Below are 115,343 nucleotides of genomic sequence, written 5' to 3' on the forward strand. Positions count from 1 at the left end.
ATAATTCCGAGTTATGTGCCGTCTCAGAGACGCGATCGCCGGGATCGCGTCCCTGCCATTAACCAACCCGGCCGGTACAACCCTACGGCGCTGACGTCGTCTCGAACCGGGAAGTACGGTGCGAGGGTTGGAGGGATGTCATGCGCGTCAGCAATGCGGTGGAGGAATTTCTGCGATACTGCGCCGTCGAAAGACAGCTCTCCCCGCATACGATCGAGGCGTACACGGCAGACCTCGAGGAGTTCAGCCGGTTCCTGCGAGAAGATCCGCTGGTCTGTTCAATCAACGAAGACACGCTCGCGGGATATCTCGTCGATCTGCTCGAGCGCAGGAAGCTCGCGCTCGGAACGGTTCGGCGCCGGTTTGCATGTCTGCGGGCGTTCACGAGGCGGTTGGCCAAGGCTGGACGCCTTACTGATCCCTTTGCGAAATGGCAGCTCCAGCTTCCAAAGCGTAAGAGGCTCCCGCGATCCCTGTCCCGGCCCGAGGTGTCGATGCTTCTGGCGAGCTTTCCCCTCCCCAAGTCAGGAAGCGCCAAGGCCTCCCACACGTTTGTCGCAGCACGATTGATGATCGCGACGGGAATTCGGGTTGGCGAGCTGTGCCGAATATCGGTTCAGGACGTGGTGGCCGATGGCGGTGCTATCCGCATCTACGGAAAGGGCGCGCGGGAGCGGATGGTCTACATATCGGACCTCCCGCTTCGCGCCGATCTCCTTGCGCTCTTGGCATGGCATCGCGAGAACGGACGTGTCGCCGGAAATCTGTTTCTCAACCGCCGAGGTGCGGCCCTGAGACCTCAATCGATGCGGCTCGTGCTGCGCCGTCAATACGAGCAGAAGAACGGGCGCCGGGTTACACCGCATATGCTCAGGCACACTGCTGCAACGCTCTTGATGGAGCGCGGCGTGGACATCCGGTTCGTTCAACGGCTGCTCGGTCATTCGAGTATCGCGACCACCGAGATTTATACCCATGTATCGGACGAAGCACTGAGGTCCACGCTCGAGCGAGCAGACGTGCTCGGATGTCTCGCTGCTTGAGCGTCCATATCCAAAGACGACAGCGCCTTGACGCTACTTCGCCGGGCTCACACGGACGTGCGCGACGGCGACGTCGTCAGCATGGAGCCTGGTCCAGCCCGGCATCCGGTCCAGGAGCTGCACGGCGGGTTGCTCCGGCGTAAGGAGCGTGCCGTCGATCTGGAATGCGTCGAGCAGGCCTGCGACCTCATCGCGACTGCGGCCTTCGGCCGCGCGGAGATATTTCATCATGAAGTGCTGGCCGTAGAGCTCGGCGCGGCTATCGATGAAGGTCGGGACATCGTTGGCGATCAGGAAGCCGCCGAATTGATAGTCGTTGTAGATGCGCGTGGCCCGGTGCTGCCGCAGCGCGTCGAGCGCCGCCGCCGGCGCCTGTGTCCTGTCGGGGACGAAATCACGATGCGCCCCGTAGGCCACGGACAGGGCCAGCGCGCCGCCGATGACGGCGAGCGCCGCCGGCATCGAGACGAGCCACGAAGCTGCGGGCTCGGCCCGCTCGGCCTGATAGCTGGGAGCAGCAGCCCGGTCCCTGAACGGCCCCGCGATCGCCAACGGGGCCAGAAACGCGAACACCTCGACGCATCGGACATGCGACAAGGCCATGTGCGTCACCAGCAACAGCAGAGCGATGCGCGGCAGCGACAGCACGACACCACGAGACAGGGCCAGTCCGATCAGGCCGAGCAACGCGACCTCGAACGCGCCAATGCTGCTGAAGTCGGCCGGCCGCCATTCGGACACCATCGACAGGACCGGTCCGAGGCTCAGGATGTTCGCGGCGGCAATCAGCGTGTTGTGGAGATAGGGCGTGCAGCAGCTTGCGAGCAGCGCGGCAATCGCGAACAGGCTCCATTGTTTCGCGACGGCGATGCGCTGCCCGTCCCCGCTCTGCCAGAGCGCCTCCAAAGCGATCGGCGCAATCAGGGCGAGGCCCAGCACGAAGCCGCCGTGCAGGTTGGCCCAGAGCACCATCAGCGGCAGCAGGACCCAAGGCGGCGGCGAGCGCTGGTCGACGGCCCGGATCAATCCGCCGGCCCATCCCACCATGACCGGCAGCGCCAGCACGTGCGGCCGCGCGAGCAGATGGGGTGACGCCACCGCGAACGCCAGCAGCGCCAGAAGAACGCGATGGACCGGTTCGAAACAGGATTCGATCAGGTTGAGAAAGATCACCAGAGCCGCGGCCACGGCGAGCGCAGCCAGCGCCACCGGGCCGGCCCAGCCGGCAACCGAATAGGCCGCAGCGAACAGGACCTGCGACAGCCAGGCGTTCGACATCCAGGGGCTGCCGGCGCGCGTGAACGAATAGCTGTCCGAATACGGCATTGCGGCGTGATCGATGATCCACTGCCCGATCTTGACGTGCCAGTATGTATCGGAGTCGTGCAGCAGACGGTCGCCGATGACGAACAGGAACAGAAACATCCCCGCGCCGACGCCGAGATGCAGCAGGGCTGGCGTCATTCGGACGCTGGTCACGCGATTGGCAACGACGAGCGACATCGGGATGTTTCGGTTGCAAGACGGTGATCGGTGAAATCGGCGGGGAATGCCGAGGTCCACCCGCGACGGAGGTCGTTCGGTATGTGCGGCAGGCGCGCTAAAATACCGTTAAACTACGGAGAATCAACACCCCGGTAGGGGAAATGTGCTGAAGACCCGGTTAATGGGCGACATCCGCTGCCGGCGTCCCATCGATTCACGAAGTCCGTCGCGCTCGGTGCCGCTGACAATGCCGGCTGTCATTCGGACCCATGTGCGCGAGCCCAGGCCGAAAAGGCCACAGCGCGGGCGGCGGAAAAATTCCTGGCCGCGGCTGAATGAGCCGATCGTTGCGTGAGCGCGGCCCCGCCAATGGCGGGGCCGGTTCGGCTTTCCGGCAGCGACGCTCAGCCGCCCGCGGCTGCCCCGTGCAGCGCCGCCAGCTCGGCATCCGCGGCGGTGACGCGCTGGAACGCCGGACGCGAGGTGATGCGCTCGGCATAGCGCGTGAACACGTCCCTGCGCGGCACGATGCCGAACGTCATCGTCCAGTTCAGGGCGATGCCGCAGAGGATGTCGGCGGCGGTCATGCGCTCGCCGAGCAGATAAGGGCCCTTGGCGAGTTGCTGTTCCAGCGCATCCAGCATCGTGTCGTAGTCGGCATAGGGCGACTGCGTGACGGGAGCCGGCTCGCGCTTCATGAAGCGGTCGATCACCGCGGGCTCGAACGACGAGCCGCAATAGGCGATCCAACGCAGATACGGCCCGCGCAGGGGATCGTCGAGCGTCGGCGTCAGTCCGGCCTGCGGAAACAGATCGGCGAGATAGATGAAGATCGCGACCTGCTCGGTCACGATCTGGCCGCGATGACGAACCGTCGGCACCTTGCCGAGCGGATTAACGGCGAGAAACGCCGGCTTGCGCTGCTCGCCGGCCTTCATGTTGAGGATATGCAGATCATAGGGTGCGCCGAGTTCCTCGAGCAGCACGCGGGAGCCGGTGGCCCGGGTCTGCGGCGAATAATACAGCGTGATCCTGTCGTCGGCGGTCATGATGGTGTCCTCCTGTTGCCGGCTGCGCTGCCGGACTTGTCGCACAGCATACCTGACAACCCATGTCAGGTATGGTTTAAGGGCGCATGCGCGCGAGCCGGCTGCTGTCCATTCTCACCACCTTGCAGGCCAGGGGGCAGGCCACCGCGCCCGAACTGGCCGAGGCCTGCGAAGTCTCGGTGCGCACGATCTATCGTGACATCGATGCGCTCGCCGCGGCCGGCATCCCCGTCTATGCCGAGCGCGGGGCGGAGGGCGGATTCCGTCTGCTCGACGGCTATCGCGTGCGCCTCAACGGGCTGTCGCCGGCGGAGACCGACGCGCTGTTCATGGCCGGCCTGCCCGGCCCTGCCGCGGCGCTCGGCCTCGACGCCATGAATGCGGCGCAGACCAAGCTGGTCGCGGCGCTGCCGCAGAGCCTGCGCGCCGATGCCGGCCGCATGCAGGCGCGCTTTTATCTCGATGCGCCCGGCTGGTTCGGCGAGGCCGAGGAGCCGCGGCATCTGCGCGCCATCGCCGACGCGCTGCTCGCCGACCGCCTGGTCGACATCCGCTACCAGAGCTGGCGCGCCGAGACGCGCCGCCGCGTCGCGCCGCTCGGCCTCGTGCTCAAGGGCGGCAACTGGTATCTCGCAGGCCAGGTCGAGCGCAGCGTGCGCACCTATCGGGTCGCGCGCATTCTCGACTGCGCCGTGACGGACGCGACGTTCGCGCGGCCGGCGGAATTCGATCTCGCCGCGCATTGGCGGGCGGCGACCGAGCGGCTGGAAGCGGAGCTGCATCCGAAGACGGCGACGGTGCGGCTGTCTCCCCTCGGCGTGAGACTGCTGGAGGTGACGAGCCAGCCCTATGTGCGGGCACGCACGCGCCTCGCCGACGAAGCCGATGCCGAGGGCTGGCGCATCGCCACCATTCCGGTCGGCACGACGCTGTGGCACGCGGCCGGCGACCTGCTGCGCTTCGGGCCCGAGGCCGAAGTGCTCGATCCGCCCGAGCTGCGGGCGAAGATGGCCGAGCTGGCGCGGGACATGGCGAAACGATACGGCGGCTCTGCGACGACGATGTAATTACAAACAACTCCTGCATTCGGGCTCGCAGGATTGGACGACGAGCTACATCACCACCGGCGCGTCCGGCAGCTCGTTCGGCTCGCCGGCGTGCGGCGGATAATGTCTTGCGAGTTCGCGTGACACCGCGGCAATGCCGTACATGACGCCCTGCTCGAAACGACCTGCGCGAAACTCCGCTTCCATCGCCCGGCAGATCGTCTCCCAGCCCGCGGCGCCGACGCGGTCGTGGATGCCGCGGTCGGCGATGATCTCGACGTCGCGATCGGCGAGCAGCAAATAAATCAGGACGCCGTTGTTGTGTGCGGTGTCCCAGATGCGCAGGTGCGAGAACACGTCGAGCGCACGCTCGCGCGGCGGCTGGTTGCGCCACAGCGGCCGGCCATCGAGCGCGCCTTCGACGACGAAACGGACCTGGCCGGCATGGGTCTGCTCGCTCGCCTTGATCGCCTGCTCGATGCGCGCCAGCACGGCGGGCGTGAAGATCCGCTTCGACTGCCAGGGATGATGCAGCAGATGCCGGCCGATCCGTCGGATGCCCATGCGCGCTCCCCTCACCAGCTGCCCGAGGCGCCGCCGCCGCCAAAACTGCCGCCGCCGCCGGAGAAGCTGCCGCTGTCGCTCGAGCTGCCGCTGCTCCAGCCTGACGACGACGAGCCGCTCGACCAGCCGCCGCGGCGGCCACTGCCCGGCGTATTCATCCCGGCGAAGCTGTCGGCGATGAAGGCGATCACGAAGCCGCCAATGGCCGACAGCGCCGCGAGCCCCATTGAGCCGATCAGCAGCCAGGCGATCACACCCATCGCGCCGCCGGTCGCGAGCGAGCCGATCAGGCGGCCGAGCAAGCTGCGCAGGATGCCGCCGATCACCAGCGCGCCGAACAGCGCCACCGGCGCGAACGACGTGATGGAATCGAAGTCGAGATCCGTGCCATGCGACGCCTGCGGCTGCGGCACCGGCAGGCTCTCACCGTTGATCACGGCGATGATGCGGTCGAGTCCCGCGGCGATGCCGCCGGCAAAATCGCCGCTGCGGAATTTCGGCGTGATGACCTCGTCGATGATGCGGCGCGCGGTGACGTCGGTGAGGCTGCCTTCGAGTCCGTAGCCGACCTCGATGCGCAGCTTGCGGTCGTTCTTGGCGACCACCAGCAGCGCGCCGTCATCGACCTTCTTGCGTCCGATCTTCCAGGCCTCCGCAACACGGATCGAGAACTGTTCGATCGTCTCCGGCTGCGTCGTCGGCACGATCAGCACCGCGACCTGGCTGCCCTTGCGGGTCTCCAGATCCTTCAGCTTCTGGGTCAGGCCCGCGATGTCGGACGACGACAGGGTGCCGGTCTGGTCGACGACGCGGCCGGTCAGTTGCGGCACCGCGACGTCGGCCAGCACCATCGTGGCGAGGCAGACGAGCAGCGTCGCAAGCAGCGCCTTGACGACCGAGCGCACGCGCAAGATCGGATGCTCCGGCTATTTGGCGGGCGCAGGCGACGGCGCGTTGAAGTCGACCTTCGGCGCGACCGAGATCTCGCGCTCGTTGTCGACCGTGAAGTTGGCCTTCTCCTTGTAGCCGAACGCCATCGCGGTGAGGTTGTTCGGGAAGGTGCGGATGCCGACGTTGTAGTCCTGCACCGACTTGATGTAGCGGTTGCGCGCCACGGTGATGCGGTTCTCGGTGCCTTCGAGCTGGGACATCAGGTCGCGGAACAGCGCATCGGATTTCAGCTGCGGATAGTTCTCGGTCACGACGAGGAGCCGCGACAGCGCGCCGGTCAGCTCGCTCTGGGCCGCCTGGAACTTCTGCAGCGCGGCGGGATCGTTGACGACGTCGGGCGTGGCCTGCACGCCGCCGACCTTGGCGCGGGCGTTGGTGACGCCGAGCAGCACGTCCTTCTCCTGCTGGGCAAAGCCCTTGACGCTGTTGACCAGGTTGGGAACCAGATCGGCGCGGCGCTGATACTGGTTGACCACTTCGGACCAGGCCGCCTTGACCTGCTCGTCATTGGTCTGGATGGCATTGTAGCCGCAATTGGTCAGGCTCAGCGTCATGAGCGCCGCCAGCACGGTCAGCAATCTCCGCATCGCAATCTCCCCCGTCATCGGCCGACCGCCTGCGCAGCATCGTTGCACGCGCGGAATGGACCTTCGAAGGGTCAGATAGTGGACATCGCGGCAAAATGAAAGGCGGCGCGGAGAATGTCGGCCGCACGGCCGCTGGCATCTCGGCGAATGACCCGACCAGCCGATCGGGCGATCAGGATCGCGCCGCAGGTCCGGTCGCGACCAACGCGGCCGCGAAAGCGAGCGCCGTGGCGAGCGCGGTCGCCAGCGACGGGCGATAGATCTTGCGCATCGGGACTCCGTCGGAAATGGCGCGCGGCGCCGGCCGGCTCCGCGAAACTCGCGGAGCCGGTCTCGATCGCCGCTAGCGCGTATAGGTGCTGCTGCGGCTGACGGTGCCGCCATACGGGCCGGTGGTCGTGCCGGTATGGGTGCAGCTGCCGCCGGCGCAGGTCGTCTGGCCGCTGTTGCTGACGACACCGCCGCGCGGACCAGTGTAGGTGCGGCTGTGGCTGCGGCTGCAGCTGCCGCCGGCACAGCCGGCCGAGGCGGACGACGACCACGTGCCGCCGCGCGGACCGACGCCGCCGCCCGCGCGCGTCCAGGCCTGCGCGCCGGAGGCGCTCAGCGCCATCATCATCGCGGCGATTGCCGCGGCCCCGATTGCGGTCCGAACTGAAGCCATCTGTCTCTCCTCTACACATCTGCACCGCCTCATGGCGTCGGCAGAGCCTCGCCCATCAAGTTTGCGGGCGGTTTGCAGGAAACAGCGCCGGTGTAACGTTTTGTAACGATCTTCCGGCCAGGCTTGCCGAGTTCGGCGCCCTGTTCTTAAGCTGTCGGCATGGACACCCGCCCCCATATCCTGATCATCGAGGACGACATCGAAATCCGCAGCCTGCTCCGCGACCATCTCGCGCGCGAGGGTTTTCGCGTCGACGTCGGCGACGGCGGCGCGGCGCTCGACCGGTTCCGCAGCACCTTCGGCGATCCTGACCTCGTCGTGCTCGACATCATGATGCCGGGCGAGGACGGCCTTTCGATCTGCCGCCGCTTGCGCGCGGCCTCGCGGCTGCCGATCCTGATGCTGACCGCCAAGGGCGACGAGATCGACCGCATCGTCGGGCTCGAGATGGGCGCCGACGACTATCTGCCGAAGCCGTTCAGCCCGCGCGAGCTGGTGGCGCGCATCCGCGCCATCCTGCGCCGTGCCGAGCCGGTGCCGCTGGAGAACCGCCGCTTCGTCGTCAACACCAGGCTCACGGTCGATCTCGACAAGCGCGAAATCTCGCATGCGGAGGAAGGCCCGCTGCCGCTCACCAGCGCCGAATTCGAGCTGCTCGGCTGCTTCCTGACACGCCCCAACCGCGTGCTGTCGCGCGAACAGCTGATGGACTGGACCCGCGGCCGGCAGGCCGATCCGCTCGACCGCACCATCGACGTGCAGGTCAGCCGGCTGCGCAAGAAGATCGAGCGCGAGGGCGAGCTGATCAAGACCGTGCGCAGCGCCGGCTACGTCTTCACCGGCTCCGTCAAGGAGCTGTGAGGCGTGCTCGGGCGTCTCGGCTTCGCCGGCCGGCTGATGGCCATCGTGCTGTTCGCACTGATCGCGCTGTGGGCGGCCGGCCTCGGCTGGCTGTTCCTGAGCGAATCGCGCGAGGAAATCCTCAGGCGAGTGTTTCCGGTGCCGGAGCAGGTCAGCGCCATCGTCCAGCTGATCGAAGGCGCCCAGCCTGCCGAGCGCCCGCTGATCCTCAAGGCGGTCAGCTCCGCGAGGCTTCAGGTCACGCTGGCGCAAGAGCGCCCGGAGGCGTCCGCCGAGACCATGCGCCGCCCGCTCGCCGAACGTTTCCTGACGCTGTATCTGCAGTCGTTGCAGCCGCGTGACGTGATCGTCCTGAGGCCCCGCAACGGACTGCCGCGCTTGCGCGACTGGCATCTCGGCGACAACTGGCGCAACATCAGCCGCTCGGTGCGTTTCGCGGTGTCGCTGCGTGAGCGCGGCTACGTCGTGTTCGAAGCCACCGGCGCCGCAGGTCCGCGCCTGCTCGGACTGCCGCCCGGCTTCGGCGTCGGTCTGCTCGGCGCCCTGATCGGCATCGCCGCCGTGATCGCGATCGCGCGCGAGGCGCGCCCCTTGCGCCAGCTCAGCCAGTCGCTCGGCCAGTTCAGCAGCGATGCCACCGTCGCTCATGTCAAGCCGGCCGGCGCGCCGGAGATCCGCAGGCTGATTTCAGCGGTCAACGACATGCAGACCCGCATCTCCGAGCTGGTGCGTGGCCGCACACTCTTGCTCGGCGCGGTATCGCACGATCTCAAGACCTACATCACGCGGCTGCGGCTGCGCGTCGAGCGCCTGCCCGAGCCGGAACAGCGCGACAAGGCCGCCGCCGATCTGGATGAGATGACGCGCCTGTTGGAGGACGCGCTGGCCGTCTCGCGCGGCGGCTTCGCGGCGATCCAGCGGCAGCCGGTCGATGTCGCCGCGCTGCTCACGGAGATCGTGGAGGACCGGCGGCAAGGCGGAGCGCCGATCCGCGCCGAGCTCGGCCATATGCCGCTGACCATCCTCGCCGAGCCGACGGCGCTGCGGCGCCTGTTCATCAACCTGATCGAGAATGCGCTGCGCTTCGCGACACGCTGCACCGTGCGACTGCTGCCCGACAGCGGCGTGGTGATCGCCATCGACGACGACGGCCCTGGAATTCCCGCGGAGGCGCGCAGCGCGGTGTTCGAGCCGTTCTTCCGGCTGGAGAACTCGCGCAGCCGCAGCACCGGCGGCAGCGGGCTGGGACTGGCCATCGTCAAGCAGATCGCCGACGCCCACGGTGCCAGCCTCGATCTGTCGCAATCGCCTGAAGGTGGCCTGCGGGTCCGTATCGCGTTTCCGCAGGCCGGCTAGACGTATCAGCTGCCCTTGCGGTCGCGCAGCTGGGTGACGAACATGTCCTGCCAGTTCGCCGGCTTGACCTTGATCGAGCCGACGCCGTGCATGAACTCGGCGATCTTCAGCACGCCCTCGGGCGTCGCGGAAAACCAGGTGTCCTTGTCCTGCAGCATCTCCAGCACCTCCTCCTTGGTCGTCTTGACCTTGGCGGTGCGGGCGTAGATCTCGGCGGCGGCGGCCTTGTCGTTGGCGATCAAGGTGCAGGCTTCGTCGAGCGCATCGAGGAAGGCCTGAACGACCTTCGGATTGGCGTCGACGAAGCGCTTGGGCGCGAACACGACGTCCATCGTCAGCCGTCCGAGCACGTCGGCCGAATTGGCCACGCGATGGATCTTGGAATCCTTCAGCTCGATGTAGGAGAACGGCGGCGAGGTGAAGTGGGCCGTGATCTCGGTCTTGCCCGAGATCAGCGCCGCCACCGCCTCCGGATGCGGCAGGCCGACGGTCATCGGATCGAGCTTGGCGTAGTTCTCCTTGCCGAATTCGTGCGCGGCCATCATCTGCAGCATCACCGCCGACAGCGAGGTCTTGATGCCGGGCAGCGCGATCTTGTCGCTCGGCTTGAAATCCTTCAGCGACTTGATGTCGGGGTTGTTGCTGTTCATCCACAGCGATGTCGAGGAGAGCCCGCTGACGCCGACCACCTCCACCGCCGGAATGCCCTTGGCCTTGGCCCACAGGGTGATGAAGCCGGGCGCGCCGGTGCCGGCGATGTCGAGCGAGCCGGCCATCATCGAGTCGTTGATGATGTTGCCGCCGTCGAGCAGCAGCCAGCTCACCTTGAGCGCACCGAGGCCGGCCTTCTCCGCCTGCTTCTCCAGCAGCTTCTGATCCTCCATCACGATCAGCGGCAGATAGAGAATGCCGTAGCCCTTGGAGAGGCGGATCTCCTTGACTTCGGCCTGCGATGCATTGGTGGCACCGAGCAGCGCGGCGAGGCCGAGCGCGGCGACGGCGAATGATTTGCTCCAGGACATGTTCGTCTCCTTATCCCTTGTTGTTTTGCTTATAGCCGAAATCAGTGCTGCATGCCCCAGCGCCGCACCGTCTTGCGCTCGATCGTGGCGAACACGACGTTCTCGATCACGAGACCGATCATGATCACCGTGAACAGGCCGGCGAACACGTTGGCCGTCTCGAGCTGGTTGCGGTTCTCGAAGATGAACCAGCCGAGTCCGCCGGAGCCCGAGGACACGCCGAACACCAGCTCGGCCGCGATCAGGGTGCGCCAGGCGAAGGCCCAGCCGACCTTGAGGCCGGTGAGAATGGCCGGGAATGCGGCGGGGATCAGGATGAAGCGCACCAGCTTCAGCCCGCGCAGGCCGTAATTCAGGCCGACCATGCGCAAGGTGTTGGACACGGAACGGAAGCCGGAATGCGTGTTCAGCGCAATCGCCCACAGCACCGAATGCACCAGCACGAAGATGATGCTGCCTTTGCCGAGCCCGAACCAGATCAGCGCCAGCGGCAACAATGCGATCGCCGGCAGCGGGTTGAACATCGAGGTCAGCGCTTCCAGCATGTCTGCGCCGATCCGTGATCCGATCGCGATCGTGGTCAGCACTGCGGCCAAGGCGATGCCGACGCCATAGCCGATCAGCAGCGTCTCCAGCGACACCAGGGTGCGCGCCGGGATCACGCCGTTGCCGATGTTCTCGAAGAACGCGGAGAGCGTGTCGGTGAAGGTCGGAAACAGCAGGGGATTGCCGAGCCACATTCCATAGGCCTGCCACAGCGCGGCCAGCGACACCAGGATGATGGCCTTGCGGACCGCACCGATGTGGTAGATGCGTTCGATGATCGACAGGCTCGCCTCGACCTCGATGTCGCCGAGGGGCGTGTCTGCATTGACGATTTCGGGGCGCAGCGCCAGCGTCTCGCTCATGATGCTCTCCTCGTGTCTCAATGGTGGCCGAACAGCATGTCGTTGATGCGCCCTTCGAGGGCGACCTGCTCGGGCGAGCCCATCGTGCCAGGCGGCACGCTGTTGAGCTCGGCGCGGACGCGGCCCGGATGCGGCGACAGCAGCAGGATGCGCGAGCCGATCTTGATCGCCTCCTCGATCGAATGCGTCACGAACAGCACGGTGAAGCGGGTGTCCTGCCAGAGCTGCAAGAGTTCGTCCTGCATCTTGCGCCGGGTCAGCGCGTCCAGGGCCGCGAACGGCTCGTCCATCAAGAGCACGTCCGGCTCCATCGCCATGCCCCTGGCGATCGCGACGCGCTGCTTCATGCCGCCCGACAGCATGTGCGGATAGGAGTCGATGAACTTGGTGAGGCCGACCTTGTCGATATAGGATCTGGCGCGCTCGTTGGCTTCCGCCGTACCGAGCCGACCGCTGGCGGTCAGCGCGAACACGACGTTCTCACGCACCGTCTTCCACGGCAGCAGCTGGTCGAATTCCTGGAACACCATCATGCGGTCCGGGCCGGGCTCGGTGACCTCGTGGCCCTTGAGCCGGATGCGGCCCTCGGTCGGCTTCAGATAGCCGCCGATCGCCTTGAGAAGGGTGGATTTGCCGCAGCCGGAGGGGCCGAGCAGCACGAACCGGTCGGAATCGAACACCTTGAAGTCGACGCGATAGGTCGCCGTGACCAGAGTGTCCGGTGTCTTGTACTGCAGCGTCACGCCCTCGACGGAGAGCAGCGGCTCGAACTGAGATGGTGCTTGATGGACGGTCATGTGTCCTCCCCTCTTTCATGTTGCAGTGCGAAATTTCGCTCGGTGCACTTCGGCGCCCTTATTCGAAGTGATAGAGGAGGAGACTGACGCGAACCTGACTCCGAGACGGACCTAAGACCTTGCGCATCCTGCTGGTGGAAGACACGCCCGAGATCGGCGCCGCCGTGACCAGCCGGTTCGAACGGATCGGCTATGCCGTCGACTGGGAGAAGGACGGCCGCACCGCGAGCGAGCTGATCGAGGTACAGACCTATGACCTGATCGTGCTCGACGTGATGCTGCCCAACATGGATGGCTTCGCCGTGCTCAAGCATCTGCGCAAGCGCGGCCTACGCACGCCGGTGCTGGTGCTGACCGCGCGTTCCGCGGTCGACGACCGCATCGGCGCGCTCGACCTCGGCGCGGACGATTACCTCGTCAAGCCGTTCGACTATCGCGAGCTGGAGGCGCGCGCCCGCGCGTTGCTGCGCCGGGCGGCCGGACAGTCCGACAATCTGCTGACACTCGGGCCGCTGGTGATCGACCGTGCCGGCCGCACCGCGAGCGTCGCCGGGCAGCCGCTCGATCTGACCCGGCGCGAGCTGACCGTGCTGGAAATTCTCGCCGCGCGTCCCGGGCGCTACGTCGCCAAGGACGAGCTGGTCGAGCAGCTGTTCAGCTTCGACCAGGACCCGAGCCCGAACGCGGTCGAGCAGTTCGTTGCGCGTCTCAGGCGCAAGCTGGCGGCGACGTCCGTCGAGATCAAGACCGAGCGCGGCCTTGGCTATCAGCTCCACGCTTCGTGACACCAGGACCTCGCTGCGCGCGCGGCTGCTGATCGCGATCGGCGCGATCCTGGCCGTGGGCGCGATCGTGCTCAGCCTCGCCGCTTGGCAATACGCCGCCACCGCCGCGCGCGACGCCTATGACAAGCTGCTCGCCGGCGGCGCCGTGCAGATCGCCGAGAACATCTACATGCAGGGCGGCGTGGTGACGCTCGATCCGCCTGCCGCCGCGTTCGCGACGTTGTCGGCTTATGATCTCGTATTCTACCGCGTCACCGATCCGCGCGGCGTGGTCGTGGCCGGCTATGACGATCTCGCGATCAAGGCGCCCAAGAGCGCGCTGCGCGAGGGCGTGGTGCTGCGCGACGGCGTCTATCGCGACCAGCCGGTGCGCGTCGCCGCGGTGGCCCGCCGGCTCGACAGTGCGCCCGGCGACGGCTGGAGCGAGATCGTGCTCGCGCAGACCTTGCGCGCTCGCGACGCGTTGACCTGGGATCTCGCCTCCAAGGCGATCGGCCTTATCGCCGCGATGAGCCTGCTGGCGCTGGTCGCCACCGCATTGTGCCTGCGGCTGGTGTTCGCGCCGCTGACGCGGATCGAAGCCGAGATCGTCAAGCGGCGGCCTGATGATCTCAGCCCGATCGCGATCACGCCGCCGCGCGAGGTCCGCGCGCTGGTCGGCGCCATCGACGGCTTCATGCGGCGCCTGTCCGAGCGCATCACGCTGATGCAGCGCTTCATCGCCGACGCCACGCACCAGCTGCGCACGCCGCTGGCGGCGATCGACGCCGAGGTCGAGCTGCTGAGCGATCAGACCAGGGATCCGAGGGCACTCGACAAGCTGCGCGGCCGCATCGCGGACCTCGCGCGCCTCACCAGCCAGCTGCTCGATCACGCCATGATCCAGCACCGCGCCCAGACGCCGCGTCTTGCCGCGACCGACATCAACTCGCTGGCAAAGTCGGTGCTGTCGCAGAGCGTACCGCTGTCGCTCGACCGCGAGGTCTCCGTCAGCTTCGTGCCGGCAGAGGAGGACGTCGGCATCGCCGCGGATGCGATCAGCCTGCGCGAGGCGCTCGCCAATCTCATCCACAATGCGCTGGTGCATGGAGCGACGACGCGACTGATGGTGCGGGTGGAGAAAACGGCAACGCGGGTCGCGATCGTCGTCTGGGACGACGGGCCGGGCATCGCGGCGGACGCGCAACAACGCTCGTTGTCGCCGTTCCAGAAGGGCGACGCCTCCCGCGGCTCCGGCCTCGGCCTCGCGATCGCCGCCGAGGTCGCGCAGGCCCATGGCGGAAGCTTACGGTTGGTGGGCGGCGCGGGCGATTTCAGCGTGATGATCGAGTTGCCATTAGAACGCAAGTAGCCGGGCCAACGGCAGTGCGCTCCCTCTCCCCGTTCTTCACGGGGAGAGGGTCGGGGTGAGGGGCAGCCGCACGGGCGGTGCGCATAGTGAGACCAGCCCTCACCAGAATTGCATCGTCAAATGCAAGCCGAGACAAGGACTAACAACTCACACTTCTCGTGCGGCTGCCCCTCACCCCAGCCCTCTCCCCGTAAGCACGGGAGAGGGAGCGTACCGCCGCTTTGGCGAGCAGCGCGCCCTACTCCGCCCGTCAGTCTCACGCCGCCTTCTTGGCCTTCGCGTCCCGGATCGCCGTCCACACCTTCTCCGGCGTCAGCGGCGTCTGCAGGTTGGTGATCCCCAGCTCGAACAGCGCGTCCATCACGCCGTTGGTGATGCAAGGCGGGCCGCCGATGGCGCCGGATTCGCCGCAGCCCTTGGCGCCGAGCGGATTGGTCTTGCACGGCGCTGAATCGTCGAGCGTGACGACGATTGGAGGAACGTCGTCGGCGCGCGGGATGCAGTAGTCCTGATAGGTCGCGGTCAGGAGCTGGCCGTCGGCATCATAGGCGACGTTCTCGTACAGCGCCTGGCCGATGCCCTGCGCGACGCCGCCATGGATCTGGCCGGCGACCAGCATCGGATTGACGGCGATGCCGACGTCGTCGACCGTGGTGTAGCGCACCACACGGCTGATGCCGGTCTCCGGATCGATCTCGACCTCGCAAACGTGGGTGCCGTTCGGCCAGCTCGGTCCGTCGACCTCGCCTTCGCTGTCGACCGACAGCTTGGCCTGCGTCTCCTTGCCGGCGATCTCGAACAGGCTGATGCGGCGGTCGGTGCCGACGACCGTCAGGACACCGTCACGATATTCGATGTCCTCGACCGCGGTCTCCAGCAGGTTCGATGCCTTCTCTCGCGCCTTGGTGATGAGATCGTTGGACGACACCGCGACCGCCGTGCCGCCGACAAACAGCGAGCGCGAGCCGACGCTGCCGAAGCCGGTGGCGAGATCCGTGTCGCCCTGGACGACATCGATCTTGTCGAGCGGGATGCCGAGCGTGTCGGAGATCATCTGGGTGTAGGTGGTCTGCAGCCCCTGCCCCATCGCCATGGTGCCGGAATGCAGGATGACACGGCCCTCGGCGGTCGCGTGCAGCGACACCTTCTCGGTGTGGGCGCGGCCGCCGGTCCATTCGATGTAGCTGGTGAGGCCGCGGCCGTAGAGCATGCCGCGCTTCTTGGCCTCGCGCTTGCGCGCATTGAAGCCGTCCCAGTCGGCGAGCTTGGACGCGCGCTCCAGCATGTGGGCGAAGGCGCCGGAATCGTACACCTGGCCGACGGCGTTGGTGTAGGGCAGCTGCGCCGGCTTGATGTAGTTCGCTTTCCGGATGGTGCGCGGATCGATCCCGATCTGGCGCGCAGCGGTGTCGAACAGGCGCTCGACGATGAACACCGCCTCGGGACGACCGGCGCCGCGATAGGCACCGACCGGCGCGGTGTGCGTCATGACCGTCTTCACCTCGAAATGCACCAGCGGCAGGTCGTAGACGCCGGTCTGCACGAACGGCCCGAGCACCAGCGGGATGATGTTGGCCGCGCCCGACGAATAGGCGCCGGTGGCGCCGATCGAACGCACGCGATAGGCCAGCACCTTGCCCTTGGCATCGAGCGCGAACTCGGCCGTCGAGGTGAGATCGCGGCCATGGGTGCCGCCGACGAACTCGTCGGTGCGCTCGGCGCGCCAGCGGATCTTCTTCGACAGCTTGGTCGCGGCATAGGCGACGATGCCGTCCTCCGGATAGAGGTTGGTCTTCTGGCCGAAGCCGCCGCCGATGTCGCCGACGAGCACGCGCACGCTGTCCTTGGGCCGCTTCAACACCGCCTCCGCCAGCACGTCGCGGGTCGAAGCTGGCGTCTGCGACTGCACGTACACCAAAAGGCGGCCGGTCTTCTTCTCGATCTCGGCAATGGTCGAGCGCGGCTCCATCGCCGACGGCACCAGGCGCTGGCTCGTGATGTCGAGCGATACTCTATGCGCAGCGCCGGCGAAGGCCGCTTCGACCTTGGCGGCATCGCCATAGCTCATCGCGGCCACGATGTTGTCCGGCGCCTCGGCCCAGACCACGGGCGCGCCCGGCTCGATCGCCTTGACCGGATCAGTCACCGCCGGCAACACCTCGTAGTCCACGGCGATGGCCTCGGCGGCTTCCTGCGCGATCGTGCGCGAGGTCGCGACCACGGCTGCCACCGCCTCGCCGGTGAAGCGGACGACCTCATGCGCCAGCAGCCGGCGCGGCGGCACCGTCATCGGCTTGCCGTCGGGCCGCTTGAAGATCGCGAGCGTCGGAATGGTGCCGACATCGTCGGCGACGAGATCCGCGCCGGTATAGATCGCCTCGACGCCGGGGATTTCGCGCGCGGCGGCGGTGTCGATCGATACGATCTTGGCATGCGCATGCGGCGAGCGCAGCACGGTGAGCCAGAGCGCGCCGTCTTCCGGTTTGTCGTCGATGAACTGCCCCTTCCCGGTCAGCAGCCGCTGATCCTCCAGCCGCTTGACGGGCTGGCCTGCCCCGAACCGCATGTTGTTGGGAAGAATGTTCATCGTCAGTCCTTAGGTCAGTTCAAATTGAATTGGGCAGGGTTTTAGCGGATCGACGTTCTGCCGGCCAAGCCGCGATTGTGCTGGTGCGTCATACCGCACCGTCATGCCCCCGGCATGACGGCGACAATTATCCCGGCCTCATCCCAGACTACGCAGCACCTCCTCGACGACCTTGCGCTGCTCGGCCGTGAGCGCGGCCTGCGGCGGCACGGGATCGCCGACGTCGTAGCCCTGGATCGACAGGCCGGCCTTGATGCAGGCGGCGAGGTTGAAGCGCGCGAAGGCTTCGTTGACGCGCCACAGTTTCTTCTGCAGCGCCAGCGCGTCGTCCCAGCAGGAGGCCTTGCAGAGATTGTAGAGCTCCACGCTCTGGCGCGGGATGATGCAGGCGGGCCCGGCCATCCAGCCATGGCCGCCGATCAGCATCACCGCCGCCGGAATGTGCGAGGACGCGGCAAACACCTTGATGGCATCGCCGCAGCGGTTGATGATCGACAGCAGGCGACCGGTGTTGGTCGAGGCGTCCTTGATGTAGTTGATGCGCGGATGCGCGGCGAGACGGGCGATGACGTCGAGCGACAGGTCCGAGCGCTGGAACTGCGGATTGGTGTAGATGACGACGGGAACGTCGACGGCGTCGGCGATGGCGCGGAAATAGGCTTCGACGCCGACATCGCTCACCGGGAAATAGGCTTCGAGCACCGCCAGGATGCCGTTCGCACCACGCGTCTGATACGCCCTGGCCTGCGCCACCGCGTCGGCGATCGTGGTCGAGGCCACGCCGGCGATGACCGGCACGCGGCCCTGCGCGGCCTCGATGGTCGCCTCCACCACGGTCATGCGCTGGGCGCGGTCCAGATAGGCGAACTCGCCGGTCGAGCCGAGCGGCGTCAGGCCATGCACGCCGGCATGGATGAGGTCATCGCACAGTCGCCCCAGCACATCGACGCGGATCGTGCCGTCGGTGCCGATCGGCGAGGCGAGGTAGGGAAAAACACCATGAAAATCAGTCATGCAGCCGGTATACCGGCCGGCCCCCCATCTCCGCAAGCGGGGCCTCCCGCTCCCGCGCCAACGTGCCGGACGCCTCACCACGACGAGGGCGCCAGACGCGGCGTTAAACGTGGCTTCAACCTTTCGCCTCACCATGCGCGCATGTGAGGGATCGGAGACGATCGTGGAGCCGCGATTCAATCGAGGATTGTGTGAGTTGCGGCGAATGGGGGCGCGAGCAATGTTTCCGAGCCCGGTCGAAATGGCTGCGAACTTCGCTATTTTCAGTCACTTTTCCGCCGGATTGACCAATCATCATGTCAGGCGGAAAGAGTTAGTACGAGTGCTCCAGCGTAAATTCGCCGTGGGAATTTCGATCGGAGACGAGGGAAACCTGCAGCGAGTGCGACCATGAAGACGCTTTACGATTTACTCGGAGCTCTTCCGGACGATGACGCTGAGGACATCCGGGCCGCCTTCCGCAAGGCGGTCAAAGAGAGTCATCCCGACGTCCATCCGGGAGATCCCGACGCCGCACTCCGGTTTCGGCAGGTCATCCGCGCCAACGACATCCTCGGCGACAGGGAGCAGCGCACGGCCTATGACCGCCTGCTCGGCGCCGCGCAAGACGAGCATCGCCAGGACTCCAAGCTCGCCGTCGTCGCCAAGGTGCACAAGGTTGCCTCCGGCGTGATGGCGCTGGCCGGCGCCTCCGCCGTGGCGCTGACGGGCTACCTGCTGTTCACGCACATGTCCTCGGCGTCCGTCGCTCCCCTCAAGCCGATCGTGGTCGCGACCAACAAGGTCAAGCCGCACGAGGCGCCCGCCACTCCGATCGAGAGCGCCGCAATCGTGCCGGCGACGACAAGCGAGGCGGCTGCGGCGACCGGCAACGAGCCGGCCGGCAATGTCGCGAACGGCGATACGGCCGCCGAGCCGCTGCCGCTGCGGGTCAGCAAGGTCGACGCGGTCTACTCGGCGGAACAGGAGCATCCGGCCTGCGCGCAGGCATCGGCAGCCCCGTGCACCTCGGATGCAGCGCTGCCCGGCGGGGGCGCGTCGAACGAGGCCCGCGCCTTGCACGATCGCGGGATGGTGTCGTTCCAGAAGGGCGATCTTGCCGCCGCGCTGACCGATCTCGACGCGGCGATCCAGCTCGATCCGCGCTATCAGGAAGCCTATATCGACCGCGGCATCGTCTTCTATCGCATGCGCAAGTTCGACCGTGCCTTCGCCGATGTCGCCGCCGCCAAGCGGATCGAGAAGACCAACCGCACAGTGCTGGACGCGATGGCAAAGCGCCAGCCGCTGCGGCCGTTGAAGCTCGAGCCGCCCAAATTCGATCCGAAGGCCGACATCAGGACCGAGAGTCCCAAGGCCGAGCCGCCGAAGGCGGCGGCAGCACCATCGATATCGCCGCGAATGGCGACGGCCACCCCGTTCTATCCAACGGGCGATCCCAGCCGCGCTCCGTGAGACCCGCCGAAGGCTCATTGACGAACACTTAAGGTAATTTCGAACCTCCGCCCGTTGATCGGCCTCCGGCCATCAACCGTTAGGAAAGGTGTCCCATGGTGGCGCCCATGGGACAGGGGCTGTTTTCAAAATCCATTCATCCGAATCCGGCGATCCGGCGCGAGCTCGTCGATCTCCTCTACACGTCATTGCCGCAGATCGTCTCGATCAGCGCGGCCGCAATCACCGCGGCGATCACGCTGACGATCCTGCATCGTGATCCCGGCTGCGCCGTCATCACCTGCGCCATCATCATCAACGCCATCGGCCGGATCGTCAGCCTGCTGCGCTACAAGCGCCATCAGGCCCGCCTGTCGGACCGCGACGTGATCCTCTGGGAGACGGTCTATGCCGCCGGCGCGGCCGCCTTCGGGCTGGCGCTGGGCGCGCTGTCGTTCCGGGCGCTTCAACTCGACGACGCGGCGGGCGCCTGGCTGGCGGTCGGCCTGTCGATGTCGCATTGCGTGGGCATGGTGTCGCGGGCGGCGATCCGCCCCTGGATCGTGCTCACCACGACCGCCCTGGTGTTCGCACCGACGATGATCGCGGGCCTGATGCGCCCCGAATTGCCGTATCAGCTCGGTGCCATCATGTTGTTGCTGTTCTGGCTGACGGTGCGCGAAGCGTCGCTCCATCTCAGCGCCGCCTTCATCGAGCGGCTGGAGGCCAAGCATGCGCTGGCGCGCCAGGCCAACCATGATTTCCTGACCGGTCTGCCCAATCGCTTGGCCTTCCTCAAGGCGTTGGAGACGGCACCGCGCCATATCGCCATCATCGCCATCGATCTCGACGGCTTCAAGCCGGTCAACGACCGCCACGGCCATCACGCCGGCGACGAATTGCTGCGCCAGGTCGGCGCGCGATTGACGAGTTGTGTCGGGCGCAATGGACTTGCGTCCCGCTTCGGCGGCGACGAGTTCATGCTGCTGAAACCATTGACGAGCCCGGCACAGGGACGCGATGAAGCGCTCGCGCTCGCGCGCGACGCAGTTCGCGCCTTGTCTGCGCCGTTCCTGCTGTCGGACATCCCGGTGGTGATCGGCGCCAGCGCCGGCCTGCTGGTGAACGACGAGCCGCTGACCGACAGCACGATCGATCAGCTGCTGCGGCGGGTCGATGATGCACTCTACATCGCCAAGCGCGCCGGCGGCGGCCGCTGCAGTTGGGCCGAGGCCGGCACCACGGCGATGCGCGGGGCAAGCCGCACGCTGTCGTTGCGTAGCTGCAACTAAGGGGCTTCGATCCCCCGAAGCACCGCCTCGATCTCGTCCGGGTCGAGCTCGCCCTCGCGTCCGATCAGCACGAGCTGCGCCGTGAGCCCATCGGCCGGCGGCAATGGCGACGGCGCCAGGGTGCCGCGCGTCGCCACCGACTGAAACAGGATCGGCATTCCCGGATGCTCGGTGAATTGCAGGACGCCCTTGATGCGCAGGGTGCGCGCAGCGAGCCGACCGATCACCTGCTGAAAGCGAGCCAGCGACAGCGGCGCCTGCGAGGCCCAGGTCACGGTCGCGAACGGCTGGGCCATGGCCGGCACCTGCGGCGGCAGCTCGCGCGGCGCGCGCAGGTCGCGGCTGAACAGCAGGTCCGGCGCGACGGCGCCGCGGGCGATCTCGAAGATCGCCGATTGCGGCTTGGTGCGGCCGACGATGGCACGCGCCTGGTCGAGTACGGCGCGATCGAGCAGATCGGATTTCGTCAGCAACACGAAATCGGCGGCACGCAGCTGCGAGCGCCACAGCGACTCCTGCGCGATGTCCGGCTCGTCGTGCAGACGCTGCGGGTCGACCAGCGTCACCACCGTTTCCAGCGGCGCGACCTTGAAGATCACCGGATCCATCAGGTTGCGGATGATCTCGGCGGGATCGGAGATGCCCGAGGTCTCGATGGCGATCGCATCCGGCGCCGGATCGCGCTTGATCACCGAGGACAGCGTGCGCAGCAGGTCGCCCTGCAGCGAGCAGCAGATGCAGCCGTTCTTCAGGCTGATCACCTCCTCCGTCACCGTGCCGAGCAGCTGCGCGTCGATGTCGACCGCGCCGAAGTCGTTCACGACGGCGGCGATGCGCCGGCCGTCGGGATTGGCGAGCAGGTGATTGAGGAGCGTCGTCTTGCCGGCGCCGAGCGCGCCCGCCACCAGCAGGACAGGAACGATCACGACAGCACGGGCCGGCGCACCGCCCGCCCCGGCCTGGCGTCGCGGATGAGGTGTCCGTCGGCGATCACGGCGCGGCCGTTGACGAGCAGATGCCTGACGCCTTCGGACGCCCGGTTCATGTGGAGGAAGTCGGCGCGGTCGCGCAGGCCCGCAAGATCGAGCACGGCGATGTCGGCATCGCAGCCGGCCTGCAGCCGTCCCTTGCGGCGCATCGCCGGCGTCGACGGCTCCAGAATTTGGGCCGGGATCAGCGTGCACTTGGCGAGGCCGTCCATCAGCGGCATCGCCTTGCGATCCAGCACCCATTCGCGCAGAAACTTGGTGAAGGTGGCCGACGAGCGCGGATGCGACACCGCATCGTCCGGCAGCGGCCAGGCATCGCCGGTGTAGTCCGTGCCGTTGGACAGGATCCACGGCATCGCGTCCGAGGCGATCGCGCCGCCCGGAAACAGCACGGAGACGTCGAGCAGGTCGCGGTGGCGCTGGTTGACGGCGACGTCGAGGAAATGGATCAGCACCAAGGCGCCGGGATCGGCCTGCTGCCGTTCGAGCAGTTCGTCGCGGCTGCCGAGACGATGCCGTTCGGCGACCATCTCGATCGCGTCATAGCCGGTGCCCATGCGCTGGCAGAAGGCGGGATCGGCGAAGAAGCCGGCACCGACGACCGTCGAGCCGGTGCCGTAGGGATAGGCCTCGGTCGTGACCTTGAGCCCTTGCGCCTGCGCGGTCTGCACCAGCTCGGCACAGCGCTCGACGTCCTGCAGGCTGGTGCTGTTGAAATGGCAGATGTGCATGTGGGCGCCGGTCGAGCCGGCCAGACCGATCAGGCGCGTATAGGCATCGACCGAGCTGCGCGGATCGACGTTCGACATGTAGGCAATGTGCGTATAGGTCGGCACGTTGCTCTTGGCGGCGAGGCTGCACAGTTCCGACAGCTCCTTCATGCCGGTGCCCGGCGCATAGGCGTTGGGGAAAGCGATGCCGAGGCCGCCCTGCTCCAGGCCCTGCCTGGTGCGCTCGACGATTTCAGCCGTTTCGGCCGCGCTCGCGACCTCCTCGACCCAGCGCTTGTCGCGCATGGCCTCGCCCATGCCGCCGATATTGGAGGCGGTCTGCTGCGTCGTCATCGTCGCGATGCGCGCGAATACCCAGCCGGACGCCGCGCCATAATTGAGCGTGCGGCCGATCGCCTCCTGCTCGTCATACCAGCGCGCCACCGGCATCACGCCGACCTCGAGCTCCAGCGTCGTGGTGACGCCGTCGAAGGCCTGCATGCGGTCGGCCGGCAGCGACTGGCCGTGCGCGTGCAGATCGATGAAGCCGGGCACCACGGCGAGCCCGGCGGCGTCGATGACCCCGTCCGCAGCGCCTGCGACATCGCCGACGGCGGCGATCGCACCGTCCTTGATGGCGACGTCGGCCGTCGCGTCGAGTTGGGTTTCGGGGTCGAGCACGCGGCCACCGCGAATGATCAGGTCGTAATGGGTCATGCCCTCAGCAAGCTCACAAATTGGAACTGATTGCAGGCCTAACACAGATGCGGTTCGATGGAAACGCGGCCGGGGAGATCGATGCCCTCCGCGCCACGCATGACGCCGACTTATCAGTTCGTTCGCGCGGCGATCCTCTTTCCTCCGCGCACCGGATCGGTCAGAATTGGCATCCCGATGCGGCATCGGCCGCTCGCCACGTACAGGCCGAACATTTTCATGGCAGCATCCAACGGCATCCCGCGCATCGCCGACTTCACCTGCGAGAGGCGGCCTGCGGTCGGCTCGCGCGGCATGGTGGTGACCAACCATCCGCTGGCCTCCAGCGCCGGCGCCGAGATGCTGATGCGCGACGGCAATGCGATCGACGCGGCCATCGCCGCGCTGTTCGCGCTGACCGTGGTCGAACCGATGATGGTCGGCATCCTCGGCGGCGGCCTGTCGCACATCCGCCTCGCCGACGGCCGCCACATCGTGCTCGATGGCCTGAGCACGGCTCCCCTGCGCGCCTCGCCCGCCATGTATGACCCGGTGTCCGACGAGATCGCCTTGGCGCGCGAGACGCGCGGCCGCCGCAATGCCGTCGGCGCGCTCGCGGTCGCGGTCCCCGGCGCGCTGAAGGCCTGGTGCGAGGCGCTGGCGCGCTACGGCCGGCTGCCGCTGGCCGAGGTGATGGCGCCTGCGATCCGGCTCGCCGAATATGGCTTCGTCGCGAGCCCCTATCTCAACGATTGCGTCCGGCAGGCCGCCAGCGATCTCGCGCGCGATCCCCATTTGTCGGCGCTGTTCCTGCCGGGCGGCGAGCCGGTCGAGCCAGGCGCCCGCGTGATCCAGACCGACTACGCGGCGTCGCTGCGGCTGATCGCACAGGATGGACCAGGGGCGTTGTATGGTGGGCCGCTCGGCGCGGCGCTCGCGGCCACCATGGCCAAGAATGACGGATTGATCGACGCGGCGGATCTGGCAGCCTTCAAGGTGATCGAGCGCGCGCCGATCCGCGGGACCTATCGCGGCACCGAGATCATCGGCCCGCCGCCGCCCTCCTCCTCGGGCGTGCACATCGTGCAGATGCTCAACATTCTCGAAGGCTTCGACGTCGGCGCGCTCGGCTTCGGCTCGGCCGACGGCGCGCATCTGCTGGCGGAGACGCTGAAGATCGCCTTCGCAGACCGTGCGGTGGCGACCGCCGATCCCGCTTTCGTCGACGTCCCGATCGAGCGGCTGACGTCGAAGGCCTATGCCGCCGAGCGGCGGGCGCAGATCGACATGGGCCGGGCGCAGAGTTTTAGTCCGGGCTTCTCGCCGACCGAATCCGCCAATACCACCCATGTCACGGTCGCCGATGCCGAGGGCAATGTCGTCGCCTCCACGCACACGATCAACGGCCTGTTCGGCGCCTGCCTGCAGATCCCCGGCACCGGCATGACCGCCAACAACTACATGTACAATTTCGATCCGCATCCGGGCCGCGCGCTGTCGATTGCGCCCGGCAAACGCGTCTTCACCTCGATGGCGCCGATGATGGCGCTGCGCGATGGCCGCCTGCGCTACGCGCTCGGCCTGCCCGGCGGCCTGCGCATCTTTCCGTCCGCGTTCCAGGCGCTGGTCAACCTGATCGACCACGGCATGTCCTTGCAGGAAGCGGTCGAGGCGCCGCGGCTGTGGACGCAGGGCGGCGTGCTCGAACTCGAGCCGGCCTTTTCCGATCATGTCGCGCAACAACTTGCCGCACGCGGCCACGCCATCAAGCGCGAGCCGATCGTGGCCGGCGGCATGAATGCGATCGCCTTTGGTGACGACGGCTCGCTGACCGGCGCCGCGTGCTGGCGTGCCGACGGCACGCCGATCGCGATCTCCGGCGGGCGAGCCCGCGCCGGCCTCCGCTTCGCCATCGCCTGAGGCCCAGGCCTTCTGCCGCATCATCTGGACTTTCATGGTGAGGAACGTCGCCCCTGCGAGCGTTCGGGCGATGCGGTCGCATCGTCTGAGAAGAGGCCCGAGCTGGGGCCTCGCCCTTCGAGACGCCCGCCTTCGTCGGGCTCCTCAGGGTGAGGAGTGAAAGCCTCTTTCAGGGTCATTGGAAGCAACACAGTGCCGCGCCGGTTTCGGCGCCAGACCCTCCTCATGAGCACGCTGCTGGCAGCCGCAAAGCTGGTCTTCACCTCGCCCCGCTTGCGGGGAGAGGTCGGATTGCATCGAAGATGCAATCCGGGTGAGCAACTATCCGCGAGTCTGGTGCGTGCGGAGAGCCCCCTCACCCCGCCCCTCTCCCCGCAAGCGGGGAGAGGGGGCGCACTGTCTCTGCGGCGAACTCCTAACCCTCTCCATGAACACGCTGCTCATGGTCAATGTGCAGCGCCGGTCTCGGTGCCAAAACCTCTCCATGAACACGCCTCTCGGCGTGTTCATGGTCCGGTGTGCAGTGCCTCGGCTTTTGCCCCTCATGGTGAGGAGCGCCGAAGGCGCGTCTCGAACCATGCGGCCCGAGCTGGTGCCTCGCCTCACGCCTGCTTCCGCATCATCCGCGCGATCGCCTCGCCGATCACGACCGTGGTGAAATGGGTGTTGGCACGGCAGTCCGACGGCATGATCGATGCGTCGGCGACGCGCAGGCCGGCGATGCCCTTGACGGTGCCGTCCGGGTTGACCACGCCATCGGCGTCGTCGAATCCGCTCATGCGGCAGCTTCCCGCCGCATGCTGGATATCGCCGGTAATCTGGCGCAGCAGCGCATCGAGCTCGGCATCCGGCAGCGCCGCCGCCTGCGGCAGGGTGAGCGGCGTATCGCCAAGCCTGATCCAATCGGCGGCGTCCTGCAGCGCCGGCTGCACCGTGATCACCGCCAGCCGCTTCACCGCGTCGCGCATCCGCGCGATGTCGCTGGCATCGGCCAGCATGTTCTCCTCGACGATTGGATCGACATTCGGATCGATCGACGCGAGCTTCAGTGTGCCACGTGAGAAGGCGTTGAACAGGCCGGCGCCGATCCCGCCGGGCACGCCGATGCCGCGATGATTGAAGGCGATCAGGATCATGTCGCGCTTGCCGCCATCGGCCAGCCCCGACGAATAGGTGACGCAACAATTGGTATGGCGGGTGTCGCGATCGGTCGGGCGCAGCTCCTCGCGCAGCTGGATGGTGGCGCGGAACAGCGGATGGTCGAAGAAGTGTCGGCCGACTGGAAGATCGCGCACCACCGCGATGCCCATGTCCTGCAAGTCCGTGGCGGGGCCGATACCCGAGCGCAGCAGGATCGCCGGGCTGTGGATGGCACCGGCACACAGCACGACCTCGCGCGCCGCGATCTCCCGGGTGCCCTCACCCTCGATATGGACACGCACGCCGGTGGCGCGGAAATCGCTGATCAGGAGACGATCGACCAGCGCCCGGCCGCGGATCTCCAGATTGGCGCGGCCGCGCGCCGGCTCCAGATAGGCCTCGTTGGTGGAGATGCGGCGGCCATTGCGGCTGTTGATCGGATAGCACGCAACGCCCTCACCATCCGGCCCGTTGACATCGTCACACCAGGGATAGCCGCTCGCCAGCGCCGCATCGCGCAAGGCCCGGTCGATCGGCCCCCATGCATCGAGCGGCGCGCGATACACCGGCAGCGGCCCGCCGCGGCCATGTCCCTCGCGATCGCCGAGTGCGAGATCATCCTCGATCACCGAGAACAGCGGCATGATCTCCTTGGCCGACCATCCCGTGCAGCCATGGTCGGCCCATTCGTCGAACGCATCGGCGACGCCGCGGATCGCGATTTGCCCGTTCATCATCGAGCTGCCGCCGAGCCCCTTGCCGCGCCAGTAGAAGCGCATCTCCTGCCCCGCCACGCGGCGCGACATCAGCTGCGGCCACTGCCATTTCTCCTGGAAGGCGCGATCGTGGATGATCGGGATCGGATTCGGCGTGGTGATCTCCCAGGGCACGTCGGCCGCCCGCCAGTCGGCACCGGCCTCCAGCAGCAGAATCCGCTTCCCGGGCTGCTCCGACAGGCGCACAGCCAACGCTGCGCCCGCAGAGCCGCCGCCCACGACAATCACGTCATACATGTAGTAAACTCTCGCTGTTTCCGAATGTCGCAATCACGGGCACCACTCTGCAATGCCAATTGCAGTCCGTGAAGCCCTCGCGAACTCAGGCCAGCAGCATCCCAATGCAGGGCTGTCTCGACCTCGTTGCCGATCCGAACCGCCTTCGCGAGACCTTCGAACACGAGATCGTTCGGCCCGCCCTTCTCGGCGAGTTCGATCGCCGTCCCGCTCCGGTCCTGCCAGCGGCGGCCTATGGGAGGATGAGGTCGACGTCGGTGCTGCCACTCGCAGGCGACAGCGCCGGTGCCGCGCCGTAGCGCGTCCATGCGGTGGTGACGCTGATGTCCTCGTCGGCCCAGCACCATCGATGCCCACCGGCCCGCTTCGCCGCATAGAGCGCGCGATCGGCCTGATCGAGCAGCGCTTCCGTTTCTGCCTGGCGGTCATCGGTCACCAGAATGCCCGCGCTCGCGCCGATCTGGACGCGTGTTCCGGCCAGCGTGAACGGTTGCGCCAACGCCGTCACTGCGGCGCGGGCCAGATCGAGCGCGGCGTCGCGGCCGGCCCCCGGCAGCAGCAGCATGAATTCATCACCACCGAACCGCGCCGCAACGCCGCTATCCTCGAGACAATCCTGCAGGCGCACGCCGACCTGGCACAGCAGTTCGTCTCCGGCCTGATGGCCGAACCGGTCGTTGACGAGCTTGAAGCCGTCGAGATCGACCGCGATGATCGCCACGGGCCGATCGCAACCGGCGAGCGCCGCGATGAACGCCGCGCGGTTCGGCAGGCCGGTGAGGTAGTCCCGATGCGCCTGATGCGCCAAGGCCTGCTTGGCCTTGATCCGCTCGGTGAAGGCCGCCGTGAGCCGATAGGAGGTGCCACGCAAGGTGATCCAGAACAGCACCACCATGCCGGCGCCCATGCGATAGACGGGCTCGGATTGCAGCAGGCAGGCGACCACGGTCGGGATCAGCAGCACCGCCGATGAGGTCATCACGATCCACGGGCTGACGCGCGACACGATGCCGACGCAGAACGCCATCGACAGGCCGAAGCTCATCCAGACGCCCGGACCATCACCGATCTGGAATGCGCGGGCCGATAACGCGCCGACGGCAAGGCCGAAGGCGATCGCGCCGAGTCCGTAGAGACGCTCCCAGCGGATGATGTCCGCATGGCCGAGGCGATCGAAACGGGCCTCGAACATCAGGAGTTTGACGACGCGGAAGACGCCGATCACGACCAGCGCAGCCGTAATGACCGCATAGCCCGGATCCTGCGCGACCCAGGCCATCACGGTCCCGATCACGACCGATGCCACCGAGATCGTCCCGACCAGCGGCATCGAGCTGTAGAGCAGATGCGCGAGCTCCCGCCGAGTTTCCTGGTCCGATCGATGCATCACAGTCCCGTTCACGAATGCGCGCACTATCGTACCCGGCCCTTAACGAAATATCGCCGCAGTTGCGAAGAGCTGCCATGCGCCGACCATGATTAAGAGATCCTGACTCGGACCAGTCGCATGAGCGACAAGTGCGACCGACGGATCGAGGCAAGCCACTTTCAGCGACGGCTAGCTCGCCCAATTGTCGCGGAACTCGCCGAACAGCGTGATGCCGCCGCACGCATAGATCGTCTGCCCGGTGATGTAGCTCGCCTCGGACGAGGCGAGAAAGGCGAACACGCCGGCGATCTCTTCCGCTGTCGCCACGCGGCCCATCGGAATGTGGGACTCGACCACGGCGCGCTGGACCGGATCGCCGGTCCAGGCTGCGTTGATCGGCGTGTCGACGGCGCCGGGGCCGACCGAATTGACGCGAATTCCGCGGCCGGCGAATTCCAGCGCGAGAGTCCGGGTGAGGCCGGCCATCGCGCTCTTGCTGATCGAATAAGCGAGATAGCCCGGCTTGGGAATGATCTGGTGCACGCTCGACGTATTGATGATGTTGCCGCCCCCGCCGCGCGCGACGAAATGCGCCAGCGCCTGCCGAGCGCACAGCACGGCACCGTTGAGATTGACCTCGAGGATCTTGCGATACGTCTCGACGTCGAGCGCCTCGCTCGGCGACGCCCGCTGGAAGCCGGCATTGTTGACGAGACAGTCGAGCCGCGGCCAGCGCGCCAGCACGGTCGCGAACATCCCGGCAATGTCGGCCTCGACACCGATGTCGGCCTTCACCGTGAAGTGATCGCGCGCATTGTGACCATGAGCGGCGGACGCCGCCTGCACCAGCGCGAGGGTTTCGTCACCCGACGACGAAGGGCCGCCGAAATTGATCGCGACATGCGCGCCCTCCTCCGCGAACCGCACCGCGATCGCGCGGCCGATGCCTTGCGCGGCGCCGGTGACCAGCGCGTAGTGTCCCGCCAGGCGCGACGAGCGTTCGGTGGATGGGGCGGCTGGCTGCATGTCTCGACTCCTCGAAATGATCTCGCCTCGTGCAGTGCGATGACTCGTGTCCGGATGACAAGGCCATCAGGACTCTGGTATCGCTCCACACCTCATCCATCACCGTGCACGCGGCGTGGGCGTCATGTATCTCGGCATCGATCTCGGCACGTCTGCAGTCAAGACGATTCTCGTCGATGATGCGCAGCGCGTGATCGCCAGCCGCAGCCGTCCCCTGACGATCTCCGTTCCCCGGCCGGGCTGGGCGGAGCAGGATTCGGCCGACTGGATCGCGGCCGTGTTCGCAACCCTCGATGCGCTCAAGGCGGATCATGCGGGCGAAATGGCCGAGGTCGCGGGCATCGGCCTGTCCGGGCAGATGCACGGCCCGGTGCTGCTCGGTGCCGACTTCGTACCGTTGCGCCCCTGCATCCTCTGGAACGACGGACGGTCGGCCGCCGAATGCGCCATGTTGGAACGGCGCTGGCCCGCCCTGCGGCAGGTCACCGGCAACAAGGCGATGCCCGGTTTCGCTGCGCCGAAGCTGCTCTGGATCGCCGCACACGAGCCGGAGATCTTCCGGGCGACGCGCCTCGTCCTGTTGCCGAAGGCCTATGTCCGGCTCGCGCTCTCGGGCGAGACGATCGAGGATGTTTCGGACGCCTCAGGCTCGCTGTGGCTCGATGCCGGCAGGCGCGACTGGTCCGACGAGGGTCTCGCCGCCACCGGCCTGACGCGCGGGCAGATGCCGCGCCTCGTCGAAGGCCGCGAGCCCGCGGGCCGGTTGCGCCACGATCTCGCCGAGCGCTGGGGCCTGTCGAAACGGCCGGTCATCGCGGGCGGGGCCGGCGACAACCCGGCCGGCGCGATCGGCATCGGCGCGATCCGTCCGGGCGCCACCTTCATCACGCTCGGCACGTCGGGCGCGGTGATCACGCCGGTCGAGAAGGTGATGGCCAATCCCGAGCGCGTCGTTCACTCCTTCTGTCACGCGGTCCCTGGATTATGGCTGCAGGCCGGAGCGATGCTGTCGGCGGCTTCCTGCCTTGCCTGGATCGCGCGCCTGCTCGGCGCCTCCGAGGCCGAGTTGCTCGCGCCGCTCGGCGCGTCGCCAGCCGTGCCATCGCCGGTCAGCTTCCTGCCCTATCTTGCCGGCGAGCGCACACCGCATGACGATCCGAACGTGCGTGGCCTGCTCGATGGTCTGAGCCATGCAACCGATCGCAACGCCATCGTGCAGGCCGTGCTCGAGGGCGTCGCCTTCGCACTTGCCGATTGCCGCGATGCGCTGACGGCTACGGGTCTCGTCATCTCGGAAGCCGATGCGATCGGCGGCGGCTCGCGCTCGGACCTCTGGCTCGCAATCCTCGCGAGCGTGCTGAACATCCCGATCCATCGTCTCGCCGAGGGCGAGACCGGTGCCGCATTTGGCGCGGCGCGGCTGGCGCGGCTTGCCGTCACCGGCGAAGCGGTTGCGCGCGTATGCACGCCACCCGCCCGGGTGCGGACCTTCGTGCCTGATCCCGCGCTGGCGGCAGACTACGCCGAGCGGTTGCCGCGCTGGCGCCGGCTCTACCGCCGTCAGAGCTGACCGGCCCCGAAACACGACCGCACTCTCGCGGCGACGTGTTGCAGCCGCCGGTCTTTCATATTGTATTCGGCGACAGCCTCTAGTTTAATCATTGCCCGCGCCAGCCGTAACGAGCCGCGGGAACACAAGAGAACGTGCATTGGGAGGCACGATGAGCGGTCCGATCCTCGAGATGCGCGGGGTGTCGAAGTCATTCTTCACCATCAAGGCCCTGCAGAAGGTCGACCTGACCGTCTATGCCGGCGAAGTCCATGCGCTGATGGGGGAAAACGGCGCCGGCAAATCCACTTTGATGAAGATTCTCTCCGGTGCCTATCGCCCCGATCCTGGCGGCGAGATCCGCATCGAGGGCAAGGTGGCGCGCATCGAGGGACCGATGGGCGGCCGCGCCGCCGGCATTTCGATCATCTACCAGGAGTTGTCGCTGGCGCCGAACCTGACGGTCGCCGAAAACATCTATCTCGGACGCGAGCTGTCGCAGAGCGGCCTGCTGTCGCGCGGCACCATGCGCGACGGGGTCGGCCCGATCCTGCAGCGGCTCGGCGCCGATTTCTCCGCGTCGACGCTGGTGGCCGAACTGTCGATGGGCCAGCGCCAGCTGGTCGAGATTGCCCGCGCGCTGCATGCGCGCTCCAAGATCCTGATCATGGACGAGCCGACGACGTCGCTGTCCGCGGGCGAGAGCGAGAAGCTGTTCGCGCTGATCCGGCAGCTGCGCGACGAAGGGATGGCCATCATCTACATCTCGCACCGCATGGACGAGGTCTATGCGCTCGGCGACCGCGTCACCGTCTTGCGCGACGGCCGGCTGGTCGGTTCGCTCGACAAGCCGGACATCCGCGCCGACAGCATCGTGCGCATGATGGTCGGCCGCGACGTGTCGTCGTTCTACAAGAAGGACCACGATCCGCATGCCAAGCGCGACCGCGCGGTGCTCACGACCGTCGATCTCGGCGACGGCCGCCGCGTCAAGGGCTGCTCGCTCACCGTCCATGCCGGCGAAGTGGTCGGCCTCGCCGGGCTGATCGGCGCCGGACGCACCGAACTCGCGCATCTGATCATCGGCGCAACGCCGAAGACGAGCGGACATCTCGAACTCGACGGCGAGCGGATCGAGATCGAGACGCCGCGCGATGCGCTCGATGCCGGCATCGCCTATCTCACCGAGGACCGCAAGGCGCTCGGCCTGTTCCTCGACATGTCCTGCGCCGACAACATCAACCTCGCCGTGATCGGGCGCGACGCCAGGCTCGGCGGCATTCTCGACCGCGACAAGGCGAAGACGCGCGCCGACGAGGCGTTCAGCGCGCTCGGCATTCGCGCGCCCAATCCGGGCGTCACCGTCGGCGGCCTGTCCGGCGGCAATCAGCAGAAGGTGCTGCTGTCGCGCCTGCTCGCGACCGCACCGAAGGTGCTGATCCTGGACGAGCCGACGCGCGGCGTCGACGTCGGCGCTAAATCCGAGATCTATTCGATCATCGACAATCTCGCCAAGTCGGGCACCGCGATCCTGGTGATCTCGTCCGACCTGCCGGAGATCCTCGGCATCTGCGACCGCGTGCTGGTGATGCGCGAGGGACATCTCGCCGGCGAGCTGCAGCAGAGCACGACATCACCTATTTCGCAGGAAGACATCATGGCGCTGGCCACGGGGACGGAGCACGTCGATGCCTGACAACAGCCAAGCTCAAGCCAAGGCCGCCGCGGCGCCCATCCTGCCGTCCGCGGCGGAGAAGCAACAACGCGTCCGGGCGATGATCCGGGCCGCCGGCATGCTGCCGGTGCTGCTGATCCTGTGTCTCGGCTTCCACTTTCTGGCCGACGGCCGGTTCTTCACCGGACAGAATCTCGGCATCGTGCTGCAGCAGGCCGCCGTCAACACCGTGCTCGCGGCCGGCATGACCTTCGTCATCCTCACCGGCGGCATCGATCTGTCGGTCGGCTCGATCCTGGCCGCGGCGGCGATGGCCGGTCTCACCGTGTCCAAGCTGCCCGAGCTGGGCGCGCTGTGGCTGCCGGCCGCGGTGCTCACCGGCTTCGCCTTCGGCGTCATCAATGGCGCCCTGATCGCGCTGTTGCGGCTGCCGCCCTTCATCGTCACCCTGGGCTCGCTCACCGCCGTCCGCGGTCTGGCCCGGCTGATGGGCAGCGACACGACGGTGTTCAATCCGTCGATTCCCTACGCCTTCATCGGCAATGCCTCGCTGACGCTCATTCCCGGCGTCGTCTCGATCCCCTGGCTGTCGGTGATCGCGCTGCTGGTGATCGTGGCGTCGTGGCTGATCCTGCGCCGCACGGTGCTCGGCGTGCACATCTACGCGGTCGGCGGCAATGAGAGCGCAGCGCGGCTCGCCGGCATCAAGGTCTGGGCGGTCCTCATTTTCGTCTACGGCATGTCGGGCCTGCTCGCCGGCCTCGGCGGCGGCATGCAGGCGGCGCGGCTCTATGCGGCGAACGGCCTGCAGCTCGGCCAGTCCTACGAGCTCGACGCGATCACCGCAGTCATTCTGGGTGGCACCTCCTTCGTCGGCGGCATCGGCTCGATCTGGGGCACCTTGGTCGGCGCGCTCATCATCGCGGTGTTGTCGAACGGACTGATCTTGGTCGGCGTCTCCGACATCTGGCAATACGTCATCAAGGGCCTCGTCATCATCGGCGCCGTCGCACTCGACCGCTACCGGCTGCAGGGCTCGGCGCGCACCTGACACATTCGGCAGGCGCCGCCGGCGCCTCGCCGCAATCCATTCTTCCACGGCCACTGGTCCGCCGTGCGTAGACGAACAGGAAGGACCAGGGAGGAAACCCATGTTGAAGACGATATCGCTCGCCGGTGCCGCGCTGGCGCTTGTCATGAGCTCCGCGCCGTCCTCGGCCAAGGAGCTGAAATCGATCGGCGTGTCGCTGGGCTCGCTCGGCAACCCGTTCTTCGTCGCGTTGTCGAAAGGCGCCGAGTTCGAGGCCAAGAAGACCAATCCCAACGTCAAGATCACCGCGGTCGGCTTCGAATACGACCTCGGCAAGCAGGTCACCCAGATCGACAATTTCATCGCCGCCGGCGTCGACCTGATCCTGCTCAACCCCGGTGACCCCAAGGCGATCGGCCCGGCGATCAAGAAGGCGCAGGCCGCGGGCATCCTCGTCGTCGCGGTCGACACCGCTGCCGAGGGCGCCGACGCCACGGTCACCACCAACAACGTGCAGGCCGGCGAGATCTCGTGCCAGTACATCGTCGACAAGCTCGGCGGCAAGGGCGACGTCATCATCCAGAACGGGCCGCAGGTGTCGGCGGTGATCGACCGCGTCAACGGCTGCAAGAGCGTGTTCGCCAAGGCGCCCGGCATCAAGGTGCTGTCCAGCGACCAGGACGGCAAGGGCTCGCGCGAGGGCGGGCTGACGGTGACGCAGGGTTATCTGACCCGCTTCCCCAAGATCGACGCGATCTTCGCGATCAACGATCCGCAGGCGATCGGCACCGATCTCGCCACGCGCCAGCAGCAGCGCACCGGCATCGTCATCACTGCGGTCGACGGCGCGCCCGACATCGAGGCTGCGCTGAAGGATCCGGCGACGCAGCAGATCCAGGCCTCGGCCTCGCAGGACCCGTTCTTCATGGCCCGCCGCGCGGTGCAGATCGGCGTCAGCATCCTCAACGGCCAGAAGCCGGCCTCGACCGTCGAGCTGCTGCCCTCCAAACTGATCACGCGCGACAATGTCGGCGAGTACAAGGGCTGGACCTCGGACCGCAAGGAATAGCAGGCCTGACGGCTCGAACGTGTCCGCCGAACCATCGACGCCGCCCCTTAACCGGGCGGCGTCATGCTTGACAGCCGATCTGCATGCGCGTCGGAATGTCCGCACGCCTGCCTCGAAAGAACGAGTGCACACCACTCGCGCGTCGGCGGGAGATGTGGCAAACAACGGCCTCGACGGAGGATTGAACCCGCGCTGGCAACGCCCTGGACCGGCGATTCCTCCGAGCAGGGGATGGATGCCGATGGCTGCGAAGCTCGATGACCTTTTGCCCGCGATCATCAAGGCCGGTGACGCCGGACTGAGCCTATCCAAGATCACCGCGACGTTCCTGGGAAAATCGGGAGCCAAGAAGGGCTCGCCTGTCCTGCGCGAGAGGCTTGCAACACTGGGACGCGAGGGGGCGATCTGGGGACCGTTGAAGCATGGCGTCGCCCAGATGTATTTCGCGAGCGGGCGCGGCCCATCGGTCGAAACGGCGAGCCAAGCCATCGTGAAATTGATCGCCGCCTCGGGCGTCAAGCTGATCTCGAAGCCCAGTCTGGAAAAGAAGGTCACCGGGATGAACAGGAAGTTTTTCCCGGATGGCCTGGCACACGCCAAGTCCAGCCGGACCATTGTCGAGCTCTCCTGCGGCAGCTCGAAATATTATCTGCATCGTGACGTCGCGGCGGACCATTTCGGCTTCGACGGCAGCGTCGCCGAGCTGCCCGTCACGGCGCCGACCACGGACGGCGCATTGACTCCGGCTTCGGCGCTCACGCTGGACGACGTCCTGCCGGCCTATCGCCGGCTCAAGGCCGAACAGGGAGGCTTCTCGGCGGTGAAGATCTACGACCTGATCAACGCGCTCGATGGATCGAAGGAAGCGCTGCACCGTCTCCTGATCGAGGAAACGAAGTCCGGACGGGTCACGATCCATCCGACGACCACCGTCGACCTTCCCCCCGAAGAGATGGACGCAGGCATCCGACTCGCCGGCTTTCCCGAGCCCTTCGTCACCGTCGTGGTCAAGAACGAGCCATGACGAACCGCTACGCCGAGATCCAGGTCAATCCGTTCGAGGACGCAATCGTTCGCGAGCCGCGCGACGTCTCGTTCTCGGTGAAGGGCCTCAACGATGCGCCGCTCCATCGGCTGCTGAGCAAATTCGACGCGCTGGACGCGGGCGAACTGCCCCGCAGCAGCCCTGCGAGACCCGACCGGGCGCAGCTCGTCGTCTCGCCGGATCGCGGCTACGGAAAATCGCATCTGCTGGGACGGTTGTTCACGGCCTTGGGCCGCAGAGCCACCAAAGTCTATCTTCGTCCATTCCAAGATCCCTACAAGGCGTGGCAGTCGATCCTGCTGCTCACCGTGCAGGAGCTCGATCGGCCGGACGACGAAACCGGCGATACGCCGAGCCAGCTCCGATCTCTCGCCATCGGGACGCTGGCGCACATCGTCGCGGATTTTGCCCAGAACGGCATCCCCGAGATCGCCCCCGCAGTCCCCGCTCTGCGGCATCTTGCGGCCGGCACATTGCCGGCGTCCGAGATGCCGGGCAGGCTGGCCTGGCTGCGCAGTCTTTTTTCCGATACCGGCCCGATCAATCGCCTGGCAGGGCTGTTGAGGAAGCGTCACATCGATCTGCAGGGGCAGGAGAAGGCCTGGCTGAAAGTCCTCGTCGCCTGCGCGTTCGACGACGCCGATGACGAGCGCCGGCAGGCGGCCCTCAAATGGCTGCGGGCCGACCCGCTCGAGCCGGAGGAGGTCGAACGGCTCAGGCTTGACCAGGCTGACAATGACGGGCGCGGCGACGTCACGCCGCAGGAAATCAACGCCCTGAGTTTCCGTCGCCTGCAGGGCCTGTGTCAGCTCGCGTCCTATTATCGTCCGTTCGTGTTCTGCTTTGACCAGACCGAATGCTACGCCAGCGATCCCATGCTGATCAAGGCGCTCGGAAACTGCATCGAGCAGCTCTATGCCGAGCTTCGCAATCATCTCACGGTGGTCACCGCCAACCAGCGAAACTGGGTCGTCGACATCAAGCCGCATCTGGAGCCCCCGCATCGCGACCGCTTCACGCCCGAAATCTCGCTCGAAGGCATCACCAGAACAGGTGCGCGCGAGCTGATCGAAGCGCGCCTGAAAAGCTGTGATCTGTCGTCCGGGGACATCGCGCAATTCTTCGCCGACAAATGGCTCGATGAGCCGTTCGAAACACTCGTCGAGCTCGGCGTCCGCGCGCTGCTGGTCCGCGCGGAGGAACGCTTCAGGGCTCTCGCGCGCCCGAACACGGCGCCGCCTCCGGCGCAAACCCTCGACGACCTCTTCCAGGTCGAGCTCAACGGCATCCGCTCCCAGAAGGCGCTGCAAGCCTACAATCAGGACTGCCTGATGTGGTTCGCCAAGGACGTCGGGCAGGCCATGAGCGGGGTCAAGGTCGGCCGCACCTCGGGCCGTCGCTATTTTTCGTTCGAATGGTGCTGGCCGGACCGCAGCGTCTACTTCGCCTTCGAGGGCGGCGACCATTGGCGGCGCTGGAAGGCGATCGCCGACGAGGCGATCTCGTTGGCGAAGGCGCAAACCGGCCGTCCCACCCTGACCTACGTGTTCCGCACGCCGGACCTCGCCCGGGTGCCGCGCTCGTCATGGGCCGTCGCCAAGGCCACGATGGATGAAGCCAGCCGCCACGGTTTCCGCATCGTCGAACTGACGCCCGACCAAGTCTGCGAGCTGCATGCCGCGCGCGAACTGTATTCCAACGCGCTCCAGGGCAACATCGCCTTTGCAGGCCCGGAAACGCTCGCCTGGCTGCAGACCCGCTTCGCATCCCTGCTCGCCGATGTCGCGTCCGCGGGACTTCCCATCCAGGTCCGCAGCGTCGATGCGGGCGGACCCGCAGCCAAGCAAAGGACCAAGGAACATACGACGACCGCATCCGGCGCGCTCGACGACGATCGCCTGAGCGTCGTGCTCGACCTCGTCCGCGAGCAGCGCATCGTCGACATCTCCGTCGTGCTCGACAGGCTCGGAAAAACGGACCTGCGCGATCCGCTCTTGCGCAGCGTCGAGGCGCATCCCAATCTGAAGGCACATCCGGGGCCCAAGACGATCTTCCTGCAATGGCGCATCACAGCATAACGGCGACCGAGCTCACCTTCGCCGTCCTCGATCCGGAGTGGCGCGCCCGGTGGCTCCGGGGCGAGAAGCCGTCGACCAAGAGCTTCGCACCGGCCGGCACGGCGCGCGCGATGGGCGTGCAATTCCACAAGGAGGTCGAGAAGCTGGTCGGCTGGCTGACGGCGCCACGCAGCCTGAAGGCCGCGGCGCGCATCGACACCGTCGAGGCGCTGGTCGATCACGTCTGGACCACCTCGCTGCAGGACCTGACCGACAAGCTGTTCGCGGCGGGACGCGGCGAGGACGCCGCCGCCTTCACCGAACGGATGCGTCATTTCTGCGCGCGCCTGATCGCGCTGCGGACACGCACGCGCGGCTTCGAGAACTGGCAGGACGTGTTCGTCGGCGCCGAGCAGGATCTCGCGCACGTGCCCGTCGCGGTCGGCGACGGCGCCGTGGAGATCCGCGGCCGGGTCGACGCCATTCGCATTCACCCCGAACGCCATCTGGAGGTCGTGGACTACAAGCTGAGCCAGGGCGCGCGGCAGAAGGCCGACCTCGTGCAGCTTGCGATCTACGGTCATCTGCTGCCGATCTGGCGTCCCGGTTGCGAATTCTGCGGCACGCTGGAGTACTACCTGCCGGCGTTCCAGGACGTCGAAGTGTCGCCGGACGAACTGAGGGACATCTTCAGCGGCATGGTCGCGCCGGTGCTGCAGGAAATGTTCGGCGCCGGGACGCCGCCGGCCTCTCCGGATCGCGCGGCGCCTCCTGCAGCGAAGCCTGCGGAAAAGCCATCAGGCGACGACCGCGCCGACGCCGCCCCAAATGCGCTCGGCGACGCCGTGGCCGAGGCGTTTCGCAGCTTCAACCTCGCGGTCGAATGCGCCAGCGTGATCGAAGGGCCGCAGCTGATCCGGTTGCGGCTCACACCAGGGCCCGGCGTGAAAGTCTCGTCGCTCGCCAACCGCGCCGCGGACCTGCAGGTGAAGCTCGGCCTCGCCGAGCCGCCGCTGATCAAGGCCGGCAAGGGCTTCGTCATTCTCGATCTGCCGCGGCCCGATCCGAAGCCGTGCCTGCTCAAGGACGCGCTGGCCGGTCCGCTGTCGTCTGCGTTGACGAGCATGGTGAGCTTTCCGGTCGGCATCGACGTCGAAGGCCATCCGATCGTGGCCGACTTCGCCGATCCCAATACGTGTCACGCGCTGGTCGCGGGATCGACCGGCAGCGGCAAGAGCGAATGGCTGAAGGCCATGGTCGCAAGCATGCTGCTGCGCGGCTCGCCGGAGCAAGTGAAGATCGCGCTGATCGATCCGAAGATCCTGACCTTCTCGGGGGTCGGCGGCAGTCCCTATCTGTGGCGTCCGGTCGCGACCACGCTGACCGAGGCGCTGCGAATTCTGCGCGATGCCGTCAAGGAGATGGACGCGCGCTATCAGCTCCTGAACGGCGCCGGCGTCGTCAATCTCGGCGACTACATCAAGGCCGGCCACACCAACCTGCCATTCCTGGTCCTGATCTTCGACGAATTCGCCGACCTGATCCTGGCCGGGCGCGACGACAAGAAGGAGTTCGAGGCACTGGTCGCGCGCATCGCCGGCAAGGGCCGCGCATCCGGCATCCACCTCGTGCTGGCGACCCAGCGCCCCGACCGCGCCGTCGTCACCGGCCTGATCAAATCGAACCTGCCGCTGAAGGTGTGTCTCAAGGTCGCCAATGCCGTGAACGCACAGATCGTGCTCGACGAGCCCGGCGCCGAAAGCCTGTTCGGCAAGGGCGACCTGCTGTGCGATCTCGGCCGTGGCCTGGTGCGCGCGCAAGGCCTGTTCGTCCCGCAAGCGGAATTTCTCGCCGCGCTCGGCCGCAAATAGGACGGCCCATCCGCCGCCATGTCGCGTTTGCGACAACGCCTCCCCTGTTTGTTGCGGTTTCCGCTGGTCCGGAATTTGCGTGAGCTTGCCTGACGGCATCAATCAGCAGGCGATCCGATGGCTTTCACCGCAGTCTGTCCGACAAGCGCCATCTCCGAAGGGGGCATGGGCCTGTTCCAGGTCGGCAAGAAGAGCGTGCTGCTGCTCTGGCCCGCCGGCGGCGACCTCAGGGCCTATCGCGGCCGCTGCCCGCATGCAGACGTGCCCCTGACCGAGGCGACGTTTGACGGCAAGAGCATCACCTGCCCGCATCATCAATGGGGCTTCGACGCCATGAGCGGCAAATGCGTGACTCATCTGGTGCGCAACGCGCTGCACCCCTACCCGCTGCAGATCGAGGGCAGCGAGATCCAGGTCGATGTCGGACCGGTGAAGCCGGCCCGCGCGACGGCCTGAGCAGCGACGGATCGAGCGCCGGCGTCAGCGCGGGCGGGCCGCGGATGGAGAGCGGATCGACGAGACCAGCATCATGACGATCGCAGCGGATTGGGTGATCTGGAACGGATCGCTGGGCATCGTCGATACGGTCCGGCTCGGCCCCGTCGTCGACGGTGGGAGGGCGCGGCTGGCATCGCTGGCGCCACCCTATGACGTCGTTGGGCCCTTCAGCCTCGACGAGCTGGAGACCCAGGGCCGCATCGTCTTCGGCGCCTGCCTCGTGATGTCGCAACGACGCTGGCGCGAGGATCAGAATGCGCTGCGCATGGCGGCGCGGGCCGCGCGGCGCGCATTGCTGGACCGGCTCGCCCATGACGAGGATGATGAAGCGTTTCGCAGCGTGCTCGAGTTGCCGCTGCAAGGCCCGCTGACAACTGCGGACATCAGGGCCGCGTTCCGCCGGCTCGCCAAGTCGGCGCACCCTGACGCCGGCGGCAGCAGCGAACTCTATCGGCGCATCTCCGACGCCCGCGACGCGCTGCTGGCGCAATGGGGCTGAGACCGCGGCTGCCGGCGGCGACCCCATCGCCGCAGCGTCCGATCACCCCGCAGCGGCGCCGGCCGGACCGTGCAGCGTCCGCGCCTCGTGGGTGAATTGCAGCATGCCCGCCGCGGCGAGACGCTGCACGGCCAGCCAGCTGGCGTGATCGATGACCTCGACGGCGGGACCTGACGACAATCGCTCGCGCTCGGTCGCAAGCGACGGCGCGTCGAGATCGAGCACGGCCACGAGCCGCTGTGCGCCGGCTGCATCCTGCCTCGCCTCGATCAGGATGGCGCGCTCGCCGTGCCGCTGCACCAGCTCCGCCGCCACCTCCTCGCTCGACATCACGGTCGGGCCGCGGCTTTCGCGACCTCCCATCATCTCCTGCATGCGTTCGATCAGCGCGGCGCGGCCCGACGGCATCTTCAGCGCGGAGAGGTCGCCGATGCCGTCCATGACGCCGTCGGCCAGGGCCTGCTTGCGGCCGAGCAGGTGCAGGATGTCGTGCTCGATGCTCTGCTCGGTGATCAGGTTGACCACGGTGACCGAGCGCGCCTGCCCCTTGCGCCAGGCGCGCGCGATGCGCTGCTCCAGCTTGGCCGGATTCCACGGCAGGTCGACGTTGATCACCACGCTCGCCGCCTGCAGGTTCAGGCCGACGCTGCCGCTGTCGGTCGAGAGGAACAGCCGGCAGGCGGGGTCGTTCTTGAAACGGTTGATCTCGGCGCGGCGCCGGATCTGCGACACCGATCCGGTGTGCCAAGCGGCATCGAGCCCCATCTCGCCGCCGAGCTCTCGCACCATCGCCAGCATCCGCTCCCATTCCGAGAAGATGATGGCCTTGCGGCCCGGCTCCTGCAGCACGTCCTCGAGAATGCCTTCGATCTCCTCGAGCTTCGGGCTGATACGGCAAGTGGGATCGAGGATCGCGGGCGTGTCGCAGATCATCCGCATGCAGGCGAGCAGCATCTGCAGGCGGTCGAACTCGGCCTTCGTCAACGGCCGGTTCTGGGCGATCGCGAGCAGGCGCCTCGCCTGCGCCGCGTAGTCCTCGTAACGCAGCCTCTGCTCGTCGGCCATTGCGACGAAGTAGTTCTTGACCGTGCGTCCGGGCAGTTGCGCCTCGACATCGGCCTTGCGCCGGCGCAGCAGCACCGGCTGCAGCCGTTCGCGCAAGGCGCCGAGGTTCTGATAGTCGACCGGACGCCCGCGCTCGTCCAACTGATAGAACTCGCGGTTGAAGCGGAACAGCGGGCCGAGAATTTCCGGGTCCAGATACTGGACGATCGAATAGAGTTCGTCGATGCGGTTTTCGAGCGGCGTTCCGGTCAGGACGAAGGCGTAGCGCGACTGCAGCAGCTTGACCTGGCGCGCGGTCTTGGTCTGCCAGTTCTTGATGCGCTGCGCCTCGTCCAGGATCACGAGATCCGGCTTCAAGGTGGCGTTGATGTCGTCGAGGTCGGACAGCACCTGTTCGTAGTTGACGATGGTGAAGAAGGCGGGATCGCGATAGGCGGCGAGACGCTGCGCGCGCGGACCGAACACGAGACGTGTGGTGCGGTCGGCAAAGCGCGAGATCTGCTCCTCCCATTCCGATTTCAGCGACGCCGGACAGACCACCAGCACCCGGCGGATGCCCTTGAGCCGCGCCAGCAGCTCGCTCGCGGCGATGGCCTGGACGGTCTTGCCGAGCCCCATCTCGTCGGCGAGCAGCGCACGTTCGCCGAAGACGAGATGCAGCATGCCCTCGCGCTGATAGGGCAGCAGCGGATGCTTGACGAGTCCGGCCAGCTTCTTCTCGGCCCGGGCCTCGAAGGCGGCACGCGCCTTGGCGCGCTCGCGCGCCCGCCGGGCGCGATCGAGCCAAGGCGAGAAATGACGGGACAGGCGGACCACGCGCCGAATCGCCAGCGGCGCCTCGTTCCAGGCCGCGATCAGCTTCTCGATCCGCCGCGCATCGCGCGTGAGCGCGCCGTCGCGGTCGAGATGGGGCCGCAGCCATCGCGCCGCGCTCTCGATCGATTCGGAGCGATCGGCGGGCCATAGCACGGCCGGTGCGCCCGGACCACGGCGATCCAGGAAGATCTCGATGCGGCGGGTGCCGGCGCGTGCCGCCTCGCGGACGGCCTTTGCCGGCCGGCGCGTGAGCGCGGCGACGACCCCTTCGATGTGCTTGCAGGTCCCGAGCCCATTGACGCGGTGATCGATGCAGCCGCAGGAGTTGATCGCCTCGGTCAGGCTGCGGATCTCGACGTCGTAGCTCGACCCGCTGGACGATTGGACGCGGAAGGTGCCGAACACGGGCTCGCTGGTTTCGAGCGCGTTGATCGCGCCGATCTCGGTCTCGCCGCGCCAGCGCCGGACACGCAGTTCGTCATCGTCGGTCGTCAGCCATCCCGGCGGCAATGGCGGCCGTTCGAGCACGGCTTTGGCCTTGGCTTTGGCCTTCGACCTGCGGTCGCGCTTGCCCGCCGCGGGCACGTCGGCAACGTCACGAAGGGCGAGCGGTGTCTTGCGCATGATGACCTCGGCCGGACCGGAGCGAATCGTTTGCGCGCGATGTTACCGCCGGCCCGCGGCGGCGGTTGCCCCGCGTCGGATCGCGGACGTCGGAAGTTGTGGATTGCCTGCGCCAAAACGGACCATCCGCGCTTTTGCAGCAGAAACATCCGCCCTGACGCCCAGCGCGCCCGGTTCCATCCCCGCCCGCCATTCGATATATCGGAAGCGGCAGCGCCGCATCTCGCCCGGGCCTGCCGATCCGCCGGAGGCCGCAAACCCCATGGACCTGTCCATCGAGCACCTGCTCGGTCTGTCCGAGCCCGCCCTGCTCACGGCCTATGCCGACGCACGCCGGCGTTTCGTGCAACAGAAATTCGCGCGCGACACGCAGCGCGCGCGGCTGGAATGGATGCGGGCCAAGGCGTTCGTCAACGCCTCGGGCAACGTCACGGAGCGCAACATGGCCGTGACGCTGTCTGACGAGCTCGCGCGCAAGGGCCAGGAGGTGCGCGAACTGACGCGGGAGATGGATCTCGCCAAGGCGGAGGTCGACATCATCGACATGGTGATCCGCCTGCGCGGCTCGCATGGGCTGTCATCTGGACAATCGTCGACCGGACAGGCCGACGAGCCGGGCGACGGGCTCGCCGAACCCGACGCGGACCACGACTTCGGATAGCCGGCGCACGAGCCGGTCGGGGCGCTCATGCCCGACCGGCTCCGCCCTCAGCCTCTAGAAGAAGCCGAGCTTCTTCGGGCTGTAGCTCACCAGCATGTTCTTGGTCTGCTGATAGTGGTCGAGCATCACCTTGTGGGTCTCGCGGCCGACGCCGGACTGCTTGTAGCCGCCGAACGCCGCATGTGCGGGATAAGCGTGATAGCAATTGGTCCAGACTCTGCCGGCCTGGATGTGCCGGCCGAACCGGTAGCAGGTATTGGCGTCGCGGCTCCACACGCCGGCGCCGAGGCCGTACAGCGTGTCGTTGGCGATCGCCAGCGCCTCGTCCTCGGTCTTGAAGGTGGTGACCGAAACGACGGGCCCGAAGATCTCCTCCTGGAACACGCGCATCTTGTTGTGTCCCTTGAACACCGTCGGCTTGACGTAGTAGCCGCCGGCGAGATCGCCGCCGAGCAGGTTGCGCTCGCCGCCGATCAGAAGCTGCGCGCCTTCCTGCCTGCCGATGTCGATGTAGGACAGGATCTTGTCGAGCTGCTCGGAGGAGGCCTGCGCGCCGATCATCGTCGCCGGATCGAGCGGGCTGCCCTGCACGATCGCACCGACGCGGGTGAGCGCGCGCTCCATGAAGCGTTCATAGATCGACTCGTGAATGAGCGCGCGGCTCGGGCAGGTACAGACCTCGCCCTGGTTGAGCGCGAACATGACGAAGCCCTCGATCGCCTTGTCGAGGAAGTCGTCGTCCTCGGCGCAGACGTCCTTGAAGAAGATGTTCGGCGACTTGCCGCCGAGCTCGAGCGTCACCGGGATCAGATTCTGCGAGGCGTATTGCATGATCAGCCGGCCGGTCGAGGTCTCGCCGGTGAACGCGATCTTGGCGATGCGGTTCGACGACGCCAGCGGCTTGCCGGCTTCGAGACCGAAGCCGTTGACGACGTTCAGCACGCCGGCCGGCAGCAGATCGCCGATGGTCTCCATCAGCACCAGGATCGAGGCCGGAGTCTGCTCGGCCGGCTTCAACACGACACAATTGCCGGCCGCGAGCGCGGGCGCCATCTTCCACGCCGCCATCAGGATCGGGAAATTCCAGGGAATGATCTGGCCGACCACACCGAGCGGCTCGTGGAAGTGATAGGCGATGGTGTCGTGATCGATCTCGGCGATCGAGCCTTCCTGGGCGCGGATCACGCCGGCGAAATAGCGGAAGTGATCGATCGCGAGCGGGATGTCGGCCGCGGTGGTCTCGCGGATCGGCTTGCCGTTGTCCCAGGTCTCGGCCAGCGCGAGCTTGTCGAGATTGGCCTCCATGCGATCGGCGATCTTGTTGAGGATCAGCGCCCGCTCGGTGACGCTGGTACGGGCCCAGGCATCCTTGGCGGCATGGGCGGCGTCGAGCGCGGCCTCGATGTCGGAGGCATCGGAGCGCGCGATCGCGCAGACCGGCTGGCCGGTGATCGGCGAAATGTTGTCGAAATATTTGCCGGCATTGGGGGCCTTCCAGCCGCCGCCGATGAAGTTGTCGTAACGCGCAGCAAAGGGCGGCTTGAACGCCGCATTGACGTCAACCTTGGTCATCTGTCTCTCCCATTCACGCCGATGCACACGGCGTTGCGGAGAGGCTCCGTCAAACCGGCGTGACAGGCCAGTGGCCGGCGGCGGTGCGGTCGCGGAAGTGTCGCAGTTCTGCGACAGGTTGGCTGCGAATGGACGATCGCGTCGCCATCAGCGCGCGAGCCGGAGCCGCTTCATCTTACGGTGCAAGGTGGCGCGGGACATGTCGAGTTCCTTCGCCGCCTTCGAGACGTTGCCGCCGGCGCGCGCCAGCGCGCGTTTCAGGACGGCGCGCTCGGCGGCGTCGATGTCGTCGCCCTCGGCCTGCGCGCCCTTGATCAGGTCGCCGGCCGGCACCGGACGCGCCAGCGCCGATGCCGACAGACCCAGCGCGCGGCGCGCCGCGCGGGTGGCGCCGACGACGAGGTCGTTGCCGTCCACCGCCAGCATCGAGTTGATGTCCCGCTCGCTGTCGGGCGTCAGCACGATGCGGGCATGCGGAAAGGCCTGGCGGAAATTCTCCGCCTCGATCAGGCGCGCGGCATCCGCCACCGTGGTCGCGATCAGCCGGCCGAAACCTTCGGTGAGATCGGCACGACACGACGAGACGTCGAGCGCCGCCTTGAGCTGGCCATGCTCGTCGAAGATCGGCGCCGTGGTGCAGAACAAACGCGTATTGCGGGCAAGGTAGTGCTGATCGCGGTCGATGGTCAGCGGCCGCTTTTCCACCAGGCAGGTGCCGATCGCATTGGTGCCCTCGTGCCGCTCGCTCCAGACAGCGCCGGTCCACAGCCCCCAGGAATCGAACGTCGAATCGTCACCGCGCGCGCCGCGACGATCGACGACGGTACCCTCGGCATCGGCCAGCAGCACCGAGCAGCCGACACCCCCAACGGCGAGGAACAGCCGGTCGAGGCTCGCTTGCGCGATCGCGAGCAGCCGTCCCAGCCGCTCGCGCGCGGCCGCAATCTCGGTGGCCGTCAGCCGGCAGGATGGCGCATGGTTGGCAGGATCGAGCGCGTGCAGATGGCCGGAACGGCGCCACGATGCCGCCAACGCAGAAACCGCCGGCGCCCGTTTGGCGACGACGTCGAGCACGCGGTCCGAATGGGAATTCCCGGGCGAACGCCCCATCTCCCTCCTCCGGTTCTCTCCCCTGCCCCTGCGGCTCGTAGCGACCCCCGCGGGTATTGCCGTCATATTGAGGCGACTACAACACCCTGCCTTGATCCGCGTCAAGGCGATCGCGGGCACGGGTCGCAGGGGTATTCGTGGTCTGCGCAAGACGCGGTATTGGAGCCGGCGGGCCGCACGCAGCGCGCGGCCCGGATGTTGCCAAGCGCGTGATCTTCGTGGCAAGCACTCCCGACAGCGCTGTCGTGCATGGCAAATCCGACGTTCGCCGATCCGCTTGCCCCGAACCGGAGTCTCTCATGAGCCGCCTCGTCTACGTCCTCAACGGACCGAATTTGAACCTGCTCGGCAAACGCCAGCCGCACATCTACGGCCACGAGACGCTGGCCGACGTGGAGCGGGAGTGCAGGACGTTGGCGACGGAACTGGCGCTGGACATCCGCTTCCACCAGTCGAACCGCGAATACGAACTGATCGACTGGATCCACGAGGCGCGCGAGACCGCCTGCGGCATCGTCATCAATCCCGCGGCGTTCACCCATACCTCGGTCGCGATCCTCGACGCGTTGAACGCGTTCGACGGCACCGTCATCGAGGTTCACATCTCCAACGTGCACAAGCGCGAGGAATTCCGTCACCACTCCTTCGTCTCCAAGCGCGCCGACGGCGTGATCGCCGGGCTCGGCACCCAGGGCTATCTGCTCGCACTGCGGCGGGTGGCCAAGCTGCTCGACGACAGCAAGACGAGCGCGTGACGAGCCGCCCCGTCCGGCTTGCTGGCCGCCGGGGCAGGTCTCATCGGCCACGGCCACATCGCGCACGGACGGATCGTCGCGATCGACGAGCGGCACGTTGCCTCCGCGAACGGAAAAGGCCGCCTGGACGAACCAGGCGGCCTTCCCGTTTGTATGACTCGAGCCGCAACGGCCGCCTCAGCGGCCGCCGCGCGACAGCATTTCGAAGCGGTAGTTGACGCCGATCAGCGCGGTGTGGAGCTGCGTCTTCTGGCTGACCACGTTCGGCCCGCCGGTGACAGCCACCGCGCCCGGCACGGTGCCGGTCACGGTGCCGAAATCGGCGTAGTCATATTCGGCGAAGGCCGACCAGTTGCGCGCAAACATCCATTCGACGCCGGCGCCGACCGTCCAGCCGCTGCGGTTGAACGCCGCCATGGCGGATTGGCCGGTGGCGGTGTTGACGACCGAGACGCTGGTGCGCGTCCACGCCGCACCGCCTCGCACATAGGCCAGGATCTCCGGCGTGACCAGATAGCCCGCGCGCAACGTGGCCGTATAGAGGTTTCGCGTCGACGTGTTCAACGTGAGCTGCGGCCCCAGCGCGCTGGACCCGTTGATGACGCCGAGATCGGCCATCGCCTGGACGCCGAGGACAAGGCGATCGACCTGATAGTCGCAGCCGATCTGCAGGCCGCCGATCGCGTCGCTGCCGTTGGCGGAGACGGCGGTCGGAATTTGCACGGCCGCGACGGGCAGCGGCGCCACGTTGCCGCCGCCAGCCACCGGCGGCGGATTCTGCGGCGGCGGGTTGCCATTGTTGCCCTGCGGCGGCGGCTTCGGCTGCCCACCGCCATTGTTCGGCGGCGGATTTTTCGGCGGCCAGCCCGGCTTGTCCGGATGATGCGGCCATCCGCCATGATTGTAGTTGTCGCCGTGCTGCTGCCAGTGGTCCTTGTCGGGCTGCTTGCCGCCATAGCCGCCCTTGTCGTCATCGTGCTGGTCCGGCTTCAGCCAGGCGTAGCTGTCATGCTCGCTCTTCAACGGCTGCTTCGGCCAGCCGAAGCCAGCCGGCTTGTCATGGCCGTCGTCCTTCTTCGCGCCCCAGCCGGCGGCCGGCTTGTCATGATCGTCCTGCTTATCATGCTGCAGCCAAGCAAATCTGTCGGAGTAGCCGTTTGAATGGAGCTGCGACCAGTTGCTCGACTTGTCACGGTCGTCGTGGTGCTTGTCGAGCCAGCCGCTGCCATATTTGACGTCGCTGTAGTTGTCGTCCTTGTTCTTGGATGGCGCCCCCAGCCAGGAAGACTTGTTGTCGCCGCCTTTCGATCCAACCTGCGGCCAATGATGGCCACCATCGTGACCGTGTTTGTAGGACGGTTTGTCGTTCGGCCAGCCGTGATCCTTGTCGCCATGATACTGCTTGCCGGGCTGCCACCAGCCCTTGTCGTCGCGCTCACAGATCGGGGGCTTGCCCGGCGGCTTGTGTGGCGGCTTCCATCCGCCGTTGTTCCCGCCAGGGTTGTTCGGCGGCGGCGGGTTCGCAACCACAGGCGGCTTGACCACCGGCGGGTTGTTTGCATTGCCGATCGGCTGCTGGCCAGCCTGAACCGGCGCAGCGCCTGCGTTGGCGACCTGGCTCCACGTCTGCTGCTGGCGCGACCAGGCCATTCCGGCGTTCGCGCCGGCATGGCAACCACTCCACCTGTAGGCGAAGACGTCGGGGGGAGGGAGCGGTGGGGGCAGGGCGAGATCGGTCGCCCAAACCGATGTCGTACTTCCTGCGAAAGTAGATAGGCAAAGGCATACGCCAAATACGCGACGCATCGAACTCACAACTCCTGAACACGTGCCGCAACAAACGACGGCCGCATCAGGAGGGTCAGATTGTGTCGCGAACTGAATTGAAAAATGTCATTCGGAAGGAATGCTGATCGCGCCGCCGACGCGATCGAGATTCGCCCTCGAGTGTTGCACGTAAGATGCAGGATTCTGGCGAAAAGGAAGCGACGCGGGAATCGCGACCGCCTCCTGCGCGCACATCGGCGACGTCGCGGCGGATTACACCGCGACGATTAGTAGACGACACGCGCGGAGAGATGTCGTCCGCGGCCCTTGCTGCAAGGGCTTCGACGGCATCTCCGTTGCTCGTCGATGCAATCGGTATCGTGTAGTTGGCGCCGGATTGCACGCGGCGATTGCGCCGCTCGTCGATCGCGGCGGTGACGGCGTCCGCCTCATGTTCGATGACGGTTTGACGCACCGGCCGATGCGCGGCATCTGCCCCCAACGACGCGTGCCTTGCTACTCGCACGTTTGCGGCGCCACGGATCGGGAGGAAACGCGGCGCGCCCTGCCCCCGTCGGATCGAATGCGGCGACAAACAGACGGAGCAGCGGCAACTCATCCGCAACTTCGGCTTTGCCGTGTCAACACATCGGCCGGCGAACCACGATCGTCGACGCATCCTGATGCGCAGCATCGTCGACGCATTTTGCTCGGACTTCGCCGCCGGCGATCCGGCTCATTAGCTTCGCCTTTGCGGCACGAGCGCGTGACGCGACGAACGCGGTGACGCCAGCCTATATATAATGGGATCTGTCGGGCGACGGCGGCCGGCGTAGGAGAAGCGACGCCGGCACCGTGAGGGGAGCACGCGCGGGACCGCGTGCGGCTCGGCGCACGCGGTCTCGGCGGTGACGGTCAGGGGTTGCGCCGGGAAAACGACACGGCGTAGGCCCCGTTGCGGACGTCGATCATCGGATCATCGGACGCCTCGATCCCGTCGGTGAGCTGCCCCGGCAGGAACAGCAGCTTCTTCTGGGCGGCGTCGCTGTCCTCGACGGCCTTGTCGATCGTCAGCACGCCGAGCTCGACCACCTTGCGGTCCTCGGGCCACGGCTTCGCCGGATCCTTGGTGTCGTCGCCGGCCGCCGCGAGCTGCGCCTTGAAACGAAACGTCACCGGCCCCTGCTTCAATCGGGCCGGCAGCTCCTGCATCAGGAAATCCGGCGCGCGCTTCGCCGCCTCCGCCTTGTCCAGATGCACGACCTTCTCCGGCAGCATCTGATAGCGGAAGGCCTGCCGCTGCCCCGCCTTGTTGACGAACACGAACGCATTGATGCCGAAATAGGCCTCGTTGGCAAAACTGTCCGGCGTGGCGACGGTCCCGAAGGCGGCCGGGATCGTGGGGTGGCTCGCCACGAACTGCTCGAACTTGGTCGGTTTGGGCGCGCCTGGGGGGCTCTGCGAAATCGCCACCAGCAGGTCACGAAACTCCTCGCTGGTCGACACCGGGAAGAACTTGAGCGAGTTGATCACGATGTCCATGTCGCTGCCGTCGGGCAGGTGGAACTTCACGGCAATGCCGTGCGGATTGGCGTCGTCGGAGCCGTCGGGCAAGTTCGGCACGCCCGTCGAGTTCGAAAACCGCACCGTCACCGGAATGTCGGCGCCATTGAACAACGCCGCCCGGCTCAAGCCGGCGGCGTCCGCAGACGCCTTGAACCGCCCCTCGACCACGACACCCTTGGCGTGATTGGCGCGAAAGCCGGCATGGACCCCGAACACCTTGTTCATCTGGTTGACGATCTGTTCCTCGATCGGCACGTCTTCCGCCGATGCAATCCCAGGTAGTGTCAGGCTAAACCCGACCAACGCAGCAACGACGTTGCGATTCATCATGAGCAATTCCTCCTGCCGTGGGCAGCCCACATACAACCATAAATCGGCACCATCAGGGACTTTCTGTCGGGGCACTGCGCACACGGCACAGCCGAGCCGTGCGCATCCAAGACATCCTAATCAGATGTTTCGTACTGTGGCACACTTCCGACACGGCGCTCTTGAAATCCGGAGCGATCGCAGACGTACCGGCTCCACGCGCGAGCCGAGCTGGCGGCCGAGACAATCGCGGATGAAGGCAGCATCTCGCCGGCCTTGTCCTCGAGCGAAGTGCCCGCTATCGATCGAGTGAAACTCGACCCCGGGGAAGGTTGCGCTTGTGGAGTGGGCACCGGCATCGTGTCGTTCTTGCCCCGAGTGACAGCTCGAGATCGTCCTCGACGACTTCGAGCCGGCCCCGCTGCCGGTGCATATCCTCTACCCGCCACGCAAGCCGATGCCGCTCAAATTGCGCACCTTCCTCGACTGGATCATGCCGCGGCTGAAACAGCAGTTCACGTGATACGCCGCCCCGTCAGGGCGGCGAGGACATCCATTGTGCTGACGGCTGGCACATCACGGCGAGGAGGCGCGCTCCTTCCCATGCGGCGTCGCACGATGACGAACTTGCCGACGGCCGCGCTGCGCGGAGCCGGTGTCTGACGGCGCATCGCGAGGTCGTGCGATACCTGCACGTCGACGCGGCGGAACGGCGCCTGTCGCGACGCCCGCTGAAATTGTCGCAGGTGTGATTCTCAACGCAATGAGTTCCGCTTTGCGCAAGGGGCCAAGGCGTATAAGGTCGGGGACGTTACCGGCGCCGAGGAAGCGCTGGGACGTCGGGGAAGTGAAACGCGCGCGAGGTGGTTGACGGGCCAAATCCGTCCGCCCTGATCCTGCACATTCATGCAGATTTTCCCGACATTCTGGAAGTTTGGGTTCAAACGGCGCGGACGAGTCGATCGTTGCGGCGTGATCGATGGCGCCGTTCGCCACGACAACATCCGCAGCGGGCATTCGATCGCGAAACGTCGCGGGCAGCGGGCATCGACGCGTTGGAGGAGCCGGAATGGACCAACGGGACGTACGGGCCGCATGGCAGAAGTTCGTCGAGCGCGGCACCTTGTCGGGCGACGTGCGAACGACGGTGGCGGAATCGTGGCGGCGGTCCAGACAGCACCGCATCGCGGTCGATCGCGCGCAGGCGCCGCTCGTCGCGGAGGCGGAGTTGTTTCGCCAGCGCTCCAAGCATGCTGCGCTGCGCCATGCCGCGCGCTGCGCGTTGCAGAACTCGAAGACGTTCCTGAGCGAGGCCGGCTCGATCATGATCCTCACCGACCCCAGCGGCCTGATCATCGATACCCAGGGAGATGCCCGGGTCATCGACGCCGGCCGCGCGGTGCATCTCGAGCACGGCGGACGCTGGAGCGAAGCCGACATCGGGACCAACGCCATCGGCGCGGCGCTGGCCGAGTCATGCCCCGTTCAGATTCACGGCGCGGAGCATTTCTGCACCGAGGTCCAGCGCTGGACCTGCGCTGCCGTTCCGGTCCACGATCCGAGCGACGGTGAGTTGCTCGGCGCGGTCGACATCTCCGGCCCAGCCAGCACGTTCAATCCGCAGAGCCTGGCGCTGGCGGTGGCCGTCGGCCATCACGTCGAGAGCGTGCTCGCGCAGCTGGCGCGGCAGGACAAGGAGCAGCTGCTGTGCGACTTCATCGCCAAGCGCGCGTCGTGGGCCACCGAGGAATGCGTTCTGCTCGACCGGCGCGGCGCGATCCTGCATGCGACCGAGCGCGGGCTGCGGGCAATGAAGGACAGCGGTCTCAACACCGACGGCGGTGCGCCGACGCGGTTCCTGAAGGCGGTCGCGTTCGAGGACTGGCCGGCGAAGCTCAAGGAAATTCTGCCCCATGCGAGCTTCGAGCTCGTCAAGAACGGCAGCACGGGCGTCGGAGCGATCGTCGTGATGCATGCCCGGCGGCGCTCGGCGGTGGATCGCAACGCCGGGGCTGCGCGGGAGGCGCGTGCGCGCGGCGACGCCACGATGTCGGTGCCGCCGCGAACCACGCAGGCGTCTTCGGCTGCCGCGAAGCCGCCCGGCAACAAGAGTCCCGGCTTCGTCGCCCAGGATCCGAACGTGCAGGCGGTCGTGCGGCGCGTCGAGGGCGCGGCGGCGCGCAAGATGCCGATCCTGATCCGCGGCGAGACCGGCACCGGCAAGGAGCAGCTCGCGCGCCACGCTCACGCCGCCAGCGGACGCACCGGCGCCTTCGTCGCGGTCAACTGCGCCGCCCTTCCCGACAGCCTGATCGAGGCCGAGCTGTTCGGCTATGCCGACGGCGCGTTCACCGGCGCGCGGCACGGCGGCGCCACCGGGCTGGTCAAGGAGGCCGACGGCGGCACGCTGTTTCTCGACGAGATCGGCGACATGCCGGTGGTGCTGCAGGGCGTGCTGCTGCGTCTGCTCGATGACTGGACCGTCCGGCCGGTCGGCGGCAGCGCATTCAAGGTCGATGTCTTCCTGGTCTCTGCGACCAATGCTGCGCTCGACAGGGCGATCGCCGAGGGGCGCTTCCGCTCCGACCTGCTCTATCGCCTCAATACGCTGGAAGTCCGGCTGCCGCGGCTGCGCGAGCGCTGCGATTTCGACGCGATCGCGCGCCAGTTGCTGCGCAAGATTGATCCGGGCTGCGAGATCACCACGGCGGCGCTGGCGCGACTGGCGCCCAACCATTGGCACGGCAACATCCGCGAGCTCGGCAACATGCTGGCGCGGCTGACGCTCGGCGTCTCCAACGGGCTGATCGACGAGGCCTGCGTCGATGCCATGATCGGCCAGCCTCCGCCGCCGGAGCCGGGATCGCTCCACGACGTCCAGCGTTCCCGCATCCTGATGGTCTACGCCGAGACCGCGGGCAATGTCAGCGAGACGGCGCGCCGTCTCGGCGTATCGAGAAACACGATCTACCGCGCGCTCGGGCAGCCGAGACCCTGAGTCCGACGCGCAGCCGACGAGGCCGCCGCCATTCCACGGCGACGCCATCATAGCGGACCGACGCATCGAGCAGAAGCCGGGCGCGAACGCCCGGCATCACGGCTCGAGCAACGCTGATCAAAGCAACTCGGCGCCGCCGCCTAGGGCCGGGCCGGACGTCGGGTCGTAATCATCCGGCTTCTTTGCAATCAACGTCTGCGTCGTCAGGATCAGGCCGGCCACGGAGGCCGCATTGCGCATCGCGCTGTAGCAGACCTTCACGGGATCGACGATGCCGGCCTTGACGAGATCGACCGACCCGCCGTTGCGCGCGTCGAGTCCATGACCGTTGGCGCCCTTTGCGACCTTCTTGACCTCCGCCTCGGCGTCCAGCCCGGCGTTCGCCGCAATATGAAACAACGGCCGGCTCAGCGCGCGCTGCAGCAGCTCCGCGCCCTGCCTCACACTGCCGTCCAGCCCGTTGATCAGACCGTCGAGCTTGGGCGCCGCCTTCAGCAGCGCAAAGCCGCCGCCGGGGACGATGCCCTCCTCGATCGCGGCCCGCGTCGCATTGATCGCATCCTCGATCAGCTGGGTGCGGCGCTTCTGCTCGACCGGCGTCGCTCCGCCCGCGAGGATCATCGCCGTGCCGCCGGACAGCTTGGCGATGCGCTCCTGGAACTTGTCGCGCTCGATGTTCTCCGGCGCCGCATCATACTGTCGCATCACCTGCTCGCGGCGCGCGGCAATCTTCGCGGGATCGCCGGCGCCGGCCGTAATCAAGGTCTTGGAGGCCGAGATCCGCACCTGACGCGCAGCGCCGAGATCCTGCAGCTCGGCCTTTTCCAGCCGGCCGCCCAGATCCACCGAGATGACACGGCCGCCGGTGGTGATGGCGATGTCCTCCAGCATGGCCTTGCGCCAATGGCCGAACTCCGGCGGATGGATCGCAGCCACCTTGAAGTCGCTCTTTTCGCGGCGCGCCAGCAATTGCATGATGACGACCGGCGCAACGTCCTCGGCGATGATCAGCAGCGGCCTGCCGCTCCTTTCGACCAGCGAGATCACGCCGGCGAGTTGCTCGCCGCTCTGGATCTTGTGGTCCGTCATCAGAATGAACGGATTGTCGAGCACGACCTGCATCCGCTCCACATCCGTCACCATGTGATGCGAGAGATAGCCGCGATCGAACGCCATGCCTTCGACGACTTCCAAGGTCGTGTGGACCGTGTTGCCGTATTCAACCGCGACGATCCCGTGGCTTCCCGCGCGCTCGAAAGCTTCCGCGACCATGTCGCCGAGAACGGCATCGTTGGCCGCGATGCTCGCGACGGCCCGCAGACCCGCCGATCCCTGCAGCGCCATCGCGGACTGCTTCAGATTCTTGATCGTTTCCGCCACCGCCAGTTCGAGGCCTTCCACCAGCTCCACCGGATTGGCGCCGGCAGCGAGGCTCTTCAGACCATCCTGCACCAGCACGTCCGCCAGCACCGTCGCCGTCGTCGTGCCGTCGCCCGCGGTGTCGTTGGTCTGCTTCGACACCTCGCGCAGCACCTGCGCGCCCATGTTCTCGAACGGGCATTCGAGCTCGATTTCGCTGGCGATGCTGACGCCATCCCTCGACACGATCGGTGTTCCGATCGGACGGTCCATGATGGCGTTCATTCCCTTCGGACCCAGCGTGCCGCGCACCGCCTTGGCCAGCTTGGCAACGCCCCGTCCCAATGCGGCCCGCGCCGCTTCGTCGTGCAGCATGATCTTCGGCATGTTCTCAACCTCCCAATGGACTGGTCGTTCACCGCCGTCACGGCCGGCGCGACCGTTCGTTGTTGTTCCCCGGCCGATCAGGCCGAGGCGCGTGCTTTCGGAACGAAGGGCGTGTCGAGATCGAACCGCACCGACAGCAAGCCGCGGCACAGCGCGCTGTTGAATTCGGCGTTGATGCCGACCCGCCTCAGCCCCGAGACGTAGGCCGAAAATCCGTCGGCCCGCAGCGGACATCCCGCGGCGTCGACGAAGGCCGGCATGTCGTCGCCTGTTGCCGCCACCACGTCGCGCCGCTCCAGATAACGCCGCCTTAGCCCGTCGCCGTCATCGTCGACCGGAAGCCGACGCAGTTCGGCCAAGGTGAACGCCGTGATCGTCTCCGGCGAGTGTCCTGTCGCGGTGAGATGATTGAGCAGCGCGACCTGACGACGCTGGAACGCCTTGACCAGGAACGTCCGGCGCAGATCGTCGAGGTTGCCGTCGGCCTCGACGCCGAACGTCTCCTGGAACGACAGGCCCTGCGCCAGACCGGCATTGATCTTGTCGGCATACATGTGCTCGCCGAGCACCACGCTGACGCTCTCCACCCAGTCCAGCGCGGTCGCGGCACGGCGCATGTCGTCCGCCATCAGGAACGAGAAGTTCGCGGCACACCAATAGGTCGGCAGCCGGAATTCGATGTGGACGTGGTTGGCGGCGTCCACATCCGCCCTGGTGACGAAGTTGAGATCGACCACGGATTCGTCGAGCTCCGGATCCGTCACGCCGCGCAGACACGCCCACAACTCGGCCCGACGCGCCTCGACCTGACTGCCCTCAGCCTGCCGGTCACGTTCCGGCAGGCACGTTGCGACAAGCCCGCTCATGGCACTCACGCCGGCACGGGTTCGGACAGATGCGCGTAGCCGCCGCCTGCCCTGATCTTCTTCTTCTGCGCTTCGACGTCGATGCCGTAGAGGCGGGCGGCGTTGAGGCCGAGAATCTTGGTCTTGTTCTCCAGGGTCAGCACCGAGCCGGTTTCCTTGGTGATGTCCTCCGGAATCTCGAACGCCATGAACTTGTCGATCAGCCATTTCGGCGTCCAGATGCCGTAATCGCTGCCATAGAGGATCTTGTCCGGCCCAAGCCAGAACAGGAGCTCCGACATCACATGCGCGAAATAGCCGGGACGCGAGTGGATGAACGGCAGTGCCACCGCGATCCCCGCATAGACGTTGGTCTCCTGGGTCGCGATCCAGCAGAAATCGTCCAGCCGGGGCAGCCCGCAATGCTCGACGATGAAATTCAGATCCTGGAACGAGGTCGCGACGTCGTCGATGTCGGCGACGTCGAACGCATCACGGTTCAGGGGAATGATCGTCGGCCCCTTGTGAACGTGAACGTTCTTGATTCCGAGCTTCTGCGCCGCTTCGAGATAGCGGTAGGATTCCTTGTCGGACAGCTTGTAGCCCTTGGACTCGCCGCGCCATTCCGCCGTATACAGCTTCACGCCCTGGAGCTTGTGCTTCTCCGCCAAGGCATGAAGATCCTCCAGGCCCTTGTTGCCGTCCCGCGGATCGAACGCGCCGTTGAGGATGAAGCGATCCGGATGGCTCTTCTTCATCGCCGAATTACGTTCGGTCGTGTTGAAGCCGTTCTTGTAGAAATCCGTCAGATAGGTCGGCTGCAGGATCGCCATGTCGTCGTAGCCCGACACGAACAGGTCGTCGAACATCGTCTTGGCGTCGTACTTCTCGAACTTCTCCTTCTCCCACTTCTCCGACGGCGGACTGAGATTGGAGTGGTAGGCATAGAAGCAGTCGATGAACTGCTTGCCGTGAATGTTCTTCTGGTTGGCCGGGCTGCCGTCCCAGAAGTGGGTGTGCCCGTCGATCACGAAAATCTCTTCGCCCGCGGCCGTCCTGTACATCGTGTTTCTCCCGCTCCCAGATTGAGTGTTATGAGGCTCGCCATTGGTGACGCAGCCGGTTGGTCCGGCCGGCGCGACGCCGGCCGGACATCGCGGTACCGCTCAGACGATGTATTTCATCATCTCGTTCATGTCGCCGAACAGCATCACGGTGTTGTCGTCGATCATGACCATCCGGCCGTAATGCGTGGAGGTCGCGATCTCGAACAGATGCGGCGTCATCTCGCGGCCGAGCTCCTCCGAGATTTCGTCCATCTTGAACTCCATCTTGCCGTTGCCGTCGATCCGGATCATCGCCGGCATGTAGGTCACGGTGATGTGGTCGTGGCGGCTCATCACGTCGGCGATGGCGCGCGCCTCGACGCTGTCGTTCATCGTGACCCCGCACTGATGCGACACCGTGTCCTCGAACTTGATGTCCTTCATCGATTTGAAGATGTTGTCGGTTTCCTGCATCATCATGATTCCCCTGACGGATTGAGTGGATGGCTTCGGCTACGAGGCGAGACTGGACGGGACGGTGAGACCGAGCTCGGCGGCAATGCCTCTGATCCGGTTCTTCGCCTGCGCCAGGGCGTCGCTGAAGGTCGCGACCTTGACGCGCGGCTGCGACCAGATCGGCTGCAGCCGGTTGGCCGCATCGATGGCCAGTTCAGCGTGCTTGTCGAGCCATTTGTTGAACAGCGTGACGTTGTGCGCCGAATGCGTGGCATCGGTGCCGAGAATGTGGAACAGCTCGACCGTGTTGGCGAGGTTGCGTTCGTAGTCGGCCTCCGCAGCCGAAACCACGGCCGGCGTGATGAAGTCGTTCTGCGCCGACGCGGCCTGCATCAGGAAGCCGGAGCGGAACAGCTCGCCGACGACAGGTTCGAACACCACGTTGGTGGCGAAGTACTGCTCGAGATAGTCGTTCGATCCCATCACCGACTCGATCGACTTGCGCACGCCCTGCCAGATCGGATCCTCCAGCCAATGCTGCTTGCCGGCGGCGACGTCGAAGCCCGGCAGGTCGAGCGCGAGCTCGCTCAGATAGAGCGTGAGGTCCTGGGCGAAGCGCAATTTGTAGGACGAGTTGGTCAGGATCGCATTGTTGACCATCTGGGTGTAGCCATAGCGCTGCGCCTGCATGGTCGACGTCCCCAGCCCGAACTCGGCATGCTTGTAGGCGCCGAGATGGTTCTGCAGGACCTTCACCCAGGCGGGATCGAAGCGCGCCGGCGCACCGGACTTGCGGCCGTTCTCGATGGTGGTCTGCACCATGCCGCAGATCGTCGACTGACGTTGATAGTGCGTCCGCTCCCACTCCTGGTCGACGGCGCGGAACTTGTGCCAGTTGGAGCTCTTCGCCGCCGTCCAGTCCTTGCTGTAGGTCGGCGTCCCGTCGGGGAAGGAGATGATCCAATCCTGCAGCAGATAGCGCTCCGGATCGGGCTGAACATCGACCGTCATGTCCTCGTAGTGGGTCGCCTTGCGGCCCTTGGGCTCGAAATAGTTGTACTTGCGGCTTTCGGAGCCTGGAAAGACGGCGGACCCCGCCGCCCCAGACTTGGCCACTGCGGTCTCCGCGGCGGCTCTATTGGCTTGTGCACTCATGTTGCCTCCCTCTTCTGCTCTTGTGTTGCGACGATATCCCGACGCCGTCATCGCATCGCCGGCGTAAACTTGTCGAAATAGATATGGTCCGGCTCGACGCCGTTGACCTGCAGGACCGGCAGCACCGCGTCGATCATCGGCGTCGGGCCGCAGGCATAGGCGTCGATCGCCCCCGCCAGGTTTTCCTGGCGCAGGTGGCGGGCGACGACCTCGTGCACGAAGCCGGCCTCGCCGTCCCAGTGGTCGTCGGCGGTGGCATGCGACAGCGCCGGCACGAACTTGAAGTCCGTGAGCTGCGCGCCGATCGCCGCCAGTTCATCGAGATAGAACAGGTCCGCGCGCGTCCTGGCGCCGTAGAAGAAGCGGATCGGCCGCTGCTCGCCGCTCGCGATATGATCGGCCAGGATCGACCACAGCGGCGACATCCCCGATCCGCCGCCGATCAGCAGCATCGGACCTGGCCGCTCCTCTCGGCGGAAGCACGTGCCGTAGGGCCCCTTCGCCGTCACCACGTCGCCGACGCCGAGACCGCCGTCGAGCTGCGAGGAAAAGGCGCCGTTCGGGTATTTCTTGATGATGAAGCGGAGCTTCGTCTCTTCGCCCGGCGCGTTCGCCATCGAAAATGCGCGAGTGATGCGGCCGTCGTCGATCGTCAGATCGACATACTGACCGGCCCAGAACTTCATCGGCTTGTCGATGTCGATCTCCAGCAGACGGATGTCCGACGTCAGCGCCGTGATGGCCGCGACGCGGCCGTTGAACGTCTTGACCGCGATCGATCGCTTGAGCAGGTCCTCGTCGTAATTGAGCAGCTCGAAGCTGACGTCGCTATAGGCCTGCGTCCGGCACAGCAGCACGTGCCCGTTTTCGCTCTCGTAATCCGGCAGCGCGAAGGTCGAATATTTCATGAGCTCGACGTCGCCGTCGATGAGCCTCGACTTGCAGCTCCCGCACTGACCTTCCTTGCAGCCGTGCATCACCGAAATGCCCTGGCGGAACGCCGCATCGAGCACGGTCTCGCCTTCCTCCACTTCCATCTCGATTCCGACGGGCTCAAAACGAACCTTGTGAACCTGAACGTCCGCCATGACAGCCCCTCTAACAACCGACATCGACAATCTCCCCGACACACCCAAGTTGATGGTCGCAGGGAGCCGGCGAACCGGCCCCCTGCTCCCGCATCGTCAATGGCAAGGATTGATGGTGAACCCCTTGCGATAGTCGGCGACCGCGACCTCGCGCTCGATCGGCGACAGCGCGCGGAAGCCGCGGAGCGGACTGCCGAGCTGGTGGCCGCGCACGTGGTCGAGCGTCCACATGTCCTTGGCGTCGAACCGCAGATGCGGTTGGGCGGTCAGGGTCTTGCCGTCCGGACGGACGAAGCCGAGATCCTTGATGGCATCGGCGATGTCCCAGCCGTGATAGCAGTCTTCCCACTCGCGGCGACCGCTGAAGCGGCCCATCGCCGGCGTAGCGCGGCCTTCATACTCGGCGGCGAACGCCACCTTGTGAGTCCAGCGGCAGCCTTCCGAGCAATAGGTGTACATCTTGCCGTCGACCTCGTCGCAGACGAAGTCTTCGCGGATCAGGCACGGCACCATGCAGCTCCAGCACCGATGCGGGTACACGTAGCCCACGTCGCTGTTGAACAGGATGTTGGTCTCGCCCGGCACGCTCAGCTTCGCATACCACTTCCAGAAGTCACCGAACTCGGCGTACCAGCCCGGATATTTGTGCTCGAACCACTCGAAGTCCTTCTCGGTCTGGGCCTCGATTCGCCAGAAGTTCGCCGACCAGCCGACCGCGAAGAACTGCGCGGTCTTGTGGACGTAGTTCTTCTTGACGATCCGGTCCCAGGCGGCGGCGACGTCGTCGTGGTGGATCTTGATGCCGTATTTCTCGAGCGGCAGCATGTAGGTGCGATAATAGTCTTCATAGATCCAGCGGTGCCAGAGCTCCGCATAGGACTCCTTGTTCTTGTCGCGGTTCGTGGTGCCGTATTCGATGAAGGTGCCGATCGCGGCGTCGACGATGGCGTGGTTCTGCCAGAACGCGTATTTCAGGTCGCGCTCGAGCAACTGGTGGTTCGACGGATCGTTGATCATCGCCATCAGCATCGAGTGGCCGTTGCCGATGTGGCGCGATTCGTCCGACTGCACCGACAGGAACACGGTCGGCAGCGCATAGTCGCCGTTGCGGGCCGCTTCCGACGGCATCGCCACGAACAGGGTGTTGGTGAAGGCGGTCTCGGCCACCACCGTGAGGTAGACGTTGGCCGCGGTGATCGCGTCGCCGGTCAGGAAGCCCTCCGCGAACTGGCGCCCGATCGTCGTCGCGTAGCACTTGCCGAACGCGGCCTCGGTGATGTCGAACCCGGCTGGATCGATGTAGTTCTCCATGTACCACTTCTTGAGGTTCATCTGGATCGTCGAATGCCGGAATTCGTCGACCATCTGCATCGTGAAGCCGGTGCGCAGCTCCTCGCCCGGCGCGAGCCGGCCGACCATCGCCATCGAGCGCGCCGCCGAGATCTCCGGGAACGGGATGATGGCCAGGAACAGCTTCATCCATTCGACCCAGCGCGGCTCGACGTTGCGGAACATGTCGCCACGCAGCGCTGCGTCGAGCGCGCCGTACACCCGGTTGTCCTTTTCCTCCTGCATCGGGAAGTACGACCGCAGCACCTGCTTCATCGGATCGCGCGGCGTCTTCGAGATCTTGTAGTCGGTCGGGAAGGTCATCGCCTCCTGGACATAGCTCGGTGTCCAGCCGAGATCCGCGACGCGATTGGCCGCCTCGGCGATCGTGATGCCCTTCTGGGACGTAATCTTGTTGAGCGTCAGACTTGCCGTCATTTCCTTCTCCTTTGAACGTTGCACCAGCTTGTTGCTTTCAGCCCTTGATCATCCGATCGAGGGAGCGGCGATGGATGGCTGCTCCCGCGACGTCTCCTGCAAATTCACGCCTGCCCAATTCACTTTGAGTTCCGAAAATTGACTTTGACTCCCGTAATCGATTGCGAATGTCAGACCGGCGCGGCGGAGGCCGCCGCACCGGCGGTGCCCGCGGCGCGGCCGACCAATGGCCTGCCTTCCGCGATGAACTTCGCCGCCAGCACGAGCGTGCCGATGGCGAAATCATTGCCGTGCCGCGCCACCATCGCCTCGGCGATCGCGCCGACCTGCGCGAAGAACACGTCCTTCGACCGGTCCTCCTCGCTTTGCTCGGGCGACGGTGCCGATCCCCGGCTGTGAGCCGGCGGCACCGCCGAGACGGGCGCGCCGGACGTCTCGAGATTGAGCCTGCTGATATCGACCTTGCTCATCATGCATGTCCCGTACGTTGGTGATCGTCGTCGGTGGGGGTGCTGTCGAATTCCAACAAGGCTTGATTGAGCCACTCGCGCTCGGCGACGAGGCGGGTGTGCTCGTCACGGAGCTGGCTCAGGCGCGCCGTCACTCTGTCGAACTCGTCCTGCGCGGCGCTGCCGTCGGACTTCTCGACATCGCGGCGCGCGCATTCGAGCTCGATTTCCGCGCCGCCGCGGGCGCTCTCGTTCCTGAGCTGCATCTCGTTGTTGCGGATGATGCCCTCGATCAGCCTGTGCCGGGCGAGCATGCGGTCGTGGGCGAGCTGCAGTTCGGCAGCTTCCTCGGCCGTGATCCGTGGTCCATTTTCGCCGGACTTCGTCACCCGCATCACTCTCGTTCGATGGTGTGAATCGACGCTGAGCATCTGGCCGTGCACGCCTTACGGAATCAGCACCGCGCGCCCGTGGATGCGCCCATGATGCAGATCATGCAGCGCATCGTTGGCCTCGCTGAGCCGATACTCCCGGGTGTGCAGGTTGACGAGGCCGCGGTCGGCCAGCGCCATCAGCTCGACCAGCTCGGCATAGGTCCCGACCAGATTGCCGACGATGCTCTTCTCGGTCGTGATCATGTCGATGGTCGGCAGATCGATCTTGCCGCCATAGCCGACGATGTAATAGGAGCCGCCATTCGCGGTCATTGCCAGCCCCTTGGCGATGGCATCGCCCTCGCCGACGAAGTCGATGACCGCCTCGGCGCCGCGGCCGCCGGTCAGCGCCAGCACCGCATCGACCTCTCCCTCGCCCGCCTTCACGAGGTGGTGCGCACCACATTCCTTGGCGAGCTCCAACGACTTCTCGGAGCGGTCGACGACGATGATCTCCGCCGCGCACAGCGCCGCGAGCACCTGGATGCCGATATGGCCGAGGCCGCCAGCGCCGATCACCACGGCATATTCGCCCGGCAACAGATGCCGCGACGCCTTCTTCGCCGCACGATACGCCGTCAGGCCGGCATCCGTGTAGGGCGCGACGTCCTTCGGCGCCAGCGACTTCGGCAGCTTGATCAGGGAGCGCTGTCCGGTGAGCAGATATTGCGCGTAGCCGCCATTGGCGTTGATGCCGGGGAACGCGCTGTCGAGCGCGTGCATGTCGTTGCCGCGCCGGCACGCCAGGCAGTGGCCGCTGGTCACCAGCGGATGGCAGATGACGCTGTCGCCGACCTTGACGCCTTCGACACCGGGACCGACGGCCTCGACCCAGCCGGCGTTCTCGTGACCCATGATGTAGGGAAGCTTGACGTCGACCTTGCTGCGCCAGATGCCTTCGACGATGTGCAGGTCGGTGCGGCAGACGCCCGCGCCGCCGATGCGCACGATGACGTCCATCGGGCGCGAGATCTTGGGATCGGTGACCTCTTCGTATCTGACGAATTCCTTCGCCGTCAGCTTTTCATCGAATGCGTGCAGAACCGCGGCCTTCATGTCCACTCCCCGGATTTTTTTCGTGTCGACATCGCCTTGCAGACGTGTCGTTGACCAGGGTTGAGCAAGAGCTATGCCAGCGTGCTAACAAGCTGTAATTCCGCATGTTGCCGCGCGTGCGAAGACGCCCCTTCGGTCCGCCGCGGATCAATGCTGATGGCGCAACTGTTCCGAGACGGAACAGTTTTCGCGCGGGCAGCGATGGGCGCGGCGCCGCGGGCACGATTTGGAATCCCGCGCGTTTGCTCTATGATCGACGCAGCAGCGACATAAGTAACAACTACAGCGCTGCGGCGACGGGGACACTGCCGGTCCCCTTCGAAGCGGGAGGATGGACGATGCTGCCAAGCAGCCGGCGCCTCGATGGCGCGTGGATGAAGCTCGACGATCAGGGCCATCTGCCGGCCGATCAGTTGTCGGCCGACATCTACGACAGCTGGATGCGCTGCATCACGCTCGGCCTCGACGCGCTGCGTCCGCCCTCGCCCGAAGTCGTCGACGCAGCTGTGCTGCGGCAGGAACAGCAGCGCTGTTCGCTGGTGCGCGGGCTCGCGCTGGCCGAGATGCACACGCTGCACCAGCAGATCGCCGGCTCCAATTTCATGATCGCGTTTGCGACGGCGGAAGGGCTGCTGCTCGACATCATCTCCGATTCCAGCTTCAGCGACGCATCGGACGCGGCCTGCCTCCGCGCCGGATCGATCTGGACCGAGAACGTCTGCGGCACCAACGGACTCGGCACCTCGGCGTTTCTGAAGCGGCCGATCGTCGTGCACGGGCGCGAGCACTTCTTCGCCCGCTACAACAATTTGACCTGCGTGGCGGCGCCCATTTTCGCGCCCGACGGCGAGGTCGCCGGCATCCTCGATGCGTCGTCGGACTGCATGTCGCGCCAGGCGCACACCCAGGCGCTGGTCGCGATGGCCGCGACCCAGATCGAGAACGGGCTGTTCCGCGAACAGCATCGCGGCCACATCCTGATCGCCTTCCACAATCGCGGCGAATATCTGCATACGCTGAGCGCCGGCCTGCTGGCGGTCGACAAGGACGGCCAGATCCGCGCCGCCAACCGCGCCGCGCGCGTGCTGCTGCACGGCCTGCCGGCCTCGGCGGGCCGCCGCTTCGCCGACGTGTTCCGCGCGCGCTTCAGCGATTTCGTCGACGAGGGCCGGCGCAAGGAGCGCCAGCGGCTCGAGGACGACGTCGGCAGCCAGTTCGTCGCGACGATCGAGAACACGCGGCAGTTCCCGATGGCGCATCGCGCGCCGGCGCCGGGGCCGACGCCGCCGAAGGACACCGCGCCGCCGTTCGTCTCCGCCGATCCGCGGATCGCGGCGATCGTGCAGCGCGTCGCTGTCGCAGCCGCGCGCAAGATGCCGGTGCTGATTCGCGGCGAGACCGGCACCGGCAAGGAGCAGATGGCGCGGCACGCGCACGCGGCGAGCCGGCGCACCGGCGCGTTCGTCGCCGTCAATTGCGCAGCGCTTCCCGACGGCCTGATCGAGGCCGAGCTGTTCGGCTATACCGAAGGCGCCTTCACCGGCGCGCGGAAGGGCGGCTCGCAGGGCCTGTTCAAGGAGGCCGATGGCGGCACGCTGTTCCTCGACGAGATCGGCGACATGCCGGTGACGTTGCAGGCGGTGCTGCTGCGCTTCCTCGACGACTGGACGGTGCGGCCGGTCGGCGGCAGCAAGCGCGAGGTCGACGTGCTGCTGGTGTCGGCGACCAATGCCGATCTCGACGACGCCATCGCCAAGGGACGTTTCAGATCCGACCTGCTGTTTCGCCTCAACACGCTCGAAGTGACGCTGTTGCCGCTGCGCGAACGCAGCGACTTCGCCGAGATCGCGCGCCATCTGCTGCAGAAGATCGATCCCTCGATCGAGCTGTCGCCGGATGCGATCGAGCGCCTGGCGCGGCGCGACTGGAGCGGCAACATCCGTGAATTGCGCAACGTGCTGGCACGGCTGTCGCTCAACGAGGACGGCCCGATGATCGACGCCGCCGCCGTCGACGTCCTCGTCGGACCGATGGACCGCGAACGCCCCGCCTCGCGTCCGGCGGCGGGCGAGAGCCTGCCGACCGATCTGCACGAGATCCAGCGCGCCCTCGTGCTGAGCACCTATGCGGAGACCGGACACAATATCAGCAAGACCGCGCGGCAGCTCGGCATCTCGCGCAACACCGTCTATCGCGCGCTGCGCGGCAAACAGGACTGACACGCACCGCAAGGCGTCGATCAACAGCAAAGGGAGAGACACGATGTTCGAACCGGACAACAGCCTCGAGGCGCTGATGCAGGCGGCCGGCCGCGATCCCGCGATCGTGCCGCGGTTCTACCGCGCGCTGCTGGAGGCCGAGATCTACGTCCTGACACCGGAGGCCGCGGTCGACCCCGAGCAGCCCCGCTCGCTCGCGCGCCAGGAAAAACTCAACGTCGCCACCGTCGAATTCCAGGGCCTGACCTGGCTGCCGGCGTTCACGTCGAAGAAGCGCATCTCCGACTACGTCAAGGCGCCGGAAGCCTGCCTCGGCGCCCCGGCCCGCAACCTGTTCGCGATGCTGCCCGACGCGAACTTCTGGCTCAACCCGCTGTCCGAATGCCAGAAGCCGCTGCCGGCCAGCGAGGTCGCGCTGCTGATGCAGGGCACGATCTTCGCAAAGCTGCAGACGGCGGACAGCCGGACATGACGCCGGCGGCGCGATCGTCACGTCCGCCATCCAGGGACCGAGCCGCGCGCCGGCGCTGCGGCCTCGGCCCCGCCAACGCCGCGTGATCCGCCGCCACGCGTCGAGACCCACACTATCATGATCTCAGCAGGTGCGGTGCAACAGCCTCCGGGCAAGCGCGCAAGCCGCGGAACTGGCGGCGGTCCGAATTCGGCCCGAACGGCGTGGGAGCAGATTGACTGCTGCGTCGCAGCCCCTATCGTTGGGCTGGGCCCGCGCCGGCCCGCCTCCCACAGGATCGCCCCATGCCGACTGCGAGCTTGGCTCCCCTGGACGAGACCATCGAGATCGCGGAGCTGACGCGCGATCCCTATCCGATCTACCGGCGCCTGCGGCGCGAAGCCCCGGTGCTGCGGGTCAAGTCGGTGGGCCGGACGTTCCTGACCAAGGCGGCCGACACCAAATATGTGAAGGACAATGCGGCGCTGTTCTCGTCCGACGATCCGAACACGCCGATGAAGCGCGCCTTCCTCGCGCATACCTTGATGCGCAAGGACCACGACGAGCACCGCGCCGAGCGCATGGCGATGATGCCGGCCTTGATGCCGAAGACGATCGAAGCCGTCTGGGAGCCGCTCTACACCAAATTCGCCACCGATTATCTCGACCGCCTGCCGCGCGGCGAGGTCGTCGATCTGTTCCCTGCGCTGGCCGGCCCGCTGGCCGCGCGCATGCTCGCTGCAGTGATGGGCATTCCCGACGCCGATGATGCCGACATGCAGCGCTGGTCGCAGGCCCTGATCGACGGCGCCGGCAATTTCGGCTGGACGCCGGGGCCGTTCGACGCGTCCGATATCGCCAACGCCGAGATGGACCGCTGCATCCGCGCCAACATGGCGCGCGTGCGCGCTGAGCCGGATTCCTCCGCGCTGTCCTTCATGGTCAACGCGAAGAGCCCGATTCCGGACAGCCAGATCATCGCCAACATCAAGATCGCGATCGGCGGCGGCATCAACGAGCCGCGCGACGCGCTGCTGACGATCCTCTACGGCCTGCTGACCAACCCGGACCAGTTGGAGGCCGTGCGCGCGCAGGACAAATGGCGCGCCGCCTTCGAGGAAGGCGTGCGCTGGGTGGCGCCGATCCAGGCCAGCTCACGCCTGGTCATGGAGGACACCGAGATCCGCGGCTGCCTGATCCCGAAGGGCGACACCGTGATGACCATCCAGGCCTCCGCCAACCGCGACGAGGAGCTGTTCGCCGACGCCGAGACCTACAACGCGCTGCGCGACCCCAACCCCCACCAGGCCTTCGGCAACGGCCCCCACCACTGCGCCGGCGCCCACCTCTCCCGCCGCGCCGTCGGCGCGATCTTGCTGCCGATGCTGTTCGAGCGGTTTCCGCGGATGGAGCTGGTGGATGCAGCCAGCGTGCGGTGGCATGGGTTTGGATTTCGGGGGCCGCTGGGGTTGGCGGTGAGGATGGAGTAAAGTCGAAGCGAAGGCCTGGCTCTATTGCGCGTACCCCTCTGGCCCATATCACGCTTTTACGATCGTCGCTCTCGGAAAATGTGAAGCCAATCTCTATGAGCTGCTCGCTGCATGTTCTTCGAGTTCACCGAAGGAACCATGAAATGGCCTACTCTCAACTATGAACTCGGCGTTGCGGGCATCTGATTTGATTCGCCTGAACGGTTGCGAAGCCACTGTGCTGACAGATGAGCCTAGTGGCGCCACGGCCATCACGTTCTCTGAAGCCTTGGCGTCCCGTTGACAAGTTCCTCTTTTGTTCTATTGTCCATCACATGGCTGAGGTGAGACGGCGCTAGCATTCGAGGTGGCGCTGGCGAATCAGGCGCAATCCGCTCTCAGTCTACGATAAGCAGCGCTGGCCCAGTCGATCCTTTAGGGTCTGAAATGGTGCCGCATCTCGGCTGACGTTCGTCCGCAGTTCGCAGCACACACTGAGCAGGGCACCGGCGAGTTCAATTGATGAGAACATCCACTGAAAAATCTGCGTCGGCGGACCTCTTCGGCGGCAAAGACTTCCCACCAGCATCAGGATCGACCATAGCTAAAGAGAAACGCGCTACAGTCAGCAGTCAGAATCAGTTCGGAGAAGTCATGAGCGCCGCATCCGACCTCACTAAAATCGCAGGCCGGAATAAATTCGCGACGATCCTTGCAGACCCTCCCTGGCGCTTCCAGAACTCCACGGGCAAGGTCGCGCCCGAGCACAAGCGCCTCAACCGTTACGGCACGATGACACTTGACGAAATCTGTGCGTTGCCCGTCGCCGATGTCTGCGCGGGCACCGCGCACCTCTACCTCTGGGTGCCGAACGCGCTGCTGCCGGACGGGCTGCGGGTGATGGCCGAGTGGGGCTTCACTTACAAGGCGAACATTGTTTGGCACAAGCTGCGGAAGGATGGCGGCTCCGACGGTCGTGGCGTCGGCTTCTACTTCCGAAACGTCACGGAGCTACTACTCTTCGGCACGCGGGGCAAGAACGCCCGCACACTCCAGCCCGGCCGCACCCAGGTGAACTACATGGGCACCCGCAAGCGCGAGCACTCCCGCAAGCCCGACGAGCAGTACGAGCTAATCGAAAGCTGCTCGCCCGGCGCCTACCTGGAGATGTTCGCCCGCGGTACGCGCCCAGGTTGGACGGTCTGGGGCAACCAGGCAGACGACAGTTACACCCCTACCTGGGATACTTACGCGAACCACTCCCAGGCAAACGTCGTCGCGGCGGAGTGACTGCCCAAACGACGGGAGATCTACCTGACCGTTTGCTTTCGGTGCTTAGGCCTCTCCGGCAGGTTCGTCGTCGGCTTCGGCACCCTCCTGCAACAGTTCCTCAAGGACGGCCTCCGGCTCCCCGAAAGTCACGATCGACGACGGCAGACCGACCAAGACGAGCGGGCAAGGATTGCCAACTCCGCGATGCACGCGGTCCCCTAGCTTGCGCCAGTGCGTCGTCGCTTGGCCGAACTTGTCGGCGACGAAGGCCTCCGCCCAAGCCTGTGGAAAGCCGATGTCGCGTTGCATACGACGCACCACATTAGCCTTCTGGCGATGCGTTGGGTTTAGGCCGATGGTGGCAAGGTCCTCATTCGAGGTTAGCCCCTTTTGCTCGGCGAAACGCTTTACTAAGGCGATCATATCGGCCTGAAGCGACGTGCCGCGCGTTATGATGACGCCTAGCGAGATTCCGCCCTCGGCATGCAGCCGCTTGAAGTTTTCAAGATCGCGGTCGAAGAACGGGTCCTTGTTGTTCCACTCGATCTCGAGGGCGATAACGCCTTTCTCAAACGTGCGGACGTGGTCGACCTCGTGGGATTGCGACTCGCGGGGCTGCCCGTTTATCCGCTTCTCGATCGTGAAGTTAACCTTGTGCCACCCCGAACCGGCGAGAGCCTTGCGCAGACGCTGGGTGCCCTTAGTCTCGCCGCCGCCCGAGCCGATGATCTCCTCGATCGGGATCGTCAAGTCCTTCAACGCGGTTTCGAGCTGCGTCGACGCATCAGGAAAATCGACCGACAGAATCGCCTCGGCATGCGAGTGGAACTCGATCTGAAAACCCTTCTCGATCAACGGCTGGAACATTCGACCCTCCGGCAGAATTCTCTAGACGATTCCAGGAAGGTGGTGGAGTCCGGAGAGCGCAGGACCCATAGCGGCGGGCGATAAGACCTCGGAAGGGTTCACGGGCTAAGCTGCCGAGCTCGGGCCCGCGACCGCATGGGGATAAAGATTGGCAAAATATGCTCCCGGCAGCTTTACGAAGAACTTCGCTTGGAACCAGCACGGCCCTGGTCTCATGCGGCTGCATACGACGATCCGCGCCGGGTATCTCGGGGCGTTGGCGACGGTCGAGCGCGAGGCATGGCGAGCCAACTCCGGAATCGACGACGCATCGTTGGACCTAATTCCGATCAATTTCTTTCTGCACAATCGCGCTGGTCAAATATCGGTCGACGAGCTTGTCTTTCAGGCGATCAAGCGACCGCATTCGTTGCGCTTCGACCGGCTAGCGCTATTCGCGCTGCTTCTCAGCCGAGTCGGCAATCCGCCCGGAAAAGCCGAGGCCCGCCCGTTCATGTGGGCGAACGAGTTCGTTCGCCGAGATCTCTGGCAGAGCGGCGATTGGAGGTCGAGCGCCCTGCTAGACACTAACCTCGATCGATTCATCAAGGATCACGTGAACGGGGTGAAGGACAGCCTAGTCAAGTGCAGGAACAACCTCCGCGGCATGTTCGAATATTGTGGCTATTGGCCGACGTCTCTGCCGACCATCAACTCGGGCGCGGAAGAATGGGCGGCTTCGGCGCTCTTCCTCGCTTGGGATCGGCATCTCCTCGATGGCGCCCCAGCAACTGAGGCCGCACTGCTAGACACTGTTAAGACCGAAGAATTATACAGGCTGATGGGCGTCGAGGAGGCTTGGCTGGCGCCCATGGCGGCGACGCTGCTCGGCGAGTATCTGGACGCCGGCGGCATCCGGCGATTTCAAGTGCCAGCAGCTACTTCTGCGCCGACCACTCCGGCTGCGCCACCTCCGAGGGCGCCAACATCGACCCCTGCCGCGCCGGCACGACCGAAACCGGAGATCATCCTCGCGGAACTGCTTGACGAGCAGGGCTTAGACGATGCGGTGAAGCGCACCATCAGGCAGGCCGCGGTCCAAAAACGCAACCAACGCCTGGCCGCGAAGCTGCGGTTGGGCTACGGCCATCGCTGCCAGTTCTGCCGCCGCAGCCTCCAGATTGGGGAGGGCCGCTTCTACTCGGAGGCCGCTCACATCAAGCCGATCGGCTTGCCCCACGATGGCCCAGACAAAATGAGCAACATGATCGTACTCTGCCCGAACCATCACATTCAGTTCGACCACGGGATACTGCGCATCGTCAAAGACGGCGCGCGCTATGTCCTCTCGTCGAAAATCGAGGGCGACCCAATCCACGAAAAGTTATTGCTGTTGAAACACAAGCTCGATGACGTGTGCGTGAACTGGCATTTTGAGTGGTGGGAGAAGGCTGGCCGCTAGGTGGTCGACGTTGAGCCAGCAAAATTGAATTACCTCGACAGCACGGTCACTACTATTCAGACATAACCGGTCAGGCCGCTGCGGGCGGGTGTGCACATTGGAGTGTTGCCGAAACGCCCGCATCCCACCCCTGCACAAACTGCCCGTCGTGCCAATCTGCCGCATTCCGTCGGGCAACTTCCGGCTTGCACCGTCGGGCAAATCACCTCGATCATCCGGCCCGTCTCCTGCTCACAGAAGGGGCGTTTCGCGATCGTCACGGACCGTGGAGCGGGGGATGCGGTGGCCGCCTGGGGTCGGCGTGCGCGTTTCGCGTGCGGACGAACGAACCCTGGGTGGACGGTCAAGCCGTGTGGTCCCGACACCCCGACGCTGGTGTCTTGGTCGGCGACGATGTCGATGACGGGGGCAAGCAAGCCCGGTCCCCTGGGAGAGCACGGAGCAGCCGTGAAGACCATCGCGCAGGGAAGGCCGGTTGTTCGGCCAATCCTGTGGTGACTGCCGCCTGCTTTTTTTCTGCAGGCGGGCCATGGGTGCGGCCTGCACCCGGCCTTCCCTGCGCCCTTCTCTCTCGAAGGGTGCCCCGACCAGCAAAGCTCGGACGCGCAAACGCGCCGCGAGGCTGCGAAGCCGCGCTGACAGGTCTGAAAATTCGGGTTGAGCGGCGGGACGAGCGCTCCCTCGGGGAAGGCGGTCCATTCAGCCAAACCAGACTCAATGCAGCTTTGGGGACGACGTGGCGCATCGGTTTGCAACAGCGTTCAGCTCGTTCACGCCAGCCGGGCGGCGGGTGTCTGGCCGGATCGCGCATGGACATCCCGTTCCCGATCCCGAATTCTCCGGACGAGCCGAAGGTCCGATCCAGCTAGCCGGACCTGAGCCCGATCGACCTGATGACGGGGGCCAGGCTTGCCGAGGTGGCTTCGACGAGACGCTGGAACTTGTCCGGGCTCGACTGGCTGTCCGGCTCCAGACCTTGGGACCGGTAGGCGGCCTGCAGAGCCGGCTCCGCCATGACGGCGCGCGTCGACAGCGCGATCCGCGCGACGATCGAATCCGGGGTCAGGCTGGGTGCGAACAAGCCGAACCATCCCTCATAGCGGAGGTCGGGCATGCCGGATTCGATTGCGGTCGGTATTCCCTCTGCCGCGCCGAGCCGCGTGTCGGTGGTGACCGCGAGCAGTCGAATTTTGCCGGCCCGGCTCAGTTGCTGCAATTGAAGCGACATGACGGCGATCAACAAGGGGATCTGGCCGCTGACGAGATCGTTCGTTGCCGGCGCCACGCCGCGATAGGGAATGTGGACGATATCGAGCCCGCCGGCCTGCCGCTTGAACATTTCGCCGACGAGGTGATTTCCGGTGCCGACGCCGGGCGTGCCATAGGACAGCCTGCCGGGATGGACCTTGGCGTAGGCGATCAGGGTCTGCAGATCCTGCGCCGGCACCGAAGGATGGATCGCGAAGACGAGTGCACTCGAGACCAGCCGGTAGATGGCCCGGAAGTCGCCCGCGGAATAGGCCGGCCGCTCCGCCAGGGGGATGATGACCTGCGTGCTGCCGTTGCCCAGCAGAAGCGAGTAGCCGTCGGGCTTTTCGCGCGCGACAGCCGCAGCGCCGATCGCCCCGCCCGCGCCCCCGATGTTCTCGACGAAAACCGGACCAAGCTGCGCCGCGATCCGATCGACCCAGGGGCGCCCGATCTGGTCACCCGATCCTCCCGCGGCATAGGGAATGACCAGCCGAACGGGGCGCGTCGGATAATCGGCAGCTATTCCGTTGCGCGCGACCGCGGCGAGCGCGCCGGCGCATGTGGCGGAACTGATGAGTTGTCGGCGTGAGAGCCACGGCATGTTCAATTCCGTAAGTCGTCCGGCGCACGAGGGCGCAACCGGCAGGATCGGTCCCGGCGTGATCGCATCAGCTCGATCAGGTCACTCCTGCGCGCGTCCTTTGCCAACCGGCAGTCTGCCGACCGGCCCCGGCATTTACTTGAGCCGTTCGTTCGAACGAGCATGTCCCGAGCACGAGGCACGGGAACCGGGTTGCCTACCAGGCCGGTCCTGCCGGTTCCGCCAGTTTACTCCACGCCTCGATCTGGTACAGACAAACCATGCAGTTTCCCTGCCGAGGGGACGATGGCGCGTGCCGGATAACGACACTCAGGACTCGGCCATTTCATTTGGGCCGTTTCGCCTCTTACCCAAGTCAAGGCTCTTGGAGAAGGATGGCGCGCCGCTTCATATTGGTGGTCGTGCGCTCGACATCCTCATCGTCCTTGCCCAGCGGCCCGGCGAGGTCGTCGACAAGCGGGAGCTGGTTCAGCGCATCTGGGCCGACGTGCATGTCGACGGAGGCAGCCTTCGCTTCCATATCGCCGCCTTGCGCAAGGTGCTCGGCGATGCCGGCAAGTCGGCCCGCTATGTCGTGAACGTTCCCGGTCGCGGCTACTGCTTTGCCGCGCCGCTCGCCCCACCTTCGGTCGCGCCTGCCGCCGTCGAAGCCGCCGCGCCTCGTGCACCGCTGCCGCCGTCGCTCGCCAAGATGATCGGGCGGGAGGACGTCGTCGAGAAAATTTCAAGCGCACTCTCGCTGCACCGATTCATCACGGTGGTCGGCCCGGGCGGCATCGGCAAGACCGCCGTCGCGGTCACCGTCGCGCATCGCCGCTCTGCGGACTTCGCCGGGCAGGTCTTTTTCATCGACTTCGGACCGCTGCGGGATCCCCGGCTCGTCGCAACCGCCATCGCCTCCGCGGTCGGGTTGGCCGTCAACGCGGACGATCCGCTGCCGGCGCTGCTGGCAAACCTGCAGGACAAGCGGACGCTGCTGATCTTCGACAGCTGCGAGCATGTGCTGGAGACCCTGGCGCCGCTCGCCGAACGCCTCGTCCGCGACGTGCCGATGCTGCACGTCCTTGCCACCAGCCGGGAGTCGTTCCGCAGCGAGGGCGAACGGATCTTTCGATTGTTCCCGCTGGATTGTCCGCCTCAGCGCGACGATCTCGGCGTCGCCGAGATTCTCGCCTACCCCGCAGCGCAATTGTTCGTCGAACGCATCGCGCAGGGCTCCGGACCATTCGAGCTCAGCGCGGAAGACGCGCCGTTGGTCGCCGACATTTGCCGCCGCCTCGACGGCATCGCGCTCGCGATCGAGCTGGCGGCCGGCCGGGTCAACGCATACGGCATCGCCGGCACGGCGTCGCTGCTCGACAGCCGCTTCTCGTTGCAATGGCGCGGCCGCCGCACGGCCATTCCGCGACACCAGACGCTGAGCGCCGCGCTCGACTGGAGCTACGATCTGCTGCCGGACCCGGAACGCACCATCCTGCGACGATTGTCCGTGTTCGTCGGACCGTTCACGCCGGAGGCGGCCGCAGCCGTCGCATCCGGCGACGGGCTCAGCGCGGCCGAAACGAGCGAGGCGATCGACAACCTCGTCACCAAATCGCTGATCGTCCCGTCCGGCGCGCGGACGCTGCGTTATCGCCTGCTGGATACGACACGAACCTATGCGCTCGGAAAGCTTGGCCTGTCGGGAGAACAACGGCGCCTTGCGCAGCGGCACGCGGAGTACTTCCGCCATGTGCTCGATCGCGCCGAAACCGAGACATCCGCGCCGCTGCACGCGTGGCTGAGCACCTATGGCAGCAAGCTGGACAATGTGCGCGCGGCGCTGGACTGGGCCTTCTCCGCTGACGGCGATGCTGCGCTCGGCGTTGCGCTGACGGCAGCCGCCGTCACGCTGTGGGTGCGCCTGTCGCTGTTTGCCGAATGCCGCGAACGGACGAGAACCGCGCTTGCGGCGCTGGGCGACAACGCCGACGGCGTCGATCGGCTTCGCATGCAGCTCCTGGGCGCGCTCGGCTGGTCGCTGATGTACGGCGAAGGCCGCGCGCGCGAAGCCCGCCCGATCCTTGAGGAGACGCTCGAGCTCGCGGACCGGCTCGACGACAAGGATTTCCGGCTGCGGGCGCTGTGGGGATTGTGCATCGACCAGTTCAACAATGGCGAGTTCGGCAAGGCGCGCGCGCTTGCCGATCGTTTCACCGCCATCGCGGCGAGCTCTCCCGACACCACCGACCTGATGCTGGCCGACCGGCTGATGGCGGTCGCGCTGCATTATCTCGGAGACCAGACCGAGGCCCGGATCCGGATCGACCGGGTGAATGCGTCCCTGCATTTGCTGACCGAGAAGCCGAAGATATTCCCGCTCGATCTCCGGGTCTCGACGCAATATTTCCGGGCCCGTATCCTGTGGCTGCAGGGCCTGGCCGACCAGGCGCAGGAGCTCGCCACACGCAACGTCGAGGAAGGGCGAGCGAACGGTCACGCGCTGACCTTCTGCAGCGTGCTCGGACAAAGCGCCTGCCTGCTCGCCTTCTTTGCCGGCGACCTGGATGCCGCGCAACGCCATGGCGCCGAGCTGCTCGCACACGCCGATCGCCACGCGATCCGACTCTGGGGTCTCTGGGCCCGCGCCTTCAACGCGATGATCGTGGCGAGGCGCGGGGACATCGCGGCAGGCCTGCCGCTGCTGCGCGAGGAGCTCGATCGCGCCGGCGACGCCCGCGTCCTGCCGCGCTTTCTTCCCCTGCTTGGCGAACTGGCCGCCTGCTTCGGCGAGGCCGGCCAGGTCGATCGCGGCCTCGCCGCCATCGAGGACGTGCTGAAGCGCTGCGACGACCGGCAGGAGCGCTGGTACCTGCCGGAGCTGATCCGCATCAAGGGCGAACTGATGCTCAAGGACGCGGAGCAATCGGCGGGCGCCGAGGCCTGCTTTCGCGAGGCCATGGCGATCGCAGCCCGACAGGGCGCCTGCTTCTGGGAGCTGAGATGCGCGATCAGCATCGCGCGCCTCGGGATGAGTCAGGGCCGGAACGCGGAAGCGGCGGACGTTCTCGAGACAGTCTGCGGGCGGCTGACCGAGGGCGCTGATACCGCCGACATGCGCATGGCCCGCGGCCTGATCACGCAGCTTCGGGCCCGCGCCGCGGCAGTTTCCAGCCGGGACGGATGAAGTGACAGGTGTAGCCGTCCGGAAAACGCTCCAGATAGTCCTGATGCTCGGGCTCGGCCTCCCAGAATTCGCCGGCGGGCGCGACTTCGGTGACCACCTTGCCGGGCCAGAGATGCGAAGCCTCGACATCGGCAATCGTGTCTTCGGCAGTCCGCTTCTGCTCGTCCGTCGTATAGAAGATGGCCGAACGGTAGCTCGTGCCCCGATCATTGCCCTGACGATCGCGCGTCGTCGGATCGTGAATCTGGAAGAAGAATTCCAGCATCGTCCGGTAGCTCGTCTTCGCGACATCGAAGATGATCTCGATCGCCTCGGCATGCCCGTCGTGATTGCGGTAGGTCGCGTTCTTCACATTTCCGCCGGTGTAGCCGACCCGGGTCGAGATCACGCCCGGCTGCTTGCGGATGAGATCCTGCATGCCCCAGAAGCAGCCTCCGGCAAGCACTGCGCGTTCTGTCGTCATGTGACGTGCTCCAATGGTTCGAGATGCCGTTTCAGCGAACATAGTGGTTGGAGACAGAGACTGCCAGCCGCGCGCCCAGCGGAAACGCATGCTGATGGGTCATGGCGCGCTCCCTGTCCTGTTCGCCTAGATCAGCTTGGCGTCAAGCGTGATCGCGGCGTTGAGCACTTTCGACACCGGGCAGTTCGTCTCGGCCTCGCCGGCGATGCGGGCAAAGCCGGCCTCGTCGAGGTTCGGCACCTTGGCGCGCAAGGTGAGCGCCGATTTGCTGATCTTGAAACCCTTGCCTTCCGGCTCGAGCGTGACGGCCGCCTCGGTGGAAAGCTCGGTCGGTGTGAAGCCTGCGAGCTGCAGGCCGAAGGCAAGGGCCATCGTGAAGCAGCCCGCGTGTGCCGCCGCGATCAGCTCTTCCGGGTTGGTGCCCTTCTCGTTCTCGAAGCGGGTCTTGAACGAATAGGGCGTCTCGGCGAGCACGCCGGATTCGCTGGACAGGTGCCCACTGCCGTCCCTGCCGGTGCCGTGCCAGAATGCCGTTGCCTTGCGGATCATGATGTTCTCCTTGCAGATGGTGGTTCTGCTCACGCCTTGAGCGCGTTGGGATCGATGGGCATCTTGCGCAGCCGCTTGCCGGTCGCGGCAAACACGGCGTTGGCGATGGCGGGAACGATGCCGGACGTTCCGGCCTCGCCCATTCCGCCCGGCGGCTCCGCGCTGTTGACGAGATGGACCTCGACGGCCGGCGCCTCGTTGATGCGCAGCAGCTGATAGGTATCGAAATTGGCCTGCTGCACACGGCCGTTCTTGAGCGTGATCTCGCCATAGAGCGCGGCGGTCACGCCGAACATCACGCCGCTCTGCAGTTGCGCCTCAACCGTATCCGGATTGACCACGGTGCCGCAATCCATCGCGCAGACGACACGATGAACCCGAACCGAGCCGTCCTTGGCGATCTCGACCTCGGCCACCTGCGCCAGCAGGCTCCCGAAGGCGTTCTGCAGGGCAATGCCGCGCCCCCATCCCTTCGGCAGTGGAGCGCCCCACCCGGCCTTTTCCGCGGCAAGGTCGAGCACGGCCTTTGCCCGTGGATTGTGATCGAGCAGCGCGCGGCGATACGCCACCGGATCCTGCTTGGCAGCCGCCGCCAGCTCATCGATGAAGCTCTCGGTGACGAAGACGTTGTGCGATGGGCCGACGCTGCGCCAGAACGCCGTCTGGATGCCCGGCGGCTCGACGCGCACATACTCGACGTGGACGTTCGGAAGCGCGTAGACCAGGTCGATCGCGCCTTCCGTCGTGTCCGGATCGAGACCATTGTTGAAGGCGGGCGGGAGATAGCGCGCGATCACCGAGGAGCCGGCGAAGCGATTGGTCCAGGCGACAGGCCTTCCATCCTTGTCGAGCCCGGCTTCGATGCGATCCACCCAATAGGGCCGGTACATGTCGTGCTGGATGTCCTCCTCGCGCGTCCACACCACCTTCACGGGACCGTCGACATGCCTCGCGATCTGGACCGCGCGGACCGCACCATCCACGTCCAGACGGCGCCCGAAGCCGCCGCCGATGAGATGATTGTGGACGATCACCTTCTCGATGGGGAGACCGGCGGCCTCCGCCGCCATCGCCTGGACTCGCGCGATCGCCTGGGTGCCGAGCCAGATCTCGCATTCGCCGCCGCGGACATGCACGGTGCAGTTCATCGGCTCCATCGTGGCATGCGCGAGGAACGGCACGTGATAGTTCGCGGCAATCCGTGTCACCGCATTCGCCATCGCCTGTCCGGCGTCACCGATGTTCTGCGCAACCGGGCCGGCTCTGAGGGTGGCCTGCTCGAGCTCGCGGGCGACGTCCTCAGTTGCCAAGGCAGCATTGCCGCCTTCGTCCCATTCGATCTTGAGCGCTTCCAGCCCTTTCTTCGCAGCGCCCATGTGATCGGCGACGACGGCGACCGCATCGTCGAGCCGAACGATCTGGCGCACGCCCTTGATCAGCTTCGCAGAGCCGTCGTCTACGCTCTTCACGCGGCCGCCAAACACGGGCGATTGCGCCAGCGTCGCGATCTTCACGCCCGCCGGCCGGGCATCGATGCCGTAGACCACCGAGCCATTGACCTTGCCCGAGGCGTCGAGCCGCTTGGCCGGCGTTCCGATCAGCTTGAACTCCGCGGGGCTTTTCAGCACGACATTCGTCGGAAGGGGCAGACGCGCCGCATCCGCGACGAGTTCGCCATACGACAGGCGCCGCCCGCTCGGACCATGGATGACCTCGCCGGCTTCGGCATGACAAGACTTGGCCTCGACGCCCCACCGCATCGCGGCCGCCTCCATCAGTATCAGACGCGTGGCGGCGCCGGCTTCGCGCAGCGGCTTCCAGGCCCCTCGCATGGCGTTCGAATTGCCGGTCGCCTGAACGCCGAGCAGCGGATTGACGTAGAGCTTCTCGTTCGGCGGCGCATGCTCGAGCCTGACCTGCTTCAGATCGATCTCGAGCTCCTCGGCGATCAGCATCGGGATCGACGTATAGGTGCCCTGCCCCATTTCGACATAGGGCATGGTCAGCACGACCTCGCCGTCACGGCCGATACGAATGAAGGCGTTGGGCGCGAAACCCTCCGCGCCCGTCGCGCTGCTCTGGCCGAGCGGCAGCGTGAGGCCGATCACGAGACTTCCGCCCGTCATCGCGGCGGACACCAGAAAGCTTCGGCGGGAAAGGCTGGTGTTGGACGATCCGGACGTCGTGCGATCGAAGACCATGGTCACCCCTCCTTCACGCGCGCTTGCGCGGCGAGCTTGATCGCCTCGCGGATGCGGACATAGGTGCCGCAACGACAGATGTTGCCGCTCATGGCATCGTCGATGTCGGCATCGGTCGGATGCGGGTTGTCCGTGAGCAGCGCCGTCGCCGACATGATCTGGCCGGACTGGCAATAGCCGCACTGGGCGACCTCGCGGTCGAGCCAGGCCTTCTGTATCCGCTCGCCCGCCGGCGTCGCGCCGATCGCCTCGATCGTCGTCACCCTGGAGTCGCCGATGCTGTCGACGGCCGTGATGCACGAGCGAATGGCAGAGCCGTCGAGGTGGACGGTGCACGCACCACACAAGGCTTGGCCGCAACCGAACTTGGTGCCGGTCATGCCAAGCACGTCGCGCAGCACCCAGAGCAGCGGGGTGTCGCCGTCGACGTCGACGCTGCGCAGTGCTCCATTGATATTGATCGTAAAACCCATGATGAGGTTCCCTTGTTCTGGACCTGCCCGGCACGACTTACGGTCGCGCCGGATCGCTCATATCTGCGCCGGTGCTCGAGCGCCGCAGCGTCCTGCTTCGTCTCAGATCGACTGGCGCAGCGGACGGAATGCGGTGCGCATTTCCGCGCAGAACAGCGCGGGCTGCTCCCAGGCCGCGAAATGCCCGCCCTTGTCGAGGCGGTTGTAGTGGATGAGCTTGGGATAGGCCTTCTCGGCCCAGCTCCGCGGCGCGGCATAGATCTCGTCCGGGAAGACGCTGACGGCGACCGGAATCTCGACGTGCTTGGGCTCGAAGAAGACCAGCTTGTTCTCCCAGTACAGGCGCGCCGACGACACCGCCGTATTGGTCAGCCAATAGAGAGTGATGTTGTCGATGACGTCGTCCTGGGACAGACCTTCGCTCTTTCCGTCGAACACCCGCGCAATCATGGCGGCGCTGCGCGCGTCATGGTCGAGCATCCAGGACGCAAGGCCGGCCGGCGAGTCCACGAGGCCGTAGAGCGTCTGAGGCCGATTCGACATCTCGATCGCATAACCGAGGCCGTGCTTGTAGAAATCGTCGAGCTGGTCGTAGGCATGGCTCTCGTCGGCGGAGAGGCCGGATGGACGCGCCCCGCCGGGCTGCAGCGCCTTGGCGATCTCATCGGGGACCGTTGCGGGCATGTTGGTGTGGATGCCGAGCAACCCGGGCGGCGCCAGCAGTGCCATCTGCTCGGTCACGGCGTTGCCCCAGTCCCCGCCCTGGGCCACATAACGGGTGTATCCGAGCCGCTTCATCAGCACGACCCATGCACGCGCGATGCGCTGCGGGTCCCAGCCCAGCGTCGCCGGCTTGCCGGAAAAGCCGTGGCCCGGAAGCGACGGGATGACCAGATCGAACGCGTCGGATGCCCTCACGCCGTGCGCCGGGGGATCGGTGAGCGGGCCGATGATCTTCATCTGCTCGATGACCGAGCCGGGCCAGCCATGCGTGACGATCATCGGCAGGGCGTTCTCGTGCTTGGCGCGCACGTGAATGAAATGGATGTCGACGCCGTCGATCTCGGTGACGAACTGCGGTAGGGCATTCAGCCGTGCTTCCATCCTGCGCCAGTCGTAGTCGGTCTGCCAGTAGCGCACGAGCTGCTGGACCGTCTTCAATTGCACGCCCTGCGACCGGTCGGTGACGATCTCGCGATCGGGCCACCGCGTGGCCGCCAGGCGGCGGCGCAGGTCGAGCAGATCGTCCTCGGGAACGTCGACCCGGAATGGGCGGATCGCATCGCTCACTGCCGCCTGCGCGCGACCCTGCGGCAGCAGGCTCGCCACGCTGGCGGCAACCGCGCCCATCGCGGCATGACCCAGCAACTGGCGACGGTCGGGATTCAGCACATCGGTGCGTATGTGTGTCGACATTGTCAATCTCCCTGGCTTCGCTGACGACGTTGACAGAAATCGATTTGGATCGATCGGTCCGTGCCACAAACAGATTGGCGCAAGCTCCGACAATTTTCCCGTTATGGATTGTTAGACCGCGTTAGCCGTTGCGAGCCGGGCGATGCGCCCCTCGACAACATCGTAACCACGTGCCACCGCGATTTTCCTGATCCTACATCGCACATCAGGATGGCAGGGGCTCGCCGGACCGCTCACGCACGATGTAGTCGGCGTACCAGTCCGCCCAATTGTCATCATGCCCTCCCCCACGTTTCTCGTGCTCGCCATGCGCGGACGCCGCTCGCCGCAGCGCTGCGGCGAGCTCCATTGACGACGTGAAAGCCGTGGCGGCCGGCTCGACGCGTCCAGGAAGTCGTGCGGTCACCTCCTGCAAGAGCCAACCATTGCCGTCGGGATCACTGAACGCGGCGAACGAACGATAGCTGCGATGGTCGGGGTCCACGCCATCGATACGACGGCGACCGAAGAGGTATGGCTCATCAGGTCCGAGGAAATTGCCGCCGGCGTCGTGGAATGGCTCGCTGACCTTGACACCGCGGCCGAGCAGCTCCTTGCGGGCGGCTTCGAGATCCGAAACGATGAGGTACAAGCCTTGCGTCGAGCCGGGCACTGCTGCCGTCACGTTCGTGCCGAAGATCACCGCGCAGGCCGAGCCGGGCGGCGTGAACTGGACCACGCGGTAGTCGGGGCCGGACGCAAAATCCGCGTCCAGCCTCCAGCCCAGACCCGTGTAGAAGGATTTCGCGCGATCGACGTCAGAGACGGGAATGACCATGACCTCGAGCTTCAAATCAACTCCACGCGGCGTCGAGGGCTTGACGTCGGCTTGCCGGTGCATCTCGGTCGCGGTCATGGCGGCCTTCCTGGTTTGAGGATGATCGGGCGTTGTGGTTCGGAAGCTACAATCGGCACGACGACCATCGCGCAATCCGGGACGTATTGCGCGTTATGGGTCGATCGTGCGCCGCCGCGGGTTCCGACCCCAGGGCAGCGAAACTGGCCTTGGCGTCCGCAAAAGTCTCCCAGACCGACGTCAATCGGCGACGGCTGACATTGCGATGGTCACGCGCGTGCCGTCTTGCCCGGTCTCACCGTGCATCTGGGCGCGGATGCTTCGCGCGAGTCCTTCCAGAATACGACTGCCGGTACCCTGAAGTGCGCCGTTCGCACCGATCCCATTGTCGACCACCGTGCAGAGCCAGCAGCCGTCGCGCTGGAACACGTCGACGCGGATCAATGCATCGTTCTTGGTCGGAAAGGCATGCTTGGCCGCGTTCGTGATGAGCTCGGTCAGCATCAGGGCGAGCCGATGACATTGTGACGTGGGCAGCATGCCGTCCTGAATGGCGGCTTCACAACGGATCCCCGCAGGCTCCAGGATGGCCTCAGACACCGCCCCGCAGAGTCCTTCGAAGAAAGTTGCGACGGAGACTGCCGGAAGATCCTCGTCATTCGATAAAAATTGATAGAGCCTGCCGAAAGCAACGAGGCGCTGCTCGAACCGGTCCACGGCAGCCGACACTTCGCCGGGCCTCGCCCGCGTCAGATCGCGGCGGACTGACGCACCGAGCAGCGTCAGCGTGTTCTTCATCCGATGATGCGATTCCCGCAGCACCAGATCCCAGTCGGTCTGGTCGCCGAGATCGGCGGCCAGATGAGATTGAACCATATCGTGTTTTGGACGAGTTCCGATACTGGGCATCGCAGCCTCCCCGCTGATAACCAGTCTTAACCTGCGGTCACAATGGATGAGGCCTGCGATTTTCGCTCGTTAGACGTTGCAAGATTTTGTTATGATTGTTGCGGTGACAGCGACGCCGTCGGCTTGGCGGGCCGCTGGACCAATGGTTCTAGTTCGAAGAATCCGACGCAAATGAGCGAAACGTTCGACGGACGAGAAGTGCGTGGCAGAGAATGACAACCAGGATTCGGCCGTCGCTTTCGGGCCATTCCGGCTATTTCCGAAATCGCGCCTGCTGGAGAAGCACGGCGCTCCGCTTCACCTCGGCGGCCGCGCGCTCGATATCCTGATCTGTCTTGCCGAACGCGCCGGTGAAGTGGTCGACAAGCGCGAGCTCGTCAAGCGAGTGTGGGCCGACGTGAATGTCGACGAGGGCAGCCTGCGGTTCCACATCGCCGCGCTGCGCAAGGCGCTCGGCGAAGGCAGCGAGGGCTCCCGCTACGTCGTCAACGTGCCCGGACGCGGCTATTGTTTCGCCGTGCCGCTGTCGCGGCCTGCGCTCTCGGAGGGTCGACCGACTGAGATCGCCTCGTCGGCCCGCGTCCTTCCGGCGCCCCTCGCCAGGATGATCGGACGGAACGATGCGGTTGAAAAGATCACGTCCGAGCTATGCCTGCATCGGTTCGTCACGATTGTCGGTCCGGGCGGGATCGGCAAGACCTCGGTCGCTCTGGCCGTCGCGCACCGCCAGCTTGCTGCGTTCGACGGCCAAGTCAGCTTCGTCGATTTCGGCGCGGTGACCGATGCCAGGCTGGTGCCCGGCAGCATCGCCAGCGCACTCGGCCTGACCGTCAATTCCGAGGATCCGATACCGGGACTGCTGACGTTCCTGCGCGGCCGGCAAATGCTGCTTGTATTCGACAGCTGCGAGCATCTCCTCGACGAGCTCGCGCCACTGACCGAACGCCTGGTTCGCGAGGCGCCGAACCTGCACGTCATGGCGACGAGTCGCGAATCCTTCCGCTCGGAGGGCGAGCGCGTCTATCGACTGTTCCCGCTGGATTGTCCGCCACAAGAGGATGGACTCAGCGTCGCCGAAATTTTGGCCTATCCCGCGAGCCAGCTCTTCGTCGAGCGAATTGCCGAGAGCCTCAGCGAGTTCGAGCTGAGCCAGGACGAGGCGCCTCTCGTTGCCGAGATATGCCGGCGTCTCGACGGCATCGCCCTGGCGATCGAACTCGCCGCGGGCAGGGTCAACGCCTACGGAATTGCCGGCACGGCCAAGCTTCTCGACAGCCGCTTCTCGCTGTTGTGGCGCGGGCGGCGCACTGCGATCCCCCGGCACCAGACGCTGAGCGCGGCGCTCGGCTGGAGCTACGATCTGTTGCCGGCGGCCGAAAGCGCCGTGCTGCGCTGCCTGTCGGTGTTCGTCGGCCCGTTCACGCTCGAGGCCGCGCTTGCCGTCGCATCACGCCAGGGCAGTAGCGAGCCGGAGGCCGTGGAAGCGATCTCGAACCTGCTCTCCAAATCCCTGATCGCGACCTCCCCTGCGCAGCGGAAGCTCCGGTATCGACTGCTCGACACCACCCGCGCCTTCGTGGCGGACAAGCTGCTCGAGAGCGGAGAAGCGCCGCGGGTCGTGCGCGCTCACGCCGAATATTTCCGCGACTTCCTGCTCGATCTTTCGCTCAAGTCCAACGGCTTGCAGAGCGCAGGCGGATTCCTGCCCTATGCAGATCACCTGCCCAACGTGCGCGCCGCGCTGGCCTGGGGCTTCTCCGAGGAAGGCGACCGGGTCATCGGCGTCGATCTGGCCGCTGCGGCGGCGCCGTTCTTCCTCGAGCTGACGCTGCTGACGGAGTGCTATCGCTGGACTCAGCAGACGCTGGCGTCGCTCGACACGACCCCTGCGGACGCCCGGCAGGAGATGACTCTGCAGGCCGCGCTCGGCGTCTCCGTGATGTTCACGCAAGGCAATACCGAAGCGGTCCGGTCGGCCTTCACCCGAAGCCTGCAGCTCGCCCGGGATCTCGACGACCTGCATTGGCAGCTATGGCTGTTGCGCGGATTGCACATTTACCTGACCCGCGTCGGGGATTTTCACGGAGCGCTCGGAATCGGCTTGCAGGGCGAGAGCGTCGCCGGCAGACTGAACGACCCGACCAGCACGCTGAACGTCGAATGGATGCTTGGCGTGGCGCATCACCTGATCGGCAATCAGGACAAGGCCGTTCAGTTCTGTGAAAGCGCGATGGTTCACAACCCGAGCTCGCAGCGGCTGAACATCGGGCATCTCGGCTATGACGACCGCATCGTCGCGCTGGTCGCGCTGGCGCGCGGCCTCTGGCTCACCGGCCGGCCCGATCGCGCCGTTGAGGTGGCCCGATACACGGTTCGCGAGGCCGAGCAGCTCGAACAGCCCCTGACGCTCGGCATTGCGCTGATCTGGACGATCTACGTGTTTCTATGGGTCGGCGACTGCGCGAGCGCCGAGAGCATGATCGAGCGGCTGATCGACCATGCCGCGCGGTACTTCCTCGGCCCTTACCACGCGGTCGGTATCGGTCAGAAGGGCTTGCTTCTCCTGCAGCGCGGCGACGTCGACGGCAGCCTCGAGCACCTGCGCCGCAGCCAGGCCACGTTGTATGCGACGCGGCACCGGATTATGACGACTGTCTTCGCGACGGCGCTCGCGGAGGGACTGGCGTTCCAAGGCAGGCCCGAGGAAGCTCTGGGCACGGTCGACGAGGCGATCGCCCAGATCGGCGACCACGGCGAATCCTTCGACATGCCGGAGATGCTCCGGGTCAGGGGGGACATCCTGGCCCAATTGGGGCACGACGCAGAGGCCGAACTCTGCCTCGCGAGCTCGCTCGCCCTGTCGCGCCGGCAATGCGCCCTCGCCTGGGAACTACGCGGAGCCTTGAGCCTCGGCCGCATCTGGCAGCGGACCGGACGCGCTGGCGAGGCAAGCCGCATGCTGGCGCCGCTGGTGGCACAATATGAGGAAGGGCTCGCGAGCCTCGATCTGGCCCGTGCGAAGGATTTCCTCGGCGCCGTCGATTGAGGGCATCATCATACGCCATACGCCCGCGTCGGACTCTTGCAACTCCTAACATTTTCTAACACGCCAAGCCGCCTATGCGCCGCCATGGTGGGTCCGCTTTCAGGTGGATACGACAAGACATGGCTCTTCTTGACGATGTAATCGACGCAAACGGCGGCATCGCACGCTGGAACAGCCTGAGCCGGTTCACACTGCATCTTTCCGTTGGCGGGACGCTGTTCTCGAGCGCAGGACATGCCCGCGAATTCAAGGACGTCATCGCGGAGGGATCGACACGAACACAATCGGTCCGCTTCACCGGGATCACCGGCGGCGAGCAGTCCGGCTCGTTTCAGCCGGACGCGATCACGATCGAAACCGTCGATGGCGAGGTCCTGCAGACCTGGAGCAACCCCGACCTCGCATTTGACGCCGGACCGCAGGTTCTCGCCGACGAACTGCATCTGATCTTCTTCTGCGGCGTCACGATCTGGAACTATCTGACCACGCCCTTTCTCCTCGCCCGTCCCGATGTTGTCGTGGAGGAACTGCCGTCATGGAAGGAAGGCATTGAAACCTGGCGGCGTCTGCGTGCCCAACTACCGTCCAAACTTGTCACCTTTGCTGGCGAGCAGATCTTTTACTTTGACGAGAATGCCCTGCAGCGCCGGACCGATCACGATCTTTTCGGCACGAAGGTCGCGCACTACTCCTGGGCCCATGAGAGCTTCGACGGCGTCGTGGTGCCGACCCTTCGTCGCTCGCAGACGCGTCAACCCGATGGAACCGTGAACGCCAAGCCTGTTCTGATCGACGTCGAGATCTTCGACGCGTCCTTCGAGTAGCGGTGCAAGACACGAGCTCACGATGCCTGCTCTCAACGTCTAACAGGACATAACGAGCCAACGGCCCGACCTCGGTGCACATTTGGTTGCGAGCCGCCCTGCAAGGGTCCGTCATTTTTGGGCGGCCGGATGGACATAATGATTGACGTCTCCGTCCCCAGGACTTGCGCGAAACAACGAAGACAGGAGAATGCCATGTCAGATACAATCAACCTTGGTCGACGTCGCTTCTTTGGCAGCGCAGTCATGACGCTGGCGGCGGCACAGCTTTCGCTCAGCACCACTGCCACTGCCGAGACCAGTGAGTCCGCGAAAGCCGGTAAAACCGTCAAGCCGGGAAGCGATACATCATTTGCATCGCTGAAGCAGATCAACGCCGGTCTCCTCGACATCGGCTATGCCGAGGCCGGCCCCGCCGGCGGACCGCCCGTGATTCTCCTGCACGGCTGGCCCTACGACATCTACAGCTTCGTCGACGTCGCGCCCATCCTTGCCTCGGCCGGTTTTCGCGTGATCGTGCCCTATTTGCGTGGCTACGGCACAACGCGCTTCCTGTCCGACGCGACCCTCCGGAACGGACAGCCATCGGCCCTCGCGGCCGACATCATCGCCCTGATGGATGCTCTGAAGATCGACAAGGCGACGGTCGCCGGCTTCGACTGGGGCGCGCGAACCGCCAACATCATGGCGGCGCTGTGGCCCGAGCGCTGCAAGGCCATGGTCTCGGTCAGCGGCTATCTCATCGGCAGCCAGCAGGCCGGGAAGATGCCGTTGCCGCCACAGGCGGAACTTCAGTGGTGGTATCAGTTCTATTTCGCGACCGAGCGCGGCCGCGACGGCTATGACAAGTATCGGCGCGAGTTCTCGAAGCTGATCTGGCAGCTCGCTTCACCGCAGTGGCACTTTGATGACGCGACTTTCGAGCGCAGCGCCACGGCTCTCGACAATCCGGATCACGTCGCGATCGTGATCCACAATTATCGTTGGCGCCTCGGCCTCGCCCAGGGCGAAGCGAAGTACGACGACGACGAGCGGCGGCTCGCGCAAGCCCCCGTCATCGGCGTGCCCACGATAACCATGGAAGGCGACGCCAACGGCGCGCCGCATCCCGAGCCGTCGGCCTATGCAAAGATGTTCTCGGGGAAATACGCGCACCGCACCGTCAAGGGCGGTATCGGCCACAACCTGCCGCAGGAGGCTCCCAAGGCCTTTGCCGATGCGATCATCGACGTGGCCACCGGCGTGTAACCGGCGTCGGGGTTGGTGCGCGAGCAAAAAGGATAGACGAAGGCATGCGCAGAACGATCATGATTGCGATACTGGCCGTCGCTATCCTCCTGGGGCTGATCCAGTTCGGTCCGCCGCTGTTGTTCGGATAACGCAATTTTGGTCCGGAGAAACCTCATGGCACGCGTGCTTTCCGTGAATGTCGGCTTGCCGCGCGACATCGCCTGGCAAGGCAAGACGGTCCACACCGGCATCTGGAAGGCGCCGGTGAGCGGACCGCGCAAGGTCCGCCGCCTCAACATCGATGGCGACGGACAGGGAGATCTGGCGGGCCACGGCGGCGAGCACCGGGCCGTGTTGGTTTATCAGCATGAGTCCTACCAATTCTGGCAGAAGCAGCTGGGTCGCGCCGACTTCACTTACGGACAGTTCGGCGAGAACCTCACCGTCGATGGCCTGCCGGACGCCGAGGTGTGCATCGGAGACCGCTACCGGATTGGAAGCGCCCTGTTCGAGGTGACGCAGCCCCGGGTGACGTGTTACCGGGTCGGCATCCGCATGAACGAGCCGGACATGGCCGCGCTGCTGGTGAAGCACGGCAGGCCCGGCTTCTACCTTCGTGTGCTGGAGGAAGGGGACGTCGAAGCCGGCGACGAGATCGCGTTGATCGTTTCAGGACCCGAGCGCATGAGCGTGTCCGAGATCGATGCGCTGCTTTATCTGCCCGGTCACCCCCGCCAACAGCTGCAGCGCGCACTGCGCATTCCAGCGCTGAGCATTGGTTGGCGCCGTTCCTTTGAGGCCTTGCTCGCCCAGGAGAGCGAGCGTGGTGCGGCATCGGGAAACGCCGGACTTGGTCCGGCGTCCGGCCCATCTCCGGCATGGTCCGGGTTTCGCTCTTTCCGCGTGGACCGCATGGTGCACGAAAGCGACAACGTCACTTCGCTGCTGCTCGCGCCCGCCGATGGTCAGCCTGTCGCCACCGCCCTTCCCGGACAGTTCGTGGTATTGCGACTGGGAACGTCATCCGAGACTGCGCTGATGCGCAGCTATTCGCTGTCCGGGCAGCCGAACGCCGCATTCTATCGCATCAGCGTCAAGCGCGAGCCGCACGGCGCGGCCGGTACCTACATCGACAAGCAGCTCCGGGCCGGCGACATCGTGGAAGCCAGCGCAGCGCGCGGCAGTTTCACACTGCGTCCGGGTGAAGCGCCGGTCGTTCTCCTCAGCGCAGGAATCGGCGTGACGCCGGTGCTGGCGATGCTCCACGCGCTGTCGGCCGAAGCTTCGACGCGAGACGTCTGGTGGTTGCACGGAACCCGCAACGGCCGCGAGCATGCGTTTGCTGCCGAGACCCGCGAACTGCTCGCAACGCTTGTGCATCATCACAGCTATGTCTGCTATAGCGCGCCACAACCTGGTGATCGACCCAATTTGGATTTCGACGCCGAAGGACGGCTGACCACGCAGGCCCTCGTCGAGATCGGCATTCCCCGCGATGGCGACTTCTACATCTGCGGTCCGTCGAGCTTCATGAGCGATTTGACCGCCGGCCTCGCGGCGCTCGGCGTATCGCCGGATCGCATTCATACCGAGCTGTTCGGCGCCGGCCCGTCGATTTCACCAGGCATTGCCGCATCGCCGCGCAAGGCGCCGCACCTCCCGGCAGGACCGGCCGGTACAGGACCCATGGTGTCGTTCGCCCGGAGTGGTCTCAATGTTCGCTGGGACCCTCGCTCCAAAACACTGCTGGAGCTCGCGGAGGCCTGCGACGTGCCCGTGCGGTGGTCATGTCGAGCCGGCGTGTGCCACACCTGCGAGACCGGTCTGGTGGCAGGGACGGTCGGCTATGAGCCGGCACCCGTCGATGCGCCGACGGAGGGGAACGTGCTGATCTGCTGCGCCCAGCCCGAGGGCGACATCGTAATCGATTTGTAGCGCTGCGGGCGCGGCGTCACGAAACCATGCAGGAGGCGTTCAAATGCGATCCGATATGACACAAGGAGCTAACTTCCCGGACTACGAGCTGAGCGACCACACGGGGAAGCATCGAAAGCTCTCCGAATTGCAGCGGCAGGATCCGATGGTGGTCGTGCTCGGTCGCGGCGGCTTCTGTCCAAAAGACCGGCGTCAGGCCGAGGGACTGCTCGAGCTTCACCGGGAGATGGAGGTCGGCTATTGCCGGCTGGTCACGATCACGACTGATAACATCACCCAGACGCACGAATATCGCAGCGGCGTCGGAGCGCATTGGCCCTTTCTGTCCGACACCCGGCGCATCGTGCAGAAGGACCTCGACATCGCCGAGTACACCGATCCGGTGCATAACCCGATGATACCGCACGTCGTGGTGCTGGAGCCGGGTCTCGTCATTCACAAGATCTACAACGGCTATTGGTTCTTCGGCCGTCCCACCGTCGAAGATCTCCGGCAGGACCTGCGAGTCGTCAGCAGGAAATGCAGACCGGACTGGGACATCACCACGCCGGAATTGAGAGCCGCATGGCAGCAGGGCCGCAAGGACCTGTTCTATCCGTACGGCGGTGCCTCCGCCCTGCCCCCGGAACAGGACTAAGCGGACCGCGACAACAGCGCCTATCCGGATTTCGACGGTTCATCAGAAGCCCTCAGCGGCACTTGACGACGACCATTTCCGATGCCTGGGACGTGTCGGTGAAAAAAGCAACGGTGGGGTCTGGCTGCTCCTGACGCTGATCCAACGCCGTGACGGGTACGGCCACACCAAATGCCGCCCGCGAGCGCATCAATTTCTCACAGCCGGCTCGGCAAACTTGAGCTACCTCAAGGCACATTCTGTGGAGGCCCGGAAGGTACGGCCGTAGCCGAACAGCTGTCGTTCGGATGTCGATGGCCCCAAGAATGGCTCGGTATCGAGATGACGATGAAGATCCTGGCGGACGCCGAATCTGCGCTCAAGGAGGTCGAGCGTGATAGCAACAGGTTGCGATCAAAGGAGCTTCGCAAGGCGATCCAGCAACAAATCGACGAGCAACGAGAGGCCATCAAGGCGCTGCGCCGGCTCTACAACTAGTGACAAGCCACCGGTGCGGGCGCATCCGTGCGCCGCAGCACCTGCTTCAGCTCCGCAGCCGGGGCTCCGATCGCAAGCATCGAGGCCGGCACGATCATGTGCCCGTTGCTGAATTGGCTGCGGTCTGGATCTAGCCGACGGACGATTGTGATCGGCGGCTGCTCTCGAACAAGAACCAGACCCGACCTTCGGCTTCATCGATCCACGGTTCGAGCAGGCTGGCGCTCGCGACGTCGCGGTATTCCTCGCAGAGCTGGTGGGCTTCGCGCATCCGTGCGATCAACTGCATGTTGTCATCGCGTAACTCGGCGAGCATGTCGAGCGCGGTTACGTACTCCGCATCGTTGTCGAGGACCCGCTGCAGGCGCGACACATGCCCAATGGATTTGATGGTCGTCCCGCCGACCTTGCGCACGCGCTCCGCGATGGCGTCCGTCGTAGCGAGAATTTGAGCACTTTGATCATCCAGCATCAGATGATCCTCGCGAAAATGCGGCCCCGACGCATGCCAGTGGAAGTTCTTGGTCTTCAGGTAAAGCGCCAGCATGTCCGCCAGCAGCGCGGTCAACGTGCCTGAGACGTCGCGCACAGCATTTGCCCCGAGGCCGCTCGGCGTCTGCAACGGTGCGGCTCGGCGCTTCTTCGTTTCCACAGCATCCATCTTCGATCCCCTTCCAGTTTCCGTCCACTACTCCGCGATGCCGACCGTCTCACGCCTGACGACAAGAGTATTGGTTGAACGTCCGATACCTTGGCCGATCTCACTCCGGTATGATGAACCGCACCGTTTGACTGTCGATCACGCGGTGGGCCGGGTCCGCCAATTCGAACAGGACGCGGTGCGGGCCCGGAGCCAGTCCCACGAGCACAACCGTTTCGCCGGACGCGTCGACAAAGTGCCAGGTCGCGTCGTCCACCGTGATGTGCAAATGTCCAACCCTCGGCGACACGTCCAAGGCACCGGCGCCGAAGACCGGCAGCACACGCAGGTTTTCCGTCCGGTATTGGATGAAGACCCTTCCCGCCTTGAGAGGCTCTGCGAGCGGCGGATCGACGATCAGCCTGGGAGGCGCCTCGTCATCGAGGGCGAGCAAAGCCGAGGGACCGCGAACATCGCGAGCAGTCGCATGGACCGGCACCGAAGTCTCACTGCCGGCGGGCTCGGCGTCCAAGTCGAAAGAGGCGTCCATGATGGATCTCCTTGCGTGAGGTGAGCTGGTCCAGCACCAAAACGTCGCTTGCGTCGTCTTGCGCCGGGAGGCGCAGTCCGAACTTGGTGCCGCGCCTCCGATGAACTAACATGTATGCCGCTCGTCAGGTGGCCGGCAGCTTTCGTTCGAGAAAGCTGCGGATCAACGGAACCATTTCATCGGCCTTGTCCTCGAGTGCGAAATGGCCGCTGTCGATCAGATGCAGCTCGGCATCTGGCAGGTCACGCAGATACGGACCCGCGCCATCTGCGGGGAAGATGAAGTCGTTCTTTCCCCAGACGATCAGGGTCGGCGGCTTGCGCTCCCGGAAGAACGCCTGAAATTGCGGATAGAGCGGAACGTTCGATCCGTAGTCATGAAAGAGGTCAAGTTGGATATCCATGTTGCCCGGCCGGTCCAGCAAGGTCTGGTCGTGCAGTATATTGTCCGGATCGATTCGGCTGACGTCACTCATCCCGTCGGTGTACTGGAATTTCGTGGTCTCCAGCTTCATCAGCACTTCCAGCGCTTTGCGATGCGCCGGCGACCCGTCGGCCCAGTAGGCCTTGATCGGATCCCAGAACTTCTTGAGCCCCTCCTCGTAGGCATTGCCGTTCTGAATGATCAGCGCGCTCACCCGTTCCGGATGCTTCAGCGCGAGCCGGTAGCCGACCGGAGCGCCGTAGTCCATCACGTACATCGCGTAGCTCTTGACGTCGAGTTTACCCAGCAGACCGTCCATCAGGTCGGCGAAGTGCGCAAACGTATAGGCGAACGTCTTGTGGTCGGGAGCAGCGCTCTGGCCGAAGCCCGGATAATCCGGCGCGATCACATGATAGCGGGACGCCAGGTGCGGGATCAGGTTGCGGAACATGTGCGACGATGTCGGGAATCCGTGAAGGAGCAAAACGACCGGAGCATCGGCAGGCCCGGCTTCGCGATAGAAGATGTCGACGCCTTCGATCGTTGCCGTCCGATAGTGAGTCACCGGGATCGGGGTCGCATCCATGGCCTGCCCCGTTCCGGACACCGCAGCCGGAATCGGCGAAAGCGCAGCTACGGCAGCGGCGAGAGCCGCGACCTTGAAGAATCGTGTCAGTCTGGTCATGTTTGCTCCTCCGGGATGTTACGCTTGTGCGACCGCCGACGGACAGCTCGATCGCCGCGCCATCCGCATTCGCCAGCCGATGCAGGACAAACTACCCGCGAGGACCGATCTGCTCTTGCCTGCGACTCTGTCCGATTGTCTGTTCTTACCGTTCGCGCGAGGCAACGAGCTCAGAAGATGCCGACATCGCTCGAGGGGAGCACGACGCGTGCGAAACGGATGCGCGTCACAGTGACGAACTGCGTGAGACGATCTGGACAGCTCAGGATCATTGCGAAAACGCTGTCGGTGCGCTCAGGGCGTCCGGGTCTCAAGGCGCAAATCGCGTGAAGACAAAGTCGTGGTCTTTGACCCCAGCGGCGTGGCAACCAAAGCAGGTTTGATGTTGAGCCTCGTCGACCGGCCGGCCATCGATGAAGCGACCGAATCCCCAGCCACCGGTCGACGGGTATCGTTTCGAATCCTTGACCATCACCTGGACCGTCGTGGCAGGCCCGGGAACGAACGCAGGCTCGAACTCCGTCGACTGCACATGCTTCCACGCCAGCTTGACCAGGATCGACCCGTCCGGAAACGGCAGCGTTCCGGCCCGATAGGCCTCGATCGCCGTCGCGTTGCCGACAATGCCCCGAAGCTCGTCCAATCCGGTTTCGTGCGCCACTCCGACCAACTCCCAATGGCGGTAGTCCGGGGGAATTTTCACGCCGAAGATCGGCGACAGCGCAAGCTCCCCGGGAGCCGGGCTGGATGGCAGGAAGACGGGGCACGCAGCCGCCGCAACCAGAATGACGAGCCTTGCCGCCCGGTTCATCCTATGTCCCATCGTCGTGACGCCGAACTGCCAATGATCTTATGAATGCGAGAGGCTCCGCATTGACGCGATCCATCTGCGTCCTGCAGAGCCCGTGCGGAGCTCCTTCGACAACGCGCCGTCGGGCGCCGGCGCATGAGCCGCTAGCCTTGAATGAACGAGAGCAGCTCGGCGTTGACGCGGTCCTTGAGGGTGGTGCACATTCCATGCGGTGCGCCCTCGTAGACGACGAGCTTCGCGTCCTTGATGATCTTGGAGGACAGCAGCGCCGAGGCCCCGATCGGAACGATCTGGTCGTCGTCCCCGTGCAGGACCAGAGTGGGCACGTCGAACCGCTTCAGGTCCTCCGTCAGGTCCGTTTCCGAGAACGCCTTGATGCAGAAGTAGGACGCCGGAAAGCCGGCCATCATGCCCTGCAGCCAGAAGGACTCACGGACTCCCTCCGAGATCTTCGCTCCGGATCGGTTGTAGCCATAGAACGGCAGACTCAAGTCCTTGAAGAACTTCGATCGGTCGGCGGCCACGTTTGCACGGAGTTCGTCGAACGCGGCGATCGGCAGACCGCCGGGGTTCGCTTCGGTCTTGAGCATCAGCGGCGGAATCGCGCCGATCAGAATGGCCTTCGCCACCCGGCCCGTCCCGTGCCGCCCGATATATCGGGTCACCTCGCCGCCGCCGGTGGAATGCCCGACATGGATCGCATGCTTCAGATCCAGCTTCTCGACGAGCGTCGCCAGGTCGTCGGCATAGGTGCTGAGGTCGTTGCCCTGCCAAGGCTGGCTGGAACGGCCGTGCCCCCGCCTGTCGAGGGCAATGCAACGATAGCCACGCGAGGCGAGGAAGAACATCTGGTCTTCGAAGGCGTCCGCGCTCAGCGGCCACCCGTGGCTGAACACGATCGGCCGGCCCGTGCCCCAATCGTTGTAGTAGATCGTCGTACCGTCCTTCGTCGTGATCGTGCTCATGTCCGCTCCTGTTGAGTTTCGTCTGGATCCTCGACGGGCACCGTCGCTATCCGATCTGGCGTGCAACTGATGCATTGTTGAGCGGACGAACGACCGCTTCTTTTCGTATTCTCTGATCCTTATGACGAAAGCACTCTTTCGCCCAAGGGACGAGGCACCTACCTCTCCTGCGCGCGCTTCCAGGCGGCGGGGCTCGTCTTGACGATGCGTGAGAACACGCGCGTGAAATGACTCTGATCGGCGAAGCCGGCATCGAGCGCGATCTCGCTGAGCGGTTGATCGCTGTTGAGCATCAACTCCTTCGATCGTTCGACCCGTTGCGATAACAGCCATTGATGCGGCGGACAGCCCACCGTGCGTCGAAATGCCTGGCTGAAGTGACTGCATGACAGGCGGCACGCCTGCGCGAGATCCGGCAACGTCAAATTGCCATTCAAGTCTGCCAGCAGCATTTCCTTGGCCCGACGCTCTTGCCATGGAGCAAGGCCGCCCCGGGCGATTTGGGGGCGCGCATCAGGCGATCCATATGCTTTGAGCAAATGCGCTGTCAGCGCACGCCAGGCATGGTCGAGAAAGATCTTGCTCGCCTGTTCGGGATGCATCAGAGCGGGCAGGAGCGCCATCGCCAAGTTCGTCACCACGGAGTCCGATCTCTTTTCCACAATGGGACAATGCAGCGCCGCCGTACCTCGCGACCCCTGCTCATCGATGACCTCGTCGAGAGCCGACTGCGGTAGATAGAAATTGGCGACCTGGAATGAGCTCTGAATATCGGCCTGCCAAATGTGTCGCATGTCGCTGATGTGAATTGTGCCGGACGGGAGCGGAGGACTGGCACAATGCCGCTCGTCGCTCCACAAGTCGTATGAAGCGAGATCATCCAGGTGCACGCAGACCGCATAGCCAGCTTTCCTGGCTTGCGATTCCGTAGGGCCATGTCCGGCCCGGCCTCTTGAAATATGTGAGATCACCACCTCGTCGTCGCCGGCCGGAACGATCAATCGTCTCAGGAGATCAACGCGGGCCAAGGACGTCTGGGCTATCACGGCGCTTCCCCAATTCGGAGACGTGCCGCGCGTCTTGACCGCTCCGAACGGCTGCGCCGGCCAACCGCTGCTCGCGACGGGGTGATCGAGCACGTTCATATCAGGCTCCCGAACCGCTGGGCACGGCGATCTGGATGCGCACGCAGGTCCGCTTGATACAACGATCCCGGCACGGTCGCTTAGACCGCAGCGGCCAGCTTGAACACTGGCAAACGTTCCCCCTCCGGGGATCCCGCAACCCTCGCATATCTGGACGCTCCCGTTGATCGCTCCGCACCTGCAAGATACCGTTTATGAGCAAGTCCGGGGGTTAGAACATCCGAGAAGCGCGTTAGAACGCCCTGAGACGCGTGTTAGATTGTGTGAGAGACGCAAATTCAGGACCGAAACCGCCTAGCTTCCTGGTCGGTCCAACGCAGCGAGCCTGGCGCAATCGCTGAGCAATTGCTTGGCGCTGACGAAATCGGGGCAACCGAAGCCTTCGGTACACTTGGCCAAGACGTCCTCCAAGAGTTCCACGGACGCCTGCAACCTTCGCTGCGAGCGCCACAGGCCGGCCAAGCTGGTCGCCGTTCGCAGTTCCCACGCCCGGGCTCCGCTCGCCTTCGCGGCTTCGAGGGATTGAATGAAAAGGGCCTCCGCCCTGGGCATGTCTTTCATGGTTTCGGCCATGAACACGTGACCTTTGATGCGAAGAAGCTCGGCGGCATTGAATACGTCTCCGTTTCGCGCCACCGTGGCAAGTGCGTCATCCGCAGCCTCAAGCGCTCCTCTCGCTTGTCCCGCCATCAGCAGACCCTCCACCAACGCACTCTTGAACGCCGTCGTCATCAGTTCATACCGATGCGCACGCGTCTCAATCAGTGCGTATCTCAGCATCGGCAGTCCCGCTTGATGGTCGCCTCGCATGACAGCGAGATAGCCTCGCACGCCAATGCCGGCCGCCTCATAGGCCACGATTGCGCGATTGCGCGCGTGAGCGATCAATCGCTCTATGCTCTGCTCCGCGTTTTCCCAATCCCCGTTCCAGAGATAGACTGAAACAGCCCAAATAAGCGCGATGCACAGCGTAAGGGGATGATTCAACTTGCCGGCCTCGATCGAGACCCGCCGAGCCAATTCGGTGGCCCGGTCGGCATATCCAAGAAGCCAGAGCGTGCGCGCCAGGCAGATTCCAGCGCGGTTTCGATAGTCGAGACCAAGACGCAGTGAATCGACATGTTTTGAAGCAGGGATGTGCCCCACAGCCGATTCCAAATACCCGCGCGCCTTCTCGAGATCCTCCATCAGATGATGCGAGACACCCAGAAGGGAGTTTGCGGCCCCGAGCGCCCCCTGGTCATTCATCTTCAGTGCAACTGCCTCACTGCGCTCGGCAAACTTGAGGGCCTCGCGAAAATTGCCGGTTCTGTAGTGAAACAGATGCAGGCGACCGATCAATTGCAATTGACTTGGCAGATCCCCCAAGTCCTCGGCCACTTCAAGTCCCCTCTCGAGCGATGTCCGGGCCTCCTCATGATTGCCTTGCGAAAACATGAGCGAGAGGCCGAGCGCCGCCTGCAAGATCACCTCCCGAGACGTGCCCCGGCTCAAATCATCCAGATTGACGATCGCCAGCTCGGTCCAGCGACGACATTCTGTCACCAGCGACGACTCAAGCAACAGTGGAGCCGCGGCGGCGGCCAGTGCAATACCTGTCGACTTGTCGGTTTGAAGAAAGCACCACTCCAATGCAGCACGTATGTTGGCGAGGTGAGGATCGTAAGCAGAGCCCCCGTCAAGATCTCCGTCGGTCCGCCGAGCAACCTCATGCTGTTCGGCCCACATCAGATAAAAGATGGCATGTCGCTGAAACACGCCGTTGTCATCGTCGCGATCCATGAGCTTCGATAAGGCGTAAGCGCGCGTGGTATCGAGCAGACGATAGCGCGCCTCCGATGCTCCTGAAGCGACCGCTATCAGCGACTTGTCGACGAGGCTTCCGACGGCTTCGAACGCGAGTTCCTCGCTGAGATCGTCCGGCCCGACCACAGCAACGACGGCTCGCATCGAGAAAAAACCGACGAAGACGGATGACCTCCGCAGCACAAGCGCTTCGTTATCGGAAAGCAGACCGTAACTCCAATCGAGCGCAGCCGCCAACGTCTGGTGACGCTGCAAAGCAGTGCGCCGCCCCTGGCCGAGCAGCCTGAACCGGTCATCGAGAAGAGCAGCCGTTCCTTTGACCCCGAAGGCAATCACCCGACTTGCAGCGATTTCAATCGCCAGTGCTATTCCATCCAATCGTCGACAGATTTCGCCGACGGTCGGTGCATCGGCATCGTTCAATTCAAATGATGATCCGCTCGCGAGAACGCGGTCCAAGAACAATTGCGCCGCCGGGAACGCAAGCACGTCTGAGACTGTCTGCACATTCTGGGGCGGATTTTCCAACGACGGCAGTTGCAGGACATGTTCTCCCTCCACCCGCAGCGCCTCGCGACTCGTCGCGAGAATTCGCACGTTCGGTGCGTGCCGAAAAACCTGCTCGGCGAGTGCCGCCGCCGAAGTTATGACGTGTTCGCAACTATCGAGGATCAGCAACATGTTTTTGTCGCGGATAAAGCCGATGATCGCCGGCGTTGGATCATCGGATTGAACCATGAGACCTAGCGTCGACGCCACGGCCGTCGGCACAAGCATGGGGTCGTTGAGAGGCCCGAGGTCGATGAAGGCCGCGGCGCCGTCGATCTGCCGGCTCCTCTGATGCGCAGCGGCTATGGCCACCGTCGTCTTGCCGATTCCGCCGGGTCCGACGATCGTGACGAAGCGATCGTCAAGGAGCATCCCGCAGACTTTTTCGACCACTTCGTCGCGACCGATCATCCGGCCGAGACGCGGTGGCAGGCCATAGTTCGGCTCGACAACCCGACTGTGATCTTCTGCCTCTGCGCTCATCCGATATGATACAGGACAAACGAAACTGTACCCTTTGCCCGGCACGGTGGCGACAAATCTGGCGCCGGCTTCTCCATCACTCAAGATCTTGCGCAACACGCCGATGTGAAATCGCAGGCTGCCGGCATCGACGGTCACATCCGACCAGACGCGAGCCATCAGATCATTCTTGTCGATGACGCTGCCCGCCTGCTGCAGGAGCACAAGAAGAATGTCCAGCGCCCGCGGGGGCAGATGCACCGGCGTCGCGCCTTTTCTTAGAACGCGCTCACTCACCCGCAGTCTAAACGGGCCGAACGACACCTCATCTCCCTGCCAAAACAAATCCTGAGGAATCATTCGGCATTTCCCGCGGAGGTACGAACCGCCCTATTTTTTGAGATTTCTGCTGCGGCGCGTTTCGCGTGCATTTTGCGTCTTTCGCGTCCACGAAGCGAGCGAAACGTACAAAGCCGAGAAGTTTCATTCAAGTACGTTCTGTCGAGTTCGCCCCATATGTCCGGATGAGCCCTGCGGATCATCGGAGACCAAGATGCGCCAAGTGTCACAATTGACAAGACGACGCTTTTGCTTGTGTTGCGTAGCGTCGGCGACTTTCGCCTCCGGTGGAGGATGGCTGACTCCTCGGGCCACGTATGCCGAAGCGAGGAACATCGTGGACATGATCCGCACGGACGCGGCCACGGCATCGATCAAGGTCCACAAATTGCGCGGCGGCGTCAGCGTCCTCGAAGGGTCCGGCGGCAATGTCGGCGTGCTCAGCGGACCGGACGGCAAGGTCATGATCGACGCCGGAATCACGGCTTCCAAGCCCAGAATGCTGGAAGCGCTGGCCAGTCTCGGAAACGAGCCCGTACGGCATCTCATCAACACGCATTGGCATTTCGACCACGCCGATGGCAACGAGTGGGTTCACGACCAGGGCGCAGCCATTACGGCTCACGAGAACACACGAAAACATTTGAAAACGATGCAGCGCGTCGAGGATTGGAACTTCGACTTCCCAGCCCTGGCGCCGAGCGCCGTTCCCACGGACGTTTTTTCCGAGCGGACACGGCTGGCGGTGAACCGGTCCACGATCGAACTGCAGTATTATGGGCCTGCACACACCGACAGCGACATATTGGTCCACTTCGTGGAAGCCGATATTCTGCATGTCGCGGATACCTTCTGGAACGGAATCTACCCGTTCATCGACTACTCCACCGGCGGAAGCATCGACGGCATGATACGCGCAGCGGACGCGAATTTGGCGAAGGCCTGTGACAAGACGATCGTGATCGCGGGACACGGCGTCCCGGTCAGCGATCGCGCCGGGCTGCAAGACTATCGCGACATGCTGGTCGCCATCCGCGACAACGTCGCAAGGCTCAAGAAACAGGAAAAGACACTCGAGGCGGTGGTGGCTGCGAGGCCGACGGCGGCCTTCGACGCGAAATGGGGCCAGTTTGTCATCACGCCGGCCCTGTTCACCAAGCTGGTCTATGAGGGCGTCTAGTTCGACAGCTCGCAAATCGAGAGACACTCCAAGGCTCGATCCGCGAGCACGACGCAGACTCGTAGGACGCGACACGCCGATCCATGAGTTCGATACCGAACTTCAGTTGCCGAAGCAGGCGGATCCGTCACAGGGAGCACCGAAATGAGCGACCCACAGCAGGAAACGGTTGTTGCCGCCGGGACCACGACGGCGAATGCCCGTCTTGGCGTGGGATCCTGGACCATCATCGTGATCCTGGTCGCGCTTCTGGGAGCGTCAGGCTTCGTCGCCTATCTCGGCTGGACACTTGGAAGCGGCGCTGAGGTGACGACCTCCGGCTATGTCGCGATGGCTCTGGGGGTGGTCGTTTCATTGGTCGTCGGAGTCGGGCTCATGGGCCTGGTGTTCTACAGCAGTCGCCGCGGCTACGATGAGCCTGCGGTGTTCATCACCACGGAGGGAGGATCCGCGCTTCAATCCTCCGCCGAGAACGCCGGCGAAAACAACTGCAGGCCTTCGAATGGGCGATCATGACCTACGGCACGTGCCGTCTCACCGTGCTCATACCCAGGGGCCGCCCCTCTATTGCCGACCTCAAGGTTGGCGACCTCTGGTATTTTCCGTCAGGTGCGATCAAGCGGGCGACCTATACGAGCCGTAAGATACCGCGCCGTGCGACTTCGCAAATCAGCCGCGACTTGTTCCGGCAGACCAGTCGCAACGATCTCGCCGCCCTCGTCGCCTGCCCCCGGGCCGATGTCGATGATCCAGTCACTGGCCGCGGCGACCGACATGTAATGTTCCACGGCGACAACGGTGTTCCCGGCTTCGACGAGGCCATCGAGTTGCGTCATCAGCTTCGCCACGTCCGACGGATGCAGCCCTGTCGTCGGCTCGTCCAGAACATAGAGCGTGCCACCGCGCTGCGCCCGCTGCAATTCGGTGGCGAGTTTGACGCGCTGCGCCTCCCCGCCCGACAGCTCAGTCGCGGACTGCCCAAGCCGGATGTATCCGAGACCGACCTCGCGAAGGACACCCAGCGATCGCCGTAAGGCTTCGTTACCGGCGAAGAACTCGAAAGCGCTGTCGACCGTCATGCCCAGCACGTCGGCAATCGACCTGTCGCGGATCTTGATCTCCAGCGTCTTCGCGTTGTAGCGGGCGCCCTTGCAGGTCGGACAAGGCGCGTAGACGCTGGGCAGGAACAGCAGTTCGACACAGACGAAGCCCTCGCCCTGGCAGGTTTCGCAGCGTCCTTTCGCGACGTTGAAGGAGAACCGTCCTGCATCGTATCGCCTGGCGCGCGCCTGCTTCGTAGCTGCGAAGAGCTTGCGAACGTGGTCCAGCAGCCCTGTGTAGGTTGCGAGGTTCGACCGCGGCGTGCGGCCGATCGGCTTCTGGTCGACGACGACAAGGCGCTTGATCTGGTCGAGACCTTCGGAGATCTCCCCGCCCAGGGTCTTGATCGGGGCTTCGAGGCGATCGTCATCGTCGTCGACATCCGCGCGCTGGCCCAGACGGTCGCTGACCGTGTCGACCAGGAACTGGCTTATGAGACTGGATTTTCCCGATCCCGATATTCCGGTCACGCAGGTGAACACGCCGAGCGGAATATCCACATCGACGCGATCGAGGTTGTTCCGCGTCACACCCCGCAGCTTCAACCAACTGGCTGCTGAACGCCTTTTTCCAGGGGTCGTCTCGGTCTCACCGAAGAGATAGGGTCGCGTTCGCGACGCCTCGACGTGAGCGAGGCCCGGCAACGGTCCGCTGTACACGATCCGGCCGCCATGCTCTCCGGCCTCGGGCCCGACGTCGACGATCCAATCCGCCCGCCTGACAATGTCGAGTTCGTGCTCGACGACAAAGAGCGAGTTGCCGGCAGCCTTGAGACGGTCCAGCGCGCGCAGCAGCGCCTCGGTATCGGCCGGATGCAGGCCGGCCGAAGGTTCGTCCAGCACGTAGACGACACCGAACAGATTCGATCTGACCTGCGTCGCCAGGCGCAGCCTTTGCAATTCGCCCGGAGACAGAGTCGGCGTGCTACGTTCCGGAGTCAGATAGCCGAGACCGAGATCGAGCAGCACCTCAAGACGCGCCAGCAGGTCTTCGACGATCCGCTGAACCACCAGAACCTTTTCGGGATGCTCGCCGGACTTAGGCCCTCCGCCGAGCGCTCGCGATCGCAGGAGCTCTGACAAGGCTTTGAGCGGCAGGCGCGAGATGTCGGCTATGTCCATCCCCGCGAAAGTGACCGACAGAGCCTCCGGCCTCAGACGCTTGCCCCTGCAGACCGGGCAGTCCGAACTCGACAGGAATCGCGACACCCGTCGCTTCATCATCGCGCTCTGCGTCGTGGCGAAGGTCTGCAGCACATATTTGCGGGCTCCCGTGAAGGTGCCTTGGTAGCTCGGCTCCTCCTTGCGCTTGAGAGCGCGCTTGGTTTCGGCCGGCGTATATCCGGCGTAGACCGGCACGGTGGGCTGCTCGTCGGTAAACAGGATCCAGTCCCGATCCCGCTTCGGAAGCTCGCGCCATGGCCGGTCGACGTCGTAGCCTAGGCTCACCAGGATGTCCCGGAGGTTCTGCCCCTGCCAGGCGGTCGGCCATGCGGCGACGGCTCCTTCCCGGATCGTGAGGGTATCGTCGGGCACAAGCGTCCGCTCGTTGACCTCGTGGACCCGACCGATGCCGTGGCAGTTCGGACAGGCGCCCTCGGGCGTGTTGGGCGAGAACGACTCGGCGTAGAGCAACGGCTGCTTGCGCGGATAGTCGCCCGCGCGTGAATAGAGCATGCGCAGCAGATTGGACAGTGTCGTCACGCTGCCGACGGACGACCTCGTCGTCGGAGCGCCGCGCTGCTGTTGCAGCGCGACTGCGGGTGGCAGACCCTCGACAGAATCAACCTCCGGCACCGCCATCTGGTGAAAAAGCCGCCGTGCATAGGGAGAGACCGACTCGAGGTAGCGACGCTGCGCCTCTGCATACAGCGTCCCGAAAGCCAAGGACGACTTTCCAGATCCGGAGACGCCGGTAAACACCACGAGCGCGTTGCGGGGAATCTCGACCGAGACGTCCTTGAGATTATGCTCCCGTGCTCCGCGAACACGAACGAAGCCGTCCCCGATGCCCTTGACCGGGCCGACCAGCCTATCCATGCGATGTCCTCGGCGGCGTCAGCAACAGTTCCATTGGAAGAAAGTCCCTGATGAATGACCGGTTCCCGCACCGACGGCTGTGGCTTTCGGAACAGGTCGCATTCCCACCCGTTTGAAGGGATTACACAGACGAGAAACCAGAATGACCAATCGCGCAAAGCAGATTTTCACGCCAGAGTTCAAATTCGGGCTGGGTGGGGTGTCGCTCGGCAACGAATTCAACAAACACACCGACAAAGACGCAGAAGAGACGCTGCAAGCGGCCTGGTCGGTGGGTGTCCGCTATTTCGATGTGGCGCCATGGTATGGCTTCGGCCTCTCGGAGCGCCGCTTCGGTCACTTTCTGCACAACCAGAAACGCGACGACTATCTCCTCTCCTCCAAGGTCGGGAAGCTGTTCAAGGCGTCGAAAGACAACAAGCATGCCGAGATCTACCCGCTGTCAGATTCCCCGAACGACATCGTGTTCGATTACACAGCCGACGGGGTGCGCCGCTCGATCGAGGACAGCCTCCAGCGGCTTGGCGTCGACAGCCTGGACGTGGCGTTTGTGCATGACATCTCCCCGGACTTTGCATTCTTTCCCAATGGCTGGGAGGAGCAGTACGACATTGCCCGCAAAGGCGCTTTTCCGGCGCTTTCGAAGATGCGGGACGAAGGCATCATTCGGGCTTGGGGAATTGGGGTCAACACGCCCCTGCCGATCCACAAGGTGATGGAGGACGCCGACCCCGATGTCTGTCTATGCGCGCAACAATATTCGCTCATCGATCACGCCGACGCGGTCAACGACTTGTTTCCGGCCGTGCGCAACAGGAACGTGTCGCTCGTGATCGGCTCCGCACTCAATGCCGGGTTCATCTCGGGGAGCCCGCGCTACAATTATGGCAAGGACAATTTCAAGATTCCTCCGGCGGTTCTCGAAAAGCGGGAAAAGCTGCGCGCGGTTGCGGCCCGCCACGGCGTCGATTTGCGAACCGCCGCGCTGCAGTTCTCCGCAGCGCCCGACGTTGCGGTCGCTCTCGTCGTCGGAGCGCGAAGTGCTCAACAGATCCAGGAGGACTACAACTCGCTGCAGGCGAAAATCCCCGCGGAATTTTGGGCCGAGTTGAAGCAGCGAGGTCTGATCGAACCATCCGCGTCCGTTCCCGGCGCGCCAGCCTGACGCTCGTCATCAGGTCGGACTAGCCGAAGCCTGCGCAGTCGGATGCGTGTGCCCATCATGATCGATCGGCGCGACGGATCCGGATGCTGAAACCTCGGCTCCGGCTTTTTCCAGCTGGCTGGTCACCGAAGCGATCAGTTCGTCCCAGCTCTTGGCAAAAGCCGCGAGTCCTTGCTTTTCGAGCAGGTCGACGACGTCATCGACATCGATGCCCACCTGCAGCAGGTCGCGAAAGACCTCACGCGCGGCGTCGTAGGTGCCGGCGATCGCGTCGCCGCGTGGGCGGCCATGGTTGGCCACGGCGTCCAAGGTTGCAGCAGGCATCGTGTTGACCGTGTCGGGCGCCGCCAGATCGATGACATAGCGGGTGTCGTCATAGGCCTTGTCCTTGACGCCGGTCGCCGTGCGCGCCGGATCTTGAGCGATGCGCGGATCGACTTCGATCGACACCCGGCCATCCCGGCCCGCGGTGCGAGACGCTGTCGATCGCAGAATCTCGCAAGCCGCCCGGACGTCCCAAGCGGTGAGCAGACGGACGGTTTCGCCGACCGCAGTCCCCCGCAGCGCCAGGTCTCGGATTTGCTCCTCATAGCCGGAACCGGATCCGATCGCCTTGGCGAAGATCGTTGGATTGGTCGTGATCCCGACCACTCCCCCCTGTTCGACCATGCGCGCGAGTTGCCCTGATTGGATCTGCGCACGGCTGAGGTCATCCAGCCAGATTGCAACCCCGGTCTCGGCAAGTTGTTGTAGTGTATTAGCCATAAAGCTATCCAATGAGGTTGACACAAGCGCCATGACGCGCTGCTGCGTCACGCGGTTCAAACAGCGGCCAAGCTTTCAAGAGCGGCGCGTACGACCGCATCGACGGTGATGCCGAACTTCTCGTAGACGTCATCGATCTTTCCCGACGCTCCAAAGCTGCTCATGCCGACGAAGCGGCCCTGGAAACCCAGATAGCGATCCCAACTCATTTGAACCGCCGCTTCGACGGCGACCCGCGCCGGCGTATCGCCGAGAACCGCGCCGCGATAGGCGGCGTCCTGCTGATCGAAGATCAGTGTGCAGGGCATCGACACCACCGCCGTTGGAACGCCCTGCTTCTGCAGGACGTCCCGGGCTTCGACGGCCAGATGCAACTCCGAACCCGTGGCCAGAAGCGCGACCCTCCGCGCTCCTTCGGCCTCCAGCAGCACGTAGCCGCCCCTGGCGGATTTGTTTTCGACGCCGCCCTCCCGTCGCAGCAGCGGCATCGGCTGGCGAGAGAGCGCGAGCAATGCCGCGCGGCGCGGATTGTCCATGATGATTTCCCAGCATTCGGCGGTTTCCACCGCGTCGCCGGGCCGGAAGACCGCCAGATGCGGGATGGCTCGCAGCGCCGACAGGTGCTCGACCGGTTGATGCGTCGGTCCATCTTCGCCCAGCCCGATCGAATCGTGCGTCATCACGAAAATGGTCCGGATGTCCATCATCGCCGCAAGACGAATGGCCGGACGGCAATAGTCCGAAAAGCAGAGAAACGTGCCACCATAGGGGATCAGGCCGCCATGAAGCGCCAGGCCATTCATCGCCGCCGCCATGGCGTGCTCGCGCACGCCATAATGCAGATAGGAGCCTGCGAACTTGCCCGGCTCGATCTCGACTTGCTCCGCTGTTTTCGTATTGTTCGAGGGCGTCAAGTCGGCGGAGCCCCCGATCAGTTCGGGAATGGCGCTCACCAGGTGCTTCAGCACGGCGCCGCTGGCCTGCCGGGTGGCGAGGTCTTTGCCGCCCTTGGCGAATTCCTTGCGCGCGGACTCGATCGCCGACCGCCAGGCGTCCGGAAGTCGTCCCTCGTTGCACCGCTCGAACTCGCGACGCGTCGGCTCGGGAGCCTCCCCGACACGCCGGGACCAGGCAGATCGTTGGGCGGCGCCCTTGGCGCCAATCGCTCGCCATTCGGTCATGAGATCGTCAGGTATGACGAACGGGGGCGACGCCCATTCGAGGATCTTGCGAGCGCCGGCGATCTCGGCTTCGCCCGGCGCGTCGCTATGGGCCTTCTGGGTCCCCGCCTTCGTCGGAAAGCCGAAGCCGATGATCGTGCGGCACGCGATCATGCTGGGTCGATCAGTGATCGAGCGCGCCGAGACGATCGCATCATGGATTTGGTCCGTGTCGTGGCCGTCGATCTCCTGGACATGCCAGCCCGACGCTCGAAACCGTTCCACTTCATTGTCCGAAACGGCCAGTTTAGTAGCGCCGTCAATCGAAATGGAATTGTTGTCCCAGAAGGCAATCAGCCGTCCGAGCTTGAGATGACCTGCCAGCGAAATGGCCTCCTGGCTGATGCCTTCCATCAGGCAACCGTCGCCCATGAAGACGTACGTGTCATGATCCACGAGATCGTCGCCGAACCTTGCATTCATGATGCGCTCCGCCAGCGCCATGCCGACAGCCTCCGCGACGCCTTGGCCCAGCGGCCCGGTGGTCAGCTCGATCCCATCGGCATGGTGATACTCAGGATGCCCCGGCGTCTTGCTGCCGATCTGGCGGAACCGCTTCAACTCCTCGATCGGCATGTCGCGATAGCCGGTCAGATAAAGCAGGCTGTAAAGCAGCATCGACCCATGACCGTTGGACATGATGAAGCGATCACGGTCGATCCAGTGCGGTTCCGCCGCGTCGAACTTCATGAAGTCCTTGAACAGGACGGTCGCAATGTCCGCCATGCCCAGAGGCGCCCCGGGATGGCCGCTGTTGGCGCGTTGCACGGCATCCATCGACAGGAAGCGGATACAATTCGCCATCTCGCGAAGGTGCCGATCGCGCGGGGGCGGAAGCGCCGTTTGGACGGTAATTGACTCGGACATCGTGCTCCTCCGCGCGTCATCTGGGAACACAACGATCGAACGGCGGAATCGTGCGAAGTTTTTTGAAGACGGTGGGCATCAGTCGGACGCTGCCCCGAAGATCACCTATGATAATGACAGAGCATTTCCCAATGCCGCGCCCGCCGCCGTGTTGTCGAAAATGCACCACGTCGACGCTCCCAGCTGACGAGCATGTTCCAGACGCCGGCCGAGGGAGGACAGAGCCTCTCGCTCGTAATCGGAGTAGTACATGCGCGGGGAGCCATGCCAGCGGAAATAGGCCAGACCGTCCCACCCACCTGGCTGTCCTGCACCCGCCACCTTGGCCGGATCCGCTGCCACACGCGCGATGCGTCGCTCGACCAGCCTGCCTTCCACCTCCGCAGTGAACCAAGTCGCGTGACGCGGTTCGATCGCCACCATCGCACCATTGCATCCATCGACCAGGTCGAAGAAGCGGTCGAACGCCTTTGGGTCGAACGCAAGCTTCGGCGGGAGCTGGACGAGCCATATCGCCAGTTTCGCTCCCAGGCCTGCTGTTTCGTCCACGAAACTCTTGAACAGCTCCTCACACCCGCTCAACGCCCGATCATGCGTGATGGCCTGCGGCAGCTTGACCGAGAACCGGAAATCCTCGGGCACAGAATTCGCCCAGCGCTCGTAGGTCTTGGGTTGATGCTGTCGGCGGAACGATGAATTGATCTCGACGGCGTTCAGACGGCGAGCATAGCGTTCGAGATGACTTCCTGGTGATGAAAACTCTTCGGCATAGCGACGGTCGATGCTCCAACCGGCCGTGCCAATCCGCAGCAAAGACTCCGCATGGGTTCGAGTTCGGCGGCCCCCTCCTGGCGCAACTAACGCGCTCATGGTGGCAACCTTAACCGCCGGAACGCGATGGTTCCTTGCGCCGACCGTCCGAGCATGTTGCGGTTCCACCCGTCAGCCGGAAGCCCGTCTCCGTTTTGCTCTGCCTTACGCCAGGTGGCCGCGTCCTTGTGCATGATACTGTATTGGTCGGCATTCGATGGGGCATCGAACTTCTCTTCGTCCGATAATGAACGGGAAGATGCGTCGTTCCCGACGGCGGACAGTTCGGCCTTGCGGCGGTCTATATCGGCATGGGCATTCTGATCGGCGTCATCAGCCCGTCGTTGGCGGGCAAGACAGCCGCCGATACGGCCAGGCACACCGCTGGCCGGATATCTGGCACGATCTTGGCACAACCGCTTGATTGAACCTGTGTGGCGCGCACTTCGGAGGCTGTGACCATCGTGCTGAGCGATCTTTGCCGGGAGATGCGTTCAGGTGGCGCCAGTTGCAAGTGCAGACCGAATCCAGCCGTCGACCTCATCGAAAGGCATATCGAGCTGTTCCTCTGCGGTCAGGCGGCGGCCATTGGAGGTCACACCACCGGCAGCGACCTCGAGGATCTTCCTGATGTTGTCCTGCGTCCAAAGCTTGTCCCGGACCAGGCTGGCGGCGTGTTCATTGTGAGCCAGCCTGTACTTTTCGATCACATAGACGAAGCCGTGCAGCTTCTGCCACCACACATTGACATTGGTGAGCGCAATCCAAGTCGTCTCGCTGTCGGAGTCGACCGAAACGATGGGGACAATCGCAACCGGCGCGCCGCTGGTCTTCAGATAGCCGACGATGTCAAAATCGACGCAGAAGTCGAAAACGTCCATGCGTTGGAGCAGCCCCAAGAGATAGTCCCGCTCGAACATCTTGAACGGGCAGGTGACGTCTCCCAGAAGCAGGTCGAAATCCAGCAATGCGTGGACGCGCTTCAAGATGTAGTTGGCGTAGGATTCGCTCTCGCGCGTCGTCTGCCATTCGGAAATGCGCGTGGCCCGGCGGTCGCCGATCGCCGCCTTTTTCCCCTTGCCCACCAGTTCGTGCAGGAAGAGCCCGATCTGGCCCAGATGATTGCTGTTGTCGCAGTCGGTGTACATGACATAGTCGTGCCCGTCCTTCGCGGCCTGCTGCATGCCATGGAGGATCGCCCCGCCCTTTGTCGAGGACGTCGCGCCGTCGAGCTTGGACAGGGGCAGCTCCGAGGACGGCAGGGCGTCGCGGAGCTTGAGCAGGACGATGTTTTTCCATCCTGCGTCGTCGACGATGGCCTGTGCGACCTCGAGGCTTCCGTCGGGACACTCGTCGTCGACGATGTAGATGCTCCAGGTCACCGGCGTGTCGCGGAACAGCCACTCCAGCTCCGCCACCTTGGCGCGCAAGGCGTCTTCGCCGGTCGGATTTTTTGCGGAGTACGGCTGGAGGCGCCGAACCTCTTTCCACACGGCAAAGACGATGCCGACGCTGAGCTTCCGGTCGATGGTCTGGACGAAGCGCCGTGCCTCCGCAAGGAAGGCGACGAGTTCGGCGAGTACGTCGTCACCTTTGGCGACGGCGAGGATGGATGTCCGGTCTGTGATGTTTTCTGCCACCAGCAGATCGGCAACGCGGAATGCGTTGGCGCGGTAGGTCCAGGAGCTCAGGAACCGGACGACATAATCATTGTCCGGCACGATCTTGGCGGTCTTTGTCGCGGCCATGTTCGTTCTACACTCCAATCCGGCGATGCATTGCGATGGCTCGATGCGCTGCACGACGAGCGGCTAGAACGGCGCGTGCCGCAGATCGAGTTGTTCCGTCCTGTCGAGCATGAGGCTCAGGACACGTGGCGGGGTCAGCGGCAGTTCCTGGACCCTCTTGCCGGTGGCGTTGGCGATGGCGCAGGCGATGGTGCCGCCGACATTCAAGATGGGCACTTCGCCCGCTCCCTTTGTCCCGAACGGCCCCATCGACGGGGCGCCTTCGTGCAGCGCGATCTCCACGGGGACGACATCCTGCGCCAACGGGACCCTGTAGCTTCCAAAGCCCGACTGGGCGATCTGCCCCTGGGGATTGATGGTCACCTCTTCGTGCAGCGCGTAGCCGAGTCCCTGAATCACGCCCCCCTGAATCTGGCCGTGAATGGCGCTCGGGTTGAGCGCCCGTCCGACGTCCTGCACCACCCGATAGCTGAGGACCTCGACATGCCCGGTCTCCGGATCGATCGCGACTTCACATTCGTGGACGGCAAAGACGGGAATGTCGACAGCATCCAGGAAGTGACCGGCCGCGCACCCCGTCATGGCGGGCACGCCTGCGCGCGTGAACGCGCCGCTGCCGGAGATCGGGCCGCTGACCGCCTGGGCATGCTCGGCGATGCTGGCGACCGAGATGCCCCCGCCAGCTCTCCCAACAAATTCCACATGTCCATTCTGGAGCACCAGTTGTTCGGGGCTCGTCTGCAGCATCCTGCTCGCGACATCGAGCAGCTTCCGACGCACCTCGTCGCATGCGACCGAGGCGGCCGCACCGAGCGACACCGTGGTCCGCCCGCCGCCTACGCCCACGTCGAAGCCCGCCGCATCGGTATCGGCGGCATTGACCACGACATCTTCGGGGCGGATGCCGAGCTTGGCCGCAACGATCTGCGGCAGGGATTGCATCATGGTGCCCTGCCCGATTTCCACTCCGGCCGTCACCAGCGTGGCACTGCCATCGGGGTTGAGGTTGACGGTGGCCGCGGACGGCCCGACAAAGACGAACCAGGTCCCCACCGTGGTGGCCTTGCCGTAGAGGCGCTTCCCGACCTCTGCTCGCCTGAATGGCTGGGAGCGGGACATTGCTTCCATGCGGTCCAGCATCGGCCCGAGGACATTTCCCTCGAAGACCTGCCCGGTCGATCCGATGTCCCCGTCGCCAAGCACGTTGCGGCGCCTGAACTCCAGCGGGTCCATGCCGATGGCGCTGCAGATTTCGTCCGTATGACGCTCGAGTGCGAAGACGTTGTAGACCCCGTTGCAGGCGCGGAACGCCCCATTGGGGGGAGTGTTGGTATAGACCGCGCGGCTGGTCATCTTGACGGCGCCGAGCCGATAGGCCGATCCGAGCGTATGGGCGGTCATCGTCGTCAGATAAATCTGCTCGCCGCCATAGGCGCCGCAATCCATCAGCACCGTGGCCTCGCGGCCGACGATATCTCCCGCCTGGGTGACTGCTGAACGGATGTGGATGTCGGCGTTTTCCCGGCACGGGCAGGTCTGCAGTTCTTCCTGTCGCGAGTTGATGAGGGCGACGGACCTCCCCGCCACCAGCGCAAGCGCGGCCGCATAGGGCTCGATCGAACAGCCGTACTTCACTCCGAAGCCACCACCGACGGGCGGCACGGTGACACGAACCCGGGAGGGAGGAAGACCGAGTGCACGCGCCGTCACGTTCTTGACGGTCCAGGGCGCCTGCGTCGAGGCGATGAGATGAAGCCTTCCGTCCTCATAGGAGGCGATCGCCCCGCGCGGCTCCAGCTGCATGTGGCTCTGCCGGCCGACCCGGAAGCTGCTTTCGATGATTGCAACGTCGCTGCGGGCGAAGGCCGCTGCCGTGTCTCCGCGTGCAACCGTCGCCTCCCAGGCGATGTTGCCGCCCCGCCTGCCGCCCTCGGCCTCGAGCAGCACCTCGTAGCGTTTCCAATCCCGGTGCACGAGATGCGCGTGGTTGGACAGGGCCTCGGCCATGGTCAGGACCGCTGGCATCGCCTCGAGCCTGACGTCGATCGCAGCCGCCGCTTCCCGCGCTTGCGAAAGCGTATCTGCCGCGACGGCGGCGATCGGCTCACCGTGATAGCGCACGAATTCGCTTGCAAAGAGAGGCTGGTCGGCAATGCCGATCCCGAACCTGCCGGGCGCGTCCTCTGCGGTGACGATGGCCCTCACGCCGGGCATCCGGCGCGCGACGGACGTGTCGATGTTCACGATCCGCGCCGACGGCACGGTCGCGCGCAGCACGAAACCGTGCAGCGTCCCCGGCCGGACCTGATCGACCATATAGCGGGTGCGTCCACGCAACTTGTCGCGGGCGTCACGCCTCGCGAAATTGACCACCGCAGCCCGCGCTTCTGCCTCAGACATTTGCGCGCCTCTCGTTCCTGGCAAGCGTCAGCACGGCATCGACGATGCGTTCGTAACCGGTGCAGCGACAGACGTTGCCGCAGAGGCCACGCTTGATGTCGTCGCGCGTCGCCAGAGGCTGCTGCGCGAGCAGGCTCGCAAGGCTCATGACGATGCCGGGAAAGCACATGCCGCACTGGACCGCGTCCCCCTCTTCGAGGGCCCGCTGCAGGGGGACGAGATCACCTTCATCGCCCAGCCCTTCGATGGTCACCACGCTCTTGGCGTCGACCAGTCCCACCGGGGTCAGGCAGGAGATCACGGGCACCCCGTCGACATGGACCATGCAGGCGCCGCAGAAGCCTTCCCGGCAGACGTCCTTCGTGCCGGTCAGGAACAAGCTGTTGCGCAGAACATCCAGCAGCGGCGTCACCACGTCGCCGTCGAAACTGCGCTCTTCGCCGTTCACCTCGATGCGGACCGCCATGTCTCCGCTCCTGCTAATGTTGTTGCAGCGTGGCGAAGGCGCGACGCACGAGAGTCGGCAGCACCTTGACGCGGTACCATCCGGGCACCTCGGGCCCGTCCCGACCGACAAACTCGTCGGCCAGATCGAGGGCAAGCTGGTGGATGCGCGACACATCGAGCGGCAGGCCCTCGAGCGCCCGTTCCAGGCCGCGCCATCGCCGGGCGACGGCTTCGACCGATCCGACGCCGATGGCGACGCCTCGCATGTGACCATCTGGCCGACGTTCGACGGCAACACTGACGATGGCGACCGGATAATCTCCGGCCTTCCTGAGCGGCAAGCGCGCATGGGCGGAGGCAAGTGGGCGCCGCGGGACCAGCACGGACACGAGCAGATAGCCCCGTTCAAGCCGCTCCCGAAGGCCGAGGAAGGCATCGAGGCTCAGCAGTTGGCGACCTTCCGTCGTCACGATCTCGACCTCGGCATCCTGACAAAGCAGTGCCGGGATCAGGTCGGCGGCCGCGAACTCCGCCGTACACAGATTGCCGCCGACGGTTGCGGCCTGACGGACGGCAGGGTTGGCCGAATCGCCGGCCGCCGACACCAGTCCGCGCAATTCCGGGATCGCCTGGAGTTCGCGTACGAGCCGGGCGTGGGTGACAGCACTGCCAATCCTCACATGGGCTTGGGTCAACTCGATGCGATGCAATTCGGGAATCTGCGCAAGCGAGACATAGGCCGGCTTCATCGGCTCCTGACGGAATGGCGCCCGCATGATCCATGTCGCTCCGGCCATGACCGTCCCGCCGCCGCCCAGGTCCGAAAGCGCGGCAAGCGCTTCCGCAACCGTCTCCGGCTTGTAGAGACCTGTTATCTGCTGGCCTTGCATGTCTCCTCCAGGCGATTGCCGGGTGCATTGGCGATCGCGGCGTCCCCGCCGCTGACCTTCAGGCGGGTTGCCGCAGGTCGTGTTGAAGGTCGATGGCAAGCAGGCGTGACGCCGTTTCGGCGGCGGCTGGCGCGGCAGCCAGAATCGCCCCGTCCTGCGCGCCGCTTTCGATGAAGCTCTCGATCACCCCGCCCGCCTCGCGCACCAGGACCAGCCCGGCGATCACGTCCCAGACGCTGGTCCGCGCGTCGGCATAGCCGTCCAGCCGACCGTCAGCGACCTGGGCGAGCATCATGGCCGACGAACCGAACCGCCGGTACTCGCAGCCATGTTCGAGGATGTGATTGATCTGCCGGGCGTGTGCGGC

Annotated in this window: 93 protein-coding genes (1 of these 93 running past the window's edge); 36 read left to right on the plus strand and 57 right to left on the minus strand. The window is 65.3% G+C overall.

Features of this window, described 5'->3' with window-relative positions:
• Positions 1–140: 140 nt before the first annotated feature.
• A complete protein-coding gene (locus ACQR1B_RS06780) occupies positions 141–1,043 on the plus strand; it encodes a tyrosine-type recombinase/integrase (RefSeq protein ID WP_434833123.1) in 903 nt (300 codons plus the stop codon).
• A gap of 33 nt (positions 1,044–1,076) precedes the next feature.
• Here the strand turns inward: ACQR1B_RS06780 and ACQR1B_RS06785 are convergent, their stop codons facing one another.
• Together ACQR1B_RS06785 and ACQR1B_RS06790 are read right to left on the minus strand one after the other, a co-directional pair.
• On the minus strand, positions 1,077–2,546 hold the full coding sequence (locus ACQR1B_RS06785) for a hypothetical protein (protein ID WP_434833122.1): 1,470 nt from the start codon (positions 2,544–2,546) through the stop codon (positions 1,077–1,079).
• 386 nt (positions 2,547–2,932) lie between these two features.
• On the minus strand, positions 2,933–3,577 hold the full coding sequence (locus ACQR1B_RS06790; protein WP_434833121.1) for a glutathione S-transferase family protein: 645 nt from the start codon (positions 3,575–3,577) through the stop codon (positions 2,933–2,935).
• 86 nt (positions 3,578–3,663) lie between these two features.
• Here ACQR1B_RS06790 and ACQR1B_RS06795 point away from each other — a divergent pair, with 86 nt between their 5' ends.
• Positions 3,664–4,644: a helix-turn-helix transcriptional regulator gene (locus ACQR1B_RS06795; protein ID WP_434833120.1), complete on the plus strand. Its 981-nt coding sequence runs from the start codon at positions 3,664–3,666 to the stop codon at positions 4,642–4,644.
• 45 nt (positions 4,645–4,689) lie between these two features.
• On the opposite strand, the gene ACQR1B_RS06800 is transcribed toward ACQR1B_RS06795, so the two are convergent.
• The 4 genes from ACQR1B_RS06800 to ACQR1B_RS06815 all read right to left on the minus strand — a co-directional run bounded on the left by ACQR1B_RS06800 (position 4,690) and on the right by ACQR1B_RS06815 (position 7,338).
• Entirely contained in the window at positions 4,690–5,187 is a 498-nt protein-coding gene (locus tag ACQR1B_RS06800) for a TPM domain-containing protein (RefSeq protein WP_434833119.1), read from the minus strand.
• Positions 5,188–5,198: 11 nt separating this feature from the next.
• A complete protein-coding gene (locus ACQR1B_RS06805) occupies positions 5,199–6,038 on the minus strand; it encodes a TPM domain-containing protein (protein ID WP_434833141.1) in 840 nt (279 codons plus the stop codon).
• A gap of 75 nt (positions 6,039–6,113) precedes the next feature.
• On the minus strand, positions 6,114–6,725 hold the full coding sequence (locus ACQR1B_RS06810) for a LemA family protein (RefSeq protein ID WP_434833118.1): 612 nt from the start codon (positions 6,723–6,725) through the stop codon (positions 6,114–6,116).
• A 343-nt stretch (positions 6,726–7,068) separates the two neighbouring features.
• Complete coding sequence (locus ACQR1B_RS06815) at positions 7,069–7,338, minus strand: hypothetical protein (protein WP_434833140.1); 270 nt, start codon at positions 7,336–7,338, stop codon at positions 7,069–7,071.
• A 210-nt stretch (positions 7,339–7,548) separates the two neighbouring features.
• Between ACQR1B_RS06815 and ACQR1B_RS06820 the strand changes: the two genes are divergently transcribed.
• Together ACQR1B_RS06820 and ACQR1B_RS06825 are read left to right on the plus strand one after the other, a co-directional pair.
• Positions 7,549–8,250 (plus strand): response regulator, encoded by a 702-nt coding sequence (locus ACQR1B_RS06820; RefSeq protein WP_434833117.1) that lies wholly within the window; start codon positions 7,549–7,551, stop codon positions 8,248–8,250.
• A 3-nt stretch (positions 8,251–8,253) separates the two neighbouring features.
• Complete coding sequence (locus ACQR1B_RS06825; protein ID WP_434833116.1) at positions 8,254–9,606, plus strand: sensor histidine kinase; 1,353 nt, start codon at positions 8,254–8,256, stop codon at positions 9,604–9,606.
• Between the two features lie 5 nt (positions 9,607–9,611).
• On the opposite strand, the gene ACQR1B_RS06830 is transcribed toward ACQR1B_RS06825, so the two are convergent.
• The 3 genes from ACQR1B_RS06830 to ACQR1B_RS06840 are packed head-to-tail and all read right to left on the minus strand — an operon-like array spanning position 9,612 to position 12,333.
• Positions 9,612–10,628: an ABC transporter substrate-binding protein gene (locus ACQR1B_RS06830; protein WP_434833115.1), complete on the minus strand. Its 1,017-nt coding sequence runs from the start codon at positions 10,626–10,628 to the stop codon at positions 9,612–9,614.
• Between the two features lie 41 nt (positions 10,629–10,669).
• The gene (locus ACQR1B_RS06835; protein WP_434833114.1) at positions 10,670–11,536 is read right to left on the minus strand and encodes an ABC transporter permease; all 867 of its coding nucleotides are present in this window, start codon (positions 11,534–11,536) and stop codon (positions 10,670–10,672) included.
• Between the two features lie 17 nt (positions 11,537–11,553).
• Complete coding sequence (locus ACQR1B_RS06840; RefSeq protein ID WP_434833113.1) at positions 11,554–12,333, minus strand: ABC transporter ATP-binding protein; 780 nt, start codon at positions 12,331–12,333, stop codon at positions 11,554–11,556.
• 119 nt (positions 12,334–12,452) lie between these two features.
• Here ACQR1B_RS06840 and ACQR1B_RS06845 point away from each other — a divergent pair, with 119 nt between their 5' ends.
• A complete protein-coding gene (locus ACQR1B_RS06845) occupies positions 12,453–13,118 on the plus strand; it encodes a response regulator (protein WP_434833112.1) in 666 nt (221 codons plus the stop codon).
• Positions 13,093–14,469 carry a sensor histidine kinase gene (locus ACQR1B_RS06850; protein WP_434833111.1) on the plus strand — a complete coding sequence of 459 codons (1,377 nt, stop codon included), beginning with the start codon at positions 13,093–13,095 and terminating at the stop codon, positions 14,467–14,469. The genes ACQR1B_RS06845 and ACQR1B_RS06850 overlap by 26 nt, the downstream gene beginning before the upstream one ends.
• Before the next feature lie 256 nt (positions 14,470–14,725).
• Here ACQR1B_RS06850 and ACQR1B_RS06855 read toward each other — a convergent pair whose 3' ends face one another.
• Positions 14,726–17,056, minus strand: coding sequence for a xanthine dehydrogenase family protein molybdopterin-binding subunit (locus ACQR1B_RS06855; RefSeq protein ID WP_434833110.1), 2,331 nt, complete (start codon positions 17,054–17,056; stop codon positions 14,726–14,728).
• A gap of 138 nt (positions 17,057–17,194) precedes the next feature.
• Positions 17,195–18,070 (minus strand): dihydrodipicolinate synthase family protein, encoded by an 876-nt coding sequence (locus tag ACQR1B_RS06860; protein ID WP_434833109.1) that lies wholly within the window; start codon positions 18,068–18,070, stop codon positions 17,195–17,197.
• A 390-nt stretch (positions 18,071–18,460) separates the two neighbouring features.
• Here ACQR1B_RS06860 and ACQR1B_RS06865 point away from each other — a divergent pair, with 390 nt between their 5' ends.
• Together ACQR1B_RS06865 and ACQR1B_RS06870 are read left to right on the plus strand one after the other, a co-directional pair.
• Entirely contained in the window at positions 18,461–19,525 is a 1,065-nt protein-coding gene (locus tag ACQR1B_RS06865; protein ID WP_434833108.1) for a DnaJ domain-containing protein, read from the plus strand.
• A gap of 95 nt (positions 19,526–19,620) precedes the next feature.
• Positions 19,621–20,796 (plus strand): diguanylate cyclase domain-containing protein, encoded by a 1,176-nt coding sequence (locus ACQR1B_RS06870; RefSeq protein ID WP_434833107.1) that lies wholly within the window; start codon positions 19,621–19,623, stop codon positions 20,794–20,796.
• Here ACQR1B_RS06870 and ACQR1B_RS06875 read toward each other — a convergent pair.
• Positions 20,793–21,722, minus strand: a complete 930-nt coding sequence (locus tag ACQR1B_RS06875; protein ID WP_434833106.1) for a CobW family GTP-binding protein — start codon at positions 21,720–21,722, stop codon at positions 20,793–20,795. The genes ACQR1B_RS06870 and ACQR1B_RS06875 overlap by 4 nt on opposite strands.
• Positions 21,719–23,524, minus strand: coding sequence for an amidohydrolase family protein (locus ACQR1B_RS06880; protein WP_434875128.1), 1,806 nt, complete (start codon positions 23,522–23,524; stop codon positions 21,719–21,721). The genes ACQR1B_RS06875 and ACQR1B_RS06880 overlap by 4 nt, the downstream gene beginning before the upstream one ends.
• Here ACQR1B_RS06880 and ggt point away from each other — a divergent pair.
• Positions 23,432–25,111 (plus strand): gamma-glutamyltransferase, encoded by a 1,680-nt coding sequence (gene ggt, locus ACQR1B_RS06885; protein WP_434833104.1) that lies wholly within the window; start codon positions 23,432–23,434, stop codon positions 25,109–25,111. The two genes, ACQR1B_RS06880 and ggt, sit on opposite strands and share 93 nt — an antisense overlap.
• Before the next feature lie 602 nt (positions 25,112–25,713).
• On the opposite strand, the gene ACQR1B_RS06890 is transcribed toward ggt, so the two are convergent.
• The 3 genes from ACQR1B_RS06890 to ACQR1B_RS06900 all read right to left on the minus strand — a co-directional run bounded on the left by ACQR1B_RS06890 (position 25,714) and on the right by ACQR1B_RS06900 (position 29,659).
• Positions 25,714–27,264: a GMC family oxidoreductase gene (locus ACQR1B_RS06890; RefSeq protein ID WP_434833103.1), complete on the minus strand. Its 1,551-nt coding sequence runs from the start codon at positions 27,262–27,264 to the stop codon at positions 25,714–25,716.
• A gap of 232 nt (positions 27,265–27,496) precedes the next feature.
• Complete coding sequence (locus ACQR1B_RS06895) at positions 27,497–28,651, minus strand: diguanylate cyclase domain-containing protein (RefSeq protein WP_434833102.1); 1,155 nt, start codon at positions 28,649–28,651, stop codon at positions 27,497–27,499.
• A gap of 171 nt (positions 28,652–28,822) precedes the next feature.
• Positions 28,823–29,659 carry an SDR family oxidoreductase gene (locus tag ACQR1B_RS06900; protein ID WP_434833101.1) on the minus strand — a complete coding sequence of 279 codons (837 nt, stop codon included), beginning with the start codon at positions 29,657–29,659 and terminating at the stop codon, positions 28,823–28,825.
• 124 nt (positions 29,660–29,783) lie between these two features.
• Between ACQR1B_RS06900 and xylB the strand changes: the two genes are divergently transcribed.
• The 9 genes from xylB to ACQR1B_RS06945 all read left to right on the plus strand — a co-directional run bounded on the left by xylB (position 29,784) and on the right by ACQR1B_RS06945 (position 40,952).
• Positions 29,784–31,229: a xylulokinase gene (gene xylB, locus ACQR1B_RS06905; RefSeq protein ID WP_434833100.1), complete on the plus strand. Its 1,446-nt coding sequence runs from the start codon at positions 29,784–29,786 to the stop codon at positions 31,227–31,229.
• 151 nt (positions 31,230–31,380) lie between these two features.
• Positions 31,381–32,904, plus strand: a complete 1,524-nt coding sequence (locus ACQR1B_RS06910; RefSeq protein ID WP_434833099.1) for a sugar ABC transporter ATP-binding protein — start codon at positions 31,381–31,383, stop codon at positions 32,902–32,904.
• On the plus strand, positions 32,897–33,934 hold the full coding sequence (locus ACQR1B_RS06915) for an ABC transporter permease subunit (RefSeq protein WP_434833098.1): 1,038 nt from the start codon (positions 32,897–32,899) through the stop codon (positions 33,932–33,934). Before ACQR1B_RS06910 ends, ACQR1B_RS06915 begins: the two co-directional genes overlap by 8 nt.
• A 100-nt stretch (positions 33,935–34,034) precedes the next feature.
• On the plus strand, positions 34,035–34,982 hold the full coding sequence (locus ACQR1B_RS06920; RefSeq protein WP_434833097.1) for an ABC transporter substrate-binding protein: 948 nt from the start codon (positions 34,035–34,037) through the stop codon (positions 34,980–34,982).
• 19 nt (positions 34,983–35,001) lie between these two features.
• Positions 35,002–36,006, plus strand: a complete 1,005-nt coding sequence (locus tag ACQR1B_RS06925; protein WP_434833096.1) for a hypothetical protein — start codon at positions 35,002–35,004, stop codon at positions 36,004–36,006.
• Positions 36,003–38,105 (plus strand): hypothetical protein, encoded by a 2,103-nt coding sequence (locus tag ACQR1B_RS06930; protein ID WP_434833095.1) that lies wholly within the window; start codon positions 36,003–36,005, stop codon positions 38,103–38,105. The genes ACQR1B_RS06925 and ACQR1B_RS06930 overlap by 4 nt, the downstream gene beginning before the upstream one ends.
• Positions 38,087–39,955, plus strand: a complete 1,869-nt coding sequence (locus ACQR1B_RS06935; protein ID WP_434833094.1) for a DNA translocase FtsK — start codon at positions 38,087–38,089, stop codon at positions 39,953–39,955. The genes ACQR1B_RS06930 and ACQR1B_RS06935 overlap by 19 nt, the downstream gene beginning before the upstream one ends.
• 117 nt (positions 39,956–40,072) lie before the next feature.
• Complete coding sequence (locus ACQR1B_RS06940) at positions 40,073–40,411, plus strand: Rieske 2Fe-2S domain-containing protein (RefSeq protein WP_434833093.1); 339 nt, start codon at positions 40,073–40,075, stop codon at positions 40,409–40,411.
• A gap of 73 nt (positions 40,412–40,484) precedes the next feature.
• Positions 40,485–40,952, plus strand: a complete 468-nt coding sequence (locus ACQR1B_RS06945) for a J domain-containing protein (protein WP_434833092.1) — start codon at positions 40,485–40,487, stop codon at positions 40,950–40,952.
• A gap of 42 nt (positions 40,953–40,994) precedes the next feature.
• On the opposite strand, the gene ACQR1B_RS06950 is transcribed toward ACQR1B_RS06945, so the two are convergent.
• Positions 40,995–43,457 carry a DEAD/DEAH box helicase gene (locus ACQR1B_RS06950; protein ID WP_434833091.1) on the minus strand — a complete coding sequence of 821 codons (2,463 nt, stop codon included), beginning with the start codon at positions 43,455–43,457 and terminating at the stop codon, positions 40,995–40,997.
• 262 nt (positions 43,458–43,719) lie between these two features.
• Between ACQR1B_RS06950 and ACQR1B_RS06955 the strand changes: the two genes are divergently transcribed.
• Positions 43,720–44,118, plus strand: coding sequence for a hypothetical protein (locus ACQR1B_RS06955; RefSeq protein WP_434833090.1), 399 nt, complete (start codon positions 43,720–43,722; stop codon positions 44,116–44,118).
• A gap of 54 nt (positions 44,119–44,172) precedes the next feature.
• On the opposite strand, the gene adh is transcribed toward ACQR1B_RS06955, so the two are convergent.
• Positions 44,173–45,690 carry an aldehyde dehydrogenase gene (adh, locus tag ACQR1B_RS06960; RefSeq protein WP_434833089.1) on the minus strand — a complete coding sequence of 506 codons (1,518 nt, stop codon included), beginning with the start codon at positions 45,688–45,690 and terminating at the stop codon, positions 44,173–44,175.
• 147 nt (positions 45,691–45,837) lie between these two features.
• Positions 45,838–46,800: a helix-turn-helix domain-containing protein gene (locus tag ACQR1B_RS06965; RefSeq protein ID WP_434833088.1), complete on the minus strand. Its 963-nt coding sequence runs from the start codon at positions 46,798–46,800 to the stop codon at positions 45,838–45,840.
• Between the two features lie 299 nt (positions 46,801–47,099).
• Between ACQR1B_RS06965 and aroQ the strand changes: the two genes are divergently transcribed.
• Positions 47,100–47,555 carry a type II 3-dehydroquinate dehydratase gene (gene aroQ / locus ACQR1B_RS06970; protein ID WP_434833087.1) on the plus strand — a complete coding sequence of 152 codons (456 nt, stop codon included), beginning with the start codon at positions 47,100–47,102 and terminating at the stop codon, positions 47,553–47,555.
• 177 nt (positions 47,556–47,732) lie between these two features.
• Here aroQ and ACQR1B_RS06975 read toward each other — a convergent pair whose 3' ends face one another.
• The 3 genes from ACQR1B_RS06975 to ACQR1B_RS06985 all read right to left on the minus strand — a co-directional run bounded on the left by ACQR1B_RS06975 (position 47,733) and on the right by ACQR1B_RS06985 (position 51,218).
• Positions 47,733–49,205, minus strand: a complete 1,473-nt coding sequence (locus ACQR1B_RS06975) for an outer membrane protein (protein WP_434833086.1) — start codon at positions 49,203–49,205, stop codon at positions 47,733–47,735.
• Positions 49,206–49,416: 211 nt separating this feature from the next.
• A complete protein-coding gene (locus tag ACQR1B_RS06980) occupies positions 49,417–49,797 on the minus strand; it encodes a hypothetical protein (RefSeq protein WP_434833085.1) in 381 nt (126 codons plus the stop codon).
• Positions 49,798–50,237: 440 nt separating this feature from the next.
• Positions 50,238–51,218, minus strand: a complete 981-nt coding sequence (locus ACQR1B_RS06985) for a catalase family peroxidase (protein WP_434833084.1) — start codon at positions 51,216–51,218, stop codon at positions 50,238–50,240.
• Positions 51,219–52,266: 1,048 nt separating this feature from the next.
• Here ACQR1B_RS06985 and ACQR1B_RS06990 point away from each other — a divergent pair.
• Positions 52,267–54,195 (plus strand): sigma-54-dependent Fis family transcriptional regulator, encoded by a 1,929-nt coding sequence (locus tag ACQR1B_RS06990; RefSeq protein WP_434833083.1) that lies wholly within the window; start codon positions 52,267–52,269, stop codon positions 54,193–54,195.
• Between the two features lie 117 nt (positions 54,196–54,312).
• Here ACQR1B_RS06990 and ACQR1B_RS06995 read toward each other — a convergent pair whose 3' ends face one another.
• The 10 genes from ACQR1B_RS06995 to ACQR1B_RS07040 form a co-directional block, all read right to left on the minus strand.
• Positions 54,313–55,941 (minus strand): molecular chaperone GroEL, encoded by a 1,629-nt coding sequence (locus tag ACQR1B_RS06995; protein WP_434833082.1) that lies wholly within the window; start codon positions 55,939–55,941, stop codon positions 54,313–54,315.
• A gap of 77 nt (positions 55,942–56,018) precedes the next feature.
• On the minus strand, positions 56,019–56,807 hold the full coding sequence (locus ACQR1B_RS07000) for a metal-sulfur cluster assembly factor (RefSeq protein WP_434833081.1): 789 nt from the start codon (positions 56,805–56,807) through the stop codon (positions 56,019–56,021).
• Between the two features lie 5 nt (positions 56,808–56,812).
• A complete protein-coding gene (locus ACQR1B_RS07005; protein ID WP_434833080.1) occupies positions 56,813–57,850 on the minus strand; it encodes an amidohydrolase family protein in 1,038 nt (345 codons plus the stop codon).
• A 102-nt stretch (positions 57,851–57,952) separates the two neighbouring features.
• A complete protein-coding gene (locus ACQR1B_RS07010) occupies positions 57,953–58,309 on the minus strand; it encodes an MmoB/DmpM family protein (protein WP_434833139.1) in 357 nt (118 codons plus the stop codon).
• A 36-nt stretch (positions 58,310–58,345) separates the two neighbouring features.
• The gene (locus ACQR1B_RS07015) at positions 58,346–59,443 is read right to left on the minus strand and encodes an aromatic/alkene monooxygenase hydroxylase subunit beta (protein ID WP_434833079.1); all 1,098 of its coding nucleotides are present in this window, start codon (positions 59,441–59,443) and stop codon (positions 58,346–58,348) included.
• A 47-nt stretch (positions 59,444–59,490) separates the two neighbouring features.
• Positions 59,491–60,531 carry a 2Fe-2S iron-sulfur cluster-binding protein gene (locus ACQR1B_RS07020; protein ID WP_434833078.1) on the minus strand — a complete coding sequence of 347 codons (1,041 nt, stop codon included), beginning with the start codon at positions 60,529–60,531 and terminating at the stop codon, positions 59,491–59,493.
• A 96-nt stretch (positions 60,532–60,627) separates the two neighbouring features.
• A complete protein-coding gene (locus ACQR1B_RS07025; protein ID WP_434833077.1) occupies positions 60,628–62,298 on the minus strand; it encodes an aromatic/alkene/methane monooxygenase hydroxylase/oxygenase subunit alpha in 1,671 nt (556 codons plus the stop codon).
• 170 nt (positions 62,299–62,468) lie between these two features.
• Complete coding sequence (locus ACQR1B_RS07030) at positions 62,469–62,768, minus strand: hypothetical protein (RefSeq protein ID WP_434833076.1); 300 nt, start codon at positions 62,766–62,768, stop codon at positions 62,469–62,471.
• Complete coding sequence (locus ACQR1B_RS07035; protein ID WP_434833075.1) at positions 62,768–63,178, minus strand: hypothetical protein; 411 nt, start codon at positions 63,176–63,178, stop codon at positions 62,768–62,770. The genes ACQR1B_RS07030 and ACQR1B_RS07035 overlap by 1 nt, the downstream gene beginning before the upstream one ends.
• A gap of 15 nt (positions 63,179–63,193) precedes the next feature.
• A complete protein-coding gene (locus ACQR1B_RS07040) occupies positions 63,194–64,237 on the minus strand; it encodes an NAD(P)-dependent alcohol dehydrogenase (RefSeq protein ID WP_434833074.1) in 1,044 nt (347 codons plus the stop codon).
• A gap of 338 nt (positions 64,238–64,575) precedes the next feature.
• Here ACQR1B_RS07040 and ACQR1B_RS07045 point away from each other — a divergent pair, with 338 nt between their 5' ends.
• From ACQR1B_RS07045 to ACQR1B_RS07060, 4 genes are all read left to right on the plus strand, one after another.
• On the plus strand, positions 64,576–66,456 hold the full coding sequence (locus tag ACQR1B_RS07045; RefSeq protein ID WP_434833138.1) for a sigma-54-dependent Fis family transcriptional regulator: 1,881 nt from the start codon (positions 64,576–64,578) through the stop codon (positions 66,454–66,456).
• A 43-nt stretch (positions 66,457–66,499) separates the two neighbouring features.
• A complete protein-coding gene (locus ACQR1B_RS07050; RefSeq protein WP_434833073.1) occupies positions 66,500–66,928 on the plus strand; it encodes an SseB family protein in 429 nt (142 codons plus the stop codon).
• A gap of 284 nt (positions 66,929–67,212) precedes the next feature.
• Positions 67,213–68,397 carry a cytochrome P450 gene (locus ACQR1B_RS07055; protein ID WP_434833072.1) on the plus strand — a complete coding sequence of 395 codons (1,185 nt, stop codon included), beginning with the start codon at positions 67,213–67,215 and terminating at the stop codon, positions 68,395–68,397.
• Positions 68,398–69,030: 633 nt separating this feature from the next.
• A complete protein-coding gene (locus tag ACQR1B_RS07060) occupies positions 69,031–69,666 on the plus strand; it encodes an MT-A70 family methyltransferase (RefSeq protein WP_434833071.1) in 636 nt (211 codons plus the stop codon).
• A 45-nt stretch (positions 69,667–69,711) separates the two neighbouring features.
• Here ACQR1B_RS07060 and ACQR1B_RS07065 read toward each other — a convergent pair whose 3' ends face one another.
• Positions 69,712–70,515, minus strand: a complete 804-nt coding sequence (locus ACQR1B_RS07065) for a BglII/BstYI family type II restriction endonuclease (protein WP_434833070.1) — start codon at positions 70,513–70,515, stop codon at positions 69,712–69,714.
• A gap of 148 nt (positions 70,516–70,663) precedes the next feature.
• Between ACQR1B_RS07065 and ACQR1B_RS07070 the strand changes: the two genes are divergently transcribed.
• The gene (locus tag ACQR1B_RS07070) at positions 70,664–71,956 is read left to right on the plus strand and encodes an HNH endonuclease (protein ID WP_434833069.1); all 1,293 of its coding nucleotides are present in this window, start codon (positions 70,664–70,666) and stop codon (positions 71,954–71,956) included.
• Between the two features lie 865 nt (positions 71,957–72,821).
• Here ACQR1B_RS07070 and ACQR1B_RS07075 read toward each other — a convergent pair.
• Entirely contained in the window at positions 72,822–73,808 is a 987-nt protein-coding gene (locus ACQR1B_RS07075; RefSeq protein WP_434836742.1) for a Bug family tripartite tricarboxylate transporter substrate binding protein, read from the minus strand.
• Between the two features lie 292 nt (positions 73,809–74,100).
• Between ACQR1B_RS07075 and ACQR1B_RS07080 the strand changes: the two genes are divergently transcribed.
• On the plus strand, positions 74,101–76,974 hold the full coding sequence (locus ACQR1B_RS07080; protein WP_434836741.1) for an ATP-binding protein: 2,874 nt from the start codon (positions 74,101–74,103) through the stop codon (positions 76,972–76,974).
• Here the strand turns inward: ACQR1B_RS07080 and msrA are convergent.
• From msrA to ACQR1B_RS07115, 7 genes are all read right to left on the minus strand, one after another.
• Entirely contained in the window at positions 76,925–77,437 is a 513-nt protein-coding gene (msrA, locus tag ACQR1B_RS07085) for a peptide-methionine (S)-S-oxide reductase MsrA (RefSeq protein WP_434836740.1), read from the minus strand. The genes ACQR1B_RS07080 and msrA overlap by 50 nt on opposite strands.
• A 126-nt stretch (positions 77,438–77,563) precedes the next feature.
• On the minus strand, positions 77,564–77,986 hold the full coding sequence (locus ACQR1B_RS07090; protein ID WP_434836739.1) for an OsmC family protein: 423 nt from the start codon (positions 77,984–77,986) through the stop codon (positions 77,564–77,566).
• 29 nt (positions 77,987–78,015) lie between these two features.
• The gene (locus ACQR1B_RS07095) at positions 78,016–80,187 is read right to left on the minus strand and encodes a molybdopterin cofactor-binding domain-containing protein (RefSeq protein WP_434836738.1); all 2,172 of its coding nucleotides are present in this window, start codon (positions 80,185–80,187) and stop codon (positions 78,016–78,018) included.
• Positions 80,188–80,189: 2 nt separating this feature from the next.
• Positions 80,190–80,660 carry a (2Fe-2S)-binding protein gene (locus ACQR1B_RS07100; RefSeq protein ID WP_434836737.1) on the minus strand — a complete coding sequence of 157 codons (471 nt, stop codon included), beginning with the start codon at positions 80,658–80,660 and terminating at the stop codon, positions 80,190–80,192.
• A 102-nt stretch (positions 80,661–80,762) separates the two neighbouring features.
• A complete protein-coding gene (locus tag ACQR1B_RS07105; protein ID WP_434836736.1) occupies positions 80,763–82,076 on the minus strand; it encodes an epoxide hydrolase family protein in 1,314 nt (437 codons plus the stop codon).
• Positions 82,077–82,281: 205 nt separating this feature from the next.
• Positions 82,282–82,971: a VOC family protein gene (locus ACQR1B_RS07110; protein WP_434836735.1), complete on the minus strand. Its 690-nt coding sequence runs from the start codon at positions 82,969–82,971 to the stop codon at positions 82,282–82,284.
• Between the two features lie 180 nt (positions 82,972–83,151).
• Positions 83,152–83,820, minus strand: coding sequence for a sensor histidine kinase (locus tag ACQR1B_RS07115; protein WP_434836734.1), 669 nt, complete (start codon positions 83,818–83,820; stop codon positions 83,152–83,154).
• A 202-nt stretch (positions 83,821–84,022) separates the two neighbouring features.
• On the opposite strand from ACQR1B_RS07115, the gene ACQR1B_RS07120 reads away from it, so the two are divergent.
• The 6 genes from ACQR1B_RS07120 (at position 84,023) to ACQR1B_RS07145 (ending at position 91,969) form a co-directional block, all read left to right on the plus strand.
• Positions 84,023–86,866 (plus strand): ATP-binding protein, encoded by a 2,844-nt coding sequence (locus tag ACQR1B_RS07120; RefSeq protein WP_434836733.1) that lies wholly within the window; start codon positions 84,023–84,025, stop codon positions 86,864–86,866.
• A gap of 119 nt (positions 86,867–86,985) precedes the next feature.
• The gene (locus tag ACQR1B_RS07125) at positions 86,986–87,690 is read left to right on the plus strand and encodes a hypothetical protein (protein ID WP_434836732.1); all 705 of its coding nucleotides are present in this window, start codon (positions 86,986–86,988) and stop codon (positions 87,688–87,690) included.
• Between the two features lie 195 nt (positions 87,691–87,885).
• On the plus strand, positions 87,886–88,938 hold the full coding sequence (locus ACQR1B_RS07130; RefSeq protein ID WP_434836747.1) for an alpha/beta fold hydrolase: 1,053 nt from the start codon (positions 87,886–87,888) through the stop codon (positions 88,936–88,938).
• Positions 88,939–89,094: 156 nt separating this feature from the next.
• Complete coding sequence (locus ACQR1B_RS07135) at positions 89,095–90,855, plus strand: MOSC domain-containing protein (protein WP_434836731.1); 1,761 nt, start codon at positions 89,095–89,097, stop codon at positions 90,853–90,855.
• A gap of 43 nt (positions 90,856–90,898) precedes the next feature.
• Positions 90,899–91,492, plus strand: a complete 594-nt coding sequence (locus ACQR1B_RS07140) for a redoxin domain-containing protein (RefSeq protein WP_434836730.1) — start codon at positions 90,899–90,901, stop codon at positions 91,490–91,492.
• 327 nt (positions 91,493–91,819) lie between these two features.
• The gene (locus tag ACQR1B_RS07145) at positions 91,820–91,969 is read left to right on the plus strand and encodes a hypothetical protein (protein ID WP_434836729.1); all 150 of its coding nucleotides are present in this window, start codon (positions 91,820–91,822) and stop codon (positions 91,967–91,969) included.
• Between the two features lie 130 nt (positions 91,970–92,099).
• On the opposite strand, the gene ACQR1B_RS07150 is transcribed toward ACQR1B_RS07145, so the two are convergent.
• From ACQR1B_RS07150 to ACQR1B_RS07180, 7 genes are all read right to left on the minus strand, one after another.
• Positions 92,100–92,630 carry a Dps family protein gene (locus ACQR1B_RS07150; RefSeq protein ID WP_434836728.1) on the minus strand — a complete coding sequence of 177 codons (531 nt, stop codon included), beginning with the start codon at positions 92,628–92,630 and terminating at the stop codon, positions 92,100–92,102.
• A gap of 100 nt (positions 92,631–92,730) precedes the next feature.
• Positions 92,731–93,159: a DUF6130 family protein gene (locus ACQR1B_RS07155; protein ID WP_434836727.1), complete on the minus strand. Its 429-nt coding sequence runs from the start codon at positions 93,157–93,159 to the stop codon at positions 92,731–92,733.
• A gap of 124 nt (positions 93,160–93,283) precedes the next feature.
• A complete protein-coding gene (locus ACQR1B_RS07160; protein ID WP_434836746.1) occupies positions 93,284–94,168 on the minus strand; it encodes an alpha/beta fold hydrolase in 885 nt (294 codons plus the stop codon).
• Between the two features lie 409 nt (positions 94,169–94,577).
• Positions 94,578–95,078: a cytochrome P460 family protein gene (locus ACQR1B_RS07165; protein ID WP_434836726.1), complete on the minus strand. Its 501-nt coding sequence runs from the start codon at positions 95,076–95,078 to the stop codon at positions 94,578–94,580.
• A gap of 143 nt (positions 95,079–95,221) precedes the next feature.
• Positions 95,222–96,043, minus strand: coding sequence for an alpha/beta fold hydrolase (locus ACQR1B_RS07170; RefSeq protein WP_434836725.1), 822 nt, complete (start codon positions 96,041–96,043; stop codon positions 95,222–95,224).
• Between the two features lie 158 nt (positions 96,044–96,201).
• A complete protein-coding gene (locus ACQR1B_RS07175; protein ID WP_434836724.1) occupies positions 96,202–97,188 on the minus strand; it encodes a helix-turn-helix domain-containing protein in 987 nt (328 codons plus the stop codon).
• Between the two features lie 294 nt (positions 97,189–97,482).
• A complete protein-coding gene (locus ACQR1B_RS07180) occupies positions 97,483–100,365 on the minus strand; it encodes an ATP-binding protein (protein WP_434836723.1) in 2,883 nt (960 codons plus the stop codon).
• Positions 100,366–100,558: 193 nt separating this feature from the next.
• Here ACQR1B_RS07180 and ACQR1B_RS07185 point away from each other — a divergent pair, with 193 nt between their 5' ends.
• Positions 100,559–101,524 carry an MBL fold metallo-hydrolase gene (locus ACQR1B_RS07185; RefSeq protein ID WP_434836722.1) on the plus strand — a complete coding sequence of 322 codons (966 nt, stop codon included), beginning with the start codon at positions 100,559–100,561 and terminating at the stop codon, positions 101,522–101,524.
• Between the two features lie 144 nt (positions 101,525–101,668).
• Positions 101,669–102,040: a hypothetical protein gene (locus ACQR1B_RS07190; RefSeq protein ID WP_434836721.1), complete on the plus strand. Its 372-nt coding sequence runs from the start codon at positions 101,669–101,671 to the stop codon at positions 102,038–102,040.
• Between the two features lie 89 nt (positions 102,041–102,129).
• Here the strand turns inward: ACQR1B_RS07190 and uvrA are convergent, their stop codons facing one another.
• Positions 102,130–104,664 carry an excinuclease ABC subunit UvrA gene (uvrA, locus tag ACQR1B_RS07195; protein ID WP_434836720.1) on the minus strand — a complete coding sequence of 845 codons (2,535 nt, stop codon included), beginning with the start codon at positions 104,662–104,664 and terminating at the stop codon, positions 102,130–102,132.
• A 142-nt stretch (positions 104,665–104,806) separates the two neighbouring features.
• On the opposite strand from uvrA, the gene ACQR1B_RS07200 reads away from it, so the two are divergent.
• A complete protein-coding gene (locus ACQR1B_RS07200; protein WP_434836719.1) occupies positions 104,807–105,829 on the plus strand; it encodes an aldo/keto reductase in 1,023 nt (340 codons plus the stop codon).
• 9 nt (positions 105,830–105,838) lie between these two features.
• On the opposite strand, the gene ACQR1B_RS07205 is transcribed toward ACQR1B_RS07200, so the two are convergent.
• From ACQR1B_RS07205 to ACQR1B_RS07240, 8 genes are all read right to left on the minus strand, one after another.
• Complete coding sequence (locus ACQR1B_RS07205) at positions 105,839–106,594, minus strand: transaldolase family protein (RefSeq protein WP_434836718.1); 756 nt, start codon at positions 106,592–106,594, stop codon at positions 105,839–105,841.
• A 56-nt stretch (positions 106,595–106,650) separates the two neighbouring features.
• Positions 106,651–108,681, minus strand: a complete 2,031-nt coding sequence (tkt, locus tag ACQR1B_RS07210; RefSeq protein WP_434836745.1) for a transketolase — start codon at positions 108,679–108,681, stop codon at positions 106,651–106,653.
• 105 nt (positions 108,682–108,786) lie between these two features.
• Entirely contained in the window at positions 108,787–109,551 is a 765-nt protein-coding gene (locus ACQR1B_RS07215; protein ID WP_434836717.1) for a DUF72 domain-containing protein, read from the minus strand.
• A gap of 434 nt (positions 109,552–109,985) precedes the next feature.
• Complete coding sequence (locus ACQR1B_RS07220; RefSeq protein WP_434836716.1) at positions 109,986–111,239, minus strand: glycosyltransferase; 1,254 nt, start codon at positions 111,237–111,239, stop codon at positions 109,986–109,988.
• A gap of 63 nt (positions 111,240–111,302) precedes the next feature.
• Positions 111,303–113,639 (minus strand): xanthine dehydrogenase family protein molybdopterin-binding subunit, encoded by a 2,337-nt coding sequence (locus ACQR1B_RS07225; RefSeq protein ID WP_434836715.1) that lies wholly within the window; start codon positions 113,637–113,639, stop codon positions 111,303–111,305.
• Positions 113,632–114,105: a (2Fe-2S)-binding protein gene (locus tag ACQR1B_RS07230; protein WP_434836714.1), complete on the minus strand. Its 474-nt coding sequence runs from the start codon at positions 114,103–114,105 to the stop codon at positions 113,632–113,634. Before ACQR1B_RS07230 ends, ACQR1B_RS07225 begins: the two co-directional genes overlap by 8 nt.
• Positions 114,106–114,118: 13 nt before the next feature.
• Positions 114,119–114,976, minus strand: coding sequence for an FAD binding domain-containing protein (locus tag ACQR1B_RS07235; protein ID WP_434836713.1), 858 nt, complete (start codon positions 114,974–114,976; stop codon positions 114,119–114,121).
• A 58-nt stretch (positions 114,977–115,034) separates the two neighbouring features.
• On the minus strand, positions 115,035–115,343 hold the 3' portion of the coding sequence (locus tag ACQR1B_RS07240; protein WP_434836712.1) for an inositol monophosphatase family protein. 522 nt of this gene lie beyond the right edge of the window; 309 of the gene's 831 nt are visible here — the last part of the coding sequence; its start codon lies off the right edge, out of view; it ends in the stop codon at positions 115,035–115,037.

The sequence above is a fragment of the Bradyrhizobium oligotrophicum genome (assembly GCF_051168495.1).
GTDB lineage: Bacteria > Pseudomonadota > Alphaproteobacteria > Rhizobiales > Xanthobacteraceae > Bradyrhizobium > Bradyrhizobium oligotrophicum_A.

Excerpts from the sequence above, each read along its gene's own strand:
- ACQR1B_RS06780 (WP_434833123.1), top strand. The coding sequence starts at position 141 with ATGCGCGTCAGCAATGCGGTGGAGGAATTTCTGCGATACTGCGCCGTC.
- ACQR1B_RS06965 (WP_434833088.1), bottom strand. The coding sequence starts at position 46,800 with ATGGGGCGTTCGCCCGGGAATTCCCATTCGGACCGCGTGCTCGACGTC.
- ACQR1B_RS06940 (WP_434833093.1), top strand. The coding sequence starts at position 40,073 with ATGGCTTTCACCGCAGTCTGTCCGACAAGCGCCATCTCCGAAGGGGGC.
- ACQR1B_RS06920 (WP_434833097.1), top strand. The coding sequence starts at position 34,035 with ATGTTGAAGACGATATCGCTCGCCGGTGCCGCGCTGGCGCTTGTCATG.
- ACQR1B_RS06865 (WP_434833108.1), top strand. The coding sequence starts at position 18,461 with ATGAAGACGCTTTACGATTTACTCGGAGCTCTTCCGGACGATGACGCT.
- ACQR1B_RS06975 (WP_434833086.1), bottom strand. The coding sequence starts at position 49,205 with ATGGCCTGGTCGCGCCAGCAGCAGACGTGGAGCCAGGTCGCCAACGCA.
- ACQR1B_RS07125 (WP_434836732.1), top strand. The coding sequence starts at position 86,986 with ATGGCTCTTCTTGACGATGTAATCGACGCAAACGGCGGCATCGCACGC.
- ACQR1B_RS07000 (WP_434833081.1), bottom strand. The coding sequence starts at position 56,807 with ATGAGCGGGCTTGTCGCAACGTGCCTGCCGGAACGTGACCGGCAGGCT.
- ACQR1B_RS07220 (WP_434836716.1), bottom strand. The coding sequence starts at position 111,239 with ATGGCCGCGACAAAGACCGCCAAGATCGTGCCGGACAATGATTATGTC.
- ACQR1B_RS06935 (WP_434833094.1), top strand. The coding sequence starts at position 38,087 with ATGGCGCATCACAGCATAACGGCGACCGAGCTCACCTTCGCCGTCCTC.
- ACQR1B_RS06785 (WP_434833122.1), bottom strand. The coding sequence starts at position 2,546 with ATGTCGCTCGTCGTTGCCAATCGCGTGACCAGCGTCCGAATGACGCCA.
- ACQR1B_RS07225 (WP_434836715.1), bottom strand. The coding sequence starts at position 113,639 with ATGTCTGAGGCAGAAGCGCGGGCTGCGGTGGTCAATTTCGCGAGGCGT.
- ACQR1B_RS07180 (WP_434836723.1), bottom strand. The coding sequence starts at position 100,365 with ATGATTCCTCAGGATTTGTTTTGGCAGGGAGATGAGGTGTCGTTCGGC.
- ACQR1B_RS06900 (WP_434833101.1), bottom strand. The coding sequence starts at position 29,659 with ATGCAGCCAGCCGCCCCATCCACCGAACGCTCGTCGCGCCTGGCGGGA.
- ggt (WP_434833104.1), top strand. The coding sequence starts at position 23,432 with ATGGCAGCATCCAACGGCATCCCGCGCATCGCCGACTTCACCTGCGAG.
- ACQR1B_RS06895 (WP_434833102.1), bottom strand. The coding sequence starts at position 28,651 with ATGCATCGATCGGACCAGGAAACTCGGCGGGAGCTCGCGCATCTGCTC.
- ACQR1B_RS06820 (WP_434833117.1), top strand. The coding sequence starts at position 7,549 with ATGGACACCCGCCCCCATATCCTGATCATCGAGGACGACATCGAAATC.
- ACQR1B_RS07075 (WP_434836742.1), bottom strand. The coding sequence starts at position 73,808 with ATGCCGTGGCTCTCACGCCGACAACTCATCAGTTCCGCCACATGCGCC.
- ACQR1B_RS07165 (WP_434836726.1), bottom strand. The coding sequence starts at position 95,078 with ATGAACCGGGCGGCAAGGCTCGTCATTCTGGTTGCGGCGGCTGCGTGC.
- ACQR1B_RS07205 (WP_434836718.1), bottom strand. The coding sequence starts at position 106,594 with ATGGCTAATACACTACAACAACTTGCCGAGACCGGGGTTGCAATCTGG.
- ACQR1B_RS06870 (WP_434833107.1), top strand. The coding sequence starts at position 19,621 with ATGGTGGCGCCCATGGGACAGGGGCTGTTTTCAAAATCCATTCATCCG.
- ACQR1B_RS07025 (WP_434833077.1), bottom strand. The coding sequence starts at position 62,298 with ATGACGGCAAGTCTGACGCTCAACAAGATTACGTCCCAGAAGGGCATC.
- ACQR1B_RS06955 (WP_434833090.1), top strand. The coding sequence starts at position 43,720 with ATGGACCTGTCCATCGAGCACCTGCTCGGTCTGTCCGAGCCCGCCCTG.
- ACQR1B_RS06880 (WP_434875128.1), bottom strand. The coding sequence starts at position 23,524 with ATGGTTGGTCACCACCATGCCGCGCGAGCCGACCGCAGGCCGCCTCTC.
- ACQR1B_RS06840 (WP_434833113.1), bottom strand. The coding sequence starts at position 12,333 with ATGACCGTCCATCAAGCACCATCTCAGTTCGAGCCGCTGCTCTCCGTC.
- ACQR1B_RS07190 (WP_434836721.1), top strand. The coding sequence starts at position 101,669 with ATGAGCGACCCACAGCAGGAAACGGTTGTTGCCGCCGGGACCACGACG.
- tkt (WP_434836745.1), bottom strand. The coding sequence starts at position 108,681 with ATGTCCGAGTCAATTACCGTCCAAACGGCGCTTCCGCCCCCGCGCGAT.
- ACQR1B_RS07110 (WP_434836735.1), bottom strand. The coding sequence starts at position 82,971 with ATGACCGCGACCGAGATGCACCGGCAAGCCGACGTCAAGCCCTCGACG.
- ACQR1B_RS07130 (WP_434836747.1), top strand. The coding sequence starts at position 87,886 with ATGTCAGATACAATCAACCTTGGTCGACGTCGCTTCTTTGGCAGCGCA.
- ACQR1B_RS07230 (WP_434836714.1), bottom strand. The coding sequence starts at position 114,105 with ATGGCGGTCCGCATCGAGGTGAACGGCGAAGAGCGCAGTTTCGACGGC.
- ACQR1B_RS06950 (WP_434833091.1), bottom strand. The coding sequence starts at position 43,457 with ATGCGCAAGACACCGCTCGCCCTTCGTGACGTTGCCGACGTGCCCGCG.
- ACQR1B_RS06800 (WP_434833119.1), bottom strand. The coding sequence starts at position 5,187 with ATGGGCATCCGACGGATCGGCCGGCATCTGCTGCATCATCCCTGGCAG.
- ACQR1B_RS07090 (WP_434836739.1), bottom strand. The coding sequence starts at position 77,986 with ATGATCCGCAAGGCAACGGCATTCTGGCACGGCACCGGCAGGGACGGC.
- ACQR1B_RS06930 (WP_434833095.1), top strand. The coding sequence starts at position 36,003 with ATGACGAACCGCTACGCCGAGATCCAGGTCAATCCGTTCGAGGACGCA.
- ACQR1B_RS06855 (WP_434833110.1), bottom strand. The coding sequence starts at position 17,056 with ATGAACATTCTTCCCAACAACATGCGGTTCGGGGCAGGCCAGCCCGTC.
- xylB (WP_434833100.1), top strand. The coding sequence starts at position 29,784 with ATGTATCTCGGCATCGATCTCGGCACGTCTGCAGTCAAGACGATTCTC.
- ACQR1B_RS07015 (WP_434833079.1), bottom strand. The coding sequence starts at position 59,443 with ATGAGTGCACAAGCCAATAGAGCCGCCGCGGAGACCGCAGTGGCCAAG.
- ACQR1B_RS06990 (WP_434833083.1), top strand. The coding sequence starts at position 52,267 with ATGGACCAACGGGACGTACGGGCCGCATGGCAGAAGTTCGTCGAGCGC.
- ACQR1B_RS07020 (WP_434833078.1), bottom strand. The coding sequence starts at position 60,531 with ATGGCGGACGTTCAGGTTCACAAGGTTCGTTTTGAGCCCGTCGGAATC.
- ACQR1B_RS07045 (WP_434833138.1), top strand. The coding sequence starts at position 64,576 with ATGCTGCCAAGCAGCCGGCGCCTCGATGGCGCGTGGATGAAGCTCGAC.
- ACQR1B_RS07060 (WP_434833071.1), top strand. The coding sequence starts at position 69,031 with ATGAGCGCCGCATCCGACCTCACTAAAATCGCAGGCCGGAATAAATTC.
- ACQR1B_RS07150 (WP_434836728.1), bottom strand. The coding sequence starts at position 92,630 with ATGGATGCTGTGGAAACGAAGAAGCGCCGAGCCGCACCGTTGCAGACG.
- ACQR1B_RS07155 (WP_434836727.1), bottom strand. The coding sequence starts at position 93,159 with ATGGACGCCTCTTTCGACTTGGACGCCGAGCCCGCCGGCAGTGAGACT.
- ACQR1B_RS07065 (WP_434833070.1), bottom strand. The coding sequence starts at position 70,515 with ATGTTCCAGCCGTTGATCGAGAAGGGTTTTCAGATCGAGTTCCACTCG.
- ACQR1B_RS07170 (WP_434836725.1), bottom strand. The coding sequence starts at position 96,043 with ATGAGCACGATCACGACGAAGGACGGTACGACGATCTACTACAACGAT.
- ACQR1B_RS06915 (WP_434833098.1), top strand. The coding sequence starts at position 32,897 with ATGCCTGACAACAGCCAAGCTCAAGCCAAGGCCGCCGCGGCGCCCATC.
- ACQR1B_RS07050 (WP_434833073.1), top strand. The coding sequence starts at position 66,500 with ATGTTCGAACCGGACAACAGCCTCGAGGCGCTGATGCAGGCGGCCGGC.
- ACQR1B_RS06835 (WP_434833114.1), bottom strand. The coding sequence starts at position 11,536 with ATGAGCGAGACGCTGGCGCTGCGCCCCGAAATCGTCAATGCAGACACG.
- ACQR1B_RS06805 (WP_434833141.1), bottom strand. The coding sequence starts at position 6,038 with ATGGTGCTGGCCGACGTCGCGGTGCCGCAACTGACCGGCCGCGTCGTC.
- ACQR1B_RS06890 (WP_434833103.1), bottom strand. The coding sequence starts at position 27,264 with ATGTATGACGTGATTGTCGTGGGCGGCGGCTCTGCGGGCGCAGCGTTG.
- ACQR1B_RS07215 (WP_434836717.1), bottom strand. The coding sequence starts at position 109,551 with ATGAGCGCGTTAGTTGCGCCAGGAGGGGGCCGCCGAACTCGAACCCAT.
- ACQR1B_RS07160 (WP_434836746.1), bottom strand. The coding sequence starts at position 94,168 with ATGGATGCGACCCCGATCCCGGTGACTCACTATCGGACGGCAACGATC.
- ACQR1B_RS07005 (WP_434833080.1), bottom strand. The coding sequence starts at position 57,850 with ATGTACAGGACGGCCGCGGGCGAAGAGATTTTCGTGATCGACGGGCAC.
- uvrA (WP_434836720.1), bottom strand. The coding sequence starts at position 104,664 with ATGGATAGGCTGGTCGGCCCGGTCAAGGGCATCGGGGACGGCTTCGTT.
- msrA (WP_434836740.1), bottom strand. The coding sequence starts at position 77,437 with ATGACGACAGAACGCGCAGTGCTTGCCGGAGGCTGCTTCTGGGGCATG.
- ACQR1B_RS07140 (WP_434836730.1), top strand. The coding sequence starts at position 90,899 with ATGCGATCCGATATGACACAAGGAGCTAACTTCCCGGACTACGAGCTG.
- ACQR1B_RS07235 (WP_434836713.1), bottom strand. The coding sequence starts at position 114,976 with ATGCAAGGCCAGCAGATAACAGGTCTCTACAAGCCGGAGACGGTTGCG.
- ACQR1B_RS07095 (WP_434836738.1), bottom strand. The coding sequence starts at position 80,187 with ATGGTCTTCGATCGCACGACGTCCGGATCGTCCAACACCAGCCTTTCC.
- ACQR1B_RS07115 (WP_434836734.1), bottom strand. The coding sequence starts at position 83,820 with ATGCCCAGTATCGGAACTCGTCCAAAACACGATATGGTTCAATCTCAT.
- ACQR1B_RS06815 (WP_434833140.1), bottom strand. The coding sequence starts at position 7,338 with ATGGCGCTGAGCGCCTCCGGCGCGCAGGCCTGGACGCGCGCGGGCGGC.
- ACQR1B_RS06810 (WP_434833118.1), bottom strand. The coding sequence starts at position 6,725 with ATGCGGAGATTGCTGACCGTGCTGGCGGCGCTCATGACGCTGAGCCTG.
- ACQR1B_RS07030 (WP_434833076.1), bottom strand. The coding sequence starts at position 62,768 with ATGAGCAAGGTCGATATCAGCAGGCTCAATCTCGAGACGTCCGGCGCG.
- ACQR1B_RS06985 (WP_434833084.1), bottom strand. The coding sequence starts at position 51,218 with ATGATGAATCGCAACGTCGTTGCTGCGTTGGTCGGGTTTAGCCTGACA.
- ACQR1B_RS07175 (WP_434836724.1), bottom strand. The coding sequence starts at position 97,188 with ATGAACGTGCTCGATCACCCCGTCGCGAGCAGCGGTTGGCCGGCGCAG.
- ACQR1B_RS06910 (WP_434833099.1), top strand. The coding sequence starts at position 31,381 with ATGAGCGGTCCGATCCTCGAGATGCGCGGGGTGTCGAAGTCATTCTTC.
- ACQR1B_RS07135 (WP_434836731.1), top strand. The coding sequence starts at position 89,095 with ATGGCACGCGTGCTTTCCGTGAATGTCGGCTTGCCGCGCGACATCGCC.
- ACQR1B_RS06795 (WP_434833120.1), top strand. The coding sequence starts at position 3,664 with ATGCGCGCGAGCCGGCTGCTGTCCATTCTCACCACCTTGCAGGCCAGG.
- ACQR1B_RS06790 (WP_434833121.1), bottom strand. The coding sequence starts at position 3,577 with ATGACCGCCGACGACAGGATCACGCTGTATTATTCGCCGCAGACCCGG.
- ACQR1B_RS06830 (WP_434833115.1), bottom strand. The coding sequence starts at position 10,628 with ATGTCCTGGAGCAAATCATTCGCCGTCGCCGCGCTCGGCCTCGCCGCG.
- ACQR1B_RS06995 (WP_434833082.1), bottom strand. The coding sequence starts at position 55,941 with ATGCCGAAGATCATGCTGCACGACGAAGCGGCGCGGGCCGCATTGGGA.
- ACQR1B_RS07145 (WP_434836729.1), top strand. The coding sequence starts at position 91,820 with ATGAAGATCCTGGCGGACGCCGAATCTGCGCTCAAGGAGGTCGAGCGT.
- ACQR1B_RS07055 (WP_434833072.1), top strand. The coding sequence starts at position 67,213 with ATGCCGACTGCGAGCTTGGCTCCCCTGGACGAGACCATCGAGATCGCG.
- ACQR1B_RS07200 (WP_434836719.1), top strand. The coding sequence starts at position 104,807 with ATGACCAATCGCGCAAAGCAGATTTTCACGCCAGAGTTCAAATTCGGG.
- ACQR1B_RS07035 (WP_434833075.1), bottom strand. The coding sequence starts at position 63,178 with ATGCTCAGCGTCGATTCACACCATCGAACGAGAGTGATGCGGGTGACG.
- ACQR1B_RS07105 (WP_434836736.1), bottom strand. The coding sequence starts at position 82,076 with ATGTCGACACACATACGCACCGATGTGCTGAATCCCGACCGTCGCCAG.
- ACQR1B_RS07185 (WP_434836722.1), top strand. The coding sequence starts at position 100,559 with ATGCGCCAAGTGTCACAATTGACAAGACGACGCTTTTGCTTGTGTTGC.
- ACQR1B_RS06945 (WP_434833092.1), top strand. The coding sequence starts at position 40,485 with ATGACGATCGCAGCGGATTGGGTGATCTGGAACGGATCGCTGGGCATC.
- ACQR1B_RS07040 (WP_434833074.1), bottom strand. The coding sequence starts at position 64,237 with ATGAAGGCCGCGGTTCTGCACGCATTCGATGAAAAGCTGACGGCGAAG.
- ACQR1B_RS06860 (WP_434833109.1), bottom strand. The coding sequence starts at position 18,070 with ATGACTGATTTTCATGGTGTTTTTCCCTACCTCGCCTCGCCGATCGGC.
- ACQR1B_RS07010 (WP_434833139.1), bottom strand. The coding sequence starts at position 58,309 with ATGATGCAGGAAACCGACAACATCTTCAAATCGATGAAGGACATCAAG.
- adh (WP_434833089.1), bottom strand. The coding sequence starts at position 45,690 with ATGACCAAGGTTGACGTCAATGCGGCGTTCAAGCCGCCCTTTGCTGCG.
- aroQ (WP_434833087.1), top strand. The coding sequence starts at position 47,100 with ATGAGCCGCCTCGTCTACGTCCTCAACGGACCGAATTTGAACCTGCTC.
- ACQR1B_RS07100 (WP_434836737.1), bottom strand. The coding sequence starts at position 80,660 with ATGGGTTTTACGATCAATATCAATGGAGCACTGCGCAGCGTCGACGTC.